99 protein-coding genes and 1 tRNA gene (1 of these 100 cut by a window edge) are annotated in these 105,833 nt (G+C 69.8%); 57 read left to right on the top strand and 43 right to left on the bottom strand.

The window, feature by feature from the left end; genetic code table 11:
• From AB0H37_RS01055 to AB0H37_RS01065, 3 genes are all read left to right on the top strand, one after another.
• Window positions 1-400: the 3' end of a MurT ligase domain-containing protein gene (locus AB0H37_RS01055; protein ID WP_329095712.1), read on the top strand. The gene continues 851 nt to the left of window position 1, outside the view; 400 of the gene's 1,251 nt are visible here — the last part of the coding sequence; the start codon falls outside the window, past its left edge; it ends in the stop codon at window positions 398-400.
• Window positions 384-1,106 carry a glutamine amidotransferase gene (locus AB0H37_RS01060; RefSeq protein WP_360610459.1) on the top strand — a complete coding sequence of 241 codons (723 nt, stop codon included), beginning with the start codon at window positions 384-386 and terminating at the stop codon, window positions 1,104-1,106. Before AB0H37_RS01055 ends, AB0H37_RS01060 begins: the two co-directional genes overlap by 17 nt.
• A 140-nt stretch (window positions 1,107-1,246) precedes the next feature.
• Entirely contained in the window at window positions 1,247-2,674 is a 1,428-nt protein-coding gene (locus tag AB0H37_RS01065) for a metallophosphoesterase family protein (RefSeq protein WP_360610461.1), read from the top strand.
• Here the strand turns inward: AB0H37_RS01065 and AB0H37_RS01070 are convergent.
• Entirely contained in the window at window positions 2,667-5,774 is a 3,108-nt protein-coding gene (locus tag AB0H37_RS01070; protein WP_360610463.1) for a BTAD domain-containing putative transcriptional regulator, read from the bottom strand. The genes AB0H37_RS01065 and AB0H37_RS01070 overlap by 8 nt on opposite strands.
• An 82-nt stretch (window positions 5,775-5,856) precedes the next feature.
• Here AB0H37_RS01070 and AB0H37_RS01075 point away from each other — a divergent pair, with 82 nt between their 5' ends.
• From AB0H37_RS01075 to AB0H37_RS01085, 3 genes are read left to right on the top strand one after another with little or no spacing between them, the layout of a single operon-like run.
• Window positions 5,857-7,053, top strand: a complete 1,197-nt coding sequence (locus AB0H37_RS01075; protein ID WP_179832307.1) for an MFS transporter — start codon at window positions 5,857-5,859, stop codon at window positions 7,051-7,053.
• A gap of 13 nt (window positions 7,054-7,066) precedes the next feature.
• Window positions 7,067-8,155 carry an alkene reductase gene (locus AB0H37_RS01080; protein WP_360610465.1) on the top strand — a complete coding sequence of 363 codons (1,089 nt, stop codon included), beginning with the start codon at window positions 7,067-7,069 and terminating at the stop codon, window positions 8,153-8,155.
• 52 nt (window positions 8,156-8,207) lie between these two features.
• Complete coding sequence (locus AB0H37_RS01085; RefSeq protein WP_360610467.1) at window positions 8,208-8,702, top strand: pyridoxamine 5'-phosphate oxidase; 495 nt, start codon at window positions 8,208-8,210, stop codon at window positions 8,700-8,702.
• Window positions 8,703-8,710: 8 nt separating this feature from the next.
• Here AB0H37_RS01085 and AB0H37_RS01090 read toward each other — a convergent pair whose 3' ends face one another.
• Window positions 8,711-9,310, bottom strand: coding sequence for a TetR/AcrR family transcriptional regulator (locus AB0H37_RS01090; protein WP_360610469.1), 600 nt, complete (start codon window positions 9,308-9,310; stop codon window positions 8,711-8,713).
• A gap of 94 nt (window positions 9,311-9,404) precedes the next feature.
• On the opposite strand from AB0H37_RS01090, the gene AB0H37_RS01095 reads away from it, so the two are divergent.
• Both AB0H37_RS01095 and AB0H37_RS01100 read left to right on the top strand, forming a co-directional pair.
• Window positions 9,405-10,301, top strand: a complete 897-nt coding sequence (locus tag AB0H37_RS01095) for an NAD(P)-dependent oxidoreductase (RefSeq protein WP_360610471.1) — start codon at window positions 9,405-9,407, stop codon at window positions 10,299-10,301.
• Window positions 10,302-10,353: 52 nt separating this feature from the next.
• Complete coding sequence (locus tag AB0H37_RS01100; protein ID WP_360610473.1) at window positions 10,354-11,007, top strand: maleylpyruvate isomerase N-terminal domain-containing protein; 654 nt, start codon at window positions 10,354-10,356, stop codon at window positions 11,005-11,007.
• A 46-nt stretch (window positions 11,008-11,053) separates the two neighbouring features.
• Here AB0H37_RS01100 and AB0H37_RS01105 read toward each other — a convergent pair whose 3' ends face one another.
• Window positions 11,054-11,341: a DUF3303 family protein gene (locus tag AB0H37_RS01105; protein ID WP_329095695.1), complete on the bottom strand. Its 288-nt coding sequence runs from the start codon at window positions 11,339-11,341 to the stop codon at window positions 11,054-11,056.
• A 333-nt stretch (window positions 11,342-11,674) separates the two neighbouring features.
• On the opposite strand from AB0H37_RS01105, the gene AB0H37_RS01110 reads away from it, so the two are divergent.
• The gene (locus AB0H37_RS01110; protein ID WP_179832312.1) at window positions 11,675-12,205 is read left to right on the top strand and encodes a DinB family protein; all 531 of its coding nucleotides are present in this window, start codon (window positions 11,675-11,677) and stop codon (window positions 12,203-12,205) included.
• Between the two features lie 7 nt (window positions 12,206-12,212).
• Here AB0H37_RS01110 and AB0H37_RS01115 read toward each other — a convergent pair whose 3' ends face one another.
• The gene (locus tag AB0H37_RS01115) at window positions 12,213-13,232 is read right to left on the bottom strand and encodes a TerC family protein (RefSeq protein WP_329095691.1); all 1,020 of its coding nucleotides are present in this window, start codon (window positions 13,230-13,232) and stop codon (window positions 12,213-12,215) included.
• A gap of 798 nt (window positions 13,233-14,030) precedes the next feature.
• Window positions 14,031-14,393, bottom strand: coding sequence for a DsrE family protein (locus tag AB0H37_RS01120; RefSeq protein ID WP_179832314.1), 363 nt, complete (start codon window positions 14,391-14,393; stop codon window positions 14,031-14,033).
• Between the two features lie 246 nt (window positions 14,394-14,639).
• Between AB0H37_RS01120 and AB0H37_RS01125 the strand changes: the two genes are divergently transcribed.
• The 4 genes from AB0H37_RS01125 (at window position 14,640) to AB0H37_RS01140 (ending at window position 17,507) form a co-directional block, all read left to right on the top strand.
• A complete protein-coding gene (locus AB0H37_RS01125) occupies window positions 14,640-15,125 on the top strand; it encodes an FABP family protein (RefSeq protein ID WP_329095688.1) in 486 nt (161 codons plus the stop codon).
• 364 nt (window positions 15,126-15,489) lie between these two features.
• Window positions 15,490-15,939, top strand: coding sequence for a transcriptional repressor (locus tag AB0H37_RS01130; protein ID WP_360610477.1), 450 nt, complete (start codon window positions 15,490-15,492; stop codon window positions 15,937-15,939).
• A 10-nt stretch (window positions 15,940-15,949) separates the two neighbouring features.
• The gene (locus AB0H37_RS01135; protein WP_360610479.1) at window positions 15,950-16,936 is read left to right on the top strand and encodes a folate-binding protein; all 987 of its coding nucleotides are present in this window, start codon (window positions 15,950-15,952) and stop codon (window positions 16,934-16,936) included.
• Between the two features lie 79 nt (window positions 16,937-17,015).
• Window positions 17,016-17,507 carry a hypothetical protein gene (locus AB0H37_RS01140; protein WP_179832318.1) on the top strand — a complete coding sequence of 164 codons (492 nt, stop codon included), beginning with the start codon at window positions 17,016-17,018 and terminating at the stop codon, window positions 17,505-17,507.
• A gap of 25 nt (window positions 17,508-17,532) precedes the next feature.
• On the opposite strand, the gene dtd is transcribed toward AB0H37_RS01140, so the two are convergent.
• Window positions 17,533-17,958, bottom strand: coding sequence for a D-aminoacyl-tRNA deacylase (gene dtd, locus AB0H37_RS01145; RefSeq protein ID WP_329095680.1), 426 nt, complete (start codon window positions 17,956-17,958; stop codon window positions 17,533-17,535).
• Between the two features lie 19 nt (window positions 17,959-17,977).
• On the opposite strand from dtd, the gene AB0H37_RS01150 reads away from it, so the two are divergent.
• Together AB0H37_RS01150 and AB0H37_RS01155 are read left to right on the top strand one after the other, a co-directional pair.
• Window positions 17,978-18,805, top strand: coding sequence for a 3-keto-5-aminohexanoate cleavage protein (locus AB0H37_RS01150; protein ID WP_360610482.1), 828 nt, complete (start codon window positions 17,978-17,980; stop codon window positions 18,803-18,805).
• Between the two features lie 186 nt (window positions 18,806-18,991).
• On the top strand, window positions 18,992-19,969 hold the full coding sequence (locus AB0H37_RS01155; protein ID WP_360610484.1) for an asparaginase: 978 nt from the start codon (window positions 18,992-18,994) through the stop codon (window positions 19,967-19,969).
• Between the two features lie 298 nt (window positions 19,970-20,267).
• On the opposite strand, the gene AB0H37_RS01160 is transcribed toward AB0H37_RS01155, so the two are convergent.
• Window positions 20,268-22,244 carry a BTAD domain-containing putative transcriptional regulator gene (locus AB0H37_RS01160; protein ID WP_360610486.1) on the bottom strand — a complete coding sequence of 659 codons (1,977 nt, stop codon included), beginning with the start codon at window positions 22,242-22,244 and terminating at the stop codon, window positions 20,268-20,270.
• Between the two features lie 33 nt (window positions 22,245-22,277).
• On the opposite strand from AB0H37_RS01160, the gene AB0H37_RS01165 reads away from it, so the two are divergent.
• Entirely contained in the window at window positions 22,278-23,141 is an 864-nt protein-coding gene (locus AB0H37_RS01165) for an alpha/beta hydrolase (protein ID WP_360610488.1), read from the top strand.
• 27 nt (window positions 23,142-23,168) lie between these two features.
• Here AB0H37_RS01165 and AB0H37_RS01170 read toward each other — a convergent pair whose 3' ends face one another.
• The 4 genes from AB0H37_RS01170 to AB0H37_RS01185 form a co-directional block, all read right to left on the bottom strand.
• Window positions 23,169-23,297, bottom strand: a complete 129-nt coding sequence (locus tag AB0H37_RS01170; RefSeq protein WP_329097531.1) for a hypothetical protein — start codon at window positions 23,295-23,297, stop codon at window positions 23,169-23,171.
• A gap of 82 nt (window positions 23,298-23,379) precedes the next feature.
• Window positions 23,380-24,165, bottom strand: coding sequence for an N-acetylmuramoyl-L-alanine amidase (locus tag AB0H37_RS01175; RefSeq protein WP_360610490.1), 786 nt, complete (start codon window positions 24,163-24,165; stop codon window positions 23,380-23,382).
• 111 nt (window positions 24,166-24,276) lie between these two features.
• Window positions 24,277-24,948: an alpha/beta fold hydrolase gene (locus tag AB0H37_RS01180; protein ID WP_360610492.1), complete on the bottom strand. Its 672-nt coding sequence runs from the start codon at window positions 24,946-24,948 to the stop codon at window positions 24,277-24,279.
• 179 nt (window positions 24,949-25,127) lie between these two features.
• Window positions 25,128-26,015 carry a LuxR C-terminal-related transcriptional regulator gene (locus AB0H37_RS01185; protein ID WP_360610494.1) on the bottom strand — a complete coding sequence of 296 codons (888 nt, stop codon included), beginning with the start codon at window positions 26,013-26,015 and terminating at the stop codon, window positions 25,128-25,130.
• A gap of 336 nt (window positions 26,016-26,351) precedes the next feature.
• Here AB0H37_RS01185 and AB0H37_RS01190 point away from each other — a divergent pair, with 336 nt between their 5' ends.
• A complete protein-coding gene (locus AB0H37_RS01190; RefSeq protein ID WP_360610496.1) occupies window positions 26,352-27,311 on the top strand; it encodes an alpha/beta hydrolase in 960 nt (319 codons plus the stop codon).
• 32 nt (window positions 27,312-27,343) lie between these two features.
• Window positions 27,344-28,099, top strand: a complete 756-nt coding sequence (locus AB0H37_RS01195) for an SDR family oxidoreductase (RefSeq protein WP_360610498.1) — start codon at window positions 27,344-27,346, stop codon at window positions 28,097-28,099.
• Window positions 28,100-28,261: 162 nt separating this feature from the next.
• On the opposite strand, the gene AB0H37_RS01200 is transcribed toward AB0H37_RS01195, so the two are convergent.
• Window positions 28,262-28,504, bottom strand: coding sequence for a DUF6411 family protein (locus AB0H37_RS01200; protein ID WP_360610500.1), 243 nt, complete (start codon window positions 28,502-28,504; stop codon window positions 28,262-28,264).
• 200 nt (window positions 28,505-28,704) lie between these two features.
• On the bottom strand, window positions 28,705-29,586 hold the full coding sequence (locus AB0H37_RS01205; protein WP_360610502.1) for a phosphorothioated DNA-binding restriction endonuclease: 882 nt from the start codon (window positions 29,584-29,586) through the stop codon (window positions 28,705-28,707).
• A 209-nt stretch (window positions 29,587-29,795) separates the two neighbouring features.
• Between AB0H37_RS01205 and AB0H37_RS01210 the strand changes: the two genes are divergently transcribed.
• The 8 genes from AB0H37_RS01210 to AB0H37_RS01245 all read left to right on the top strand — a co-directional run bounded on the left by AB0H37_RS01210 (window position 29,796) and on the right by AB0H37_RS01245 (window position 37,339).
• On the top strand, window positions 29,796-30,701 hold the full coding sequence (locus AB0H37_RS01210; protein WP_360610504.1) for a LysR family transcriptional regulator: 906 nt from the start codon (window positions 29,796-29,798) through the stop codon (window positions 30,699-30,701).
• A gap of 139 nt (window positions 30,702-30,840) precedes the next feature.
• The gene (locus tag AB0H37_RS01215; RefSeq protein ID WP_360610506.1) at window positions 30,841-32,997 is read left to right on the top strand and encodes a hypothetical protein; all 2,157 of its coding nucleotides are present in this window, start codon (window positions 30,841-30,843) and stop codon (window positions 32,995-32,997) included.
• Window positions 32,998-33,007: 10 nt separating this feature from the next.
• Window positions 33,008-33,361, top strand: coding sequence for a hypothetical protein (locus AB0H37_RS01220; RefSeq protein WP_360610508.1), 354 nt, complete (start codon window positions 33,008-33,010; stop codon window positions 33,359-33,361).
• A 529-nt stretch (window positions 33,362-33,890) separates the two neighbouring features.
• A complete protein-coding gene (locus tag AB0H37_RS01225; RefSeq protein WP_179838235.1) occupies window positions 33,891-34,247 on the top strand; it encodes a PLAT/LH2 domain-containing protein in 357 nt (118 codons plus the stop codon).
• A gap of 343 nt (window positions 34,248-34,590) precedes the next feature.
• A complete protein-coding gene (locus AB0H37_RS01230; protein WP_360610511.1) occupies window positions 34,591-35,061 on the top strand; it encodes an N-terminal phage integrase SAM-like domain-containing protein in 471 nt (156 codons plus the stop codon).
• Complete coding sequence (locus AB0H37_RS01235) at window positions 35,058-35,933, top strand: site-specific integrase (RefSeq protein WP_360610513.1); 876 nt, start codon at window positions 35,058-35,060, stop codon at window positions 35,931-35,933. The genes AB0H37_RS01230 and AB0H37_RS01235 overlap by 4 nt, the downstream gene beginning before the upstream one ends.
• A gap of 189 nt (window positions 35,934-36,122) precedes the next feature.
• On the top strand, window positions 36,123-36,584 hold the full coding sequence (locus AB0H37_RS01240; protein ID WP_360610515.1) for an NUDIX domain-containing protein: 462 nt from the start codon (window positions 36,123-36,125) through the stop codon (window positions 36,582-36,584).
• 170 nt (window positions 36,585-36,754) lie between these two features.
• Window positions 36,755-37,339 (top strand): hypothetical protein, encoded by a 585-nt coding sequence (locus AB0H37_RS01245; protein ID WP_360610517.1) that lies wholly within the window; start codon window positions 36,755-36,757, stop codon window positions 37,337-37,339.
• 134 nt (window positions 37,340-37,473) lie between these two features.
• On the opposite strand, the gene AB0H37_RS01250 is transcribed toward AB0H37_RS01245, so the two are convergent.
• The 3 genes from AB0H37_RS01250 to AB0H37_RS01260 form a co-directional block, all read right to left on the bottom strand.
• Entirely contained in the window at window positions 37,474-37,941 is a 468-nt protein-coding gene (locus AB0H37_RS01250) for an NUDIX hydrolase (protein WP_360610519.1), read from the bottom strand.
• 195 nt (window positions 37,942-38,136) lie between these two features.
• Window positions 38,137-38,343, bottom strand: a complete 207-nt coding sequence (locus AB0H37_RS01255; RefSeq protein WP_360610521.1) for a DUF397 domain-containing protein — start codon at window positions 38,341-38,343, stop codon at window positions 38,137-38,139.
• Window positions 38,340-39,149 (bottom strand): helix-turn-helix transcriptional regulator, encoded by an 810-nt coding sequence (locus AB0H37_RS01260; RefSeq protein ID WP_360610523.1) that lies wholly within the window; start codon window positions 39,147-39,149, stop codon window positions 38,340-38,342. Before AB0H37_RS01260 ends, AB0H37_RS01255 begins: the two co-directional genes overlap by 4 nt.
• Before the next feature lie 398 nt (window positions 39,150-39,547).
• Between AB0H37_RS01260 and AB0H37_RS01265 the strand changes: the two genes are divergently transcribed.
• The 5 genes from AB0H37_RS01265 to AB0H37_RS01285 all read left to right on the top strand — a co-directional run bounded on the left by AB0H37_RS01265 (window position 39,548) and on the right by AB0H37_RS01285 (window position 43,718).
• Window positions 39,548-39,934 (top strand): ATP-binding protein, encoded by a 387-nt coding sequence (locus AB0H37_RS01265; protein WP_360610525.1) that lies wholly within the window; start codon window positions 39,548-39,550, stop codon window positions 39,932-39,934.
• Between the two features lie 919 nt (window positions 39,935-40,853).
• A complete protein-coding gene (locus AB0H37_RS01270) occupies window positions 40,854-41,186 on the top strand; it encodes a MobC family plasmid mobilization relaxosome protein (RefSeq protein ID WP_360610527.1) in 333 nt (110 codons plus the stop codon).
• A complete protein-coding gene (locus tag AB0H37_RS01275) occupies window positions 41,183-42,724 on the top strand; it encodes a hypothetical protein (protein WP_360610529.1) in 1,542 nt (513 codons plus the stop codon). The genes AB0H37_RS01270 and AB0H37_RS01275 overlap by 4 nt, the downstream gene beginning before the upstream one ends.
• A 221-nt stretch (window positions 42,725-42,945) precedes the next feature.
• Complete coding sequence (locus AB0H37_RS01280) at window positions 42,946-43,512, top strand: hypothetical protein (RefSeq protein WP_360610531.1); 567 nt, start codon at window positions 42,946-42,948, stop codon at window positions 43,510-43,512.
• Between the two features lie 11 nt (window positions 43,513-43,523).
• Complete coding sequence (locus AB0H37_RS01285) at window positions 43,524-43,718, top strand: DNA-binding protein (protein WP_360610533.1); 195 nt, start codon at window positions 43,524-43,526, stop codon at window positions 43,716-43,718.
• Window positions 43,719-43,889: 171 nt separating this feature from the next.
• On the opposite strand, the gene AB0H37_RS01290 is transcribed toward AB0H37_RS01285, so the two are convergent.
• The 7 genes from AB0H37_RS01290 to AB0H37_RS01320 form a co-directional block, all read right to left on the bottom strand.
• Window positions 43,890-45,851 carry an ATP-binding protein gene (locus AB0H37_RS01290; RefSeq protein WP_360610535.1) on the bottom strand — a complete coding sequence of 654 codons (1,962 nt, stop codon included), beginning with the start codon at window positions 45,849-45,851 and terminating at the stop codon, window positions 43,890-43,892.
• The gene (locus tag AB0H37_RS01295; RefSeq protein ID WP_360610537.1) at window positions 45,848-47,983 is read right to left on the bottom strand and encodes a 3'-5' exonuclease; all 2,136 of its coding nucleotides are present in this window, start codon (window positions 47,981-47,983) and stop codon (window positions 45,848-45,850) included. The genes AB0H37_RS01290 and AB0H37_RS01295 overlap by 4 nt, the downstream gene beginning before the upstream one ends.
• Window positions 47,984-48,111: 128 nt before the next feature.
• Window positions 48,112-49,977, bottom strand: coding sequence for a DUF1998 domain-containing protein (locus AB0H37_RS01300; RefSeq protein ID WP_360610539.1), 1,866 nt, complete (start codon window positions 49,975-49,977; stop codon window positions 48,112-48,114).
• A gap of 1 nt (window position 49,978) precedes the next feature.
• Window positions 49,979-53,182, bottom strand: coding sequence for a helicase-related protein (locus AB0H37_RS01305; protein WP_360610541.1), 3,204 nt, complete (start codon window positions 53,180-53,182; stop codon window positions 49,979-49,981).
• A gap of 25 nt (window positions 53,183-53,207) precedes the next feature.
• Window positions 53,208-55,124, bottom strand: a complete 1,917-nt coding sequence (locus AB0H37_RS01310) for an ATP-dependent helicase (protein ID WP_360610543.1) — start codon at window positions 55,122-55,124, stop codon at window positions 53,208-53,210.
• Window positions 55,121-59,776: a DEAD/DEAH box helicase family protein gene (locus tag AB0H37_RS01315; RefSeq protein ID WP_360610545.1), complete on the bottom strand. Its 4,656-nt coding sequence runs from the start codon at window positions 59,774-59,776 to the stop codon at window positions 55,121-55,123. The genes AB0H37_RS01310 and AB0H37_RS01315 overlap by 4 nt, the downstream gene beginning before the upstream one ends.
• A 138-nt stretch (window positions 59,777-59,914) precedes the next feature.
• Window positions 59,915-60,232, bottom strand: coding sequence for a hypothetical protein (locus tag AB0H37_RS01320; protein WP_360610547.1), 318 nt, complete (start codon window positions 60,230-60,232; stop codon window positions 59,915-59,917).
• Between the two features lie 514 nt (window positions 60,233-60,746).
• Here AB0H37_RS01320 and AB0H37_RS01325 point away from each other — a divergent pair.
• Genes AB0H37_RS01325 through AB0H37_RS01335 form a run of 3 tightly spaced genes read left to right on the top strand, consistent with a single transcriptional unit; the run spans window position 60,747 to window position 64,644 of the window.
• The gene (locus tag AB0H37_RS01325; protein ID WP_360610549.1) at window positions 60,747-62,822 is read left to right on the top strand and encodes a helix-turn-helix transcriptional regulator; all 2,076 of its coding nucleotides are present in this window, start codon (window positions 60,747-60,749) and stop codon (window positions 62,820-62,822) included.
• Complete coding sequence (locus AB0H37_RS01330; RefSeq protein ID WP_360610551.1) at window positions 62,819-63,772, top strand: hypothetical protein; 954 nt, start codon at window positions 62,819-62,821, stop codon at window positions 63,770-63,772. Before AB0H37_RS01325 ends, AB0H37_RS01330 begins: the two co-directional genes overlap by 4 nt.
• Window positions 63,769-64,644 (top strand): DUF6339 family protein, encoded by an 876-nt coding sequence (locus tag AB0H37_RS01335; protein WP_360610553.1) that lies wholly within the window; start codon window positions 63,769-63,771, stop codon window positions 64,642-64,644. Before AB0H37_RS01330 ends, AB0H37_RS01335 begins: the two co-directional genes overlap by 4 nt.
• 13 nt (window positions 64,645-64,657) lie before the next feature.
• On the opposite strand, the gene AB0H37_RS01340 is transcribed toward AB0H37_RS01335, so the two are convergent.
• On the bottom strand, window positions 64,658-65,896 hold the full coding sequence (locus tag AB0H37_RS01340; RefSeq protein ID WP_360610555.1) for a DNA cytosine methyltransferase: 1,239 nt from the start codon (window positions 65,894-65,896) through the stop codon (window positions 64,658-64,660).
• 91 nt (window positions 65,897-65,987) lie between these two features.
• Window positions 65,988-66,980: a DNA (cytosine-5-)-methyltransferase gene (dcm, locus tag AB0H37_RS01345; protein ID WP_360610557.1), complete on the bottom strand. Its 993-nt coding sequence runs from the start codon at window positions 66,978-66,980 to the stop codon at window positions 65,988-65,990.
• 169 nt (window positions 66,981-67,149) lie between these two features.
• Between dcm and AB0H37_RS01350 the strand changes: the two genes are divergently transcribed.
• Entirely contained in the window at window positions 67,150-67,545 is a 396-nt protein-coding gene (locus AB0H37_RS01350; RefSeq protein ID WP_360610559.1) for a very short patch repair endonuclease, read from the top strand.
• Between the two features lie 330 nt (window positions 67,546-67,875).
• On the opposite strand, the gene AB0H37_RS01355 is transcribed toward AB0H37_RS01350, so the two are convergent.
• From AB0H37_RS01355 to AB0H37_RS01365, 3 genes are all read right to left on the bottom strand, one after another.
• A tRNA-Pro gene (locus tag AB0H37_RS01355) sits at window positions 67,876-67,949 on the bottom strand.
• 37 nt (window positions 67,950-67,986) lie between these two features.
• Window positions 67,987-68,613: a methyltransferase domain-containing protein gene (locus tag AB0H37_RS01360; RefSeq protein WP_360610561.1), complete on the bottom strand. Its 627-nt coding sequence runs from the start codon at window positions 68,611-68,613 to the stop codon at window positions 67,987-67,989.
• Entirely contained in the window at window positions 68,610-69,509 is a 900-nt protein-coding gene (locus AB0H37_RS01365) for a metallophosphoesterase (RefSeq protein ID WP_329097573.1), read from the bottom strand. The genes AB0H37_RS01360 and AB0H37_RS01365 overlap by 4 nt, the downstream gene beginning before the upstream one ends.
• A 94-nt stretch (window positions 69,510-69,603) precedes the next feature.
• On the opposite strand from AB0H37_RS01365, the gene AB0H37_RS01370 reads away from it, so the two are divergent.
• Window positions 69,604-70,056, top strand: a complete 453-nt coding sequence (locus AB0H37_RS01370; protein ID WP_329097575.1) for a GatB/YqeY domain-containing protein — start codon at window positions 69,604-69,606, stop codon at window positions 70,054-70,056.
• Window positions 70,057-70,090: 34 nt separating this feature from the next.
• Here AB0H37_RS01370 and AB0H37_RS01375 read toward each other — a convergent pair whose 3' ends face one another.
• Complete coding sequence (locus AB0H37_RS01375; RefSeq protein WP_329097576.1) at window positions 70,091-72,394, bottom strand: transglycosylase domain-containing protein; 2,304 nt, start codon at window positions 72,392-72,394, stop codon at window positions 70,091-70,093.
• 326 nt (window positions 72,395-72,720) lie between these two features.
• Here AB0H37_RS01375 and AB0H37_RS01380 point away from each other — a divergent pair, with 326 nt between their 5' ends.
• Window positions 72,721-73,050 (top strand): WhiB family transcriptional regulator, encoded by a 330-nt coding sequence (locus tag AB0H37_RS01380; protein WP_179838211.1) that lies wholly within the window; start codon window positions 72,721-72,723, stop codon window positions 73,048-73,050.
• Window positions 73,051-73,257: 207 nt separating this feature from the next.
• On the opposite strand, the gene AB0H37_RS01385 is transcribed toward AB0H37_RS01380, so the two are convergent.
• Both AB0H37_RS01385 and AB0H37_RS01390 read right to left on the bottom strand, forming a co-directional pair.
• On the bottom strand, window positions 73,258-74,415 hold the full coding sequence (locus tag AB0H37_RS01385; protein WP_179838210.1) for an ArsA family ATPase: 1,158 nt from the start codon (window positions 74,413-74,415) through the stop codon (window positions 73,258-73,260).
• Window positions 74,416-74,503: 88 nt separating this feature from the next.
• Entirely contained in the window at window positions 74,504-75,499 is a 996-nt protein-coding gene (locus AB0H37_RS01390; protein WP_360610564.1) for an ArsA-related P-loop ATPase, read from the bottom strand.
• A gap of 237 nt (window positions 75,500-75,736) precedes the next feature.
• On the opposite strand from AB0H37_RS01390, the gene AB0H37_RS01395 reads away from it, so the two are divergent.
• A complete protein-coding gene (locus tag AB0H37_RS01395) occupies window positions 75,737-76,774 on the top strand; it encodes an SPFH domain-containing protein (RefSeq protein ID WP_360610736.1) in 1,038 nt (345 codons plus the stop codon).
• A 10-nt stretch (window positions 76,775-76,784) separates the two neighbouring features.
• Here the strand turns inward: AB0H37_RS01395 and AB0H37_RS01400 are convergent, their stop codons facing one another.
• Window positions 76,785-78,023 carry an MFS transporter gene (locus tag AB0H37_RS01400; RefSeq protein WP_360610566.1) on the bottom strand — a complete coding sequence of 413 codons (1,239 nt, stop codon included), beginning with the start codon at window positions 78,021-78,023 and terminating at the stop codon, window positions 76,785-76,787.
• A gap of 82 nt (window positions 78,024-78,105) precedes the next feature.
• Between AB0H37_RS01400 and AB0H37_RS01405 the strand changes: the two genes are divergently transcribed.
• Complete coding sequence (locus tag AB0H37_RS01405; protein ID WP_360610568.1) at window positions 78,106-78,624, top strand: MarR family transcriptional regulator; 519 nt, start codon at window positions 78,106-78,108, stop codon at window positions 78,622-78,624.
• On the opposite strand, the gene AB0H37_RS01410 is transcribed toward AB0H37_RS01405, so the two are convergent.
• Window positions 78,614-79,561, bottom strand: coding sequence for an NADP-dependent oxidoreductase (locus AB0H37_RS01410; RefSeq protein WP_360610570.1), 948 nt, complete (start codon window positions 79,559-79,561; stop codon window positions 78,614-78,616). The genes AB0H37_RS01405 and AB0H37_RS01410 overlap by 11 nt on opposite strands.
• Window positions 79,562-79,692: 131 nt before the next feature.
• Between AB0H37_RS01410 and AB0H37_RS01415 the strand changes: the two genes are divergently transcribed.
• The 5 genes from AB0H37_RS01415 to AB0H37_RS01435 are packed head-to-tail and all read left to right on the top strand — an operon-like array spanning window position 79,693 to window position 82,632.
• Window positions 79,693-80,127: a helix-turn-helix domain-containing protein gene (locus tag AB0H37_RS01415; protein WP_179838205.1), complete on the top strand. Its 435-nt coding sequence runs from the start codon at window positions 79,693-79,695 to the stop codon at window positions 80,125-80,127.
• 5 nt (window positions 80,128-80,132) lie between these two features.
• On the top strand, window positions 80,133-80,288 hold the full coding sequence (locus AB0H37_RS01420; protein WP_149264350.1) for a DUF4177 domain-containing protein: 156 nt from the start codon (window positions 80,133-80,135) through the stop codon (window positions 80,286-80,288).
• Between the two features lie 54 nt (window positions 80,289-80,342).
• Window positions 80,343-80,804: a RidA family protein gene (locus tag AB0H37_RS01425; protein WP_179838204.1), complete on the top strand. Its 462-nt coding sequence runs from the start codon at window positions 80,343-80,345 to the stop codon at window positions 80,802-80,804.
• 48 nt (window positions 80,805-80,852) lie between these two features.
• Window positions 80,853-81,707: an NUDIX hydrolase gene (locus tag AB0H37_RS01430; protein ID WP_360610738.1), complete on the top strand. Its 855-nt coding sequence runs from the start codon at window positions 80,853-80,855 to the stop codon at window positions 81,705-81,707.
• A 4-nt stretch (window positions 81,708-81,711) separates the two neighbouring features.
• Window positions 81,712-82,632, top strand: coding sequence for an MBL fold metallo-hydrolase (locus tag AB0H37_RS01435; protein ID WP_360610573.1), 921 nt, complete (start codon window positions 81,712-81,714; stop codon window positions 82,630-82,632).
• 8 nt (window positions 82,633-82,640) lie between these two features.
• Here the strand turns inward: AB0H37_RS01435 and AB0H37_RS01440 are convergent, their stop codons facing one another.
• Window positions 82,641-83,327: a Crp/Fnr family transcriptional regulator gene (locus AB0H37_RS01440; protein ID WP_021591516.1), complete on the bottom strand. Its 687-nt coding sequence runs from the start codon at window positions 83,325-83,327 to the stop codon at window positions 82,641-82,643.
• Between the two features lie 231 nt (window positions 83,328-83,558).
• Here AB0H37_RS01440 and AB0H37_RS01445 point away from each other — a divergent pair, with 231 nt between their 5' ends.
• On the top strand, window positions 83,559-84,233 hold the full coding sequence (locus tag AB0H37_RS01445; protein ID WP_329097593.1) for a TetR/AcrR family transcriptional regulator: 675 nt from the start codon (window positions 83,559-83,561) through the stop codon (window positions 84,231-84,233).
• Here the strand turns inward: AB0H37_RS01445 and AB0H37_RS01450 are convergent.
• From AB0H37_RS01450 to AB0H37_RS01460, 3 genes are read right to left on the bottom strand one after another with little or no spacing between them, the layout of a single operon-like run.
• A complete protein-coding gene (locus AB0H37_RS01450; RefSeq protein WP_360610577.1) occupies window positions 84,184-85,572 on the bottom strand; it encodes an alpha/beta hydrolase family protein in 1,389 nt (462 codons plus the stop codon). The genes AB0H37_RS01445 and AB0H37_RS01450 overlap by 50 nt on opposite strands.
• A gap of 24 nt (window positions 85,573-85,596) precedes the next feature.
• Complete coding sequence (locus AB0H37_RS01455; RefSeq protein WP_179838201.1) at window positions 85,597-86,154, bottom strand: carboxymuconolactone decarboxylase family protein; 558 nt, start codon at window positions 86,152-86,154, stop codon at window positions 85,597-85,599.
• Window positions 86,151-87,032: an SDR family NAD(P)-dependent oxidoreductase gene (locus AB0H37_RS01460; RefSeq protein ID WP_329097598.1), complete on the bottom strand. Its 882-nt coding sequence runs from the start codon at window positions 87,030-87,032 to the stop codon at window positions 86,151-86,153. The genes AB0H37_RS01455 and AB0H37_RS01460 overlap by 4 nt, the downstream gene beginning before the upstream one ends.
• Window positions 87,033-87,195: 163 nt before the next feature.
• On the opposite strand from AB0H37_RS01460, the gene AB0H37_RS01465 reads away from it, so the two are divergent.
• Entirely contained in the window at window positions 87,196-88,632 is a 1,437-nt protein-coding gene (locus AB0H37_RS01465) for a sigma-70 family RNA polymerase sigma factor (RefSeq protein WP_360610580.1), read from the top strand.
• Between the two features lie 38 nt (window positions 88,633-88,670).
• Here the strand turns inward: AB0H37_RS01465 and AB0H37_RS01470 are convergent, their stop codons facing one another.
• Window positions 88,671-89,936: a helix-turn-helix domain-containing protein gene (locus AB0H37_RS01470; RefSeq protein ID WP_360610582.1), complete on the bottom strand. Its 1,266-nt coding sequence runs from the start codon at window positions 89,934-89,936 to the stop codon at window positions 88,671-88,673.
• A gap of 119 nt (window positions 89,937-90,055) precedes the next feature.
• Here AB0H37_RS01470 and nth point away from each other — a divergent pair, with 119 nt between their 5' ends.
• The 3 genes from nth to AB0H37_RS01485 all read left to right on the top strand — a co-directional run bounded on the left by nth (window position 90,056) and on the right by AB0H37_RS01485 (window position 92,952).
• Window positions 90,056-90,796 (top strand): endonuclease III, encoded by a 741-nt coding sequence (gene nth, locus AB0H37_RS01475; RefSeq protein WP_360610584.1) that lies wholly within the window; start codon window positions 90,056-90,058, stop codon window positions 90,794-90,796.
• 118 nt (window positions 90,797-90,914) lie between these two features.
• On the top strand, window positions 90,915-91,538 hold the full coding sequence (locus tag AB0H37_RS01480; protein ID WP_329098478.1) for a CoA pyrophosphatase: 624 nt from the start codon (window positions 90,915-90,917) through the stop codon (window positions 91,536-91,538).
• Window positions 91,539-91,755: 217 nt separating this feature from the next.
• Window positions 91,756-92,952: a MarP family serine protease gene (locus tag AB0H37_RS01485; protein ID WP_179838195.1), complete on the top strand. Its 1,197-nt coding sequence runs from the start codon at window positions 91,756-91,758 to the stop codon at window positions 92,950-92,952.
• Between the two features lie 34 nt (window positions 92,953-92,986).
• Here the strand turns inward: AB0H37_RS01485 and AB0H37_RS01490 are convergent, their stop codons facing one another.
• The 5 genes from AB0H37_RS01490 to acs all read right to left on the bottom strand — a co-directional run bounded on the left by AB0H37_RS01490 (window position 92,987) and on the right by acs (window position 98,259).
• The gene (locus AB0H37_RS01490; protein WP_179838194.1) at window positions 92,987-93,439 is read right to left on the bottom strand and encodes a DUF309 domain-containing protein; all 453 of its coding nucleotides are present in this window, start codon (window positions 93,437-93,439) and stop codon (window positions 92,987-92,989) included.
• Between the two features lie 19 nt (window positions 93,440-93,458).
• On the bottom strand, window positions 93,459-94,382 hold the full coding sequence (locus tag AB0H37_RS01495) for an alpha/beta hydrolase (protein ID WP_179838193.1): 924 nt from the start codon (window positions 94,380-94,382) through the stop codon (window positions 93,459-93,461).
• A gap of 8 nt (window positions 94,383-94,390) precedes the next feature.
• The gene (locus tag AB0H37_RS01500) at window positions 94,391-94,822 is read right to left on the bottom strand and encodes a phage holin family protein (protein ID WP_179838192.1); all 432 of its coding nucleotides are present in this window, start codon (window positions 94,820-94,822) and stop codon (window positions 94,391-94,393) included.
• A gap of 13 nt (window positions 94,823-94,835) precedes the next feature.
• A complete protein-coding gene (gene nhaA / locus AB0H37_RS01505; RefSeq protein WP_360610588.1) occupies window positions 94,836-96,059 on the bottom strand; it encodes a Na+/H+ antiporter NhaA in 1,224 nt (407 codons plus the stop codon).
• A gap of 235 nt (window positions 96,060-96,294) precedes the next feature.
• Complete coding sequence (acs, locus tag AB0H37_RS01510; RefSeq protein WP_329097611.1) at window positions 96,295-98,259, bottom strand: acetate--CoA ligase; 1,965 nt, start codon at window positions 98,257-98,259, stop codon at window positions 96,295-96,297.
• A 250-nt stretch (window positions 98,260-98,509) separates the two neighbouring features.
• On the opposite strand from acs, the gene AB0H37_RS01515 reads away from it, so the two are divergent.
• The 8 genes from AB0H37_RS01515 to AB0H37_RS01550 all read left to right on the top strand — a co-directional run bounded on the left by AB0H37_RS01515 (window position 98,510) and on the right by AB0H37_RS01550 (window position 105,802).
• Window positions 98,510-99,301 (top strand): oxidoreductase, encoded by a 792-nt coding sequence (locus tag AB0H37_RS01515; protein WP_329097613.1) that lies wholly within the window; start codon window positions 98,510-98,512, stop codon window positions 99,299-99,301.
• Between the two features lie 31 nt (window positions 99,302-99,332).
• Complete coding sequence (locus AB0H37_RS01520; RefSeq protein ID WP_360610591.1) at window positions 99,333-99,950, top strand: pentapeptide repeat-containing protein; 618 nt, start codon at window positions 99,333-99,335, stop codon at window positions 99,948-99,950.
• Between the two features lie 914 nt (window positions 99,951-100,864).
• Window positions 100,865-101,938 carry a septum site-determining protein Ssd gene (gene ssd / locus AB0H37_RS01525; protein ID WP_179838187.1) on the top strand — a complete coding sequence of 358 codons (1,074 nt, stop codon included), beginning with the start codon at window positions 100,865-100,867 and terminating at the stop codon, window positions 101,936-101,938.
• Window positions 101,935-103,089 (top strand): TadA family conjugal transfer-associated ATPase, encoded by a 1,155-nt coding sequence (locus AB0H37_RS01530; RefSeq protein ID WP_360610594.1) that lies wholly within the window; start codon window positions 101,935-101,937, stop codon window positions 103,087-103,089. The genes ssd and AB0H37_RS01530 overlap by 4 nt, the downstream gene beginning before the upstream one ends.
• Before the next feature lie 534 nt (window positions 103,090-103,623).
• The gene (locus tag AB0H37_RS01535) at window positions 103,624-104,112 is read left to right on the top strand and encodes a type II secretion system F family protein (protein WP_360610596.1); all 489 of its coding nucleotides are present in this window, start codon (window positions 103,624-103,626) and stop codon (window positions 104,110-104,112) included.
• Window positions 104,113-104,580: 468 nt separating this feature from the next.
• Window positions 104,581-105,165, top strand: coding sequence for a type II secretion system F family protein (locus AB0H37_RS01540; protein ID WP_360610598.1), 585 nt, complete (start codon window positions 104,581-104,583; stop codon window positions 105,163-105,165).
• An 86-nt stretch (window positions 105,166-105,251) separates the two neighbouring features.
• Window positions 105,252-105,446 (top strand): DUF4244 domain-containing protein, encoded by a 195-nt coding sequence (locus AB0H37_RS01545; protein WP_179838184.1) that lies wholly within the window; start codon window positions 105,252-105,254, stop codon window positions 105,444-105,446.
• Window positions 105,447-105,457: 11 nt separating this feature from the next.
• Window positions 105,458-105,802 carry a TadE family type IV pilus minor pilin gene (locus AB0H37_RS01550; protein WP_360610601.1) on the top strand — a complete coding sequence of 115 codons (345 nt, stop codon included), beginning with the start codon at window positions 105,458-105,460 and terminating at the stop codon, window positions 105,800-105,802.
• The last annotated feature ends 31 nt before the right edge of the window (window positions 105,803-105,833 follow it).

Genomic DNA, 105,833 nt, shown 5'->3' on the forward strand with positions numbered 1-105,833 from the left:
GGTCACCTCGGTCGCCGGCCGGTACACGACGGTCGAGCACCAGGGCCGCTCGATCCGGCTGCTGCTGTCGAAGAACCCCGCCGGATGGCTGGAGGCGTTCGACGTCCTGCAGCCCGCGCCCGGCCCCGTCGCCCTGTCGGTCAACGCGCAGGGCCCCGACGGCCGCGACACGTCCTGGCTGTGGGACGTCGACTACCGCATCCTGCGGGGCCGTCCCGTGTGGGTGACCGGCGAGCGGCGCATCGACCTCGCCGCCCGGCTGGAGGCCGCCGAGGTGTCCTTCACGATGGTGGACGACATCGACCAGGCGGTCATGGCCGTCCCGCCCGGCCACCTGGACGTGATCGCCAACTACACCGCCTTCCAGACCATCCGAACGAGGTATGGCCGTGTCGTCTGACCGCATCAAAATCGTCTGGATCTACCCGGACCTGCTCAGCACCTACGGCGACCAGGGCAACACGATCGTCCTGGAGCGGCGCGCGGCGCTGCGCGGCATCCCCACCGAGACCGTCAGCCTCCGGTCGGACGAGCACGTCCCCGCCGACGGCGACATCTACCTGCTCGGCGGCGGCGAGGACCGGCCGCAGATCCTCGCGGCGCAGCGGCTGCGGGGCGACGGCGGCCTCGCGCGGGCCGTCCAGTCCGGCGCGGTCGTGTTCGCGGTCTGCGCCGGCTACCAGCTGCTGGGGCACGAGTTCGGCGGCGAGGAGGGCCAGCCCGTGCCGGGCCTCGGCCTGCTCGACATCCGCTCCGGCCGTGGCGAGCAGCGCGCCGTCGGCGAGATCGTCGGGGACGTCGCGGGGGAGCTGAACGTCCCGCGCATCACCGGCTTCGAGAACCACCAGGGCGTCACGCAGATCGGCCCGAACGCGCGCCCGTTCGCGAAGGTGCTGCACGGCGTCGGCAACGGCGACGGGAACGGCTTCGAGGGCGCCTACAGCGGCCGCGTCCTCGGCACCTACATGCACGGTCCGGCGCTCGTCCGCAACCCCGGCCTGGCCGACCTGCTGCTCCGCTGGGCCGTCGGCAGGGACATCCCCCCGCTGGACGACTCCTGGGCCGGCCGCCTCCGCGAGGAGCGCCTGCAAGCCGTGATGACCTGACCTGCCCCTGATGAGCTGACTCCGTCGTGAGCTGACGGAACCCGGCCGTTTCGGATGTCTCGCCGCCCGGCGGCCGGGTTCATCGGCCGTTGCCCGTTTGGGCCTGGTGCGGTGGGCTTCCTGCTGCCACCGTAGCGATCGTGATCTGCTGCCGGCCCTCCCGCCGGGCGCTCCTGCGCTGGAGTGCCGTCGTCGCGGGCGCCTCGCTCCTGCCCGCCGTCGAGTCCTCGTCCGCGCGCGCTTCGGACGACGTCCTGCCGGTGAACCTCGAACTGGTCACCGTCACCGAGGCCACGGCCGTCCTCACCTGGTACACGGGCGTCCCCGGGACGGACGACGGCCTGGGGCGGATGCGGCCCGCGCCGTCCGACGCCGAGGTCCTCTACGGGACGCACCCGTCCCGCCTCACCAGCGTCGCCCATGGCGCGTCCGGTACCCCGTACCACTACGTGGAACTGACCGGCCTGGAGCCTGGGCGCACCTACTACTACAGGGCCCGCTCAAGAGGACGGGACGCCGCGCCCACATGGCTGGCCGCAGGCCAAGCGGCAGGCACTCCCTATGGGGACGTCTTCGCCTTCACGACCCCGCAGCCCCCTCCGGGTCGCCACCTTTTCTCCGTCGCCCTTTGCAACGACCTCCACCTGGGCGAGACCGTGGCCGGGCTGGTCGGTCAGCTTCCCTGGATCAAAGGCATCGAGCAGGCGCCCGGCCACCCGCCCTATCCCGAGGTGATGGCGAAGGCTCTGATCGCCGACGCGCGGGCCAGAGGCGCGCACCACCTCCTCGCCGCCGGAGACGTGTCGAGTGAGGCGGCCCCCGCCGATCTCGCGAGCGCCAAGAGCATCCTCGACACCTTCGGGACCCTGGGGGACGACTACCTGATAGCCCGCGGCAACCACGACCGGGCGCACTCCGGGGCGCCGTACGGCGGGTGCGGTCCGGGGGAGCACCAGGGGAACGACTGCTTCAAGGACGCCTTCTCAACGTCCGGCCAGACGTACTTCTCCCACGACCTGCGCGGCCTGCGCGTCATCGGGCTCGACACCTACGACAAGCCCGGTGACGGCGGAGACTCCGGCGGGCTCTCGGCGGAGCAGCATGCCTGGTTCGAAGCGGAGTTGAACAAGGACCCGGAGCGTCCCACCCTCGTCTTCGGCCACCACCCGCTCTTCACCGAGAACGACCCGCTCGCCATTACCGGGGCCCATTCCCTCGACGCGGGCCAGTCCCTGCGAATCCTCACGGCCTATCACCGGACGCCCGGCGTGTTCCTCCACCACGCGGGCCACACGCACCGCAACCAGCGCTCCGTTTTCCCGCTCGCGCCCCGGGTCGTCCAGCAGGAGGTCGGGGCGGTCAAGGAGTACCCGGGCGGGTTCACCCTCCTGCGCGTCCACACCGGCGGGTACGCGCTCAACTTCTACAAGACCCGAAGTGACGAAGCCCGCGCCTGGAGCGAGCGGAGCCGCCAGGAACTCTCCGGGCAGTGGCCCCAGCTCTCCCTCGGCAACCGCCCCACCGACCGCAACACGGTCGTGAGCCGCGACCTTTCGGGCCTCAGCTGACCGTTCTGGCGCCCCGGCGGAACGCTTCGGCGAAGGCCCGCCCGCCCAGGACGGCGCCGGCGGCGGACGTGACGCGGTCGACGTCGCCGCGTTCGGCGGGCGGGAGCGGGGCGTCCACGCTCCGGCGGGCCGCGTCCGCCGCGCCGAGCAGTTCGGCGGCGCGCACGGCGTCCCCGGCGAGCGCCGCCGCGCCCGCAAGCCCCTCCAGGGACAGGGCCAGCGCGCGCGGCTCGCCGATCGACCGGGCGATCTCCAGGCCGCGGGTGTGGTGCGCGAGGGACTCCGCGGCGTCCCCGCGCAGTTCGGCGGTGAAGCCGAGCTCCGCGTGCAGCAGATGCTCCCCGATCTCGGAGGAGTCGTACTCGTCCCGGATGCGGTGCAGGATCTCCCGCGCCGCGCCGAGATCGCCCGAGCGGCGCGCCCCGAGCGCGAGGCCCATCAGCGCGTGCGTCTCGCTGAACCGGTAGCCCTGCTCGACGGCCATCACCCGCGCCCGTTCGTGCAGGTCGCGGCCCCGGTCCCAGTCGCGCGCGAGCAGCGCCAGGCGGCCGAGGCCCGACAGCCGCGCGGACACCTCCGCGCGCAGATCCAGCTCCTCGGCGATCCGCAGCCCCTCGCGCTGGAGCCGCTCCGCCGCCGCGTAGTCGCCGTTGATCTCGGCGAGCATCGCGAGCGGCGACACGGTCTGCAGGCGTCCCCAGCGGTCGCCCAGCCCGGTGAACAGGGCGGCGGCGCGCTCTCCCGCGTCCGCGATCACGTCGAGGCGGCCCCGGACGAGCGCCAGCGTCGCGCGCAGGCCGAGGGCGGCGGCGGTGCCCCAGCGGTCCCCGGACTCCTGGAACAGGCGTAGCGCCTGCTCGTTGGCCCGCTCGCTCGCGTCCGGATCCCCGGCGTGGTACAGCCCGTGCGCGTAGAGCCAGCGGGCGCGGCCGCGACGCACGGGGTCCGGAATGTCGTCCTCGCCCTCGGCGCCCAGGGCCGTCCGATCCCCGGTCAGCAGCGCGAACGCGGCCCGCAACAGGCGCAACTCGGCCGCCTCCGGCGCCGAGTCCAGAACCGCCGACAGCGTGCGGTGGGCCTCGTGCAGGCGGCCCCGCAGCAGCCACCACCAGCACAGCACCGTGCCGAGACGAACCGCCTCCACCGCACCGGGACGACGCAGCGCCTCCTCCAGCGCGGCGCGCAGGTTCGCCGAGTCGGCGTCGAGGCGGTCGAGCCAGACCTGCTGCTCCGATCCGCGCAGGTGCGGTTCGGCGCGTTCGGACAGGTCGAGGTAGTGGCGCAGATGGCGGTCGCGGGCGGCGTCGAGGTCGCCCGCCTCGCGCAGGCGCTCCGTCGCGTACGCGGCCACGGACTCCAGGAGGCGGTAGCGGGGACCGCGCGGCCCGTCCACCACCACGACCAGGGACCGGTCGACCAGCCGGGTGAGCAGGTCGAGGACGTCCCCGCCGCGGACGTCGCCGCCCGCGCAGACGGCCTCCGCCGCGTCCAGGGCGCAGCCGTCCACGTGCACGGCGAGCCGGCGCAGCACGGCGCGCTCGGACGGCCCGAGCGGCTCCCAGCTCCAGTCGATCATCGCCCGCAGCGTCCGCTGCCGCGCCGGCGCGCCGCGCGGCCCGGTGGTGAGGACGCCGAACCGGTCGGTGAGGCGTTGCGCCAGTTCCCGCACGCCGAGGGCCCGGACCCGGGTCGCCGCCAGTTCCAGGGCGAGCGGGATGCCGTCGAGGCGCCGGCAGATCTCCGCGACCGCCGCCCGGTCGGCGTCCAGGGAGAAGCCGGGGGCCGACGCGGCGGCGCGGTCGGCGAACAGCCGGACGGCGTCGTCCTCCTGGAGCGGCTCGACCAGGTACACCGTCTCGCCCGTCAGCCCGAGCGGCTCGCGGCCGGTGGCGAGGATCCGCAGGCCCGCCGCGCCGCGCAGCAGCAGTTCCGCCAGTTCGGCGGCCGGGTCGACCACCTGCTCGCAGTTGTCCAGGACGAGCAGCAGCCGCCTGCCGCGCAGCGCCGCCGCCAGCCGTTCCGCGCTCCCGCCGCCGCGGCCGGACGTCCCGGCCGCGGGGACGCCGGGCGGGACGTCGTCGCGGAGCCCGAGCACGGCCGAGATCTCCTGCGCCAGTCCGGCGGCGTCCCCGCGCTGGCCCGCCAGCTCGACGAGCCAGACGCCGTCCGGGAAGGCGTCCCCGGCGAGCCGCGCGGCCGCCTCGAGCGCGAGCCGCGTCTTGCCGACGCCGCCCGGGCCGGTCAGCGTCACCAGGCGCGCCGCGCCGACGAGCCGCCCGACGTCGTCCAGGCAGCGGTCCCGGCCGATCAGTTCGGTGAGGGGGACGGGCAGGTGGGGACGCGACTCCGGTTCCGGCGGGGCGGCGAGCGACGCGTCCTGCCGCAGGATCGCCTCGTGCAGCGCGGCCAGTTCGGGGCTCGGGTCGAGGCCGAGCTCGTCCGCGAGCAACTTCCGCACCTCGGTGTAGACGGCGAGCGCCTCGCCCTGCCGCCCCGCCCGGTACAGCGCACGCATCTGCACGGCCCGCAACCGCTCCCGCAGCGGGTGGCGGGCCACCAGACCGGCGAGCTCCCCGGCGAGCAGGAGGTGCCCGCCCGCGTCGAGCCGGGCCTCGGCCTGCTCCTCCAGCACGGCCAGGCGCTCGTCGGCCAAGCGGGCCGCCGCCGCGCGCGCGAAGTCCTCGTCGGTGAAGTCGGCGAACGCCGCGCCGCGCCACAAGTCCAGCGCCTCGGTCAGCAGTTCGGCGCGCTCCTGCGGATCGTCCAGCGTGCGGGCCCGTGCCGCCAGCGTGCGGAACCGGTCGGCATCCACCTCGTCGCCGGGCCCGTCGAGGCGGAGCCGGTACCCGTTCGCCTCGCGGACCACGCGGTCGCGGCCGAGCGCGCGGCGCAGCTGGGAGACCTTGGCCTGGAGCGCGTTCGCCGGGTTGCCGGGCAGGTCGTCGCCCCACAGGTCGTGGACGAGACGGTCGGCCGAGACGGGCCGGCCCTCGTGGACCAGCAGATCGGCGAGCAGCGCCCGGACCTTCGCCTCCGGAATCCGGACGGGCGCCCCCTCGCCATCCCGCACCATGAGCGGACCGAGCACGCCAAACCGCATGCCAGCACGGTACTCGGCGGCGGCCCGCCGGCCGTCAGCGGACCATCAGCGCACCCGAAGCGCCGCCGGGCACAGTCGCAGCATGCGAACCGCCGAGAGAACGACCGCGCCGGACGAGAGGTCCGACGGGGGGCTGCCCCTGCCGGCGCTGCTGGCGCTGGCGACGGCGGTCTTCATCACGAGCCTGACCGAGACGCTGCCCGCCGGGCTGCTGCCCGCGATGAGCGCGAGCCTGCACGCGAGCGAGTCCGCGACCGGGCAGACCGTGACGATCTACGCGATCGGAACGGCGCTGACCGCCGTCCCGCTGACCGCGGCCACCGCCGCATGGCGGCGCCGCCGCCTCCTGCTGACGACCGTCGCGGGGTTCGCCGTCGCCAACACCGTCACGGCGCTGTCGACCCACTACGCGCTGACCATGGTGGCCCGGTTCGCGGCCGGGGTCGCGGCCGGCCTCGCCTGGGCGCTGCTGGCCGGATACGCCCGCCGCCTGGTGCCCGCCCACCTGGAGGGACGTGCCATCGCCGTCGCCATGGCCGGGATCCCGGTCGCGCTCTCCCTGGGCGTCCCCGCCGGGACGTTCCTCGGCGCGGCGCTGGGCTGGCAGGCGGCGTTCCTGACCATGACCGGCCTGACCGTCGTCCTGCTCGGCTGGATCACGGTGTCCGTCCCGGACTTCCCCGGCCGCCCGGCGGGGGAGCGGACGGGCGGCCAGAGCGTCCTGCGCGTCCCCGGCGTGGCGGCCGTGCTGTTCGTGACGCTCGTCTTCGTCCTCGCCCACACGATCCTCTACACCTACATCTCCGCCATCCTCGACGGGCTCGGCATGGGCTCGTCCACCGACCTCGTCCTGCTGGCCTTCGGGGCCGCGTCCCTGGCCGGCATCTGGGTGGTCGGCGCGCACATCCACCGCCGCCTGCGCGCCCTCATGATCGCCGGGACGCTGCTGGTCGCCGCCGCCGCCGCCGTCCTGGCGTTCTGGTCGGACGCCCCCGCCCTCGTCTACGCCGCCGTGGTGCTGTGGGGCCTCGGCTGGGGCGGTGCGCCCACCCTGCTCCAGACCGCCGCCGGGGACGCGGGCGGCGACGCGGCCGACGCGGCGCAGGCCATGCTCGTCACCCTCTGGAACGTCGCCATGGCCGGCGGCGGGATCGCCGGAGGCGTCCTGCTGCACCTGTCCGGCTCCGCCTCGCTCGCCTGGAGCACCCTCGCGCTCCTCGCCCCGGTCCTCGCGGTCGTCCTCGCCGCCCGGACCCACGGATTTCCCGCACACCGCTGAAAGGACGAAGACCATGGAGACCGCACTTCTCGAACCGGCCCGCCTCGGCGGAGTCGTCCTCCCGAACCGCCTGGTCATGGCACCGATGACCCGCAACCGCGCGGACGCCTCGGGCGTCGCGACCGACCTGATGGCGACCTACTACGCCCAGCGCGCCACCGCCGGTCTGATCATCGCCGAGGCCGCCACCCCCAACGCGGTCGGCCAGACGTACCCGAACATCCCCGCGATCCACGCCCCCGCCCACGTCGCCGGATGGCGGCGCGTCACCGGCGCCGTCCACGACGCGGGCGGCCGGATGTTCCTCCAGCTCCAGCACGGCGGACGGGTCGGGCACCCCGACAACAGCGGCCTGCACCCGGTGGCGCCGTCCCCGGTCCCGCTCCCGGACACGGTCCACACCCCGTCCGGAGCGCGGCCCGCCGTCGTCCCCCGGGAGATGACCGCCGACGACGTCCGCTCCACCGTCGCCGACTTCGCGGCCGCCGCCCGCAACGCCGTCGACGCGGGCTTCGCCGGGGTGGAGGTGCACTCGGCGAACGGCTACCTGCTGCACCAGTTCCTGTCCCGCGCCACCAACCGCCGCACCGACGCCTACGGCGGCCCTGCCGAGGCGCGCATCCGGTTCACGGCCGAGGTGACCCGCGCCGTCGCCGACGCCATCGGCCCGGACCGCGTCGGCGTGCGGATCTCGCCCGGAGTCACCGCCAACGCCATGCACGAGGACGACATGGACGAGGTCTACCCGGCCCTCGTCCGGGCCCTGGCGGAGATCTCCCCGGCCTACCTGCACGTGGTCTACGCCGACCCGGACAGCGCCCTCTTCCACACCGTCCGCCGCATCTGGCCCGGAACGCTGATCGCCAACCCGATGCTGCCCGACGTCACCACCGAGCACGTCACCCGGGAGTCCGGCCGCCTCGTCGCCGCGGGCGCCGACCTCATCGCCCTCGGACGCCCCTTCCTGGCGAACCCCGACCTCGTCGAACGCCTCCGTCTCGGCGCGCCCCTCAACCCCGTCCAGGACCAGCACCTCATGTACACGGGCACCGCGACGGGCTACACCGACTATCCGACGATGAATCTCGTCATGGAGCGATGAGTTCTCCGGCCGTCCCCGGTCATCCCCTCCGAACGCTATGAAGGAGATGACCATGGACCTGCCCCAGGGCGACGTGCGCCTGCTCGAAACCGACGTCGCGAAGCGCCTGCTCCACTCCACGATCCCGGCCCGCCTCGCCTACACGGCCGTCGACGGGACGCCCCGCGTCATGTCGTCCTGGTTCACCTGGACCGGCGAGGAGCTGGTGATGGCGACCTACGTCCACTGCCCGCCGATGGGCATCCTGCGCCCCGCCGCCCGCATCCGCGCTCTCCGGGAACGTCCCGACGTCGCCGTCACCATCGACACCGACGCGCAGCCCCCGGAGGTCCTGCTCCTGCGCGGCCGCGTCTCGATCACCGAGGTGGACGGCATGGTGCCCGAGCAGGCCCTGTCGGCCCGCCGCTTCCTGGGCGAGGAAGGCGGCGCGGGCTACGTCGCCGGCGCCGACCACCCCGAGACCCGCATGGCCCGCATCGCCCTGCGCCCTGCCTGGGTCGGCGTCATCGACTTCCAGACCCGCCTCCCCGGCGTCATGACGCACTGAGACCAGGGTCAGGTGGGGTTCTCGGGGGCATGAGAGTCCAGGTAGGGGGCCAGTTCCCGGGCCACGGTGCGCAGGGGGCGGACGTTCTGTTCGGCTCTGGCGAGGAGGATGGCGCCTTCCAGGGAGCTGACCATCAGGGTCGCCAGGGCGGTCGCCTTGCGGGGCGGGACGCCCATGGCGGTCAGCTCGCGGGTGATGGGCTGCCGCCAGGCGGCGAACGCGGCCGCCGCGGCGGTCCGGGTGGACGCCACGGAGTCCGCGCAGTCGACGGTGGCGGCGGCGACGGGGCAGCCGCGGTCGAACCCCGTCGCCTCGAACTCCTCGGTCCACTGGCGGACCATCGCCGCGAAGAGCCGGCCCGGCGTGGGGTGCGCCATGGCGGCCGTGAAACGGGTGATGCGGTCGCTCGCATAGCGTCCGGCCCACTCGACCGCCTCGTTGACCAACTGCTCCTTGCCGCCGGGGAAGTAGTGCTGGAGCGAGCCGCGCGGTGCCCCGGCGTGGTCGGCGACCTCGCGCAGGCCGGTCGCGGTGACGCCGTCGCGGCGGATGAGCTGCGCCGCGCTGAAGACCATCCGCTCCCGCGGGCCCCGTTCACCGGTCGCCAAGATCGCCTCCTTCGAGGAAAATTTCGCTGGCTATTGCCGTATCTAGCTGGGTCATTATCATGACCACTGTCATAACTCGCAAGGTGCGGAGGCGATGGTGGACAGCGACGTCGGTTTCCTCGGCCTCGGTGTCATGGGGCGGCCCATGGCGCTCAACCTCGTCCGGGCGGGGACCAGCCTCGTCGTCTGGAACCGGACCGCCGCCAAGGGCGAGCCGCTGCGCGCGGCGGGCGCGACGGTGGCGGCCGACCCCGCCGACGTCTTCCGCCGCACGCGCGTGGTGTTCCTCATGCTGGCCGACGGTCCCGCCATCGATTCCACCCTGGGACGCGGCACGCCCGGCTTCGCGGCGAACGTGCGAGGACGGATCGTCGTCCACATGGGGACGACGTCACCTGAGTACTCGCGCGGTCTCGAAGCCGACATCCAGGCCGCCGGCGGACGGTACGTCGAGGCGCCCGTGTCCGGTTCGCGGGGCCCGGCGGAGTCGGGTGAGCTCATAGCGATGCTGGCCGGGGAGCCCGCGGCCGTGGACGCCGTCCGCTCCCTGATCGCCCCCCTGTGCGGCGAGGTGTTCGTCTGCGGGCCGGTGCCGCAGGCCCTCCAGACGAAGCTGGCCGTCAACCTGTACCTGATCACCATGGTCACCGGGCTGGCGGAGGCGTTCCACTTCGCCGAGCGGCACGGCCTGGACGGACGGCGGTTGCTGGAGGTGCTCGACGCCGGGCCGATGGCCAGCACCGTGTCGCGCGCCAAGGCCCGCAAACTGCTCGACCGCGACTTCGCCGTGCAGGCGTCCATCGTCAACGTCCTGGACAACAACCGCCTCATCGCGGAGGCCGCCCGCGCCGCGCGGCTCGCCTCGCCCCTGCTGGACGTGTGTCACGCCCTCTACGGCGAGACCGTCGCGCTCGGGCACGGCGAGGCCGACATGGCCGCGGTCGTGCGCGCCCTGGAGGCCCGGACGGCCGCCCCGGCGACCGCCGTCTAGAGCGGCCGAATTCGCTTGTCCGCCGTTCCGGGGCGGCAGTACCGTGCCGAAAGTGGATCACTTCTCACGCTCGTGGACGGCCCTGCTCGCGGCGGTCGCCGGCCTCCCGGACGAGGACTTCGCGCGCCCGTCCGGCTGCGCCGGCTGGCTCGTGCGGGACCTGGTGTGCCACCTGGTCATCGACGCCCAGGACGTCCTGATCACCCTGGTCACCCCCGCCGACGGCGAACCGACCGTGGACGCGGCCACCTACTGGAAGCTCGTCGAGCCCCCGACCGGCGACGACCCCCTCGACGCGCTCATCCCGCGGCTGGCCGCCGCCTACGAGGAGCCGCGGCTGCTCACCTTCCACCTCGACGACGTCGGCTCGGCCGCGGGACGCGCCGCGCGGCTCGCCGACCCCGCCGCCCGCGTCGGCACCCAGGACGAGATCCTCACGGTCGGCGACTACCTGGCCGCGTACGTGATCGAGTGGACGCTGCACCACCTCGACCTGATCGCGCACCTGCCGGAGGGGCCGGAGCCGCCCGCCGAGTCCCTCGCGGCCGCCCGCGCGCTGCTGGAGAGGATCGCGGGGAGCCCCTTCCCCGCCTCGTTCTCCGACCGGGACGCGCTGCTGGTCGGCACCGGACGCCGGGCGCCGACCGGCGCGGAGCTGGCCGAACTGGGCGATCTCGCCGCGAGGGTCCCCTTCGTCCTCGGCTGAGCACGGCTCCCGGTGCGGGGAGACGCGGTGGTGTCGCTCCGCGCTACTACAACGCGGCGAGGCCCTTCTGCAGGTCCTCCCGGTTCATCACCGGGGTGATCTCGATCTTCGCGCCCAGTTCCTGGAAGAGCGGCTCGGCGATGGTGGGAATCGTCGCGGTGTCGTCCAGATCGAAGACGAGGACGCAGCAACGCTCGCCGTCGCCGGGACCGAAGTACGCCGCCTCGGGATCGAGCCGGTCCACCAGTGACTTCACGATCTCCGACAGCCTGCCGGTCTTGATCGCGCCGTTCGAGACCTGGGTGTCCATCACCGCTCTCAGCATGACTCTCATCGCGCTGCTCCCCCCTGGGCGCCCGGTCCGGCGCGAGCCCGCCCGCGCCTGCGTGAACCCGGTGCCGTCCCGCCCAATCTCCCACCGGCGTCCGGCGGAAACACCCTCGAACACGTCTCCTGCGGACATCGTTCTGGGAGATCGTCCAGACCGGTCAAGGCAGGTCAAAGTGCGTTTTCCGTGAGCCGGTCACCGCGAGAGCGGCCCAGAAGGGGCAGCCGTCGATGAGGTGGCCGGAAGAAGCTCTCCGGATCGGCCGATCGAGGCCAGGATCTGACCGCCTTGGTTCCTACTGTGGTCAGCAGGTGAACGACACGATCGAAGGCGGGAACCATGAACGTTGACACTGCGCAGAACGTCACCGGGGAGCGGGCGGATCTGCTGGCGGAGCTCGCCAAGGCGCGGCACTTCCTGCGGTTCACCACGCGGGACCTCACCGACGAGCAGGCCGGGCGGCGGACCACGGCGAGCGAGCTGTGCCTCGGGGGTCTCGTCAAGCACGTCACGTCCTGCGAGCGGGGCTGGGTGGACTTCATCCTCGAAGGCGCGGCCGCGATGGGCGACTTCTCCCAGATGACCGAGGAGGACTGGAAGCGCCGCGCGGACGAGTTCACCATGCTCCCCGGCGAGACGCTGGCCGGAGTTCTGGACGCCTACGCCGAAGTGGCCCGGCGGACCGACGAACTGGTCCCGACCCTGCCCGACCTGGACGTCCGGCACGAGCTGCCCAAAGCCCCGTGGAACACCGAGACGCACTGGTCGATCCGCCGGGTGCTCCTGCACATCACGGCCGAAACGGCCCAGCACGCGGGCCACGCCGACATCATCCGGGAGTCGCTGGACGGGGCCAAGAGCATGGGCTGAACCTCGGTCAGCGGGCGGCCGGTTCCTCCTCGCGAGGCTTCTTCTCGCGGCGCTTGCGCAGGGAACCGGGCTTGGCCTTCTCCTCCGGGTGGTGGTGGACGCGGACCAGGCTGGCGCCCGTCGTGAACAGCAGGATCACCAGGATCACGCCGAGGGAGAGGGGCGTCGGGATCTCGGGGACGGACGTGGAGACGTCCTGGTGCAGGAACTCCAGGATCAGCTTGAAGCCGATGAACGCGAGGATCACCGACAGGCCGATCGACAGGTAGACGAGGCGTTCGAGCAGGCCCTCGATCAAGAAGTAGAGGGCGCGCAGCCCCAGCAGGGCGAACGCGTTGGCGGTGAAGACGATGAACGGGTCGTCGGTCACGCCGAACACGGCCGGGATGGAGTCCAGCGCGAACAGCACGTCCGTACTGCCGATGGCGACGAAGACCAGGAGCAGCGGCGTCATCACGCGCTGGCCGTCCTCGTGGGCCAGCATCCGCCCGCCGTGGAAGTCCTGGCTCACCGGCAGGATCTTGCGGGCCCGGCGGACGAGGAACGTGTCCTCCACGTCGGGTTCCTCGTTGCGGTGCCGGATGAGCTGGACCGCCGTCCAGATCAGGATCAGCCCGAAGATCAGGAACGTGAAGGAGAACAGGTTGATCGCGGCGGCGCCGATCGCGATCAGGACGGCCCGCAGGATCAGCGCGGCGCCGATGCCGAACAGCAGCGTCTTCTGCTGGTACTCGGCGGGCACCGAGAACCTGGCCATGATGATCACGAAGACGAAGAGGTTGTCGACCGACAGGCTCTTCTCGACGATCCAGCCGGAGAAGTACTCGGTGCCCGCCGTCGACCCGGCGAGGATCCACACCGCGCCGCCGAACAGGACCGCGACGGCGATGTAGAAGACCGACCAGAACGTCGCCTCCCGGATGTGCACCGCGTGCGGCCGCCGGACAGCGACCAGCAGGTCGAACACGAAGAGCGCGATGATCAGTGCGATCGTCGCGCCCCACGCCCATGCGGGTACGGCGTCCATCCGGCGGCTCCAGTCTCGCGGGCACGTCGGCAGTCCCTATTTCCGTTCTCCGGCCGTTCTACCGCCACGGCCGCCTGCACCGCCGCGAGACCCGGCTCCCGGAGCGGGGCGAAAGCACTCAGGCGGGCCTGAGTACCCGCGCCGATGCCGCCGGATCGGGTGGGCGGCCATGCTTCGGTCATGGACACCTCCCGCTGGCGCCCGCCCGCCCTCGCGGCCAAGGCCGCCCTCGCCGCGCTGCTGGCGCTCGCCGTCGCCTTCCCCGATTGGGACCGGTTCGCGGACAAGGCGATGGGCGTGCGGGTGGCCGCCTACCCCGCCGCCATCATGATCATCACGCTCGTCTGGGCGCTGCGCGGCCGGGGACGGCCCTTCCCCTGGGACGTCGACCTCCTCGTCACCGCCCCCTTCGTGGTGGACGTCGCCGGGAACGCCGCCGACCTCTACGACACGATCGGCGGATTCGACGACGCCTGCCACTTCGGGAACTGGGCCCTGCTGAGCGCCGCCGCCGGCGTCGCCCTGCGCCGCTGGGCGGGCCTCAGGTCCTGGACGCTGGCCCTGACGTGCACCGGCCTGGGCGCCGCCGCGGCCATCCTGTGGGAGTTCTTCGAGTACGGCGTCTTCATCCTCGACACCCCCGAGACCGTCACGATCTACCGCGACACCATCGGCGACCTCATGCTCGGCCTCGCCGGCTCCGCGGTCGCGGGGTTCGCGCTGGGCGTTCGGAGCGCACGGTCGTCCCGCCCCCGGGCGGGCGGTCCGGGGCGACCGAGCCCGGACGTCCTCCTCGTGTCAGTACACGAGGGCCTGGACGTCCGGGAGGGTGATCTCTTCGACGAAGGTCGGGGCGCCGGCGATGCGGATGCCCGGCAGGACGTCGTCCGGGCCGATCCCGCGGCGGGCGGCGCACTGGGTGCAGAGCGTGACGCGGCCCGCGGCGAGGATGACGCCCAGAAGGTCGTCCAGGGAAGTGGCGTGGGGCAGTGAGAACTCGGCGGCCCGTCCCGGCAGCGCGAACCATGCGGACTCCCCGGTCAGCCACAGGGAGACCCCGACCCCGCTCGCCGCGGCGGCCGCCGCGACCGTGAACGCCTGGTTGCAGCGCTCGGGGGCGTCCGCGCCGGCCGTCACCTTGATGACCAGTGGTCTTGCCATGTAGCCACTCTAGTCCGGCGTTCCGCGTAGCATCCTGCGTTGTGGTCGGGTTGGTGAACGCGGGGATCCTTGTCGTCGTGCTGGGGCTGATGGCGGTCGCCGCCGTCCTCCTCGTGATCAAGTTGAGCCGGCTCAGGTAGGCCGGGCGCGTCAGTCGAAGTAGAAGTGGTCGACGGCGACGGCGACGATGACGACGGCGGCGCACGGGGACGCGGACGACCGCGGACGCCGCTACGCTCGGTGCCCATGGACGTTGAGCTGCACCCGGACCTTGAGCCGCTGAAGTTCCTGCTCGGCACCTGGGAAGGCGCCGGCGTGGGCGGCTATCCCACGATCGAGTCGTTCAACTTCGGCCAGGAGATCTCGTTCACGCACGTCGGGAAGCCCTTCCTGATCTACGCGAGCCGGACCTGGAAGATCGAGGAGGACGGCGCGCTCGGGCGTCCGCTGGGCATGGAGACCGGGTACTGGCGGCCGCGGCCCGACCACCAGGTGGAGGTGACGCTGGCCCACCCGACGGGGATCATCGAGATCTACGTGGGAGACGTGGCCTTCAACCGGGTGGAGCTGCACACGGACGTCGTCGCGCGGACGGAGTCGGCCAAGGAGGTCACCGGCGGCCACCGCCTCTACGGGCTGATCGGCGAGGACCTCGGCTGGGCGTACGACATGGCGGCGATGGGGCACGAGCTCCAGTCGCACCTGTCGGCCCAGCTGAAGAAGGTGTCCTGAGCGCCGGGGGCGGCGAGCCCCGGAGGTGACCGCCCCCGGACATGAACGATCCCCGGACCTTCCCGCCGGGTGGCGGGGCGACGGACAGGACGGGTCCATCGGTCCGGGGACCGGGTAACTGCCTGGTATTCGCCGGTCACCGTCGCGACCGGCTACCCCGCCCAGAGGGCGGAGGCTCCGAGGCGGTACGGCGACTAGCGGACAGTCACCTCGCGAGTCCTACAAGAAACCATTGGTTAGGACCACCTCCTTTCGCGCGTATCCAGAACGTATGCGACGCCCGCGCGGCGGGGCAAGCGAGTTTTCCGAGGGCTGAAACCGGACGCCGGGACCGGAGCCGCCGTCCGGGATCTAGACTCGGTGCATGGTCGAGTCGTGGCAGGAGGAGCTGCGGGCGAAGGGGTACCGGGTGACCCCGCAACGCCAGTTGGTGCTCGAAGCCGTCACCAACCTGGAGCACGCGACCCCCGAGGAGATCTGCACCGAGGTGCAGCGCACCGCCCGCGGCGTGAACATCTCCACCGTGTACCGGACGCTCGAACTCCTGGAGGAGCTCGGGCTCGTCAAGCACGCCCACCTCGGGCACGGCCCGCCGAACTACCACCTCGCCGCCGAGGCGGAGCACATCCACCTCGTCTGCCGGGGCTGCCACACCGTGGAGGACGTCGACCCGCGCGCGGCGGCCGGCCTCGCCGACGTCCTGGCGCGCGACTTCGGCTTCGAGACCGACGTCCACCACCTGACCGTCTACGGGCGCTGCAAGGACTGCGGCGGGGCACAGCCGGGCGGCATGGTCCGCGGGTCCGCGACATAGTCTGGACGGCATGGAGAGCCCTCTGCTGCAGTCGCCCGGAGCCGTCGCCGCCGACGCGCCCGACCAGGAGGTCGCCGCGCACTACGGGGACCCCGCACGGGAGCAACGCGCCCTGGAGGAGGGGACGGCGTTCGTCGACCGGAGTAACCGGGGCGTCGTCCGCGTCTCCGGGCCGGACCGGCTCAGCTGGCTGCACAGCCTGCTGAGCCAGCACCTGGACGGGCTGAAGCCGTCCGAGCCGACCGAGGCGCTGCTGCTCAGCCCGAACGGGCACATCGAGCACCACCTGTTCCTCGTCGACGACGGGGAGGCCGTCTGGGCCCACGTCGAGCCGGGGACGGCCCCGGCGCTGGTGGAGTTCCTCGACCGGATGCGGTTCATGCTGCGCGTCGAGGTCGCCGACGTGTCGGAGGAGTTCATGGTGGTCACGGGGCCGGGCGGTCCCGCCGACGGCCGTCCCGCCTGGCCGGACGCCGCGGGGACGACGACGCGGATCGTCCCGCGCGGCGAGTTCCCGGCCGACCTGAAGCCGGCGGGGACCTGGGCGTACGAGGCGCTGCGCATCGCCGAGCACCGCCCCCGGTTCGGCCTCGACACCGACCACCGGACGATCCCGCACGAGGCCGGGTACGTGGAGACGGCCGTCCACCTGAACAAGGGCTGCTACCGGGGGCAGGAGACCGTCGCGCGCGTCCACAACCTGGGGCGGCCTCCGCGCCGCCTGGTGTTCCTCCACCTGGACGGCAGCGTCGACCGCCTGCCCGCGCCCGGCGATCCGGTGGAGATCCCCGGGGGCCGGACGGTCGGGTTCGTCGGGTCGGCGGCCCGGCACCACGAGCTGGGGCCGATCGCGCTGGCGATGGTGAAGCGGAACGTCCCGGTGGACGCCGAGCTGCTCGCGGGCGGCGTCGCGGCGGCGCAGGAGGTCGTCGTGTCGCCGGAGACGGGCGCGAACGCGCAGATCGCTCTGCGCCGCCGGCCCGCGAAACACGGGTAGCAGCCCGCCCCCGGGACGAATATCGTCTGATAAGACGATTTCTGACCGATCGCCGCCCGGGGAAGGTGGATTCCTACCGATGGTCCCGAACCTGGGGAAAGGGGAGCCGGCCGCGGCGCGGAGGGGAGGGACCCGGCGCCGCCCGCGCCGGGAGTCCGCGCTGACGTGGTGGGCCCTGTTCGCGGCGATCGCCGGGATCGCGTGGTGGCAGCACTCGTGGCGCGTCGCGCTGCTCGGCCTGCTGGGCTGGTGCCTGTACGAGTTCGCGCTCGTCCCCACCCTGTGCCGGGTGCTGACGCCGAAGGGCGCCGCGTGCACCGAGCGCACCCGGGGGCGGCTCTTCGCCTGCGGCCCGGCCCACCAGCGGCTCCGCAACGACGCGCTGTGGCGGCTCGCCGGGCTCCGCAACCCGTTCGAGCGGGGCCCCGTCGGCGACGAGGGCGACACCGGAACGGTGGTGGTGTCCTCGGACGTGCGCGGCCGCCTCGTCCCGCAGGACCGCGCCCTCATCCTCCTCGCCGCCGCCGGGACCGTCACCGCGCTCGTCGGCATGGTCTACGGGTTCCGCTGACCCGCGCGTTCGGCCGACCAGGCGGTCAGACGTCCAGGACCAGCGTGATCGGGCCGTCGTTGACGAGCGCGACCTTCATGTCCGCCCCGAACTCTCCGGTCTCGACCTTCGCGCCCAGCTCGCGCAGCTCCCGGACCACCGCGTCCACCAGGGGCTCGGCGACGGGTCCGGGCGCGGCGGCCGTCCAGCTCGGGCGGCGGCCCTTCCGCGCGTCCCCGTAGAGAGTGAATTGGCTCACGACGAGCAGCGGCGCGTTCACGTCGGAACACGACTTCTCGCCCTCCAGGATGCGCAGCCCCCACAGCTTGGACGCCAGCCTGCGGGCCTTTTCCGCGTCGTCGTCGTGCGTCACGCCGACGAGGACCAGCAGCCCCGGCCCCCCGATCGCGCCGACGACGCGCCCGTCCACGGACACGCTGGCCTGGCTCACCCTCTGGACTACAGCACGCATGACCATGCATTCTGCCGCCATGGGAGCAACGACGCTCATCACGGTGGCGCCCACGGGTGCGGAGTCCGCCAAGGCGGACGTCCCGGCCCTGCCCGTCACCCTGGATGAACTGGTCCAGACGGCCAAGGAGTGCGAGGCGGCCGGCGCGGCCGTGATCCACGTGCACATCCGCGACGACGACGCGCGGCCCACGCTCGACCCGTCCCGGTTGCGGGACACGGTGACGGCGCTGCGGGAGAGCACGGGACTGATCGTCCAGCTGTCCACGGGCGGTGCGGTCACCGATCCGTACGAGGACCGGCTCCGCGTCCTGGACGCCGAGCCCGACATGTGCTCGCTCACCTGCGGGACGGTCAACTTCGGCGACGACGTGTTCATGAACCCGTGGTCGTTCATGGTGGACCTGTACGAGCGCACCCGGGAGCTCGGGATCGTCCCCGAGTTCGAGCTGTTCGACCTCGGCCACATCACCTCGCTGCGCCGCCTCCTGGACAAGCACGGGCTCCCCTACGGCGGCCACGTCCACTGCGACCTGGTCATGGGCGTCCCGGGCGGCATGCCGGGCGACGCCCGCACCCTGGTCGCCGCCGTCGAGGCCCTCCCGGAGGGCGCCACGTGGTCGGCCACCGGCATCGGCCGGACGTCCCTGCCCGTCCTGTTCGCCGCCCTGTCGGCGGGCGGGCACCTCCGGGTCGGCATGGAGGACACGGTCACCTTCGCCAAGGGCCGCCCGGTCACGGCGAACGTCCAGCTGGTGGAGCGCGCGGCCCAGGCGGCCCACCTGGCCCAACGCCCCCCCATGCCCCCCACCGAGGCCCGCGCCCTCCTGGCCACCAAACCTCGCTGAGCCCCGGAGGGCGGCCGCGCACCTTTGCGGGCAAGTCAAGCCGGGATGGGGCAATCTGGCCGTTTTCGTGGAGCGGGGTGCCGCTTTCCTGGGATACGCCGGGTACGTGACCTTCGGGGTCGCCGTTCGGGGCGGCGAGATCGCCGGGGGTTCCGGGCGCCGGTGTCGTGGTGATGGAGGAGTGCGGTGGACGTCAATCCTGTGCTGGTCGAGGTGGAGCGTTCCGGGTTCGTGGAGTCCCGGCATCGGGGGGCGGCGCTCGGGCTGGCCGCCGACGGGGGCGTCGCCTTCCGGGCGGGGGATACCGGTGCGCCGATCTTCCCCCGGTCGGCGAACAAGCCGATGCAGGCGGTCGCGATGCTGCGCAGCGGGCTCGAACTCGGCGGCGAGCTGCTCGCGCTCGCGGCCGGCAGCCACTCCGGTGAGGACTTCCACGTCGAGGGTGTGGAGAAGGTCCTCGCGGGGGCCGGGCTGGGGGCCGGCGACCTGCGCTGCCCCGAGAGCTGGCCGATCGACCCCGTGGCGCAGCAGGAGGTCGCCCGGACGGGCGGCGGCGTCTCCAGGCTGCGGATGAACTGCTCCGGGAAGCACGCCGCGATGCTCGCCACATGTGTCACGGCGGGATGGCCCACCGACTCCTATCTCGACCCCGGCCACCCGTTGCAACGGGCCGTCCGGGAGGTCGTCGAAGAGCTGGCCGGTGAGGACGCCACGGCGGTCGGCGTCGACGGGTGCGGGGCGCCGCTGTTCGCCGTGTCCATCGTGGGCGTCGCGCGGGCGTTCCGGGCGCTCGTCCTCGCCGAACCGGGTACGCACGGGCGGCGCGTCGCCGACGCCATGCGGACGCACCCGCAGTGGACGTCCGGGACCCGGCGCGAGGAGCGGCAGCTGATGGACGCCGTCCCCGGCCTGCTCGTCAAGTGCGGCGCCGAGGGCGTGGACGCCTTCGCGTTCGCCGACGGGCGCGCGGGGGTCGTCAAGATCGACGACGGGGCGATGCGGGCGCGGACGCCCGTGACCGTCGCGCTGCTGCGCGCCCTCGGCGTCCACGACGGCGCCGACGGGGGCGCCCTGGACGAGCTGGCGATCGTCGAGGTGCGCGGCGGGGACGGCGTCGTCGGCGCCATCCGCCCGGCACCGGGCGTCTTCGACCGGGCGGCCTAGCCTGTGTTTCAAAGTCCCGGCCCACTTCGCTCGCCTGGCGGCTCGCTACGTGACCGGACCTGGGCGAACGCGGCATCGCTTCGCGATCAGCCCGGTTTCGCTCGCCTCCGGCTTCGCTGCACCGGGCAGGTCACGCGTTCGCGCGCGTGCCCGAGGCCACTTCGAGACAGGCCCTAGCCCGGAGCCCTTCCACGCACGCCATCATCGGCGTCCGGCTCACGGCGCGGGAGACCGACAACCCCTACGCCGAGCGCTCCGTGCTCATGGGCACCGCCGTCGTCCTGGGCGGCCGAGCGGGTCATTCGCCGAGCGCGGTGGCGAGGTCGTCCAGATGGCGGGAGACCGGGCCCAGGGTGAGCAGCCCGCTCTGCGCGCCGGCCGACTCGCCCGCGGCCGGAAGGAGCTCGTCGCGCGCGCGTCGCATCGCCGTCCGGTCGCCCACGGCAACGGCAGCCTGGGCGGTGAGGCCCCACAGAGCTTCGAACAGCAGGTCGCGGGGCGGGTCGGGGACGTCCCGCAACGCTGCGGCGGCCTCGTCGGGACGCCCGCGCGCCAACAGCACCAAGGGACGGGCCCAGGGCAGGTACGGCCCCCAATCGGCGGGCTCGGTCTGTGCGGGCAGCCGGTGCAGGACGCGCAGGCAGAGGAGGGCGAGCGGCAGCAAGCCGACCTCCAAACCGGGCATACCGCACCCCTTCATGTGCGCGGCGGCGCCGCGGTAGGCCTCCTCCGCCTCCTCGAACGAGGGCTCGCCGGACGCGGCGAGCCGCAGAGCCCGGTACCAGGTCGTGAACACGCCGACCAGAGGACGCTCGTGCCGCTCGGCCAGGCGGTCGGCGGCGGCCGCGTGCCGGTCGGCCCCGCCGAAGTCGCCCAGCGCGCTGCGGGCCTGGAGCCGGATGAGGTGCCCGAGCACCTCGTAGCTCGACAGGTCGCCCCGCGCCGACAGGTCCACCAGTTCGGCGCCGATCTCGTCCCGCCGCGCCGCCAGCCCCGCCCGGTCGAACGCCTGCATGAACGCGCCGTTCAGCGCGAACGCCAGGAGCGCCGGATCGTCCAGCTCGCGGGCCGTCCGCACCGCCGCACGCGCCGCCTCACGCCCCCGGTCATCGCGGGCGCCGCGCGACTCCAGCGCGATCGTGGCCAGAAGACGGGCCCGCGCGGCCTCCTGCCCGTCCGGCGGCAGCGCGGCAAGGGCGCGCTCCGCCGCCGCCACCACTCCGGCCGCCTGGCGCGGATCGTCCGACCGGGTCCAGATCGCCGGGACGTCGAACGCGCCGATCACCCTGGCGGTCAGCTCCGCGTCGCCCAGCTCCTCGGCCGCCGTGATCGCCGCCAGGCGCTGCTCGCGGGCCGCCTCCAGGCCCTCGGCGCCGGTCACCGCGAGGCTCCGCAGGAGGCCGACCGTCGATTCCAGCCGAGCGCGCGCGCCGGACGCCACCGTTCGGTCGTACGCCTGGGCCGCCTGCGCCCACACGCGCGACGCCGCATCCCGTGAAGGTTCCAGGTGGTCGGCCTGGCGGAGGATGTCCTCCTCTAGGCGGCGCAAGGCCGGACCAGGGTCCAACCCCAGCTCCTCGACCAGAAGGCCGCGCGCCCTTTGGAGGACGGCCAGCGCGTCACCCTGGCGGCCGGTTCGGTACAGGGCGAGCGCCAGCAGACGCCAGGCGTCCTCGCGCCAGGGATGGTCGGCGACATGCGCGTCCAGGTCCGGTATCGCCTCGGCGGCTAGGCCCAGCGACAGCCGCGCCCCGGCCGTCCGTTCGACGGCGCGCAGCCGCAGTTCGGCCAGCCGGGAGTGCTCCGCCCGGGCCCACGGCTCGTCGGCGAACTCGGCGTAGGCGGGGCCGCGCCACCAGCTCAGCGCCTCGTCCAGCGCGCCGGCCAGCTCTGCGGCCGGACGCTCCGAGGCCACGACCCGCTCGAAACGCCAGGCGTCCACGGCCTCCGGCCCGGCGCGCAGCGCGTATCCCGGACCCTCGGTGACCAGCAGCCGGGGCGGCGTCCTCGGCGGACGATCCGGTTCGAGGACGCGCCGCAGGGCGGCCACGAAGGTGCGGACGGCGCCGACCGCGTCCGACGGCGGTTCGAGCCACAGATCGTCCACGATCCGGGAGACCGGCACCACGCGCCCGCGCGCGACGATCAGGCGGGCCAGGACGGCGCGGTGCCGCGGCCCCTTCAGGGCGATCGCGTTCCCGGACCCGTCCCAGGCGGTCACCGGCCCCAGCACCCCGAACAGGACCTCCACGCCACCACGGTATAGCGCGCTCATCGGATGCTCATCCGCGCCCGGCAGCCTGGACGCATGCCAACGATCAGCGATTTCGACTACCAGCGCGTCCCCGTCGCCGAGGGCGTGTCCCTCAACGCGGCGGTCGGCGGATCGGGCTCCCCGATCGTCCTGCTGCACGGCTTCCCGCAGACCCACCTGATGTGGCGGCACGTCGCCCGCGACCTCGCCGCCGACCACACGGTCCTCGTCCCCGACCTGCGCGGGTACGGCGAGAGCGACAAACCGTCCGACGGCTACTCCAAGCGGACCATGGCCGCCGACACCGTCGCCCTCGCCCGCGCCCTCGGGCACGACCGCTTCGCCCTCGCCGGCCACGACCGCGGCGCGCTCGTCGCGTTCCGCGCAGGCCTCGACCACCCCGGCACGATCACCCACCTGGCCTGCCTGGACGTCCTGCCGACCCTGGACATGTGGGACGTCCTGCACGGCGCGTCGGCCGCCGTCGGCTTCCACCTGTACCTGATGGCGCAGCCGCCCGGCCTCCCCGAGCAACTGATCGCCGGGGCCTCCGACGCCTTCTTCGGCCACTTCCTCGACGTGTGGACGAACGACCCGTCCGCGATCCCGCCCGACGTCGGCGCCGCCTACCTGGACGCCTGCCGCGCCGCCGTCCCCTCGATCGTCGCGGACTACCGCGCGTCCGCCGGCGTCGACGTCGAGCACGACAAGGCCGACCGCGACGCGGGCAACCGCCTGCGGATGCCCGTCACCGTCCTGCAGCAGGACTGGGGCGCCGCCCTGGGCTACGACGCCGTCGCGCTGTGGGACGCCTGGGCGGCCGACCTCCGGCACGAGACCGTCACGTGCGGCCACTTCATGGCCGAGGAGGCGCCTGCGGAGGTGGCGAAGTCCCTCAGGACGCTCCTGGACCGTTAGGGCGGGACGTGCGGGCGGGCCCTGCACCTACCAGAAGGGCGGGCCGCCCTGCGTCGCCGCCCACACCCACACGTAGATGAGGAAGCCGGTCGCGGCCAGTCCCACCAGGAGTTCCCAGTTGGGCGGCGACGCGCTCCGTCCGTTCCTATGGTTCATGGCGATCGTCCGTTCGTCCGGTGTGCCTCGTTGTGACTGGCCTAGCCGGAGGCGTCCCGGACAATCCCAGCGGCGGGCAAACTCAGCGGAGGTAGTCCTCGAAGCCGTTCGCCAGGGACTCGGCCATGAGCTGCCTGAACGCGGCGCTCGACATCTTGGCCGCGTCCCCCGCGTTCTTCATGTTCCCGCATTCGATGAACACGGCCGGCACGGTGGACAGGTTCAGCCCGCCGAGATCATCCCGCCGGTCGAGGCCGTCCTTCCCGAGGTAGTCGGCGTAGGGCATGTTCGTCCCCGACCGGTAGGCGTCGCGGATCGCCGTCCCCAGACGGGCGGACGGGGCGACGATCCTCGTGTTCCCGCCCACGGGCAGCGGCAGGATGACGTGGAACCCGTGCTTGGCCGCCGCCGCCCCGTCGCCGTGGATGGACAGCGTCGCGTCGGCGTGCGCCCGGTTCCCGATCGCCGCCCGCTCCGTGACGCAAGGCCCCACACCCCTGTCGCCGGCGCGCGTCAACGTCACCAAGGCGCCCCTGGCCCGCAGCGCCTTCGCCAGCCGGTTGGAGACGTCCCAGGTGAAGGCGTGCTCGGCGTAGCCGTCCGCGGTGGCGGTACCGGTCGTGTTGCAGGGCTTGTAGCCGTTCCCGACCCACACCGGCTTGCTGATCACCTCCGGATGGGCCGCGTTCCCGCCGTTGTGGCCGGGATCGATCACGATCACTTTCCCGCCGAGCCGTCCCGGCGCGGCGGACCCGCTGCCCTCCGCGGCCGGCGGCGGCTCGTTCCTCGTGGCGGGCGAACCATGACAGGCGACCATTCCCAGGCAGACCAGACCTGCCGCCACGGGCCATCCCGCACGATTTTCCATGGGCCGGCCTCCCCCTCGACTCCCTCCACCCTGATCTTGCGCCGGCCCCGGTGGCGCCAAACGGAACGGGCGGGAGGTCGTCCCTCCCGCCCGCTTCGTCCAGCGCCGGACTCAGCTCTTCGTGAACTGGGCGATCGCGCCGAGGACCACCGTGTCGGTGAGGTAGCCGATGTGGGTCTGGCAGGCCACGTAGTGGTTGTTCGCGCCGTTCAGACTGGTGCTGGTGTAGGGGATGATGATGCCGTCGCACGGCGAGTACCAGGTGGCGTACTGCGTGCTGCCGGGCGTCTCGTCCCCCGCGGTGATCTGCTGGACGAACGTCGACCCTGGGAGCATCTGCCGGCACGTCTCGTAGATCGTGCAGGCGCTGGCGTACGTCGTCCCGTGGTTGGCGCCCGCGATGGACGCCAGGTGCGCGACGTTCGGGTTGCCGTTCAGCACCTTCAGGTAGTACTGGCTGACCAGGCCGCCCATGGAGTGGTTGACGATGTCGACCTGGGAGGCGCCGGTCCGCGACTTCACCTGGTTCACGTACGAGGCGAGCCCCGCCGCGTTCTGCTTGTTGTCGCCGTAGGAGTTGTACTCGTAGGCGTACAGCTGGTCGCTGCTGTAGCCCGCGGCACGGAACACCGACATGGCGGTGACCCAGTTGGACGCGTTGCCGGTGTACCCGTGCACGAACACCACGGGCCGCGGCCCCGCAGCCTGCGCCGGCGTGAGGCCGACTCCGAAGGCCCCCAGCGCCGCGAGCAACGCGACGAGGGAACCGAGGACCTTTCTCATGGAACCTCCAGGGGTGGGACAGCCAACGCCCGGAGTCTGACCCCCGCCGTTCCGGCGGGCATCGGCGAAATCACCGGCCTTCGCCCGCGCGCCTATGGGCGGAGACCTGGAGGCCCGGTCAAGGAGCGCATCGGGCCATGGCCCAGGCGGTGCGGGAGCCCCGGTTCGCCGGGCGGCCGTCAGCGCTCGCCGGTGGCGCCGCTCCGCTGGAGCTGCTTCCGCGAGGTGATGCCGAGCTTGGCGAACGTCTTGCGCAGATGCCACTCGACGGTGCGAGGGCTGATGAACAGCCGGGCCCCGATCTCCGGATTGGTCAGGCCCTCCCGGACGAGCCGGACGATCTGCGCTTCCTGCGGCGTGAGGGCTTGCGAGCGCGCGTGGACGCCCAGCGCCCATCCCGTCCCGGCCGGGACCGTCACCTCGGTGAGCCGCCGGAGAGCCGCGGCGGCCCGTCCGGGCGCACCGCTCCGGACGGCCGCCTCGATGTACTCGACCAGCGCCCACGGCGCGGCGCCCACGTCCGCCGGACGATCCTCCCCGGCGTCGGGGACGGCGGCCAGCGCCTCTTCGTACCGGCCGAGGCTGTTGGCCAGCAGGGCCATCGCCCACGTGCCGACCGTCAGGACCTTGCCCTCACCGCGGCTCGCCGCCTCCGCGGCGACGGCCCGCCGCAGCGCCGCGCCCTCGGCCTCGCGGCCCCGCCACGCGGTGACCAGCAGTGCGCCGTAGAGCGGCGGCGGGCTCCCGATCGCCTCCGACACCGTCGTGATCTCCTCGACCAGCGCCTCGGCGTCCGCCAGTTCGCCCGCGAACACGTCCACGGCGACCCGCTGTGTCAGGGCGAGCGGCACCGCCGTGGCCTGCCCGGACTCCCGGGCGAGCCGGACATGCCGGGCGGCGAGCACGTCCCACGTCTCGTGATCCCACAGCGCGGCGGCCATCACACCGGCCGGCCAGAGCCAGCGCAGCCCGTCCTCGTCCGGCAGGTCAGGACCACGGAAGACGCGCATCGCCTCCTCCAGAGCCGGCACGCTCGCGGCGAGACCCTCGGTGATCCGCAGGGTCATGCCGTCCAGGAGGAGATCGGCCGACCGCGGCTCGCCCTCCGGCGGCGGCGCCGACCGCGCGGCCTCGGCCGCCTCGACCTCCGGTGCCCTCCGCCGGCGGCCCGGCGAACAGCGCCGCGTTGATCGCCGTAGCACCTGGTACCCATTCGATCGGTTCCGCCCCTCCCCGTCATACCTGGTCGGGCGGCGTGAGGGGAGTACGAAGATCTCCCGCTTCAAAGGGTCGTCGCTTTGCCGTCCCCGGGGAAGGCCAGGGAGAAGGCCAGGGTCACACCCTGGTCCCCCTCCAGACCTCGTCCAGTGAAATGGATGTGAAGTCGACAGGAGGAAGCGCCCATGAGCAGGCACATTCTGGAGCCGGCGGCGCAGGAGTTCGCCGATGCGGCCGCCAAGCCGCCGCCGCTGTACGAGCGGGGCGTGGAGGGCGCACGCAGGCTGCTGGACGACGTCCAGGCCGCCCCAGTGGAGATGCCCGACGTGGACGAGAAGTGGATCACCGCCCCGACCGCCGCGGGCGACGTGCGGGTCCGCCTGGTCAGACCGCCCGACACACCCGGGGCCCTGCCGGTCGTCCTCTACGTCCACGGCGGCGGATGGATTCTGGGCAATGCCGGCACCCACGACCGCCTCGTCCGCGAACTGTCGGTCGGGGCCCGCGCCGCGATCGCGTTCGTGGAGTACGACCGCTCACCCGAGGCCCGCTACCCGGTCGCGATCGAGCAGGCCTACGCCGCCGCGCAGTGGATCACCGGCAACGGCGCGGCCGAGGGGCTGGAGGCGTCCCGGATGGCGGTCGCGGGGGACTCGGTGGGCGGCAACATGGCCGCCGCCCTGGCGATCCTGGCCAAACGACGCGGCGATGTGTCCTTCGTGCACCAGTCGCTGTACTACCCGGTCACCGAGGCCGCGCAGAACACCGCCAGCTACCGCGAGTTCGCCGACGGCCCGCACCTGACCGCCAAGGCCATGGCCTGGTTCTGGGACGCCTACACCGCCGACCCGGAGGAACGCGCCGAGATCACCGCCTCACCCCTGCGCTCCACCCTGGACGACCTGGCCGGCCTGCCGCCCGCCCTGGTCATCGTGGACGAGCACGACGTCCTGCGCGACGAGGGCGAGGCCTACGCCCGCCGCCTCACCGAAGCGGGCGTCCCCACCACCAGCGTCCGCTACAACGGCACCCTCCACGACTTCATGATGCTCGACCCCGTCCGCGACACCCACGCCACCCGAGCCGCCACCGCCCAGGCCATCACAGCCCTCACCACCGCCCTGCACACCCGTCCGGCCGCCTGAACGCGCGGCCGCATTCCACGAAAGGCTGTCCCATGAAGATCGTCGTCATCGGCGGCACCGGCCTGATCGGGTCGAAAGTGATCGCGAACCTCACCGCGCAAGGCCACGAGGCCGTCCCCGCCTCCCCGAACACCGGCGTCAACACCCTCACCGGCGAGGGCCTCGCGGAGGTCCTCCCCGGCGCCTCGGTCGTGATCGACGTGTCGAACTCGCCGTCCTTCGAGGACGAGGCCGTCCTGAACTTCTTCGAGACCTCGACCGGCAACCTGCTCGCCGCCGAGGAGGAGGCGGGCGTCGGCCACCACGTCGCCCTGTCGATCGTGGGCGTCGAGCGTCCCCCGGAGCGCGGCTACTTCCGCGCGAAGGTCGCCCAGGAGAGCCTGATCGAGAAGTCGCCGATCCCCTACTCGATCGTCCACGCGACGCAGTTCTTCGAGTTCACGAAGGCCATCGCCGACGAGGCCACCACCGACGGCAAGGTCGGCATGCCCCCGGTCTTCTACCAGCCCATCGCGGCCGACGACGTCGCGGAGCAGGTCGCTCGGGTCGCGACGGCGCCCCCGCTGAACGGCCGAGTCGAGATCGCGGGCCCGGACCGCTACCGCATGGACGACTTCTTCCGCGAGGCCCTGGCCATCCGGAACGACTCGCGCGAGGTCATCACCGACCCGGACTCCCACTACTTCGGCGCTCCCGTGGAAGAGTTCAGCCTCGTCCCCCTCGGCGACGCCACCCTCGGCAAGGTGCACTACGACACCTGGCCCGGCCGCCTCCAAGCCCCGAAGTAACCACCACTCCGGCCCACGGTCGCCTCTCCTTCGTCTTCGAGCCGACCGGGGGAGCCTGACGTCAGACACGAGCCCACGACGAAGGGCGGGTGGACAGGCGCGCCGCCCGCCTCATGTCATGAGGCGGGCGGCGAAGGATGTCGCGGCTGGTGGGGGTCGGGATCAGAAGGGGGAGCGGCTGCGAGCGCGCCGTCCGGCCTCCCCGCTGCGGCCGACGGCACGCGACGAGCTGCGGAACGGCTTGCTCAGCAGCCGCCCGAGCCCGCCAGGGGCCGAAGAACCCGCACGTGAGCCCACACCCAGCACTCGCTGGGTACCTCGCTGCGGATGCCGCGAAAGCCTCGGCAGCAGGAACGCCAGAACCAACAGAACCGCACAGACGCCCACGATGGCGACAATAATCATGAAACCCGCCCTTTCTGCCGCTTACGGTCAAAGGCGCTCTACCCTCACTTGACCGAGCCATGCGGCCCATCCCCTCGGACGCCCAGCGGGCGATCACAGTCGGGGAGCCGGCCGTCCACCGTCGCCTCGGGCGGCGAGATCGAGGCCCGACGTGAATCTGACCTCGGCCATGGCGGCGGTAGACGGCCTCCTGGCGGATCTCATGCCGCCCGGGCCGGGGAGCGGAAGACCTCGCGGGCGTGCCAGGCGATGTGCTCGCCGTCCACGGCGGGGAAGGCCGTCTGGGGCGAGCAGACAGGGCGTCCGGCCAAGGCGTGGACCTGTTCGCGGGCGGCCGGACCGCGTCCGACGAAGCGCGCCGACACGGTGACCTGCCGGTCGTCGGTGATGCCGAGTGCGCCCTTGTCGAAGAGCTTGTGATGCAGCGCGCACAGGCAGATGCCGTTGGTGACGTCGTCGGGCCCGTCGAAGGCCCACCACCGGACGTGCGCGGCGTCCAACCCCACCGCGGTCCCGTTCAGCCAGCCGTCATAGCCGCAGAACGCGCACCGGTACTCGTAGGCGACCATGATCTGCTCGCGGAAGGCGCGGTCGCGCCGCCGCGGCGCCACCGCGCCCGCGGCCTCGACCGACTCCAGGTCGATCCCGGCGGCCGCGCAGATGTCGTCGTGCAGCGAAGGTTCGAAGTTGACGTCCAGAATGGCGCGGCACAGCTGCGGCAACAGACGCGGTTCGCGGCGCAACGCGGCCGTCAGCTCACCGCTCAACCGACCGCGGGCGGCCTGAGCCCGCAGGACGCCGACCTGGGGCCCGGGACTGCCCCCTCCATCGACGGTCCGCACCTCCCACAACCCATCGCTGGTCAGGTAGTGAAAGGGGTAGGCGGGACTGGTCTTCCGCGGCGGCCCGAATTCCCGCAGCAGTCCGGCGAGATGCTCCTCGACCTCGCTATAGAACATCGGAGCATCGCCGCACCGCTGGAAGTGCCCGAGGGCGTACAGCAAGAGCAGCGGCTTGTGCGGCGCCCGCTCCCCACCCCGCGACCACCGGCGGACTCCCGTAACCCGCTCGACCCAGTCCACCCCGGCACCCTACGGGACCGGCAATGGCGAGATCATGCCGGTTGATCCGGTGATTCGGCTTCGCTCCTCGAAGGCCGCTAATGATCAGAGGGCCTCCGCGGACGGGCGACGGCCGCTGCCGGACAAACTTCCCTTGTTCTCCGGGAGCGGAGGAGCCGAATCGTAGAATCGCTCTGTCGGCATCGGGCGGCCCGCCTCCTGGAGACGAGATGGAACTCCGGCATTTCCGGTACTTTCTGGAGGTTGTCGAGCAGGGCTCGTTCACCCGGGCCGCTCAGGCCCTCCACATATCGCAACCGACGCTCAGCCAGCAGATCCGCGTCCTGGAACGCGAGGTGGGCGCGACGCTCCTCGTCCGGGAGCCGGGCGGGGTCTCGCCAACGGCGGCCGGAGCGGTCTTCCACGAACACGTCGCCGCCATCCTCGCCGCCACCGCGGACGCGGTCTCGGCGGCGCGCCTTCGAGCCGGCGGCCCGCGAACCCTGCGCATCGGCATCGCCGGGCCCTTACCGGGTGACATCCAGATGCCGGTGATCAGCGCGTTCAAAGAGGCATTTCCGGATGTGCGGACCGCCTGGCGGGCCCTGGAACTCAACGAACTGGACCGACCGCTCCTCGACGGAGACGTGGACGTCGCCTTGATCCGCCTCCCCCTCGACCCCGAGCGGCTCGACTGGGAAGTCCTCGTCGACGACGAACCCCGTGCGGTCCTGGTGCCGATCGGACACCCGCTGGGGGAAGCCGAAACGATCACGCTCGACGATGTCATCGACGCGTCCTTCGTCGCGATCGCCGACAGCGTCCCCCTGGCCGCGCAGCGCTGGTGGACCTTCTACGACGAGCGCAACCGCGAGGACGCGCGGTTCGTCGGCGAGCCGGTGGACACCGTCGCCGCCGCCGCGCTCTCCATCCGACTGAACCGCGTCCCCTGCCCCGGGCCGTTCGCGCTGCGCGACACCCTGGCGCTATCAGGAATCACGACCTTGCCGATGACCGGGCTCTCCCCGACGGTCACGGTCGCAGCCCGACGACGCTCCGACGAGGGGCTCCCGGAGGTCTTCTGCGAACTCGCCGCACGAACCGTCCGGGAACTACGCGCAGCGGGCGCGGTATAGGCAAGCCCTATAGCCGCATAGAAAAAGAGTCTTGGCCCCCGAAAACCGATGCTCAGTAAATTTCGCCTGAGCACGGACGGGGGATCCTATGGGAGAAATAAGAATCTCGGAGATAGGCGGGGACCTTAGCGGGACGGTGGTGAACGGCGACCACGCCCTGGTCGTCAGCGGCCACGGCTCCACGGTCAACTACGTGGGCACACCGCCCGACCCCGCCCCGCGGAACCGGCCTCACGGACGGCCCCTGCCGCGTGGTGAACAACCACTCGGGCGCGAGCGCGAACTCCGCGTCCTGGAAGAAGGCCTTACGGACCGAGGCCGCGTTCAGGTCTACGGAGAGCGCGGAGCCGGCAAGACGACACTGCTCTGCGAACTCGCCGCCAGACAAGTCAAAGCGGGCCGGAGCGTGGTGTACCTGCCGGTCGCCGACGTTCCGGCGGAAGACGTCATCCAGGAAGTGTTCAAGGCGTGCTACGCCATTTCCGGCTACCGGCCCACCGAGGACGTCCTGGTCCGGCTGATGTCGTCGATCGAAGCGCTCCTCGTCCTGGACGACTTTGCGGGGACGAGTTCCGACCTGGCCCAACTGCTTGCCGCCGTCCCGTCCTGCGACATCGCTGTGGCAGGACCGGAACGCCTGATGTTCGGCGAGGGCGTCGCACTCGAACTGAGCGGCCTTGACGCGGACGCCGCGCGGAACCTGCTCGTCCGGAAACTCGGCCGGGACCTCCAGGACGACGAACTGGCCCCCGCCGACGACCTGTGGCGTGCCACAGGAGGCCGTCCACTCGCCCTGGTCCGCGCCGCGACGGCACTGCGGGCGGACGGCTTACCCTCCGCCCTCGACCCCGGCGCCCTGACCGAAGCTCTAGCCACAGCCCTCGACGCCCCGGCCCGAGCCGTCCTGGGCCTGCTGTGCGCTGTAGAGGGGATCCCGATTCCGGCCCCCTTGCTCACGGCCCTCCTAGGAGTCCCACCCGACGAGCACCAGGCTCGCAGTGACAGTACCGACACAGCATCCAGCTCCAGCGATCCCCAAGCTCACGCCGACACCGCCGCGAATGCGGAGCGGACAACGCGAAACGGCGAAGAGGTGGCCGAAGCGCTGACGATGCTGGAACACGCCCGATTGGTAAGCGACGGACCCATCGGCTACACCACGACCGACAAAACGGCAGCCGAAGTGGCCGCGCTGGCGGGAAGCGAATTCGACGCCGCCACATGCGCGACGCGGCTGGCCGACTGGGTCCGGCGCGCATCCGTCGCCGAAATCAGTGACGTGCCCTCCCTGATCGTCCGGGTGCTGCGGGCCGCTCTGGAAGCCGAGGCCCACGCACCTGCGCGCGACCTCGCCCGAGCCGCCGCGCCAAGGCTGGCGCTCTCCCTCCACTGGGGATCGTGGACCGAGGTGCTCTCCCTCGGCTTGCGCGCCGCACGGGCACTCGGGTCGACCGAAGACGAGTCGTACTTCAAGAACGAGCAAGCAGCGCGATTGAAGGCGGCCGGCAAAGGCGCGGCGCTCGGCCTGGCCGCCGCGGCAGGGGCACATCCTGCACTAACGGCCCACGCGGCCCGCACCATCCCGAAACAGAAGAGCCCGCTGCAGAAGTTGATCGCCAAACCCGCGGTCAGCGGCATCGCCGCCGCGACGGGGGTCGCCGCGGTGGTCGGCGGAGTCTCCTTCATGGGCACGCGAACGCCGACGTCCTTGTCCGGAAGAGAAGCGGCCCAGCCCCAGGCGGTCGAGTCCTCGCCCCCCTCACCGCGAGGCCGCCACTCGACGTTCCGACCATCAGAACAGGACGGCGGAGAAGCCCCGCCCCGTAACGAGGACGACCCGACACATAAACTCGGACCCGAGCAGGACTCCGACCCGAAGAGCCCATCCACACCGTCGTGCGATTCGATGCCGCACACCTTCTACCTCGGTGACATCTTCAGTTTCAAAGTGCCGGAAAGATCCGGGTGGAAGCACTTCGAACGGGCCATCACGTGGGAGCCCTACCAGGGTTGGGAGAGGTGCTGGGGCGACGGTGATCTGGCAAGTCACACGGTGGTCGGGCCGGGCCGGCAGTCCTTCACCGTGAAGCCGCAAGGCTGCCCGGCCCAGCTCCGGCCAGGCCAGACCTGCCGCTTCTCCATCGACATCCGCATGACCGACTACATGCCGCGCTTCGCCTACATTCGCATTCCCGTCCCGGGGCGACCGTGGGGCATGAAATGGGAGCTCGCCGCAGAGGCGATGCCGCCAGACAGCCCTACCACCCAGCCGAGCCCGGACCCGTCCACGACCTGAGGGAGACACCATGGGGGAAGGAAACAACCTCCGGATCGGCAGCATCAGCGGCGACCTCAGCGGCAACGTCCTGAACGGCCAGAACATCGAACTGCACCAAGAGACGCCGCAGCCCCTCCCAGAGGAACTCGCCGCCTTGGCAACCTACGCCCAGGCGGTCATCCAGGCACTTCCCGTCCTGGCCCTAGCAGCCGACCAGCAGCAGTCTCTCCAGAACCACGCCGTCCAAATCCTCAATGAAATCCAAGCCCCTCAACCCGAACGCGCTCGCCTGACACGCCTCCGAGCCTCCCTTCAAGCAATCCTAGAAAACGCAGCAAGCAGCGCCCTGGCAACGGTCCTACTAACCATGACCGCGCAATAGGTCGGCCACTCCAGACCGGCAGGCCCTTCAAGCCGACGAAACTGCCAGCGCGATGGTGCCATTAACCCGACCACTCCGGGCTGGCTCGCCCTGCAAGCGCAGAATGAGAACGCTCGCACACCGGGGCGATAGGCCAGCGACCACTCGACCACATGGCTGCCTGCGTAGAGATGACGTGAGGCTGGCCCGCACCCAGCCACGCCTCAGGGGGCGTCGACCCAGCCGCCAGGATGGGGATCGAGTCAGCCGGGACGGAGCGGTGGCGGAGCGATCCCCCTCGCTAGGCGCCGTGCAGGGTCCACCTGGGTGGATCCCAACGCCGAACCCGACGACCAGACCGATCATTTCGTGACTATCCCGATGCGGACATCGCACGGGAAGGACCGACGACCCAGTCGCGAGTCGTCAGTGTCCATCTGGATACAAGAAGTCGCCCTGAGCTTCGTTTGCGTTCGGTGAGCCTGAGGGCACACTCGTCACGCAAAGTACTCACGCAAACACAGCACTCCAGGATCCGAGGGAGCCCCCCATGGCCCGTTACGAGATCACGGTGGAGACCGGCAATGTCGAGAACGCCGGGACCGACGCCAACGTCCACATCACCCTCTACGGTTCGCTCGCCTCCGCGGGCCCGGTCAACCTGGACGACAGCAGGGACAACTTCGAGCAAGGCGCCATCGACCACTTCACCCTGGATCTGACCGAGGCCGGACGGCTGGAGACCATCGTCATCGGCCATGACAACTCAGGGAACAAATCCGGATGGTTCCTGAACCGGGTCACCGTCACCAAGGGCGGCGACACCGCGGAGTTCAGCGCCTACCGATGGCTCGCCACCGACGAGAACGACGGCAGAATCGAGGTGCGCTTGACGCGCCAGCAGTGACGAAAAGGAACCGTCCACGCTCCCGGTCGCCCACCGAGCGCGCCCCTCCCTCCCAGACGCCGAGAAGATGAGCTTGTCGCTCAGGTAAAACTCAGGGCCCTAACTCGAAAGGAGAGTTAGGGCCCTGAACCATTCGGGTTGGCGGTATTTGAACCCACGACCTCTTCGTCCCGAACCGATGATCGCGCACATACTTGGACGCGTGATCAAGGTCGTTTCACGGTAAAGTCTCAGGTGGAGGCCCTATTTCGTTGTCAGCGAGTGATGGCTTGAATCACGCCGTCACTCATAGTCCGGGGTCAAATGAGGGTCAGATGATCAAGCCTGGGAGGTGAGAAGCCCCATGGGGCAGACACGCAAAAGAGTGGGCAAGGACGGCAAGCCTCGCTACACGGCCTACTACGACGACATTCGGGGACAGCGGAGATCGGCTGGAACCTACGCGAGCAAGAGGGAAGCAGAAAAAGCATGGCAACGTGCTGAAGTGAAGGTATCCGAAGGTAGGACCGGAGAACCCGCACGCGGAAGGCAGCGCTTCAAGGACTACGTCGAGAACACCTGGCTACCGAATCATGAGATGGAGGCCAGCACCCGAGAGGGGTACACATACACCATCTACAAGCACATCATGCCGGAGTTCGGTCGCATGCGGATGGTCGACATCCTTCCCGAGCACGTCCGAGCCTGGATCGCCAAGCTCAAGAAGCAGGGCATGACGCCCGTGACCATCCGCTGCACCAAAATCATCCTCAGTGCCATCTTCACCACGGCACTGAGGACCAGATCACCTTCCTCCACCCTTGTCGCGGAGTGAAGGCCCCGCCCGTCGTTCGCAAGCCGCTCAAGATCGTCACGCCGGAGCAGTTCGACGACATCTACAACGCTCTCCCGGAGGGGACCTTCCGAATCCTCACCGAAACCGAGATTGAGAGCGGCCTCCGCTGGGGCGAGCTCAGCGAGCTGCGACCCAAGGACCTCAACCTCAGAACCCGCATCCTCACGGTCAGCCGGACGGTCGTGGAGCTCAACCCGAAGTTCCATCCGGACGGGGGTCACTTCCTCGTCAAGGACTACCCGAAGGACAAGGAGTACCGCCGCTTCAAGCTCAGTGCCCAGATGGCCGAGAAGCTCGAAGACCACATCACGACGGCGCGCCTCACCCGAGACGACCTCCTCTTCCACATGCCGCCCCAGGACAAGCCCCGCGCCCGCATCACCGAGATCCCCGACCCAGCCACCCTCGGCCGAACCGAACCCAACGAGAAGGGACGCACCTACAACCACGGAACCCTCAGCGCCTACACCGCCGGCAGATGCCGCTGCGACTACTGCCGAGGCGCCTTCTCCCTCTACCGAGCGGCCCGCCGCGCCAACGGCAAAGACAACCCGCGCCCCCTCCGCACGCGCATGACGGACGGCCACATCCCCAACGACTGGTTCCGCCGCAACATCTGGTACCCGGCCATCGCCGCCGCCGACCTGGACTTCAGACCGACCATGCGCGACCTACGCCACGCCCACGCCTCTTGGCTCCTCAACGGCGGCGCCGACCTCCAGATAGTCAAAGAACGCCTCGGCCATGCCTCCATCGCCACAACCGAGCGCTACCTACACACCCTCCCCGACGCCGACGAAACCGCCCTCGAAGCCCTCGCCAGGACCCGCAGCCGTTCAACGACCAGTTAGTCGAGAGCGGCCCACGAGAAGGGCCGACCAACCGGCCCTTCTCACTTATGCGCACTTTGGCTGCACGGGTCCGAGTCCGGCTGTGGCGAGCGGCGCACATGGTTGAGAACCTGCGCTTGAGCGCGGTCATGCCACCACACCGCCTTGAGATCACCCTCACTCGCTCCCCAGGAGGGCTAACCTGCCATCGTGACCACCGCATCGGGGCTCGACATCCAGCAATTGCATGCTGACGCCGACCGCGACGGCATCACCAAACTCGTAGTCGGCGCCATCGTCCATGCCGATGGCCAGGTGCTCATCCTGCGCCGCTCTGCTGAGGACAGGTTCATGGCCGGCATTCAGGAACTTCCTTCAGGCGGCGTCGAACCAGGTGAGAACCTGCTCACCGCACTGGAGCGCGAACTCGGCGAGGAAATCGGCTGGACGGGACCGCTCACGCTTGATCCCGGTTTCGCTGCTCACTTCGACTACATCTCCGGATCGGGCCGAAGAGCCCGTCAGTACACGTTCGGCGTAGCTCATCAAGGTCAGACCATCGTCCTGAGCCCCGAGCACACGGCCTATCAATGGCTCCACCTTGCCGGTCTTACCGACTCCGACGTCACTACTGAGACCGCTCGAGTAATCCGAGACTGGATCTCGTCTTGATCCGGTAGAAAGGTGCCGCAGACGCGGTCTGGACTAGGAGAGCCGTGTGATCGTTGCGGCACTCCCGCCGACAACGGTCACTGGAAACAAGCGTGTGGGCTCATCTGCGGCGTATGTCAGTGGCATCGGAGATGCTGGCGGCTCATGTCACCAAGGCAGGGAGCCTTCACTTGTCGATCCGAGTTGCCAGCCGGCGTCGCGGGACGGCGTCGCTGACCGCCGCGTTCCCCGGTGCGGAGATCATCGATGTGACCTCCAAGGCGCCGGAACCGTGGGTGCGGCTCAGTCCGTTCTACCCGCACGGTGGCATTCCGGTTCCCTACTGCGACGGCGTTACCAGCGAGTCGGTGGAAGGGATCTGGCAGGCCCTCAAGGTCTTTCAGGACTCGGATGTCGACCCTGCGAAGCTCAGAATCACCACGATGAAGGGGCTGAAGCGGACGGTGCGTCGATACGGCCCCGTCCAAGGCCACCGCACCGGCCTGCACGGCGGCCGCCTCCTGCCCTACGAGACGGCCCGGCGCCGGATCTACCTGCCGGCCTACCGATGGGTCCTCGAACACCGCGTCGCTGACCTGGTCGAGCGGCTTCGCGACAAGGAGGATGTCGTCCTACTGGACTTCACCACCAACGGAGACGTCACCGATCCCGCCAGCCCCCTCTCCCACGCCGCGCTAATCCAACTGCACATAGATGGCCACTGGCCCCAAGAAGGCGACACAGATGCTTCCAGGACGGCCAGTGATCGAATGTGAGGGTGACGCCCTGCCATGACGCCGTCGTGATCAGCAGCGCGGTAGCGGCGTGGATCGGGCCTGCCTTCGGGCTCGAACCGACCTCAACTTGGGCTCCGCCACGCTGTGGTAACTAGCGGGTCGGTCTTCCCTGCTCAGATGCGTTCGCCGTGTTCGAGATAGCGGGTGCCGCCGTCCCGGCGGGCAGCGTGCGCATGGAGAAGCCGGCGAGCGAGACGCGGGATGGTCAGGTCGTGGATCTGGGTGATGTCGTGGAAGTGCCAGCCGACCAGTTCGCTGGGTTCAAGGCGGATGGCATTGAGTTGATCGGCGGTGAGGGAGCCGCCGTCGAAGAGGAAGAGGATCTTGTCACCTTCGGTCTTGTTAGGAGCCCAGTCGGCAACCAGTAGCCGCCCGATTTTCGGGCGGATACCGAGTTCTTCGGCGATTTCACGTTCCGCGGCTTGGCGGGGAGTTTCGCCGTGCTCGACGTAGCCGCCGGGGATGTCGCGGTAGTCCTTGTAAGAGGGGTCGACCAGCATGGTGTGGTCGTGTTCGTTGAAGAACAAGGCACCTGCCGCTGCGAGAGCGTGCGTGAAGGTTGTTGACGGGTCATCGGTCACGAGTGTCGAGCGTAGGAGGTCGGGCTAGACGATGCTCACCCGGCGGGCGAGGTGGGCCAGGAGAAGGCTCTCCTGCCAGTGGTTCGGGAACTGCTCTCCTGGTACCAGGTAGAGGACACTACGTATCCTTTGGTACGCGAGAGAGCGAACATAGAAGTGCCGGACAGACCTGGCTCTTCTGGCATGCCAGTTCACTCACCGCTGAGCGGTGAAATCGAGCTCGTCCCTCTTCGCCCTGGCGACAAGGCCGGCAAAGTTGTCGATGGAAAGCGAGAGGTGCCCGCTGCTCGGGGCCTTGCTGTCTCGTAGGCCGATGGCGTCGTCGAGCTGGGCGACCTCCACGCACTGGCCGCTGGTCCCATCGCTGGATCGGCTGCTCTTGCGCCACTGGGGGGAAGTCACGTCAAGGCCTCCATCAGATGCTTGATCAGGCTCCGACTGGAGTCTACGGGGAGGGCGACCGCCCCAATGCGGTCGAACCTGTCGAGCAGTCCGTCGACCTCGGCGGCCTCTGGGACGAGCCTTCCACCGGTGGGGGCCTCGACGTAGCCGACCTGGCCCTCCCGGACCTTGATGACCTTGAACGGCCCGTCGAGCCCGGCATTCGCGCCCGCCGTGTTCGGGACGATCCGCAGCATCACGTTCGGCAGCTCAGAGACCTCAAGCAGCTTGGCGAGTTGCTCCTGCATGACCGCTCTACCGCCCACCAGGCAGGCCATGGCTGTCTCCGCCAGGAGAACCCACAGATCGGCCGGGCTTTCCTTGGTCAGGATCTGCTGTCGTGCCATCCGCGCTTCCACCATCGCGTCTATCCCTGGCTCGCGCCCCTCCACCAGCAGGGCGCGTGCGTAGGCAGGTGTCTGCAGCAGAGCAGGAATCAGCTGGCCGCTGTAGATCCGCAGCACGGCCGCGCGACCCTCAGACTCCGTGAAGGTTTTGAACCAGTTGGGGTCGTGTCCGAGCCGCGCGTACCAGAGCATGATCGCGAACGTCCCGCCGGTGTTCCACCGCTCGTCGAGGACGGTCGCCTGAGCGTCGGTCAGCTTCGCCTCGCAGTTCTCCAGTCTGGAAATCGAGGAACGCGCGCAGTTGAGGAGCTCAGCAAGGGCGTGTCCTGACATGCCGTGCTGCATGCGCTGGAAGCGCAGGTGGTGGGCCATCCACGCCCACATCGATGATCGCGGGTCGGGGGACTCGTTGATGTGCATCGTGTCTCCGTCCGTCGGACGAATTTCCAGGTGATCCTAGGAATGGCGACACGGTAACTCTCGCGGAGCAGGCTTGTCCCAGAAATTGCAGGTCAGAGCAGCACGACGGGAAATTAGATTATGTCGGACAATCTGGAACAAGAACTGCATCCAAGGCAGCGCTGCCATCTTCTGACATGGCTGGCGGGCCAGTTGCCGCATCGCCATGTATGCCCCGAGGTCCTCGGCGCCGGCGAGAGCGCCGTCCTTCGTGTCACGAGCCGTCGGACCAACAAGGTCCGCTTCATCGCTTGTGTCCCAGCCCCTCAGGCAGGGACGTGGGCCTGGGTGTGGTCTAGCGACTGGGCGCTGGTCACTGACCCTCGCGCCGTCCCCGCCATCGCGAAGGCGATGAGCTCATGACGACGCGGATCATCCTCGGTCGCGTGACCCTCCCGGCCACCCCCAAGAGCGTCGGTGAGGCCCGCCGGTTCGCCGCCGCGGTACTGAACGGCAGCGACCGCACCGCCACGGCACAACTGCTGATCTCCGAGGCCTGCACCAACAGCGTCAGGCACTCCGACTCCCGTCATGGCGGTTCGTTCACCCTCACGCTGTATGACTGCGGGAACTCCCTGCGCTGCGAGGTCATCGATGCGGGCGCCGCGACCATCCCGACCCGCCACCAGGGCTCCGAACCCCGCGACCACGGCCACGGCATCGTCCTCATCGAATCCCTTGCCGCCCGCTTCGGCTACGACACCGACACTGCCGGTCGCCTGCGCACCTGGTTCGAACTGACCTGACGGCCCGCTCGCGTCGAGGCTGCGGCCACCCTCCCCCGTTGGTTCAGAGTGGCGGGGTTGGGTTGCTGGGGACAAGCGGCGAGCCACGGCTGTGGTGCACACACCTTGACCAGCACGTTGGGAGCCTCATCGCGGAGTATCCCAGCGAGCCCGCGGCCACGATTGGCTGGCGAGACCGCGCCTCGATCCCCAGCTTCCTCCCGAGCCTCCTCCAGCGGTGAAGCGCACGCAGCGTAGGCGCGACTTGTCCCAGCCGTGCGTGCTGGCCCCGAGCGCCCTACCAACGGCCCGCCGCGTCCGTCCGCCGGTGTGGACGGCTCCGTCCGCGTGGACGGCGGCTGCGAAGCAGCGGCGGACGGCTCGTCCGTCGCGCGGCGGACGAGTGGACGAGCGCGGACGGCGTAGGGCCACATGGAGGCTTCCGGCTCGAGACTGACAGCGAAGCCGGCATCAGCGGCTGCCGGAAGTGAACAGCTGCCGTTCCGAAAGTTGCCGCGACTCTGCACTGCTTGCCGGTCGGCTATGGGTGCTTGCGCGGGGACTCCCGCGAAAAATTACGGGAGTCAAGTGTCGAGGAGCCCACTCATCCTCGAGGGCAGATAGCGTATCCCCTGTTCTCTGGAAACCAGAATTTCATGGCACTGAACGACATCCTTCGGCACGGCTTCGACTCTACCGACTGAGAATATCCTCAGTCGGTAGAGTCGAAGGGACGACCTAATAGAGGGCTGCAAGGTAGTACCGTGTCGCGACACGGTATGGACCCAGGATGATCCATACCGCGTCCCTTTGCTGAGTCGACCGGGCGCGGTCCGACGAGTACGGCAGGAGGTGGAACACGGACGAGGAGCAGGTCAGCAGGCAGAGCAAGCTGCAACGACGTTCGCAGCTCACCGGAGGGCGTCGACGAGATCGGGAGATGAGGTTCCGAGTAAGCGACGAGGAGTACAAGGAGATCCGTGAGGCAGCCCACCGAGCGGGCGCCGCCTACGGAACATTTATCGTCCACACCGTACAGGCAGCCACTCGCCAGCACAGGCTCGGACAGCAGCCGACCCTTGCGCTCTGTGAGGAACTGCGCAGCATTGCACGACAGTTGAACCGCATTGGTGTGAACATCAACCAACTGGCCCGAACGGCGAACGCAACCGGACAGGCGCCTGCAGAACTTTTCGATTCGTTGGCGTACCTGGAGAAAATTCTACGCAGAGTGGACGCCTCGTCTGTTGAGATAGGTCGGCTCCTGCGTTGATCGGGAAGGTGACACGCGGCCAAAGCCTCGCCCGACTGCTGTCGTACCTCTACGGACCAGGGAAACGTAACGAGCACGTCGACCCCCACCTTGTTGCAGGGTTCCGCCTGCCCATAGCTCTGGAGCCCAGCACGGACGCCAGAGGCGACCGCGACTACCGGCATCTAGTCGGAGTCCTGACCTCCCCGCTCGACACCCTTCGCCACACGCTGCTTGCGTTGCCGATCTGGCAATGCTCGATCCGGGCAGCGCCGGCGGACCGACGCCTGTCGGACGACGAATGGGCCGACATTGCTGAGGAGGTCATGCACCAGACCGGGTTGGCGCCGCGAGGTGATGACAGGGCATGCCGCTGGATCGCGGTCCGCCATGCCGAGGACCACATCCATCTCGTTGCCGTCCTGGCCCGCGAGGATGGACGCAACCCGAACCTACGTCGCGACTACTTCAAGGTCGCCCATGCCTGTCACATCGTCGAAGACCGCTACGGCCTAACCCCAACCGCACCCGCCGACCGCACAGCAGCGCCCCGACCAACCCGAGCCGAGACGGAATTCGCTCACCGTAAGAACTGGTCGGAACCGTCCCGCAGTACCCTCCGCCGGAACGTTGCCACCGCAGCTGCTGGAGCTGAGACCGAGGAGGATTTCTTCGTCGCTCTTGAGCAGGCCGGAGTGCTGGTCAAGGGCCGCGAGAGCGTCCGCACTCCTGGGGAGATCACGGGCTACGCGGTCGCGCTTCCCGGCCACACCAACCGAGAGGGTCAGCCGGTCTGGTTTTCCGGCGGCAAGCTTGCCGCCAACCTCACCCTTCCAAAACTCCGCTGCCGCTGGTCGGCTCCCGATGAAGGTAGGCACGTCGGCCAGCGCTCTTTCAGCCAAGCGAAGCTGACTCACCAGGAGCGAGATGCCGCCTACCAACAGGCCGCAAGAGCCGCCGCGACAGCTACTTGGCAGATGCGCCACATCCATGACCCCGCCGTTCGCGCCGACCTAGCAGCCGCGGCCTCCGACGTCTTACACGTAACCGCGGCCATCACCGGCAACCGGGAACTCGCCCGCGCGGCCGACTTCTATGACCGAGCAGCTCGCGAACCCTACGGGCGCCAGTCCCCCGCCACGCCCTATGGCACGAACCTCCGTACGGGTGCGCGGGTTCTGGCTCTGTCCCAGATCGGAGGGTCGCACAGTCATCGCCCGAGCCTCGCCGGCGTCCTCTCCCACCTGATCGTGCAGCTCGCTTCCCTTATCGAAGCGATCGCGGACCACCGGCAATCGCAGCAGCGCTTCGCCCAAGCAGCTGCAGCCCGTAAGGCTGCTGCCCAGCTCATCCGACTCCGCCAACCGACCCCACGGCCGACAAACCCGACGTTGTTCCGGGCGCCGGCCAACGACACACCCGAGCACAATGCGGCGCGGCTCGCTGCCGCCGGCTTCCCTCTGCCCTTCCCCAACCTGGAGGCAGACCGGCCCCACCGATCTACCAGGTCTGCGCCCGCACCGTCGGCGCGTACCACCCCTCGCCGCCCATGGCAGTAGCGACCAGTGAAGTTGGCGCCACACCGGTACCGGTCGTGGCGCAACGATCGAGGCCACTGCATACTAACGGAGCGTAAACAAGCGTAACGATACGCAGATGTGCGCCAGTGCGGCGTTCGAGACGACGAGCCTGCGCACTCTCATCCCACCACACAAGGAAGGCAAAGCCATGACCGATTACAGCCCCCGCACGTGCCCCAACGCCACAAGGAGTGACCCACGTGACCGACGAAACGAAGGCTCCCCCTACCGCGCGTAACGACGAAGAGACGACGCGCCTCGCGACCAACTTGTACGAACACGTCCGCCAGCTCAACTACGCCACAGCCGGCCCACCGAGCCTCACTCTCCCCGGCACTGCGTACACCATCCTCGGCAACCTCAGCGCAGCCACTTACGGCCTCGATCAGGTCCTCGACCAGATCAATCGCTTCTTCCCCCGGGAGTTGCAAGCCGCCCGTCTCGGCCACGACCAGGCCGAAGACCTCGCGGACGTCCTGAGCCGCCACGGCCAAGCTCTAGCCGAATCCAGGCAGCATGCCCGAGCTCTCTGCGCGGCTCTTAGCGAAGCCCAATCGGCCATCCACGCCGTCCACTCCCGCGTCACCCGCGGACGCGAGGCACCCCCAACCGTCGAGGGGAAAGCACACGGGGGCGATGCCGGCGTAGCGGCGGCAGCTAACGACTTCTCCAGACCGATTACCGGTCCGACGCTACTCGCGCCGCCTCCTGCCAGCGAACAAAACCGCGTCGTTCGCATTCGTCGCCCGAACACCCCGGAGGCCTGAGCATGGAGCCCATGACCCACGAGGAGCTCGCCGCCCTCCCGACCACAATCACTATCGGGACGGCCGCCCGAGCCCTCGGCCTCGGCCGAACCCGCGCCTACCAACTCGCCCGAGAGAACCGCTTCCCCTGCAAGGTCATCCGCATAGGCACCACCTACCGAGTAGTCACCGCCGACCTCCAACGTCACCTGAGCGTCAGCGAGTAGAAGAAATGATCGCGACTCGCTGATCCACGAGCCTTTCAATAATGACGGTTCCGTTGCGGCGGTATGCGGAGTATTGGGAGTTCCGGCCCAGCCGCGCCGACTGGGCCGGAAAGCCTTCATCCTTGATCATCTAGAAGTGACTCATCACCACACGCACTTCTCAACACGGACTTAAGTGTCGCTGGCGAGGGCGTGCATGCGGTCGTCCTCGGGCGCGCGTGCGTAGAGAATCTCGAAGTACTCCTGCCATTGCTTCTTAGCCCCGGCGAGCAGCCCCGGCCAGTCGACTGCTCTCATGTTCTGCTGAGTCAGAGATTCGAGCTTCGCAAGCATTCCGCTCGCGCGCTCCAGCCTGTCAGCGACTAGGAGACCTGTTACCGTCTTGAAACCCAGCTCCGTCCTCGCGGAGATGGCGTCTCTGAGGGTGAGGACGTAGCGTTCGAACCTGTTGATGTGGTCCCAATCCGCAGTCACCCCGGGACGCATGAACTCAATGACGAGGAGTTCGGCCCCCGCCGAAAGAACCAGGTCGACGCGGGCGTCCCAAGCCTCGTCGTCGAGGGTTCTGTTGCCAACCTCGGCAACGAGGTTGGTCACGCTCCTTTCGATGCGGAAGGTGTCCCACCTGGGGGCGATTAGCCACGGGTTCCCTGCGATGTAGTCACGAACGGCGTTCTCCAACTCTCGACCCGTGATCCGCTTCTCAAGACCGTCGATCACGTTGAGCTTGGTCTTCACCTGCTCGGCGGTGTGTAGGGCGAGCATGACGCGTGACTCCACCAGGATTCGGACCAGTTCGTCCGCGTCCATATCGGAGGAGTTCGCGAGCTTATTGATCAGCCCGCGAAGTCGGCCGCCCTCCCACGCATGCAGAACGGAGTTTGCAAGGTCGGCGAACTCGTCGTCGGAGATAACGGGGATCTTGGCGATGGACTCCAGGGCTCGGCGCACGATCCGACGCTCGTGCTCCTCCAATTTGCTGAGCCGAGCGCCCAGCGGCGACATGCGCTCGTTCAGCTTGTCGACCTTGGCGCTCGCGCGGTGCTCCTGCCAAATTCTCGCCAGTGATTTGACGCGGCTCTGTCCCCATTCCAACAGGGGCACCGCATCGTCGGACTCCCAGTTGATCCGCTGCCGCTCCGTGGAGATCAGGTCCCGCTTCTGGTCGTCGATGTAATCGGCGCGCACTCGGCCGGAGAGGTAATGAAGCGCCTGCTGGGCACCGATGCCGCCGCTGAGGTTGAAGGTGAACGGTCGCTGGGCGAGCTTGTGGTGACTGAAGATCGAGACGCCAGCGAGGTCCTCGTCCTTGATGGGGCTCTTGTAGAAGACGAAACGCCACCGGATACGGTGTCCGTTCGGTAGATGCTCGACACCCCAGCCGTCCTCGACCGTGACCCCGTTAGGTAGCTCGCCGGTGCGGTAGTCGCTGGGGAAATCGAACTCAATCTTTTCTACGCCCGTCTCCTCAGCGATGGGTACGTCGTCTACCAGGACCTGGAACTCCTCGGCCCGTTCCAGGAGCAGGAAGCGGCGGGCCATGCTGTTCCGGAATCGGTCGGTGTTAGGCCGTTGCTTCATCGTCAAGTTGCGGAGGGTGATCTGGGTACCGTGCTGTTCTTTGCGCTTTTCGTCCGGCGGCAGGTACTTGATGACCTCCACATCCATGGGCTCGGTGTCGGCGTAGCCGGCGCCCTCGTCACCGCCGGTCAATCGCTCCACGTCCAGCCGGAAGACGGTGAGCTCGCCGGTCTCCGCGCTCACGGTCCGGAGGTCGAGCAAATCGGCGATACCGAATCCGGCGAATTTGCCGATGCCCTTGCGGCCCATCACCGGTCGGCCGCCGTTGGTCGTCTCCGAGGCTCGGTCTGTCCGGCGGTTGTAGCCAACCTTCAGGTAGCGGTCCTGGCATTGCTGAAACGTCATGCCTTCGCCGTTGTCAGTGATGACGAGCTGCGCCCCCGACTCAAGGGAGTCGGGCAGTAGGATCTCCACCCGCGTTGCGTCGGCGTCCCAGGCATTGGAGACGAGCTCCGCGATCGCAGCGACGGGGGACTGGTACATGTCGATGCCGAGATGCTCGATGACCCGGCCGTGGAACCGGATCTGCAGTCTCGCCTCGGGGGTGCTCATCGTTGACTCCGAAGCTTCAAGGAGGACCGCATGCCGTGCTGCGGTCGCTCGTTGGCGGGCAGGAAGGCACTGGGCATCCCGTGCCAGGACACGTGGAGGTCCTCGCGGGCACGGGTGCAGGCCACGAAAAGAAGGCAGCGCTCCCGCTGTAGATCCCGGTGATGGGTTAGCTCGTCGTCGGCCACCGGTGTCACCGCGTGCGCAGAGGGCAACTGAGCTGCGGCAACGCTCGCAACCGCCAGGCAGCGAAATTCCAGACCCTTCATCCGATGCATCGTCGCGACCTGGATGTGGCTGTCGGGAGCCGGCCCGCGCCCTAACGCTGTGGCCTTAATGCCCTCCTTCGTCAGGGCCCCCACGATCTCAGACACCGCGGAATGGGATCGGGTGGCAACACCAATTGCGCTCGGCTCCACTCCAACCTCAAGCCAGGCACGGATCTTGGCCGCGATAAGTTTCAGTTCCTCCTGGCGAGTGGCGGCGTCGGCCAGGATCGGTGGGCGACCGTGGACCTCCGAGCGGCAGCCAGACAGGGAGGAAAGCTGGCCGTCCATGTCCTTGACGACCTCGCCGGTCAACAGACCGAGACTCCAGGCAAGAATCTCGGCGGTGGTGCGGTAATTCACCGACAACCGGGAGGAGCGGCCCGTCACGTCGATGCCGACCGAGCGCAGCGAGACGTGGTTGTCATAGATCCGCTGGTGGGGGTCGGCGGCAAGGAAGACGTCATCCTCACCGACTGTCACCGCAGCCCGTAGCAGGCGCCAGCGAACTGGGTGCAGGTCCTGCGCCTCGTCCACCAGAACGTGCTCGTAGGGCTTGCTCGGTTGGTCAGATAGTAGACGGGTCGCTTCGACGCAGATCGTTTCATGCGTCCAGACCCTGCGGGTCGCGAGTTCTTCGGCGAACGCGGACAGGGCCTTCCAGATCTCTGCCCGTTGGGGCTGTTGCAGTCTCTTGCCGCGTCCGGCGCGATCGGCGTTGAGGTAGCCATCGAGGTCGGTGATGTTCTGGGCGAGGACGACCTGGCGCCACTCCTCGGACAGGAACGCTTCGGTTCGGGGCACCGAGGCACGGCGTGCGACCTGCCGCCAAAGCTGGCGTTCCTCGTCGCGGGACAGGACGTTCGGCCGACCGTGTGCGTTGATGACGACCCGATGGGCCACCTGGTCGACATGTCGTACCTCGATGCGGCCGAGGACGACATCGTCGGTGACGAGCAGGCGAAGCTGGTCGTACAGGGCGTTGGCCAGCGTGGTGGTGAAGGTAGTCAAGAGCACGCGCCCGCCGCGTTCGGCGAGGTCCCTGGCGCGGTGCAGCACGACGACGGTCTTGCCCGTGCCGGGACCGCCGGTGACCTGGGCGGCGCCCGCGAAGCGCGTGTGGGCGACGCGGTACTGCGCGGGATGTAGGTAGACCCTCCACAACGAAAACGGGTCCTCGAACATTCTCATGAGCTCCTGCGGGCCGTCTACGAGCTGGATGCGGACCCCGGGGCGCTCGACAGCGGCATCGATGTCAGACTCGTCAAAGGTGCGCTTGGGGGTGGGGGAGCCCAGCTCGATCCACACCTCCTCGGGTGTCATCCCGGCGGCCAGACCGCACAGGACGTCGTACTGGGACGGTGGCAGGTAGGAGCGATTATCCTCCAACTGCTCCTCGACACTGACGACCCTGGCGAACGCGATGATCTGATCGTCCAGGCCAAGCTTGCGTAGTTCACCGTCCGAGACGTGGGCGAACAATAGGGCGCCCGTCTTCTCGACTTTGCGGCGCAGCACAGGCACGGTCGCGTCAATCGCGACGACGTCTCTTAGCTCGATCTGGCCATCGGTGATGTTGACCGATGCCCGCCGTCGTTGAATCCAGGCGTAGGCGTCGTCGTGAGGGAGCACCTTGAGCAGCGTGTAGACGTCGCCCTTGTCCGGCGCGAGGACGACGCCGCGCCAGAACTTGTCAATCCGAATCGTCCGCATCCGCGGGTCCTGTGCGTTGTTCACCTTCTCCAAGTGGAGACCGGTGTGCGTGGCCTCGAAGAACTTGTCGAAGACTGCCTCCACCTTCGCCTGGACAGGGCGGGGCAGCCGGATGAGGTCGTGCACGAACGTGCTGTAGATCGAAAGCCTGGCCACACAACTACCCTTTCAAACCGCGTCGCTGCGGTGTCGTCGGATCGGGAAGAACGATTGTCGGACGCGCGGCGGGGTGGCCAGGTTCACCGCGCGGCCGCAGCCCGCGTCGCACGCTGCTCGGCCGACGCTTATGAGGTGCGCAGCCCGGTGAAGTACCCGGTCTCCGGTGACTCAAGGGTGCCGATCAGCATTGCACGGTCGAGAAAGGCATTGTTCGTTTCGCAACTGGTCTCTGGCAGCAACACGCAGGCGTAGCAGGCCGCCAGGTTCAGGCTGTCGGTGCCGCTGGCCTCTGACTCCATGCACGGCGGGTCCTGGGAACACCAGGAGACGCGGTCCATCGCCGATGTCAAGGACGCCTGCAGGCGCTTCGTGTCCCCCTGCGCGACAAGCCCGCCGAGGCTGCCGGCGGAGTCGCTAGCAGCCGTATAGATGAGGACACCCTTCATCGTGTCGGAGCTGTAGATCCGCTCCCTGAGGGAGGCGGCGGGGTAACCGCTGTCCAGGCTCCACTCATTGATCAATGCGTGGGCCAGCGTGTGTAGGAGAATGAAGCGGGCGTCGACCTCGGATGCCAGGTCCGCCTTCGTCGCCTTCACACCGGCCCTTGCCGCGCGCTCGCGTAGGAGCCCTTCGTGGTGGCCACGGATGCGATCCGCCCGATGGAGGGGGCCGGGTGACTGCTCCCATGTACGCACCAATGTGTTGTCCAGGCTGAGGAACACTCCCTCGCCGCTCACCTCGATTGCGGGCAACCAATCAAGCTTCTCCAGGGAGAGCTTGGCTGCGCGCTCGCGCAGGGTCAGCCGGTCAGGTGCCTCGACGCGGGTGAACGCCTTAAGGGCGCGGACCTCCCGCAGCCGCTTGACGAGCATGACTTTGTCCAGACCAGGAGGACGCGACGCCGACGCGTCCAGGGGCGCCGGTTCGCACTCGAACTCGTCCTCGAGGTGCTCCGCGGATACCCCGGACTCCAGCTCCTTGTACTCCTTCGTGCGAAGTCGGCTGGAGGCGTCGAGTTTGGCGTCGTCGTCCAGAGGTTCCTCGGCGAGCCTGTCCCTGTCCTCCAACGCGGACAGCACCTGCTCCACGGTGAAGTCGGTTCCGTCGATGAACGTCTCGATCACGATCCGCAGAGACGTGTCATCGTCCCGGTGCTTGTGGATCTGGTTCATGTGCTTGTTAAGGAGCTGCTGAAGGCGCTGGGACCACGGTGGTATGGACAGCGATGAGCGGTGGACCGGGAACCATGCCGCGGATGAACCTCGCTGCATCGTACGCGGTGCTTCATCGCAGCCTGTCTCGTCCGATCCGCGACCGAGCCACGGTCGCTGGCAACGGCATGTCACACCGATGCTGCGCAAGGCCTCTTTGCCGAATGATCCCGCCATGGAGGACTGCTCGCCGCAGGAGCACTTAATGACCACGGAGGCAAGGGAGGCGCTGGTTCCCGTGGTGTGGAGGCTTAGCCTGCAGGAGGACGTGCGCTTGGTGCCGGAAGAATCCTTCTTCCGGTGTACCCATTCCCAGTAAGGGAAATCGTCGAGATGGCCGTTCACGCAGGCGACAATGAAGCGGGAAGGGGTCAATGTGGTGCCGCAAGACGGGCAAATGTTCTTCTCATTTACTCCGAAATCCTTGAACGGTTTCAGATCCTTGCATTCGGAGCAGGAGTACCACCGGGGAAAACGACGAATTTTGACACCATCCCCGCTTGGGGGATTGTCGGCGGGGGGTAGCCGGAAGTGTGTGACCCCCAGCCAACGCTGGAGGTTGGGCTCGTAGATCACGGGCGCCCAGTTGACCCGCCAGGTGTCCAGCCCGCTTACCAGGAAAGATTGGTCGCCGAGTGCGACCAGCGACCCCACACCGTACGTGGTGATCATCTGAGTCCGTCGAACAGCACCCTTGGACTGGCGGGAAGGCTTTGTGGCCTTGGGATCCTTGCCCGGGATGCCGAAGGACCGTCTCTTGGAGTCGGAACGCAGGGCCATGTCAGTGCTCCAGGTAGAGGTCGGATTCGACGTCGACGTCGCGCATACTTTGTAGCGCCATGAACGCCAGCTCCAGGTCTTCGTCGGAGTAGCGCCGGATCAACGCTGCGTCCTCAGCGCGCTTCTCGCTCCGTTTGAACGAGCGCTGGGCGGAGTACAGCAGTGGTTCGTCTCCATCCTCAAGGTGATGACGGTCGGCGAGGTACCGCCAGTGCTCGATAGTGGCGGCTAGGTGCTCGGCTACATCCTTCGCCTCGTCCGGGGCTACGCTCGCCGCCCGAGTGACGATCCTCTCCGTCACCTCCTCGATCCGGTCCACGAAGTCCTCGACGTCTTGCGCCGCCCTGTTGGGGCGGGCCTCATCGACCATCAGCCGGGTGAGGCCGATCAGGACCGAGTGCAAAGCCCGGTCCCGGGCACGAGCGGAGAACGGGGTAACGCTCGTTGACTCGACCTGCCGATAGAGAGCTGAATGGTAGGAGGTGAAGGTCTCGTAGTGTGAGCGGTCGCGCGACCGCGCGGCATTGTAGAGAGTCACGACCAGGCCGGGGTGCTGTCGTCCGACGCGGCTAGTGGCCTGAATGTACTCGGCGGTGGTCTGCGGCTGGCCCATGACAGCCATGAGCCCGAGGCGGTCGACGTCGACGCCGACGGAGATCATGCTGGTGGCCAGGACGGTGTCGAAGGCCCCTGCCGGCAGCGCGATCTCTAGCTCCTTCAGGCGCGTGGGGATCTCGCTGGACTTCACCCGGCTCGTCAGCTCGGTGGGGCGCTCGACCTGACGCTCGACACCATCCCGCTTGGTCAACAGTGCAAGCCGGTCCTGGACGTCGTCATGGACCTGAAGCTCCGCTGCAGCTAGCAGCCGGAGGCTGTTGAAGTAGCCGACCAGCGTCCAGTAGGCGTCCCGGATGGCGTTGGGGCCCTCCCCCGCCGCCGCGCCATGCAGGAGCGCAGCGTAGGCGCGTACCAGCAGTGTGGCCTGGCTTGTGCTCGGCGTCATCAGGCCGACGTATAGGCGTGATGCCTTGTAAGCAGGGGGCGTCTCCACAGCGAACCACGAGTCGCGCGAGTCGAGCCCCGCTGGCGGGAACTGGCTCACGGTACGGTCGAACAGCGCCCGCCCCTGCTCGGTCGCGCGCCGGATCGTCGCGGTGGATGCGACGACCTTGGGCTGGCCAGCGGCGACATCCACAGCGACCTCGTAGAGACCTGCGAGTGTGCCGAGCGGCCCAGAAATTAGGTGCAGCTCATCCTGCACGATCAGCTCCGGGGGAGGGGTGCCCGGCCGATCGCGGTTGAACAGCGCGGCGACGTCATCCCGCCAGGTGAGCATGGCGAACTTGTCTACGGTGGCGATCACTAGGGTGGGGCGCACCCGGTAGATCTCCTCGTCGACGAGATGGATCGGCAGACCGTCGCGGAACTCGCAATCGGCGTCTGGGCAGGAGACGGTCATCGTCTCCCGGTCCAGGTCCACGTCGTAGTGTGCGGGGCCGAGAACGGCGCCTGACCATGGGCAGACACGGAGTTGAACGGGGTTGTTCTCGGTAAGATCTTTGTCCTTGCGCAGTGTCCGCAGGCTTTTGGCCGCCGTCTTCAGGTCGTTGGGGGTGGCTGCGCTGCCGACCCACATGCCAATGGAGATGCCCTCGTCGCCGAGGCGGGCAGGGTCGCGTCGACGGATCGACTCCATGGCGCAGATGAGCGCCGTCGCACGCTCGAACTGCTGGAGGGTGAGCAGCCGCAGCGTGTAGCGCATAAGCGCCGTGACCCCGCCGCTGGCGGCAGCACCATTGCGCAACCGCCGCAGAAAGACCGTGAAGGCGATCAGGCCGAGGTATGCCTCTGTCTTGCCACCGCCGGTCGGAAACCACAGAACGTCGGCAATGGCGCGTTCGGGGTGGTCGTGATCAACGATCCCCTGAAGGCAGAGGAGTATGAAAGCGATCTGAAACGGACGCCATTCCCCGTCCAGACTCAGGTCACGGGACCGGCCGTCCCTGATCCATGATGTGCGTCCCCGCTGCTCTGCCATGGCACGGTTGGCGAGCCGGAAGGCGGTCATCGCGTTCCTGTCGCTCTCAAGTACCTCGATTCCACGCTCAATGCGGCTGGCAACTTCGCCGCATTCCTTGATGCGCGTCCGTGCCGTCTTGGCGTATTCGGTGTCTGCAAGCTGCTCGGCTTCGGTGCCGCGCTCGGCTATCCAGGTGCGGTAGCCGGTAGCCAAGGCGGTCAACGAACCGATGATCTCCGCGTCCGACGCCTCGGAGAGCCGCAACATGCCCAGGGCTTTGGCGTCGATGTCCCGATTGGAGTCTGTCAGCAACAGCTCGTAGGAGGGAACAAAAGCCGACCAAACGGCGGGTACCGATGCCTTTCGCGCCTTCTGGAGAACGGCGCCGCGCATGGGCGGCGCTGTCCAGTTCCAGTCGGCCGCACAGCCGTGGCCGACTGCGAAGGTTGGGGCGTGCCGGTGCAGGAGCTTGTTGAGCTTGACCTCTTCCTCGTCCACACCCACCGGTACTGGGCGCTCAACCAGCGCGGCGGTTCCATCCGGGCCGGCAATGTGAAGGGTTGGCTGGAAGAAGCAGTGAGGGTCCTGCAGCTCGGACCGGCTGACTTTGCGGGCGTTGACGAGCGTGACGGTGACCGCAACGGCACCGTCCGAGGGCTTGCGGACGTTGTAGCGAAGCTCCAGGTCACGCGTGCCCAGGTCTTCCTTTTTCAAGGCGGGCTTCGTGATGTCGATGTCGATCGGGGGTGGCGACAAGGGGCGCCGACGCCAATGCTGGTCGTGCTGCTCGGTCGAGCGGGCTTCGGCCCGCCGCGCCGTGACGACGTCGCCCTCGGCGTTGATGGGCTCGTAAACCGCGGCCGAGACGGTGACGGTGACGCTTCGGGCCACCGTGGGGTCCACGGCGAAGGTGAGTCCCATGGAGGACGGCCTCTGCAAGTTGGCCAGGGAGACGCCGGTGTCCGGGACCGCATCCTCGTCGAGGACGTCGGAGACGGCCCTGCCGTCGGTTTCGTCGGCGAAATCCTTTGGCACGTCCCCATTGTCTTCCAGGGTGTCGTCCCGTCGGCCGCCCTCCTCGCCGGGGAAGAGGATGCCTGCGGCATAAGTGGTGATCGGTGCATCGGTGATGATTTCGTCATCGGCGCCGATCGGCCCTAGCAGATCCCGCTGTAGCCGTTCCACCAGCTCCGACCGGAACCGGTAGTGGTCACTGTGTCGAGACAAGGTCTCCCCCTGCGCTAGCGGTCTGGTCGTAGTCGAACCGGCTCAGCCCAACGAGCCGCGGTACCACCCACACACCGCGTTCACCTAGCCCCGCCTCGGCCGAGGCGGCTTGGCTACCCGTCGTCGTCTCTATCGCGTCCACATGGACGTTGACGATACGTCGGGCCCACCTTTCGGGTGAGTGTTTTCGCGACCGCTGCTGGTAAGCGTAAAGGTCTCGCGCGAACTGTTCCGAGGTGATCCCGACGGCGACCTGACCGTTGTGCATCACCAGGTAGCGCGGGGCCTGGTTCAGGTGAACCGACTGCTCTTCCGCCTGCACCAAGACGACCTCGTCGCCAGGCCGGACGACATCGAGGAGATAACGCTGGATCTCCGCCGCTGACCAGCCGAATGAGAGATTGGGGAGGATCAGGTGGTTGCCAGCAGGCTGTTCCCGGTTCACATCGCCAGCCAGGAGCTCCAGGCCGAGCCGCATGCCTCGGCTCTTGACGTGATAGCGCCCCCACCGCAGATTGTCATGCGTCCTCCGGAGAACCATCGGCATAGTCTCGGGGTTAGCGAGATACATGAGCTCGTGGCGTGGCCGAGTCAGTGCGACGTAAAGCATTCGCGACTCCTCGCCCGGGTCGTCCGAGTCCGGCCGCAACGGGCCGGGGTCGACGATCAGGACGCGGTCGAATTCCAGCCCCTTGGCCCGGTGAACCGACGACACGATCAGCTCCGACGCTGGCGGCGCGGTCAGCTCGTCAGGCACTCGATGTTCCGCCAGTGCCGTCCGCAGCCGACCGAGGTCGAGGCTGCCGGTCCGGCTGGGGACAGCGCGAAGCAGAACCCGCCACAGTTCCTCGGGAGCCCAGTCCGCCGAAAGGGGAAGCTCCTTCGCGATCTCGACGAACTCGCTTCGAGGCATGATCGACGAGGTTGCCGCGCTGAAGAGCCCGACCAGCCACGCCGGGACGACCCGATCGGTGGCCGAACGCTGTACCCGGTGCGGTACGCCGCCGGTGTGTAGTGCTTCCGACACTAGAAGTGCCTGGCCGTTAGTACGGCACAGGACAGCCGTTGTCCCCTTGTGGTCCCGCAAGCCTTGGAGAACGAACCGGTCGGACAGGTCTCCGATCGGGAGGGTGTTGAGTAGGGCGGTCCGCAGCTCCTCGTAGGGGACGCCGCCATCTTCGGCATGCTCCTTAACGCCTGCCTGAAGTCGCGGGCCGAAGGGCAGCCCGATCCTCGCCTTGTTAGTGGTTGCGCGAAAGTTCCGGGTGAGGTGCAGCTCGGTCAGATCCTCGCCGAACCGACTGCAGAGCCAGTCGAAGAAGCGACCGACCTCGCCCGCCCGCTCCGCGGAGTTCACCTGAAAGCCGTAGATGCCCTGTGCGGGGTCGCCTACGACGGTGAATCCGCAGTTGTAGGTGTCCAGCAGTGCCTCGACCAGTTCTCGCCGGTCGCCAACGAGATCCTGCACCTCGTCGATAATGACGTGACGTAGGTCCTCGTACAGGTCGTTCACCGCCGACGTCCCGATCAGCTCGGCGGCGGCCTTGATCCGCTCGTCGAAGCCGCGCCCCTCCCACTCCCCGCTGGCATCTACCTGAGTGAGCAACTCCAACGCCCAGGAGTCGAAGGTCTGCACCCGCACATGGCGGCCAGCGTCAGCATGTTGGTCGAGCCGGCGCCTAAGCTCACGGACTGCTGCCCGGGAGAAACTCAGCACCAGTGTCTCGCCAGCACTAAGCCCTTCGTGCTTGAGGAGTGCGTCGAGCCTGCGGACCAGGGTGTGGGTCTTGCCGGCCCCCGCTCCCGCGACCACCAGCGTCATCGCGTCGGCGGGCAGGTCCACCACTTTCTGCTGTTCGAGGGTGAGCGGAGGCGCTCCCTTGGATGGCGCGTCGCTCATCGAGCCCTCCACAGGTCCTCGAATTCGGTGAAGGCCAGCTGGCGGTCGTAGTTGACGATGTTGTCATGCACGTCGAGGATCGTGCAGACCTCCTTGCCGCCGTTCAGCGGGCCGCGCAGGCCACGGCCGATCATCTGGGTGTACATGTTCGGGCTGTAAGTGGGGCGGGCGACGACGACCGCGCGAGTGGCGGGGGCGTCGAAGCCCTGAGCAAGGACGTTGTAGTTCGTCAGCACCCTGATTCGCTTGGTGCGGAAGGCGTCGATGCCGGCGCGACGCTCGGGGGTCGGTGTGCCTGAGTCGATCGCAACAGAGGGGATGCCTTCCCTGGAGAGGATGGCGGACATCAGTCTCGCGTGGTTGACGGAGGTGGCGAAGAACAGCACCGGCCAGTCGTCGGGCATGGCCTTGATCTCAGCCAGGAGCATTTCGTTGCGTTCATCGTCCTGTTCTAGACGCCATTCCGCGCTGGCCGGAAGTCCACGGAAGTCGGCGTCCTTGAGTTCCTTCTCGGACAGCTCGAGCGTCGCACCCCTCAACTCCCGGTGCTCGACCCGAGCCAGTACGCCCAGCTCCTGCAACGGGGTGAAGGGGTCGCCCGGTGGGAAGACGCCGTCGTCCAGCCGGCGATGACCGAACCGCCGGGTGAGCCGCAGGGTCTCCTCCTCGTTGAATCCCCGGTAAGGGGTGGCGGACAGGCCGATGAGCGGACGCGCTGCGCGCGAGTGGGTGATTCCCAAGGACTTCAGGATTGGTGTCATGCGGGAGTAGGCGCTGTGTGCCTCATCGACAATGACGAGTGAGGCCTCTCGTAGCCAGGAATACTCCTCCTTGTCCAGCACACTCTCCAGCTTGGCGTCCGTGGCCACTACAAGCTGCGGACCGGAACCGACGGCCGCGGCCTCGTAGTTGTTCCACAGCCTGTTGATCGTCAAGGGTTCCTCAGGGCCGACCTTCTGCCATACGAACTTCCAGCTCTGAACAGCCTGCTCGCACAACTCCCAGGTCTGCGCGATCCACAGAACCGGGCCGTTGAGGCCGTGATCCTTAAACCGACGGATGACCGACTCGGCGGCGATGCGGGTCTTGCCAGCTCCGGTGGGCAGGCTAAGCATCGCCCGACCTGGGAGCCGTTCAGCAAGTAGGTCATACATGTTCGCCGCCAACCGCTCCTGGTAGTCGTGGAGTCGGGGGAAGGATGTCGGGCCATCCACCTTCTCCGAGGAAGGGGGCGTCTCGATTCTGGTTCCGGCGTAGAAATCGGGCAGTCCGAGTTCGTTGACGAACTGCAGGGCGGTGTTGCTGCCGTTGAACTGCGAAGGTGCGCCGTCGACGTTTACGGAGATGTCCTTGGCGTAGGCGCGGAGGAGACCAGGGCCGAAGGCGTCGATGGCGAGCTCGGCAAGACGCACGCCCTCGATGGTCTTGCTGGTGCGGGCCTCCTCATTCTCGATCAGACCTTGAGGCAGACGGCTCCTGAGCATCTCCGGACCGATCAAAATATGAATCTTTTCGGCCACGGTCTTCGCCTGGCGGACCTCCTGCTTGAGCTTGGAGCGGCGGGCGTTCTCGCGCCGGTTCAAGATTGACTGACAACCTTGTCGGCCCAATCCCAACTTGAGGACGCGGTCTACGGCCAGCAGCGCGTCCAGGTCATCGTTTGGATCTTTAACCAGCACCGACTGGTCCTGTGCCGCTTCCCGTATCGGCGTGGACCGCTCCCCGTTCGGGGAAGTGATGATCTCCTCCAACTCGCGGCAACGCGTCAGCGTCCAGCCAGTGACCTTGGCCCGGTACGAGACCACCAGATGGGGGAACTCATCGGTAAGCGGCGTCGGCTCCGAGGTGGGAACAAACCGGAGCTCCTTCTGGATGAGGCCGACCGGTGACGCCATGCCGTACGTTTCGATCATGAGTTCGGCGCTTTCCGCCGTGGGCATCAGCAGTGCTGCGATGTTCTCCCGCACCAACGACTCGTACTCAGCGCGATCCGCGGTCACCGCGATGTCTTCGTCGGGGACGTCGCTGGCCCATTTCGTGCCGACCCGGCAGCGGGTGCCGATGTCCTCAGTCCACTTGGCTCCGGCCTCTAGAACCAGGGCGTACACCTGTCCCGGGAACGCTTCGTTCTCACTGACGGAGGCATCCTTCAGGAGTGCTGTCCAAGTCGAGGCCGGAATCCGGTCTAGGGTCTCGGGCAACTTGAGCGCCTCTGCCACACCGATCGGGACGTCCGCGACGGCGAACAGTCGCCGGTGCTCCCCAAGGGCCGGGCTGACGCTCCCGTGCACGGCGCGCAACCCAAGGCTCGTCTGGAGGAAACCGTGTCGGCGTGCCATCCAGACCAGCGGCGACAAGATGTGTTGACGTGTTCCCAGCTGGGCGCCGACCCGCACGGTCCAGTGCGTCACCAGCCCGCCGGAGGGCAGATGCTTCAGGAAGGCGGCGCGGCCCTCCTCGGACAGTTTGGTGAGGAAGTGCAGGGGGCCCGCGGGCAGGGCACCCTCGGTTTGCATGGACTTCAGCTGGGGACGTCGAGAGTTCGCGGAAAGCGTCTTGCAGTAGATGTTCCATGCTGTCTCGACGTAGTCGTCGAACCAGGGCTCGGCTGAGGGATCTACGTGGGCGGCGGGGACGTCGGTCAGGCCCAGACTGCGCAGGACAGCCCGGTCACCGTCGTGGAACCGCACGTCGACGGCGTAAGCGGCGTCCCGGGAGCCGTCGGCGGGGACCACTCGGCCCGGCATGAGACAGTCGGCCATCCGGCGGAATGACCCGGCGAGTGTCCGCACCTTGAGCGCATGGCGCCAATCCGGCACCTGGTCCCGCAAGATCGCGGTGGCGCCGTCCGGGCCCACCTGACGGGACAGCTCCCAAAACGCCACCCACTGATCCTCGGTGTAGCCCTGCACACCCTGCTCGACCACCGCGGAGAACCGGCCGACGGCGTGCGCCTCGTGAATGCCGAGCGTCTCCAGCGCTGGAACGGCGTTGAAGTCCTCGGAGACCGCGGTGTGGACGTACAAGAGGCTGTCGCTCAGATTGTCATCCGAGCTGCGGCGAAAAATCTTGCCCACCACGGGGGCGACGAGGCCGTCCGTGTCTGTGAGCAGGATCCGGGACTTACGCGCCTCCTCGGCCGCAGGGTGATTGGTGCGGACAATGTCTGCCAGGATGCGGACAGCAGCGATGGATGCCTCCGGAGACCTGTCCTCGACCAGGGCCTCCAACCACTGCCGGACGGACGCGTCCGGTACCTCGGCCCGCCGCATAATGCGCTCGGCGCGGGCGCGGCGTTCGCGCGACTCGACGGAGTGATGGCACCAGGCCACCGGCCTGCCCGAGTGCCCGGCCCACAACTTGAGCCAGGTGTCCTTCAGACCCTCGGGGTGCAGCATCAGCTCCGCTGGTCGACAGAGAACGCCCTGCTGGTCGGGTAGAGACGGCTCGTCGGCGGCGATCGCCCAGATGGCCAAGGTGAGCTGTCTGTCAGCCCACTGCGGGGCCTCCTTGCCGCGGCCGGGAAGCAGGTCGATATAGGCGGCGGGGTCATCCGCCGGCGACAGTTCGGGGAGCGCGCCTACCACGAGCCTGGCCGCCTCGTTAATCAGTTCATCGTTGAAGGCGCTGCCCTTGTATAGGTTCTGCCTGTCTTCGCTGGTTTTCCAGGGAGCGTTAAGGATGCCACGCAACAGCGTGGCGTAGTTGGTAGGGAAGTACGCCCAAAACGTGCCTAGTGGCCGAATGCGGCCGGATCGGTCGGGCACCGCCCACGACAGATCGATCTCGGGACGGTCATGGAGCTCGCCGGCCGATTCCAGTGCCGACTTGCTCGGCTTGACCGTCCGCGTGAACACCCGCCATTGGAACATGACATCCGAACCATCGGACTTCTCCTCCTGGAGGGTGTGCCGATCGCCCTCCACCATCTGGGAGATGGTCCGTCGGACGGGCGGTACGACGCGCCGGTCCTCCAACGTGACCGTACCGACGTGTGGCGAAAAGAGCGGGAACTCGACGGGAAAGTTGCGCAGGTCGACACCGAGACGCTGCACGCTCTCCGGTTTGAGTGGGAGCCGCACCACCGTGGTCGCCCACTTCATCAGCTCCGCCAAGACCGGGTCGGCGGCGATCGACCTTTGAAGGTCGAGAGGCCGGCCCATGCGCAAGACTGGCGTCTCCTCCGCCTGGGGGTGGACGCTCCGAATCTCCTCGGCGGACCACTCACGATCGAAGCCGAAGCAACCGCTCCGACTGAAGAACTGGGGGGCATCCGAGACCGACAGCACCGACTTGATACCCACTCCAAAACGGCCGATTTGGCCACCGCGCTTGCGGGAGACTCCCATGCGGAGGATGGTGTCGACGCCCTGTGGAGTAACAGGGGAACCCTCGTTTGCGCAGTACAGGTGCGTGGACGTGAGGACCACGCCGATCTCGCCACCGGCGTCCGCTCGCAACTCGTCGGCGGCGTTCTGAACAAGCTCATACACCTGGCGGTCGCCGTAGCCGCCCTGGGTGATGCGGCGCTCGCCGTTCGCGTGCTCCTCGATCAGGCGGGGGTCGACGCGGTAGGTGGCCAGCACGCGCAGCGACTGCTCAACGACGAGGTCCACTACGGACTGAGGGAAAGGGGAGGAAGCCTCGGACACGGCTCGGTCAACTCCTCGCGACAAGGGTGCGTCGCTGCATGATGCTGATGTGGCTTATTCGTTGTGGCGGTGAACTTGGCGCCGGACAGAGCGGGGATCAAAGGCCCGCTACCTCTTACCTCCTTGCGAATGCAGACGTCAGGAGGACCGTTTTCGCAGGTGCTTGATGGTCAGAAGGTCCAGTTCGAACCGGTCGTCGTCCGACAGGAGGGACGACCGATCCCTGCGGCGCTTCTCGTGATGCGATGCCCGCGGGAAGCGCACGGAGCCGTTGTGGTCACGCAGTGAGGCGTAGTAATCGTGGCGCCAGCGCTCAGCGCGCTCCGGCAAGACATCGCAGTACCCGCAGAGGACGTCGCCAGCCCCTGGAAAGGACGCTTCGAGGGTCTCGTGCACGCGGACGAAGGCATTCCTGAACTCGTGTGGGTAGGGGTCGCCGAACGTGGGGGGCTCCATTCCTGTCGTGTCCTCCTGGCATCACGCAGATGGAATCGCTCTGGGGCATGAGCGACAGCCTGCCGTCGATTTTGATCTCCGGTGCAGAGGGCCGTTTCACAACACCCCTTTTCTCTTGTTCGGAGAGATTGGAGGTGATGGGTCGATGAGTCTCCAGGTCGTGGGTGAGGTCGTGCTGTCGAAGATTGCCTACCGGGCTTCTGGTTACTAGATCAACTTCTCGTCAATAAGTCCGTCAAACGGACTGCGTGACCTCGGGTTCGAAACCTTACAACGCTCTAAGAATTCGACGCAAGTGAGATGTCGAGGGAACTTGAACTTGTAGACCGCCGAGCCCGGGCTGCGCGACGTAAAGTCACTTTTGCCCCATTTTGCATAGCGAATCGATTTCACTGAGTGACGACGTCGTCACTTTGCGTATGTTGATTGAATTGGGCGTCCTCCAAGGCGGGTGAAGAACAGTTCTTTTGACGTACGATGTGCTGTCAAATGATCGAGGTGAGGAGGGCTCGCGGTGGAGGCAGAGAGGTTCGGGGATTGGCTTGCTCGCCAGCTTCGGCGGCAGGACATGAGCCAGGCCGAGCTCGCGGTCGAAATCGGCGTGACCCGGGCCGCCGTGTCCGCCTGGATAACGAACCGGGCCGAGCCTCAAATGAACAAGATCCAGGCGATCGAGGATGTTTTGGGCTTGTCGTCCGGATCCCTGGTCAGCCGACAGGATCCGGGAACCTCAGTGGAGGCACTGACCTGGTATCACCGTCCCGCCCACGACGACGGCGGCCGGGAGTTCGGCAACGCGGCCGCGTTCGCCTTCGACCCCAATCTTGGCGTCCTGGCTCGTGAGGCCACACAGAACAGCCTGGACGAGCGGCTCAACAAAGACGAGCCGGTTCGCGTGCGCCACATCCTGGACGAAATCGAGGGCGAGCGGCTGTACGACTTCCTTGAGGCGCTCCGCTGGAACGAGCTTGAACCGCACCTCGATGCGGCCGCTGGCGCAGACAACAAGGTCGGTCGGATTCTGGCAGAGGGGATAAGGGATCTTCGCCAGACGGGCCGCCTGCTTCTCCTAAGGATCGACGACTACAACGCCGCAGGCCTCACAGGCTCCGACTATGACAACGGGCGCTTTGCGGCAGTAACCCGGCGCCAGCTGGAAAGTCGAAAGCAGGGAGAAGCGGCCGGCGGTTCCTACGGGCTCGGCAAGGCCACCTTCTGGGCAACCAGCCGCCTGGGCCTCGTCCTCATCAACAGCACACTGTCGGAGCCGTACCAGGGGCGGACGGCTAACCGCATGTTCGGGCGCCTGGAGCTGCCTTGGCGCCGTGCCGTCGGTAACGAGTGGGCGGGGCCTGCCTGGTTTGGTGAACCGGACCCGGAGCGGCGCGGGGCGACGAGGTCGTGGTGGGGCGACGACGAAACCGCCGAACGGCTTTTCCTCAAACGTGACAGCGGCGCCCCCGGCACCTCGTTCCTCATCATTGGAGCGCACGACCCGAGCGGCGAGGCGGACAATCTGGAGAGCATGCATGCGGCCCTCGTCGACGGGCTCGCGTCCAGCTTCTGGGCGTCGATGGTCGCCACACCGCAACGGCGTCCGATGTTGGAGGCGTCTGTGGTCGCAAGGCGCAACGGGGTTGTCGTAGTGCCGGAGGAACGCATCGACCCCGATGTTTACGAGCCGACACGAAGCAGGGCTCTGCGTGCGTTCCTGCAAGGTCGGACCGTCACCAAGTCGACTGCCGGAGACGACGTCGTCCAAAGAAGCGTGCGCCTCCAAATCCCGCCGCTGAAGAGTACCGGGAAGGCCACGTCCATGACGCACGACGCCGTGCTTCTGCTCGCGAGGGAGGACACACCTACCAACCGCTCGAATCGCCTGGTTTGTATGCGCAGTAGCCGGATGGTCGTCATGAACCGAGGCGTCACGGATCTGCCGATGGGTGTGGAGCCCTTCCAGGCGGTATTGCTGGCCGGTGAAGCGGCTGGTGCTGACGCGCCGGGAGCGAAGGAGGCCGAACAGTTCCTCCGAGCGGCGGAGCCGCCAGAACACAACGACTGGAAGCGTACCGACGACCTCACCACCACGTACGCCCGCGGTGCCGTGACCGGCATTCGCAACTTCCGCTCAGCCATGCTGGAAGAGGTCCGCCGCGCCTTGCGTCCGAGCGAGGACCGGGGCGGCGCCGGCCCGACGTCGTTGAAGGGGCTGCTCGACCTGGGTGTGCCAAGGGCTCAGAGCAGCGGGGGTGCGCGGGTCCCGACCATTGACGCTGTCGAAGGCACGATTGATGTCGACGGGGCCTGGCACGTTCGCGTGGAGATCAGACTTCCCGTTAAGGATGACGCCTGGATGCTCACTCCCATACTGCGGTTTGCCTCCCGCTCCGGCCCGAAGCCCGAGGCCCGTTGGGCAAAGATTGAGCCAGAGTCCCACTGCGAACTCACCGAGGAGGGGGCGTTGTTGTTCACCGCCGGTTGCCGAACGGCCTCGTTTAACGGGGTCAGTGACATCAGCAGCCACCCCGTCGCAGCCCGGATGGCGTTTGCCGAGATCGACCTCCGCCACGCCAAGGAGCCCGCCGAATGAACACAAATAGGTTGTTCCCCTATCCCGTGCTGGGAGACGTGTGCGCCATGCGCATTGAAAAGGTGGCACTGGACGGCGTTCCCCTGGCCGGTGAGATGGTTTCCGACGAAAACAAGGTGGTGGCCCTCCACAACATCGAGCGCGAAGAATGGACGCAGGCCAGGCTAACCGTCCGCGTGAACGCCCCCGACCTAGGAACAGGACCGTGGCAGGGCGTCACCTGCGTCGCGGTCCTGTCTGAACGGCGCACTAACGCCAGGACGGTGACGCCGCTGAGGCGGGACGCGGATGGCTCGTGGACCGGGACGGTCCTGCTGGAGCGTGCCCGTCACCTGAGCCAGGCTTGTTTGTCGGCTCAGCTTGTCGCCACCGTGGACGGGGTGCAAGGACGCATGATCGGAGGTGTTCGGGTGGGGTGGACCGTCGATCTCCAGGCTCGGAGCGCCGACCGATCCGACGGCGTCGCCTTTTCCTTCGTCGACTTCGCGGACCCGGCGCACCCTCACTTGAACGCGTATAGAACCGATCCGTGGACGGTGGATGCGACGGGGGACAAGCCGAACGTCTATCTCAACAGGAGGTTCGACGGTTTGGAGCGCATTCTGGGCGGTGATGACCGCTCGGTCCGCGAGATCCTTTCAGCGCAAATCGCCGCTGATGCGTGGACTGCGCTGTTTAACGCGGCCATGTACGAGGCGGATGTGGATGAGGAGGGTGCGCCTGAGTGGCCGGAGGGATGGCGCGGAACTGTTCTACGGAGGTTGCTTCCCGACGTCTTCCCAGAACTGTCCCTCGACGATGGGCTTATCGAGCTCGTCTCACGGCGGGTGAGCGGCGACGGTGGGGGCGAGTTGCAGTCCAGACTCATGCACGCCGTCACCCGCCAGGCCGCCCTCCCAAGACAGCTCGGGGGATTCATCAGGGCGATCCACCGCAGGAAGGAATCATGACTGCCGCGCCCCAGACCCCATACCTTCTCGGGCTGCTGCCGGAGCGGGACGCTACAAGGTATCTGACCACGTCCGTTCTGCAGGGTGTTGAACGGTTGCCCCGGCTCGCCATCGACAAGGCGTGCACGCCACTTGAGAACGAGCCGCGTTGGGAGGCCGGCCCTGTCCGCGAGTTGATCGACGAGGCCATGGATCGGTTTGACGACAGAGCCACTCAGGCGGACGCATGGCTCGCACCCCGCCTACACGCCATGCTGCGCATGAACCGCCAGGAGGCGGCGGACAGCCGCAGGTGGAACTTTCTCGCGCTGCGACTCGCACCTGACTACGTCTTTTGGCGCAACCCGCCGAAGGTGTCGAAGAGCAGCCTCGTGCCTCAGGCCCACCGGGCCCACTTCGTAGGTTCCTTTCATAAGCAGACGTTCTCGCGGCTGTGGTGGGCCGCCGAGTTGTTTCGTAACGGCTCTGACTACGGTCCGGTGGAGGTGGCATGTGGAAACCAGGAGTCCTTCAACACCGTGCTGCGACTGGAGATCGTCTGTCACCAGGTCACCGCGCAGGCGCTGATCAGACTCATGCAGGAGGGGGCGGTGCGGAAAGGTCGGTCGTTGAACGGCCTGGCCAAGGCGATCAACAGCGCTGGCAGCACGCTCCTGTTCGACGTGCTCGCTCCGGACCCGCCCTGGGACGGCCGAGCTAACGACCAATGGGTGAAGGACGCTGCCTCGGCCTTTGTACAGTACGACGCATTGCCCGAAGGTCCCGACGATGGATCGGTGACGTCCCAGGACGTGGACGCGCTGCTTCCGCTCTTCCGAGAGTTGTTCGCTACCGCCGATATTCGAGGCGGAAAGCCGTCCGAGGGCGAGTGACCGGACGAGCTCGTCAGGCCGACCTGCCGAGGTCGGCCTGACGAACCTGCCCCGTGGCGTTCAGGTAGGTGTACACCTGACATGCGATCGCGCGAGCCAAGCCCACCGGGACGGCGTTACCGATTTGGCGTGCGATCTGCACCTTCGTCCCACACCATTTGAAGTCCGGCGGGAATCCCTGAATGAGGGCGGCCTCGTAGTGGGTGATCGGCCGGTTGGCGTAGGGGTGAAGGTAGCGGCCTTTCTCCGGCTTGAAGAACTCGGTACGGATGGTCACGGACGGTTCACTCCACCGGAGACGCCCCATCACATCTGCGGAACCGGTTCGGTGCCTGATCCAGCTCGGCGTCGAGAGATGTGGTGGTAGATCATGGCGGTTGCCGCCGGGGGGGATCGCCTCATAGCGATCCAACGAATGAGCGGTGGGATTGCGGCCGATGTGTAGCTCAGTGGTGCTGAACGTGCCGGGCAGCGTTTCCTGAAGCGGCCGACACGTCCGTTCCGGGAGCTCGGTGTTTGGCGCGCGATAATCGGTGTGCTCAAAGACTGTGCTGACCGGCACCCACAGATCTACAAGGGCGTCGGCCTTGACCAGAACGGGTGACTCGTTCTTTATTGGCTTGCGGTGGCTCGCGACAGGATGCATCAGGGGGATTCGTTGCGGGTGCAGCCCGATCAGATCGCGGCGGGTGGCCATCACGATGGTGCGCTTGCGGGCCTGGGGGACGCCGTAGTCCGCAGCGTTGAGAACCAGAACCTCCAGGTGGTAATCCTCCAGTTCACCTCCCGGGTAGGTGGCCTCCCGGAGCTGTTCGAACTCCGGCTTCCTCCGGAAAGGTTCGACGTTTTCCATCACGAAGACCATCGGGCTGAGCTGACGCACCACCCGCATGTAGTGGCGCCACAACTGGTTGCGGGGGTCGTCCTCCTTCTGCCTGTTGAGGCCGGAGAACCCCTGACAAGGTGGCCCACCGAGGATCACGTCCACCTGAACGCCTTCGAGCATGGAAGGCTCCCAGTGCTCGATGTTCCCTTCCTCGCCGGTGAAGATATGGTCGACGCCGCCCGCCTCGTCAGCGAAGTTCGCTGCGTAGGTCGACGCCGCCGCAACGTCCCATTCGACTGCGCCGACCGTCCGAAAACGCGGCTGTTCAACACCGCCGATACGCACTTCGTGGAATCCCTGGGTGAGCCCGCCACACCCTGCGAAGAGATCGATGACGCTGATGGGCCTGGTGGGACTCGTGGTCATGGCGGTCACCCTACCGACCTAGGCGCCGTGACATGGTAGATAGGGCACTGTGCCGCATGTGACGTGCGGATCATGCCAGGACGCGTTCCGGTCACCCCTCCAACCGCAAGGCCCGAGCGATCCGCTCACCGACGGCACGCGCCACAGGTGGCGGAAAGGCGTTACCGACCTGCTGATATCTCGCGGTCTTGTTCCCGGCGAAGATCCAGTCCTCTGGAAACCCCTGAAGCAGGGCAACCTGGGAGATGGTCAACCGCCGCAATCCCTCTCGTCCCTTGCGCCCCACCCCCAGCTCGAAGCCGTCCGTCGGTCCGGGGAGCTCATTGGCCAGGGAGTTGCCGTTCACGCCCAGCAGCGACCAGGCCGTCTTGGCCCGGTCGGGACCAAGGTCAGGGCCACCGTGCTTCTTTGACCCGCCAACGACCGTTGGACCAATCTTGCTGGCCATGGCAGCCCATTCGGCGGCGTGCGGCCAGCCCCGGCTGGCCATGGAGGGTAGTAGGACGTCGGCCACGGTGGGCGGTGGGCCCGCAGGGGCCGGCCAGGCGAACCGCGAGAATGCGTCAGGGTCACGCATCGCGATCAGGACGCTGCGCCGCCGACGCTGGGGAAGCCCGAAGGCCTGAGCGTCCAGGATCTTCCAGGTGTGCTGGTAGTTGAGGTGGGCGAGGTGCTTCCGGACGACGTCCCTGCTGGGAGCGAATTTTTGATGGGTAAGCAGTTCGGCCGCGTTCTCGATCATGATGGCCCGAGGCTGAACCTCGTAGGCGAGGTAGAGCGCTACCTCCAGCAGGTCCCGCTCGTCCAAGTCACCCTTCTGCTGCCCGGCCACAGAGTAGGGGGTGCATGGGACGCCACCGGCCAACAGGTCAACGTCCAGGGCCTCAGAGTGATCCGCCGCCACGAAGTCGCGGAGGTCCATCTGCCGCACGTCCCAGGAGGGCCGGTTGAGTCGCAAGGTCTTACAGCAGTGCTCGTCGTTCTCGACGAGCATCACCGGCTCAAAGCCAGCTTGCTCCAGGCCGAGCGCCTGGCCACCCGCTCCCGCACAGATCTCCAGGACCTTGAGTCCGTCCCCACCCATGGCTGCGCCTCCTTAACGTGCCATAGATTTTAGGGACAACCACTGACATTTCTAGATCGGTGCATTGAGCGGTCTTGGTTCCCTGGTTGAGGCCGTGCGGGGCCCGAGGTTCTCGTACCGTTGTCCTGTGGGAACAGAGAGGACGCCAAGTTGGGCGTCGAGCGACGGCGTGCGCAAGAGCATGGAGAGCAACAAGGGGCGTGACACCAAACCGGAACTGGCCCTGCGCCGCGCCCTCCATGCCCGAGGGCTCCGCTACCGGGTCTCGGTGCGTCCGCTTCCTGAGGTCCGCCGTACTGCCGACCTGGTATTCCCCAAGGCGAAGGTCGCCGTCTTCGTTGATGGTTGCTTCTGGCACAGCTGTCCTCAGCACCGGACTCGACCGGCGATCAACGCCGAGTTCTGGGCCAAGAAGCTAGAGGGAACCCAGAGACGTGACGCCGAAACCGATCAACTGCTTGCCGAGGCTGGCTGGTCGGTCATCAGGGTTTGGGAACATGAGGACCTCGTCGACGCGGTCACCCGTGTCACAGCGGAGGTCCAGGCCCGCCGCGCCGACACGTAGGCGCATGAAACTGGTCACTCAGGCAGAACCTCGATCACTATGAAGCTGCTGGCCACTCACAACGCTCATGCCGTCGCACACCGTCGTGAAGGCGTTACTGCCGTCGTTGAGCCGCGATGCTGCCGTCCAGCAGGCGCGATCGCGCGCTGCGAGAGTGCCGGGCCGCGGTTCAGATGGGGATGCCAGAGGGGCTGAGTTCTAACCACCGGGTAGTGGTGCGTGACCCTGGGGATCGTGAGGTCGTGTTCGGGGGCGGGGTCAGATAAGGGTCGAAAGATCTTGAGGCCGGTCTCCGTGGTGGAGAACCGGCCTCTGATCTGCACCTTTGTGTCGGGGTGGCGGGATTTGAACCCACGACCTCTTCGTCCCGAACGAAGCGCGCTGCCAAGCTGCGCTACACCCCGGTGGTGGCTGCCCGGGAGTTGTACGTCCTCCCGGCGCCTAGTCCACCTTAGCGGATGCCGGGGAGTGCTGCGTCCCTGTTTTCCGGGCGGTGAAGGCGGTCACGGCGCCGGAGGTGGTGAGGGTGATGTCGGTCAGGAGGGCGGTCTCCAGCCAGGTTTGGAGGTCGGCCGCTGTTCCCGGGTTGCCGAAGGCGCCTTGGTGCTGGAGGAGCTTGATCAAGGGGTCTCGGCCGGCGCCCCTGACGAGGGTTGTGCCTTGGAGGGTGCCGCCTGGGCGTAGGACTCGGGTCAGTTCCTTGAGGGCGGCTTGGGGGTCCTCTAGACAGTGGAGGCCGTTGTAGGTGAGGCACCGGTCGAAGGTGGAGGTGGGGAAGGGGAGGTTATAAATGTCTGCCTGGACGAGGGTCGTTGTCTTGCGGCGGGCCCTCTTGAGCATCGTGTGGGAGAGGTCGGCGGCTACGTGGCGGGGGTTGTCGCGCACGGCCAGGCCGCCGCCGCAGGGGATGTCCAGGGTTAGGGCGGATGGGTCCTGGGCGGCTATGGCCTTGTGCAGGTGGGTGATGTCGTAGTTCCAGAGGGCGCGGGCTCCCAGGCGGGAGAGGGGGCGGTTCTGGACGGCTACGTCGTACAGGGTGGCTAGGAGCGGGGCGGTCTTCCAGTTCACCGACGGGGGACGAGGGTGAGGAGGGAGGCCTCCGGGGGGCAGCAGAAGCGCATGGGGGCCTTCGGGGACGTGCCCAGGCCCGCGGAGACGTGGAGCCAGGAGCCGCGGTGCCTGTGGAGGCCCTTCACGCGGGGGCGGTCGATGCCGCAGTTGGTGGCCAGGGCGCCGTAGAAGGGGACGCAGACCTGGCCGCCGTGGGTGTGGCCGGCCAGGAGGAGGTCGTAGCCGTCGGCGGTGAAGCGGTCGAGGTTGCGGGGTTCCGGGGAGTGCATGATGCCGAGGTGGACGTCGGCCTGGGGGTCGACCGGGCCGGCGATCTTGTCGTAGCGGTCCCGGTTGATGTGGGAGTCGTCGATGCCGCCGAACTCGATGTCCAGTTCGCCGACCTTGAGGCGGCCGATGCGGTTGTTGAGGTCGAGCCAGCCGGCGGCCTGGAGGGAGGAGCCGAGCTCGCGGTAGGGGAGGTCGGGCTCGCGGCGGCGGCGGCCGTAGTCGGACTTGCTCGTGCGCCAGATGTAGCGGAGCGGGTTCTTCAGGACCGGGGAGTACAGGTCGTTGGAGCCGTAGACGAAGACGCCGGGGCGGTCGAGGAGGGGGCCGAGGGCGTCCAGGAAGGGGCCGATGGCGTCGCGGTGGGAGAGCGTGTCGCCGGTGTTGACGACGAGGTCGGGCTCCAGGGCGTCCAGCGAGCGGACCCAGTGGATCAGGCGGGACCGGCCGGGCGTGAGGTGCGCGTCGGAGATGTGCAGGATCTTCACCGAGGGCCGGCCCGGCGGCAGCACCGGCACGTCGAAGCGGCGGAGGCGGAACCAGTTCCGCTCGATCAGCGAGGCGTACCCGAAGGTCGCGGCGCCCGCGCCCAGCACTCCCAGCGGCACGGCGTGGATCTTTCGCACGGCTCTCCCTTCTCAGGGGTCCATGCTTTCAGACATGGGCACCGGTCGGTAATCCTGATGAGGCGGAAGGTCGTGGACGGGCATGATGTTGTGCATGACCCTGAAGGAGAAGCTGGAGACCGATCTGTCGTCCGCGATGAAGGCGCGCGACGAGCTGCGGACGCGCACGCTGCGCATGGTGCTCACGGCGGTGAAGAACGAGGAGGTCGCCGGCAAGCAGTCGCGCACGCTTTCCGACGACGACGTCGTGAAGGTGCTCACGCGGGAGGCGAAGAAGCGGCGGGAGGCCGCGACGGCGTTCGGTGACGCGGGGCGCGAGGCGCAGGCGCAGGCGGAGCGGGACGAGGGCGTGGTGCTGGAGGGTTACCTGCCCGCGCAGCTGTCCGACGAGGAGCTGACGGCGCTGGTGGCGGACGCGATCGCCGAGACGGGCGCGTCGGGGCCCCGCGCGATGGGGCAGGTCATGAAGTCGGTGAATCCGAAGGTGGCCGGGCGCGCTGAGGGCGGGCGCGTCGCGGCGGAGGTGAAGCGGCAGCTCGCCGAATGAGAAAGGGCCCGGCTCGGCGCCGGGCCCTTTCGCGTCAGTCGCCGTCGGGCGGGGCGCCTCCGCCGCGCTTCTTGCCGGCGCTCACGTAGAGGATGACGGTGGTGCCGGGCGGGACGGAGGTGCCCGCGTCGGGCGAGGTGGACACGACCGTGCCCCTCGGCTGGTCGGAGTCGACGGAGCCGGACGCGACCTGGACGTTCAGGTCGGCGCCCTTGAGCTTGGCGGTCGCGGCGGCGACCGTGAGGCCCTTCACCTGCGGGACGTCCGTGGTGTCGCCGAAGTCGCGGGTCGGGGTCTGGAAACCGGGCGCCGGCTTGCCCGAGAGAGCGTTGCGCATGGACTGCTGCCACATGCCGCCGGGGATGTCCGCGCCGTAGACGCCGTAGACCTTGTACTGCCAGGGGCCGCGGAAGTCCCAGTAGGCGGTGGCGGCGGCGAGGTTCGGGGTGAACCCGGCGAAGACGGCGCAAGTGAACTCTTCACAGGTTCCGGTCTTGCCGGCGGCGGGACGTCCGATGCTGCGTCCGGCCGCGGTGCCCTTGGTGAGGACGCCCTGCAGGATCGAGTTCACCTTGTCGGCGACGTCCTGGTCGAGGGCCTGGTGGCAGTCCGGCTTGGGCAGCTTGAGCTTCTTGCCCTCGGGGTCGACGACCTCGGTCACCGAGACGGGGGCGCAGTACTTGCCGCGCGCGGCGAAGCCCGCGTAGGCGGCGGCGAGGTGCACCATGTCGATGTCGTTGACACCGAGGACCTGCGACGCGATCGGCATCAGGGGGTCGCCGGTGGCCTGCTTCATCCCGAACTTCTCGGCCATCTTGACGGCGTTGCAGACGCCGACGCGCTTCTCCAGGACGGCGTAGAAGGTGTTGACCGAGTGCCAGGTGCCGGTCTTCAGGTTGAAGTTGCCCTTCTCGCTGTCGCCGGCGTTCGACAGCGTCCAGGGACCGCCGCCGACCATGGCGTTCTTCACCTTCTTGCCGTCGAACATCCCGGTGTAGCGGCAGGGCTGGAACCCGCTGACCGTGGTGGTCTGCGGCGAGTTGATGGTCGTGCTGACCGGGATGCCCTGGTCGATGGCGGCGGCGAGGGTGAAGACCTTGAACGTCGAGCCCGCCGAGACGCCGCTTCCGCCGCCGTGCGCGGAGTCGGCGGGGAGGTTGATGGTCGTCCGGCCCTTGCCGGGGCCGTACCGCTTGCTCAGCCCGATGGCCCGGACCTTGCCGGTGCCGGGCTCGACCATCGCCTCGGCGCCGACGCGGTTGCCGCCGGGGGCGACGGTCCCGCGCAGGGCCCTGTCGACGGCGTGCTGGTCGTCCATGTCGAGCGTGGTGCGGATGGTGTAGCCGCCGCGGTTCAGCTTGTTGACGACGTTCTGCTGCTGCTTCGGCTTGAGCTGCCAGTACTTGCCGTCCGACAGGATGTTGAGCATGTCGTACTTCACGTACTCGCAGAAGTACGGCGCCTTGCTGGTCTCGCAGCCGCCGACCGGGTCGGTGCGGTTCAGCTGGATCGGCTTGGCGGCCTCCGAGTCGGCCTGCGCCTTGGTGATGTGACCGAGCTGCGCCATCCGGTAGAGGACGACGTCGCGCCGCTTGCGGGCGTCCTTGGGGTTGCGGATGGGGTCGAAGGCCGTGGGGTTCTGGGTGATCCCTGCGAGCAGGGCGGCCTGGCCGAGCCCCAGCTTGGACGCGGGGATGCTGAAGTACCGCTTGGACGCGGCCTGGACGCCGTATGCGCCGGCGCTGAAGTAGGCGACGTTCATGTAGCCCTCAAGGATCTGGTCCTTGGTGAGGCGCTGCTCGACGTCCAGCGCGTACCGGAGCTCGCGCAGCTTGCGTCCGACCGTGGGCGCCGTGACCTCGCGGTACTCCTCCTCGGTCTTGGCGCTGTCGACCAGGAGGTTCTTGACGTACTGCTGGGTGAGGGTGGAGCCGCCCTGCGTCTGCTCGGACTCGACGTTGGACGCCATCGCGCGGATGGTGCCCTTGAGGTCGAGCGCGCCGTGCTCGTAGAAGCGCGAGTCCTCGATGTCGACCATCGCCTGCCGCATGATGGGGGCGACCTGGTCGAGCCGGACGGACTCGCGGTACTTGTCGAAGAACGTGGCGACCTGCTTGCCGTTGCCGTCGTACATCACCGTCTTCTCGGACGGCGGTGTCGTCTTGAGCCGGCTGTCCATGTCCTCGAAGTTGTTGGCGGCGTCGCGGGCGGTCAGCCCCGCGCTGCCCACGGCGGGCAGCGCGATGAGCGCGACGATGAGGCCTGCCACCACCCCGGCACCTAGCAGCCTGAACAGCGTGGACGCGGCCTGGGCCCGATCGTTCTTCGCAACGCGCACGGGGTCTAGGGTACGCGGGACGAGCAGTGCATTAGGGACAGGTCCCCCGGGGTTCGTGCTTTCCGGACCGGCTGATCAGGATCTTCGTCCGTTATGCCCCCATCGTGACAACCTGCGCGGTGTCTGGCGCGTCAACTACAGGTAACTAGTCCGTTCCGGCGGTATGGCCCCGGTGGGCTATATCGAGAATGGGCCCAACGGGGGCTGTTGAAACGTCCCTCGCTTCCGTAAGTTCTTCCCCACGGCTTTCGTTTGGCGGCCTGACGTCCGCGCCCGTCCGGCCAAGGAGCGCAAATCGACACAGACCCTAGGGGAGTGGGGCCAAGATGTGGATCACGGATTGGACCGCCCGCGCCGCCTGCCGTAACGCGGATCCGGACGCTCTGTTCGTGCAGGGTGCGGCGCAGAACCGAGCCAAGCTCATCTGCCGCGGCTGCCCGGTGCGCACGGAGTGTCTCGCCGACGCTCTCGACAACCGGATCGAGTTCGGCGTGTGGGGCGGGATGACCGAGCGGGAGCGCCGAGCCCTGCTGCGGCGGCGACCGGATGTGCGCTCGTGGCGCGACCTGCTGGAGACCGCGAAGGAAGAGTACGAGCGGTCGGCGGAGATCGACGAGGAAGAACTCGTCGCCAGCGAAGAGCTCGTCGCAAGCTGAGTTCGACGGGTCCCCGGGGCCCGTCCGGCGGCGTCCGAGGATCGGCACGGTCCAAATAAAGCGTGGCCGGTAGGCCCGTACCACCCATTGGGTACGGGCCTATCGCCATGCCCGCACATACGCGTTTTCGCTGATCAGAGTGCGCGATGGCGGAACGTCCGGGTAACGGCGCCGGAGTCCGGCCCGCGTGCAGTTTCCGGCTGGACGTCAGGCGGCGGTGGGAGACGCGGTGGGAGCGGCCAGGTCCTCGCCCACCTGGCGCAGGCCGTCGAGGTCGTGGACGTCCTCCGCCTGCGCCGGGACGGCCGTGACCGGCACGGTCGGGTGCGTCGACGCGAAGTGGTCGCGAAGGCGGTCCTCGCGGGCGGCCAGTTGCATGCGGTCGGTGTGCAGGCGCAGCAGGGCCGCGGTCAGCGTGTGCTCGCCGCGCTCCTCCAGCGTCTCGGCGGCGGCCTGGCTGCGGGCCGCCGACAGGACGTCGTCGGCGGTCTCGTGGACGCGGTTGACCACGAGTCCGGCGAGCGGCATCCGCTCCTCGTCGAGGCGCTCGACGAAGTAGGACGCCTCGCGCAGGGCGTCGGGCTCGGGCGCGGCGACGACGAGGAACGCGGTGCCCGGGGTCTGCAGGAGCTTGAACGTCTTCTCGGCGCGCTCCCGGAACCCGCCGAACATGGTGTCGAAGGCGGCGACGAACGTCTGCACGTCGCGCAGCAGCTGGACGCCGAGGACCTTGTTGATGACGCCGGTGAACACGCCGAACCCGGCACTGATCACCTTGACGCCGAGGCGGCCGCCGGACTTGGCCGGGGCGGCGAGGATCTTCATGAAGCGGCCGTCGAGGAAGCGGCCCATCCGCTCGGGGGCGTCCAGGAAGTCCAGCGCGTTCCGGGACGGCGGGGTGTCGACGATGATCAGGTCCCAGGCGCCGGAGCGGTGCAGCTGCCCGAGCTTCTCCATCGCCATGTACTCCTGCGTGCCCGAGAGGCTCGACGACAGCGACTGGTAGAAGGGGTTGGCGAGGATCTGCTTGGCCCGGTCCGGGTCGGCGTGCGCCTCGACGATCTCGTCGAAGGTCCGCTTCATGTCGAGCATCATGGCGTGCAGCTCGCCGTCGCCGTCGATCTCGATCCGGCGCGGGTTGTTGTCGAGCTCCGACAGGCCCATCGACTGCGCGAGGCGGCGCGCCGGGTCGACGGTGAGGACGACGACGTCCCGTCCCCGTTCGGCGGCGCGCACTCCGAGGGCGGCGGCCGTGGTGGTCTTGCCGACCCCGCCCGACCCGCAGCACACGATGATCTTCGTGCGCGGGTCGTCGAGCAGCCCGTCGACGTCGAGCACCGGTGGGGTCTTGCCGGACTGGCTCATCGGTTCACCTCTGCCGGTCGGTCCCCGCCCGAACGGGGGGTCAGCCTCACCCAGGAGACGCCGCGGCGGGCGGCGGGGGCGGGCGCGGTCATGCGGCGCCCTGGTCGCGGAGGGCGGCGGCCAGGTCGTAGAGGCCCGCCAGGTCCATGCCGTCGGAGAGCTGGGGGAGGGTGTAGCGAGGCCGGTCGACGGAGTCCAGGCGCTCCTTCTCGCGGCGCTGGAGGGCGGTGCGGCGGGCGTGGTCGACGGCCTCCCCGGCGAGGACGGCGGCGATCGCCTCGGCGTCGTGCTCCAGGCCGGCGGCCTTCACGCCGCGGACGATCTCGTCGGTGTCCAGGGCCCCGGCGGCGGCCACGGCGAGGTCGTCCTCGGTGAGGACGGGCTGGTGCTCCATGTTGACGATCACGCCGCCGACCGGGAGCCCGACCGCGGTGAGGTCGCGGATGCCGTCCAACGTCTCCTGGACGGGCATCTCCTCCAGGAGCGTGACGAAGTGCACCGCGGTCCCGGGGCTGCGGACGACCTTCATCACGGTGTCGGCGTGGTTGCGGACGGGGCCGACCTTGGCGAGGCCGGAGACCTCGTCGTTGACGTTCAGGAACTTCGTGATGCGGCCGGTGGGCGGGGCGTCCATCACGACGGCGTCGTAGACGAACGAGCCGTCCTTCTTCTTGCGGCGCACCGACTCGGACGTCTTGCCGGTGAGGATGACGTCGCGCAGGCCGGGGGCGATGGTGGTGACGAAGTCGACGATGCCGAGCTTGGTCATCGCCTTCCCGGCGCGCTTGAGGTTGTAGAACATCTCGAGGTACTCGATGAGCGCCTCTTCGGTGTCGACGGCGAGCGCGTGGACGTCCCCGCCGTCCGGGGCGACGGCGACGCGGCGCTCCTCGTAGGGCAGGGGCGGGCAGTCGAAGAGCTGGGCGATGCCCTGGCGTCCCTCGACCTCGACGAGCAGCACCTTGCGGCCGCCGGCGGCGAGGGCCAGGGCGAGGGCGGCGGCGACGGTCGTCTTGCCCGTGCCGCCCTTGCCGGTGACCACATGGAGGCGTACGCCGTCCCAGTCGGTGTCTCTCGCGCTCACCCGATCGACCATATCGTTCACTCGTCAAACACTTGAGAGGGCGGTCGTCCTCATGCAAGTGATCCCTGACACGGTTCCCCCGCCCGGACGCTGTCATTCGGCCTGCCCGCGCGGTTAGCTTGAAAACGTGAACCGTGCTATGGACGGTTCCGTCCGGACCCTGACCGGTCCGGACGCCCGCCGGAGCTCCGGGGGCGCCTCCCGGGGCCCGGGCCCTCACGCGAAAGAGGTGCCGTGATGATAGCGGTAGCCCTGGTCATCCTGCTGATCGTCGTCGTCGGCGGCCTGATCGTCCTGGCGTCGTCCGTCCGCGTCGTGCAGCAGTTCGAGCACGGGATCGTGTTCCGGTTCGGGCAGGTCCAACGGGACGGGCAGATGCGGCCCGGCGCGGTGCGCACCCCGGGCCTGACGGCGATCGTGCCGATCGCCGAGCGCATGCAGAAGGTCAGCCGGCAGACGATCACGATGGGGGTGCCCGGCCAGGACGGGATCACCCAGGACAACGTGAGCGTCCGCGTCGACGCGGTCGTGTACTTCCGGGTGATCGACCCGGTGAAGGCGATCGTGAACGTGCACAACTACCAGTACGCGGTGTCGCAGGTGGCGCAGACGTCGCTGCGGTCGGTGATCGGGCAGGCCGACATGCAGGAGCTGCTCGGCGAGCGCGAGAAGATCAACATGCGGCTGCGGGCGATCATCGACGAGATCACCGAGGGGCCGTGGGGCATCCTGATCGAGCGGGTCGAGATCAAGGACGTGTCGCTGCCGGAGGGCATGAAGCGGTCGATGGCCCGGCAGGCGGAGGCGGAGCGGGAGCGCCGTGCCCGCATCATCACCGCGGACGGCGAGTTCCAGGCGTCCAAGCGCCTCGCCGCCGCCGCGGAGATCATGTCGCAGGACCCGGCGGCCCTCCAGCTGCGCCTGCTGCAGACGGTCGTGGAGGTCTCCGCCGAGAAGAACAGCACGCTGGTCATGCCGCTGCCGGTGGAGATCCTGCGGTTCTTCGAGCGTGCCGCGGGCGGCCCGGGACGCTCCGAGGACGGCGGCGAGGGCAAGCCCGACCTCGGTGAGCGGCTCGCGAAGGCCGAGGAGGAGCTGGCCAGGGCCACGGAGCGGTCGTCGGCGCTGGAGTCGACCGAGGACGTCCCACCCGTCATCGGGCTGGACGAGCCCAAGCGCCGGGCGTCCGAGGTGGCCGCGCCGCAGGACGAGCAGCGGCGCGGCATCGGCGGCGGCGCGCCGGGGGCCGTGGAGGAGGAGCAGCCGCCCCGCTGACCGGCGGGCCTCACCGAGCCTGCGGCTGAGGTGAGGCGAGCGCGGCGTCCGGCGCGGCCTCGGGCATGGTCAGGCGCCGGACGCCCGGTACCGCCGCCGTGCCCAGGCAGGCCGTGCCGACCAGGACGGCCGCCGTCCACAGCGGGACGGAGGGGCCCCAGACGGAGGCGGCCCACGGTGCGAGCGCGTAGCCGAGGGGCGCCGCGGCCAGCGACAGCAGCCAGTCGTAGGACGTCACCCGGGCCAGCGCCTGCGGCGGGATGGTCATCTGCACGACGGTCTCCCAGGTCGGGTTGAGGACGCCGAGGCCGGTGAGCGCCAGCCCGTAGGCCGCGACGAGCAGGGGCGCGGGCGCGGCGACGGCGAACAGGGCGAGGGGCAGCGCCAGCGAGGCCAGGCCCACGTTGGCGACGAGGACGGGACGGCGCGGGCGGACGCGGGCGGCCAGCAGCGCTCCGGCGACGAGCCCGGCGGCGCCCACCTGGACGGTCGCGATCCAGACCCCCTCGCCGCCGAGCCGATCGACGGCGAGGGCGGGGCCGAGGGTGAGCAGGACGGCGGACGTGCCGTTCCAGACGCCGTGCGCGATCAGGCTCGTCCAGTACCAGTCGCGCGAGCGGACCTCCGACCAGCCCTCCGCCAGGTCGGCCCGCAGTGAGCGCCGCGGGATCGGGACGTGCCGGACGCGCGCCAGGGCGAGGATCGCCGCGCTTGCGGCGAACGACGCCGAGTCCAGCAGGAACGTCCAGCCGGGGCCGATGGTCAGCACGAAGGTGCCGGCGAGGGCGGGGCCGGCCAGGCGGGTGGCGCCGTTGGCGACGCCCATCAGGGAGTTGGCCTTCTGCAGCCCGGACGGCTCGACGGTGCCGGCGATCAGGGGTGAGACCGTCGGCGTCTGGAAGGCCGAGGCCGCGCCGCCGATCACCTGGGCGGCGGCGAGGTGCCACAGCCGAGGCTCGCCGCTCAGGAGTTCCAGCGCCGCGAACAGTTGCGCCGCGGCACCGGCGAGGTCGGTCGTGAGGGCGACGCCGCGTGCGTTCAGGCGGTCGGCGAGGACGCCTCCGAGGGGCAGCAGGAGCAGGCGCGGCACCATCGCGCAGCCGAGCACGAGGGCGAGCGCCGACGTGGAGCCCGTCGCCCGCAGGACGGCGAGCGCGAGCGCGGCGGGGACGGCGGCGTCCCCGGTCAGGGACAGGACGCGGGCGGCGAACAGCAGCCGGAAGTCCCGGCCGCGCAGGGGGTGGGTCATGGTCGGACAATATAGTTCGTTGCCGAACTAATCGCCAGGGAATTATTCTCCACCGAACGATGAAGGCGACTACGATCCCCGCATGGGCGACAGGGACCGGACCGACGACCACGTGGAGCGGTGGGCGCCGATCGTGCCCGACCTCGATCCCGACATCGAGGGCGCCGTGACCCGGATGGTCTTCTTCGTCAAGCACATCCGGCAGATGCGCGAGGAACTCCTCGCCGCCTCCGGCCTGCAGCGGCACGAGTTCGACACGCTGCACGCGCTCGCCGGGCGGCACGGCACCGCCGCGCCCTCCCGGCTCGCCGCCGACCTCGCCATGCCCCCGAACTCGATCACCGGGCGGCTGGACGCGCTGGAGCGCCGCGGCTTCGTCCGCCGGTCCCCGTCCGCCACCGACCGCCGCCGGGTCGTCGTCGAGTTGACCCCCGCCGGACGCTCCGCCTGGCGCGAGGCGATGGACGGCCTGGGCGTCGAGGAGACCCGCCTGCTCGGCGCCCTCGACCCCGCCGAGCGCCGCACCCTCGCCGACCTCCTCCGCCGCGTCATGCTCCGCGCCGAGCGGCCCGCCGGTCCGCCGCAGAGCCCTACGGGGTGAGGACCAGCCGTCCGCGCAGGCCGCCTGCTTCCAGCCGCGCGTGGGCCTTGGACGCCTCGGCGAGCGGGAGCGTGCCGGCGACGCGGGGCGTGAGGCGGCCCTCCTCCGCGAGCGCGGCGAGCCCGGCCATCGCCGCGGCGTCCGCGCGTATCCACACGTTGTGGACGGTGATTCCGCGCAGCGGGAGCGGGGTGGCCGGACCGCCGTTCACCGCCGCGAACCTCCCGCCGTTCCGGACGGCGTCGAGGGCCGCGACCGACAGGAGGGCGGCGTCGACGGCGCCGTCCACACCGCCCGGGACGAGCGCGCGGACGGCGTCCCCCAGGTGCGCCCCGCGCGGAACGAACATCTCCGCGCCGAGACCGCGCACCAGTGCCTCGTCGGAGGCGGAGGCCGTGGCGGCGACGCGCAGACCGCGGTGGGCGGCCAGTTCCACCGCGTAGCCGCCGACGGCGCCCGCGGCTCCCGTGACGAGCAGCGTGGCTCCCGAGGGCAGGCCGAGGAGGTCGAGCGCCTGGAGGGCGGTCAGCCCGTTCAGCGGGATGGTCGCCGCCTCGACCGCCGGGACCGACCGCGGCGCGGGCGCGACGGCGTCCGCGTCCAGGACGATCGCGTCCGCGTAGGCGCCCAGCGGCACGTCGAGCCGGTCCTTGAGGCCGATGACCTCGTCGCCCACGGCGATCCGCGTCACACGCCCCCCGACCGCGTCGACGGTCCCGGCGACGTCCCAGCCGATGCCGACCGCGGGCCGCGAGCCGAACGGCGGCATCAGCCCCGCGCCGGCCAGCGCCCCCGAGCGGGTCGCGGCGTCGACCGGGTTGACCGCCGCGGCCGCCACCCGGATCCGCACCTGGCCGGGCCCCGGGACGGGCACCGGAGCGTCGGAGAGCTCCAACGCGCCGGGCCCGCCGGGTGTCCTCACGATGATCGCGCGCATGGCGGTGACTCCTCGGACGAAGTGGGTTCATCTGCGGGAGAGGCCCCGCACCGGCCACTGTCGCCGGAACAGCCGCGGGCCGGAAGAAGTTACTTCGGAGTGCGTTCGGCACCCGGAGGTGAACCCGCGGCATGGCCACGATGACGGCGGCGGAGCGTCGCGAGCAGGAGAAGGCGGCGTTCGACGTCTACATGGACGGATGCCCCACCCACCAGCTGATGGGGATCATCGGCAACAAGTGGAGCATGCTGGTCCTCGCGGACCTGGCGCACGGCGCACGCAGGTACGCCGAGGTCGGCAGGGCGCTCCCGGGGGTCAGCGCGAAGATGCTCACGCAGACGCTCCGCTCCCTGGAGCGGGACGGCTTCGTGGCGCGCAGCGTGACTCCGTCCGTGCCCGTCCAGGTCGAGTACACCCTGACGCGGCTGGGCGAACGGATCGTGCCTCTGCTGACGTCCATCCGGGAGTGGGCCGACCGGCACATCGACGAGATCCACGCGGCGCGCGAGCGGTACGGCGAGGGGGCCGGTCAGGCCGTCGGGGCGGACGGCCGATCGCTAGGGTGAGGGCCATGAAGAAGTGGGAGTACGCGACCGTTCCGCTGCTGGTGCACGCGACCAAGCAGATCCTCGACAACTGGGGCCAGGACGGGTGGGAGCTCGTCACCGTCCTGCCGGGGCCGAACCCCGAGAACCTCGTGGCCTACTTCAAGCGCGAAGTCCAGTAGCGGCCCGTCGGAACAGCCCCCGTCGTAACGGACCTCAACGAGGAGGAATGCGCGATGAGCACGCCTGAAGAGCGGATCCGCGAGCTCGGCATCGAACTGCCGGAGGTCGTCCCGCCGGTCGCGTCCTACGTGCCGACGGCGCGGACGGGGTCGCTCGTCTACACCGCCGGCCAGATCCCGCTGGTCAAGGGCGAGCTGGGCGCCACCGGGAAGGTGGGCGCCGAGGTCAGCGCCGAGGAGGCGGCGCGCCAGGCGCGTATCTGCGCGCTGAACGCGATCGCGGCGCTGAAGGCGGAGGTCGGCGAGCTGTCGCGGATCGTGCGGATCGTGAAGGTCGTCGGGTTCGTCGCCAGCGCGCCGGACTTCCACGGCCAGCCGCAGGTGATCAACGGGGCGAGCGATCTGCTGGCCGAGGTGTTCGGGGACGCGGGCAGGCACGCGCGCAGCGCCGTCGGCGTCGCCGTCCTGCCACGGGACGTGCCGGTCGAGGTGGAGCTGATCGCCGAGGTGGCGTGAGGCGCCGGGCTTGACGGAACGCCATTCGGTATGTCCGAATGGCTCGCCATGGGGATCACCAACGGACTCAAGCTGCCCGAGTCGTTCCGGGGGCAGGTCGAGGACATCCTGGAAGGCCGGACCGACCCGGTGGCCGCCAAGGACGCGGCGACCGTGGTCGTGCTGCGCGACCACGACGAGCACGGGCTCCAGGCGTTCATGCTGCGCCGCGTCCGGTCGATGGCGTTCGCGCCCGGCGCCTACGTGTTCCCCGGCGGCTCGGTCGACCCGCGCGACGGGGAGGCGGCGCTGGCGTGGTCCGGGCCGTCCCCCGCCGAGTGGGGCAAGGCGTTCGACGCGGACGAGACGCTGGCCCGCGAGCTGGTGTGCGCGGCGGTCCGGGAGACGTTCGAGGAGACGCTCGTGCTGCTCGCCGGCCCGACCGGGGAGACGGTCGTGGACGACACGCGCGGCGACGACTGGGAGGCCGACCGGCAGGCGCTGCTGGACCGCTCACAGTCGTTCGGGGGGTTCCTCGACCGGCGCGGCCTCGTGCTGCGCTCGGACCTGCTGCGCCCGTGGGCGCACTGGATCACCCCGAAGATCGAGCGCAAGCGCTACGACACCCGCTTCTTCGTCGCCGCGATGCCGGCGGGTCAGCGGGCGAGGGACGTCAGCACCGAGGCCGACCAGGTCGCCTGGGTGAGCCCGGCGGAGGCCGCCGAGCGGGCGGCGCGCGGCGAGTGGATGATGCTGCCGCCGACGATCGCGACGCTGGCGGAACTCGCCGAGTTCGCGACCGTGGCCGACGTGCTGGCCGCGCAGCGCGAGATCGTCGTGCAGGAGCCGGTCGCCGAGATCATCGACGGCGACGCCTACCTCGTGCTGCCCGAGGGCGTCGCGCGGCACTACCCGCAGGGCTGAGAACGTGTCCCGCCGGGTGCCCCTGAGCCAGGCCCTCCTGTGGCGGCTGGCGGGCACCTCCGCGCTCCGGCGGCTGGAGCGTCTCGGCTGGAACCCGGCCCGTCACCCCGATCGCGCCTCGGGCAGGATGGGGGACATGACGGAGATCGACGGGATGGGTACCGACCGGGCGACCTGCGTGCTCGCCCCGAACCCGTCCGCCATGACCCTGGACGGCACCAACACCTGGATCATCGCCGAGCCCGGTGCCGCCGAGGCCGTCGTCGTCGACCCCGGGCCGAAGGACGGCGAGCACCTGCGGCGCGTCCTTCAGACGGTGGAGGCGCAGGGGCGGCGGGTCGGCCTGGTCCTGCTCACCCACGGGCACCCCGACCACTCCGCGGGGGCCGGGAAGTTCGCGAAGCTGGCGGGCGGGGTCGGGGTGCGGGCGCTGGACCCCCGGCACCGGCTCGGCGACGAGGGCCTCGCGGAGGGCGACGTCGTCACCACGGGCGGCCTGGAGCTGCGGATCATGGAGACGCCGGGCCACAGCGACGACTCGCTGACGTTCTGGCTTCCGGCCGACGGCGCCGTCCTCACCGGCGACACCGTCCTCGGGTACGGGACGACCGTGCTGGAGGGGAGGCTCGGCGACTACCTCGGCTCGCTCGACCGGCTCCGCAGGTTCTCCGCCGACCGGGGGGCCGCGACCATCCTCCCCGGTCACGGGCCCAAGCTGGACGACCCCGTCGCCGTCCTCGACCACTACATCGACCACCGCCGCGAGCGCCTCGCCCAGGTCGAGGCCGCCGTCGCCGCGGGCGCCCGCACGGCGCGGGAGGTCGTCGAGCGCGTCTACGCCGACGTGGACAGGTCCCTGTGGCCCGCGGCCGAGTGGTCGGTCCAGTCCCAGCTCGACTACCTCGCCGAGCGCGGGGCCGTCTGACCCCTCGGCTACTTCGAGCGCTTGCGGAGGCGCTCGATGTCGAGGATCACGACGGCGCGGGCCTCGATGCGCAGCCAGTTGCGCTGCGCGAAGTCGGCGAGGGCCTTGTTGACCGTCTCGCGGGACGCGCCGACGAGCTGGGCCAGTTCCTCCTGGGTGAGGTCGTGGTGGACGTGCAGGCCCGACTCCGACGGCTGGCCGAAGCGCTCCGCGAGGTCGAGCAGCGCCTTGGCGACGCGTCCGGGCACGTCGGTGAAGACCAGGTCGGCCATCACGTCGTTGGTCTTGCGGAGCCGCTGGGCGAGCGCGCGGAGCAGCTGCACGGCGACCTCGGGGTGGCCGGTGAGCCAGGGCCGCAGGTCGTCGTGGCCGAGCCCGGCGAGGCGGCACTCGGTGACCGCGATGGCGCTCGCGGTGCGGGGGCGCGGGTCGAACAGCGACAGCTCCCCGAACATCTCGCTCGGGCCGAGCACGCTCAGCAGGTTCTCGCGCCCGTCCGGCGCCGTCCGGGTCAGCTTGATCTTTCCTTCGAGGACGACGTAGAGCCGGTCCCCGGTCTCGCCCTCGTTGAACAGCGTCTGTCCGCGGGCGAGACGCACCTCGGTCACGTTGGCGCGCAGCGCCTTGGCACCCTGCTCGTCGAGAGCCTCGAAGAGCGGAGCTCTGCTCAGAACGTCCACGTCGCGATCGGTCACGCTATTCCTCCTCGAACACCTACTTGCCTAGTGTGACGTACGTCCCACCGCGTACGTGAAGGCAGGGTCACGGCGCGCCGAAACGCGGGACCAGGGGTGATCCGTCCCGGGGGGCGCCCCCGATCCCGTTCGCCCAGTGTACGGACCACCGGGTGAATGCCGTCACACCGGTCTCATCGCCCGTTACGGGATGGCCCGGGCAGGGTAGCGGCCGTGCTTTAACCTGAGCGGATGCAGACGTCCGAGCCCGGGCCCCCACCGCGCCGCCTGCCGAGGGGGCGCCACGCGCTTTCGCGCTCGGAGGTCGAGCGGGTGCACCGCGACCGGCTGTGCGGGGCCATGGCGGCGGCGATGGCGGAGAAGGGGTACGTCGGGACGTCGGTGGAGGACGTCCTGAAGCGGGCCAGGGTGTCCCGGCAGAGCTTCTACGCGCTGTACTCGTCCAAGTTCGACTGCTTCATGGCCGCCTTCGACCAGGCGGGCCTGCTGCTGTACCTCCAGCTGGAGGCGGCGATGCAGGGCGAGGGCGACGGGCCCGGACAGGGGCCGGCGCAGGGCGAGGGCGACGCGGCCGAACGGTTCGAGCGCGTCATGACCGCCTATCTGGAGGCGCTGGCGGCAGAACCCGCGTACGCGCGGCTGTTCCTGGTGGAGGTGTACGCGGCGGGCCCGGAGGCCGTCCGGCGGCGTACGCGCATCCAGCGCGACCTGGCGGCGAGCCTCGCCGACCTCATGGGCGTGACGGGCGACGCCGGCCGGTTCGCGTGCGAGGTCATCGTGTCGGCGGTGAGCTCGATGGTGACGCCGGCCGTCGCGGCGGGCGACATGGCGGCGCTGCGCGCGGTCGGGCCCCCGGTCATCGAGCACGTGCGCCTGCTGCTGCGCTCGGGCGTCCTGGACGGCTGATGCTCACCAGCGTGGTCGCGGCGCCGCGCGCGGGCGGGAGCGTGACGGTAAGCCGCCCGGACGGCCCGGCGGCGGTCCTGATGACCTTGTGCGTCCTCCCGCGTGTCACGCCGATGACGACGCGGGCGCCGGGGCGGTAGGACGCGGGGGTCGTGACGGTGGCGGTCCCGGCGGCGCGCAGGGCGAACCCCGTCGCGGAGGCGTTCGTCAGCGCGCTGAACTCCTGGGCCTTCGGCCGCTTGAGCGAGACCGTCCAGCCCCACTGCGTCCAGGTCGGGTCGACCGAGCGGTAGGAGGTCTTCGCGGGCGGGCGCGGCGGGGCGGCGAACGTCCGCATCAGCGGGCCCATGTGCTGCCGCAGGTCGCGGGCCCAGTACGGGAAGGTGTGGGTACCGAGCACGTAGTCGTCGTAGTGGCTGGGGATCTCCAGCGCTTCCAGCCGCCGGTGGAAGCTGGCGGTCGAGGCGTGCGCGAGGGCCTCGATGCCGATCGCGGCCGGGTCGGGGGCGGGCGGGTCGAGCGGCCCCGGGAGACCGGTGGCGGTGTGGAGCGCGAGCCGCATCCCGCGCAGGTTGGGCGCGAGGGTCGCCGGGTCGTGGCCGCGCCAGCCGGCCGCGTTCGCGAGCCGGGAGCCGAAGATCGCGTCGGGGTTCACGCCGTTGTCGAAGGCCGCGACGTAGGACACGATCCCGGTCGCGCCGACGGCGACGACCGGGTCGTAGGCGATGTCGGGCGCCCCCGAGAACGACGCGGCGGACACGAACAGCGCGGGGTGGCGGGCGGCGTAGCTCATCGCCCCGAAGCCGCCCTGCGACAGGCCCGCGACGGCCCGGCCCTCCCGCCGGGACACGGTGCGCAGGTTCCGGTCGATCCAGGGGATGAGCTGGGTGACGTGGAAGGTCTCCCACCTGGACGGCCCGAGCCTGGTGCGCGGGTCGGCCCAGTCGGTGTACCAGCCGCCGCCGTTGCCGTCGAAGCCCCCGTCCGGCATGACGGTGATCAGCGGCCTGCCGGCGGTGGTCCGCTCGGCGTCGCCGCGGTCGACCCAGTCGGAGGCGCGTCCGGACGTTCCGTGGAGCAGGTACAGGACGGGGAAGCGGGCGCCCGGACGGCGGTCGTAGCCGGTCGGCAGCAGGACGCGCACGTCCACGGCCCGCCCCAGTGCGGCCGTGCTGACGCGGAGCGCGTACTGGCGGTCGTCGATGCGCCGCACGTTCACGACGTGGACGCCGCCGGAGTCGGTGAAGCGGACCGCCCGTCCCGCCGCGTGGGCGGGCATGGCGAGTCCCGTGGAGGTCGCGGTGAGGGTCAAGGTGAGCGCGAGGACTCGGGTGCGCATGGGGGGCCTCCTCGGACGTGCCGGTCAGCGGCCTCCGGCGGGGCGGCGGGGCCGGTCGGGCTGGACGCGCAGCGTCGTGATCACGGTCGCGAGCATCTCGTAGTGGGCGGCGAGCATGGTCAGCTCGACGCACTCGCCCTCGGTGAGGTGGGTGCGCAGCCGCGTCCAGGTCTCGTCGTCCAGGTCCTGCTCGGCGTGGAGTCGGTCGGCGGCGGTGAGGATCGCGCGCTCGCGCGGCGTCCACCCGCCGGCGTCCGGGCCGGCCTTGAGGCGTTCCACGTCCGGCTCGCGCACGCCCGCGCGGCGCGCGAGCCGGACGTGGTGGCCGAACTCGTAGTGGCAGTCGCGCAGGTGCGCGACGCGAAGGATCACCAGTTCGGTGTCCCGGCGCGGCAGGGTGCCGCCGGGCATGAGCCGCCCGGCGAACCACAGCCAGCCGCGGAACAGCCCGCGGCGGCGCGCCAGGGTCAGGAACAGGTTCGGCGGCCCGGTTCCGGCGGCCCGGCCCGCGGCGCGGCAGGCGAGCCAGTTGACCACTCCCACCTCGCGGATGCCGCCGGGAGTGGCACGGGGCGCCGTCACCGCTCGGGATCCGGCTGCGGCGTGGTCAGCTCGACCTGCTCGTTCCTGGCGATCTCCAGGATGTCGCGCAGGCCGCGCTGGACGAGGTGGTCGGCGACCGGCTGCACGGCCATCCGGACCGGCAGGACGCCGCCCACCCACCAGGGGGCGACGATCCGCCTGGACCGGCGGGCGATCCCGCGCTCCAGCGCGTCGATCCCCAGCTTCAGCGGCGCGACGCCGAAGGCCAGCCCGCTCCGGGGCGACGCGTCCATCAGGGCGGACGCGGCCTCGGTGCCGAACCCGCGGCGCGTCATGTCGGTGTCGAGCTCGGCGAAGTACGCGACACCGGCCTTCGCGCCCCACGGGCGCAGTTCGGCCCGCAGCGTGTTGCCCAGCGCCTCCACCGCGGCCTTGGACGCGCTGTAGGCGCCCAGCAGGGGCGCGTTGACGGCCGCGGCCAGGGACGACACGGCCAGCGCGTAGCCGCGTTCATGGCTGAGGTGGGGCCCGGCCGCGCGCAGCGTGTTGTAGACGCCCAGCACGTTGACCCGCAGGCTCTGCTCCATGACGGACGGGTCGCCGCCGATGACCGGCATCTGCGCGGCCACGCCCGCGTTGGCGACGACCACGTCCAGGCCGCCCAGTTCCCGGACGGCGCCGTCGACGACGTCCTCGACCGTGCCGCGGTCGGTCACGTCGCACGTCCACCAGGGCGCCGTCCCGCACCCGGCGGCGACGTCCGAGAGGAGGTCGGGCTCCAGCCCGGCGAGCGCCACGCGCGCGCCGCGTTCGTGCAGCCGGGCGGCGAGCGCCGCGCCGATCCCCCGCGCGGCGCCGGTGATCAGCACGCGCCGTCCGGCGAGGGTCGCCGTCCAGCGGGACGAGTCCAGGATCATGCGGTGACCCTAACACTGGGGAACAGGGTTGTCTTTTTAAGATTGTTCACAAATCCACGTAATACGGGCGCGAGTCGGGTGTCTACTCCTGCGGTGAGCAAGCGACCCCCGAAGGTTGTGGTGAGATGCGTGCCTTGGGTTGGATGGCGTGGTGGTAGCGGGCGTGGGAACGCGGCCGGACGCCGACCTTCTGGCGGCCGCCGGGGAGGGCGACGAGGAGGCCTCGGACGAGCTGTTCCGGCGGCACCACACGGCGGTCCTGCGGTACGCGCGCGGACTGGTCCGCGACCAGCACCTCGCCGAGGACCTGACGAGCGAGGCGTTCACCCGCACGTTCGCGGCGATGCGCCAGGGCGGCGGGCCCCGGGACGCCTGCAGGCCCTACCTCTACACCGTCGTGCGGAACACGGCCACCGACTGGGCGCGCGGCGCCCGTCGCACCGTCGTGACCGACGAGGTCGCCGAGTGGGCCTCGGACTCCGAGGAGGAGCCACCGGACGTCGACGAACTGGACGCGCTCGTCCGCGCCTTCCGGTCGCTGCCCGAACGGTGGCAGACCGTCCTCTGGTACACGGTCATCGAGGACGAGCCCGTCGGGCAGGTCGCGGAGCTGCTCGGCATGGAGAAGGGCGCCGTCTCCCAGCTCGCGTTCCGGGCGCGCGAAGGGCTCCGGCAGGCGTTCCTCGTCGCCGGCTCCGGGGGACGTCCCGAATGCGCGGAGTTCACCGCCCAGCTCGCCGCGAGCGTCCGCCGTCCCGGACGCCGGCGCAGCCGCGCCCTGCGCCGGCACCTGGAGTCCTGCGAGGAGTGCCGGCGGGCCTCCAAGGAGATGGCCGACATCAACGGGCGGCTGCGGCGGGCCCTGCCCGTCGGCGCCGTCCTGCTGGGGGCGCCGTCGGCGTCGCTCGGCTCGCTCGGGCCCCTCGCCCCCGCGGCGTCCCTGCCCGGCTGGACCCTTCCGGCCGCGGTGGCCGGCGGCGTCGCCACCGGCCTCGCGATCATCCTGTTCACCACGGTCGGCGGCGGTCCGGGGGAGGACCCGCGCGCCGCACCGCCGCCCACGACGCCCACTCCGGCCGGGTCGGCACCGGAGGACGTCGCCCGGCCCGACTACACCGTCGGCACCCGGTCACCCGGTAGCGGCGCCCGGGTCCCCGGAGGTGGCGGCGACGGCGCGGCGTCGTCCGGTGCGGGCCCCTTCCGCGTGCGGAACACGACGCTGCAATCGTGCCTGGCGCCGAGTGGGACGTCCGTCGTGCAGCGCTCCTGCACCGACCCGGCGACCGGGTGGAAGCGCAGGAATACCGCCGGCGGCTTCACGCTGACGAGCAGTTCCACCGCCCGGTGCCTCAGCCGCGGGACGCCCGCCGCGGGCGTCCCGTGGGAGGGCGGAAGCGAGTACTCGGTGGTCATGGCCGCCTGCGGCGGCTCGAACCAGGTCTGGAGGCTGGTGCGGGTAGCGCCGTCGGTCTACCGGCTCGCCAACGGCGACGGCTACTACCTCCAGGCGAGCTGGTCGGGTCTGAAGCCGGTGACGCTGAAACCGTCCTCCTACGCGGGCATGGCCGCCCAGGGCTGGGCCGTCGAGGCCACCGGCTGACCCCCCGGGCTGACCGCACAGGCTGACCCCGTCGGCGGTCAGCCGTAGCTCAGGCGGTCGCGCGTACCGGCGGATTCGGCGGCGGGCTCGGCGTTGAGGGCGAGCCACGCGCGCAGGGCCATGTGCAGCTCCAGCCGGTCCGACGTCGCGTGCACGGCGTCCCCGAACAGATCGTCGAGCTGCCGCAGCCGGTACCGGACGGTCTGCGGGTGCAGGTGCAGGTGACCGGACACCTCCGTGGCGTTGAACCCGTGCTCCAGGCAGGCCAGCAGCGTCTCGGCGAGCCGGTAGCGCTGCGCCGGACGCGCGCCGAGCAGCGGCGCGAGCCTGCGGGCGATCACCTTCTCCACCAGCGCCCGCTCCCGCATCATCACCAGGATCGGCATGTGCCGCTCGGCCGGGATGGGCGTCGCGCCGCCGATCAGGCCCTGGCAGGCCAGGGCCAGGGTCTCGCGCGCCAGCCGCAGGGACGCCCCGACCTCGCCGATCCCGCCCGCCGGGCCGATCGCGGCCGTCCAGCCGTGCAGCTGCCGCTCCAGCATCCGGGCGCGGCCGGGGCCCTCCGGATCCGGGACGATCAGGCAGGGCTCCCCCAGGTGCAGGCCCATCAGGACGTCCGGCGGCAGCGCCGGGTGCCGCGCGTCGGAGCCGTGCTCGCGGAGGGCGACGGCCGCTAACGCGCGGGGCAGCGGCCAGTCCGCCTCGCGGGCGGCCCCCTTCAGGTCCGCCGGGGAAGCGCCGTTCAGCAGCAGGTCGAGCAGGTGCCGCCGGTGGTCCTGGAGGGCGCCCGCGGCCCGCGCGGCGGCGTCCGCGTGACCCTCGGCGACGATCGCCGCCAGCTGGTTCAGGTAGTCGAGCGCGGCGTTGGCGATGGCCGCGATGATCGCCGGGCTCGTCCGGCAGCCCATCCGCTCGGCGCGGTCGGTGAGCCGCTCGACGGCCAGGCCCGTCCCGATCCGCGTCGCCGCCTGCCAGGAGTCCAGCGTCCGCCCCTCGCTGGCCTCGCCGACCCCGATCTGCCGCCAGAACTCCACGACGTCCGCCGACGGGGCGGCTGGGTCGGCCATCAGCTTCAGGAAGTGCCCGATGGCGCACTCCACCCCCAGCTGCATCGCCTTGGCGTAGCGGGGATCGTGCGGCCGGACGAACTCCGGCAGCCGCCTCTCGATCAGGCGCACCGCCTCCGCGGCGATGCCGGGAACGTGCTCGCGAAGATCACCCGCGATCCGGGCGGCGCCCTCGAACGACAGGTCGAGCTCGATCCGCCGCACCGGAAGGCGGACCACCTGGCTGAGGTCGGACATGAGATCTCCTTCGGGGACGTCGTGCCCGGAGAGACGGCCCGCCCCCGCACCGATTACGCGGGTCGGCGCGACTTTCTCGTTCGGCCGGAACGGGGCCGCGAGGCTCTAGGCTGGCCGGTATGGCGACGGAGTCGACCCCGAAGGTGCGGGCTCGCAAGTGGAAGGACGAGACGCGGCTGGGGCTGGTGCGGCGGGCGCGCCGGATCAACCGGATCCTGGCCGAGACCTACCCCGACGCGCACTGCGAGCTGAACTTCGGCACCCCGTTCCAGCTCCTGGTCGCGACCGTGCTGTCGGCGCAGACCACCGACATGCGGGTCAACCTGACCACGCCCGCGCTGTTCGCCAAGTACCCCACCCCTGAGGACCTGGCCGCCGCCGACCCCGAGGACGTCGAGGCGATCCTGAAGCCCACCGGGTTCTTCCGCGCCAAGACCAAGTCGGTCATGGGCCTGTCGGCCGCGCTGCGCGACCAGTTCGACGGCGAGGTCCCCGGCCGCCTCGAAGACCTCGTCAAGCTGCCCGGCGTCGGGCGCAAGACGGCCAACGTCGTCCTGGGCAACGCGTTCGACGTCCCCGGCATCACCGTCGACACCCACTTCGGCCGCCTGGCCCGGCGCTTCGGCTGGACGGCCGAAGACGACCCCGTGAAGGTGGAAGAGGAGATCGGCGCCCTCATCCCGCGCAAGGACTGGACGATGCTGTCCCACAGGCTGATCTGGCACGGCCGCCGGATCTGCCACGCGCGCCGTCCCGCCTGCGGGGCGTGCCCGCTGGCGCGGCTGTGCCCGTCCTTCGGCGAGGGGCCGGTCGACGAGGAGACGGCGCGCAAGCTCGTCAAGCCCGGACCGTTCTCGTGAGCGGTGCCCCCGGCCGCCCGGGAAGGAACGGGGCCGTTCCGGAGTTGGGACCGACGTGACCGACGCCGCCCCCGACTGCCCCGCCTGGCTCGACCGCTTCCGCTCCGAGGCGCCGAGGCTGCCCGTGCCGCCCGTGTTCCGGCCCGCTCCCGCCGCCCGCGCCGCCGCCGTCCTGATCCTGTTCGGCGAGGGGCCGGTCGGCCCGGACGTCCTGCTCACCGAGCGCGCCGCCACCCTCAACAAGCACGCCGGGCAGCCCGCCTTCCCCGGCGGCCGCATCGACCCGGGCGACGACGGCCCGGTCGCGGCGGCGCTGCGCGAGGCGTGGGAGGAGACCGGCGTCGAGCCCTCCGGCGTGGACGTGCTGTGCACGCTGCCGGAGCTGTACCTGTCGCACAGCGAGCACCGGGTCACGCCCGTCGCCGGCTGGTGGCGCGAGCCGTCGGAGGTCGCGCCCGGCCATCCCGGGGAGGTCGCGACGGTCGCGCGGGTCCCGATCAGCGAGCTGGTCGACCCGGCGAACCGGATGATGGTGAGGCACCCGTCCGGGATCAGGGTCGGCCCCGCGTTCCACGTCCGGGACATGCTCGTGTGGGGGTTCACGGCGGCGCTGCTGACCCAGGTGCTGGGCGCGGGCGGCTGGGACCGGCCGTGGGACACCTCCCGCGTCGAGGACCTGCCCGAGGACGTCGTGAGCCTCGCCGCGCGCGACCGAGGGGTGAACGTCGCCGCACGCGACTGATCGGATGAACCTCGCCGCACGCGGCTGAGGCGTCTCGTCGTTTCCCACGAAATCGCCCCGCAGACTCGGCGGCCGTTCGTGCGCAGGTCAGGCGGGAGTTCGCGGTGGGTACGGCCGTCGTCACGGTCACGAGTCACCCCCGGCGGCTATCCGGCGCGCCTCAAACTGGTCCATCGAGGGGACGTGAAGCGGCGGCGCGGACCTATACGGTGAAGCGGTGCTGCACGACCACATTCTCGACCTGATCCTGCTCGTGCTCGTCGTGCTGTTCGGAGTCTCGGGCTACCGGCAGGGCTTCATCGTGAGCCTGCTGAGCTTCGTCGGCTTCGTCGGCGGCGGCGTCATCGGGGTCCTGATCGCGCCGCCGATCGCCGAGGCCGCGGTGGACGGCGCCGCGCAGCAGGCGCTGCTCGCCATCGTGGTCGCGTTCCTGTCCGCCACCCTCGGGCAGCTCGTCGCCTCGTCCGTCGGCGCCGTCCTGCGCAACCGGGTGACCGGGATGAACGCCCGCACCGCCGACGCGGTCGGCGGCACGTTCGTCAGCGCGCTGTCGCTGCTGGTCGTCGCCTGGTTCTTCGGCAGCCTGGTCGCCAACTCCGAGTTCAAGCCCGTCCGTACGCAGGTCAAGGGCTCCTCGATCATCAACGGCATCAACGACGTGATGCCGCCGCAGGCGCAGACGTGGTTCGCCTCGTTCCAGGGGTTCGTCAAGAGCAGCGAGTTCCCGCAGGTCTTCAACGGCCTCGGCGGCGAGTCGGTGGTGCAGGTGCCGCCGCCCGACGAGTCCGTCCTGAACACCAGGGGCCTGAAGGCGGCCAAGAACAGCATCGTGAAGGTGGTCAGCACGGCGCCGCAGTGCCAGCGCCGCATCGAGGGCACCGGGTTCGTGTTCGCGCCGCAGCACATCATGACCAACGCGCACGTCGTCGCGGGCGCGCGCGGCTCCTCGGTGGTGGCGACGATCAACGGCGACACCAACCGCGGGCGGGTCGTGCTGTACGACCCGAAGCGCGACATCGCCGTCCTGTACGTGCCGGGGCTGAAGGCGCCGGCGCTGGAGTTCGCCAAGGAGGCCCGCGTCCGCGACAACGCGATCATCGCCGGGTTCCCGAAGAACCAGCCGTTCACGCCCGGGGCGGCCCGGATCCGCGCCCGGCAGACGGCGCGCGGGCCCGACATCTACCACTCCGGCCAGGTCAGCCGCGAGATCTACGCCATCCGCGGCAAGGTCGAGCCCGGCAACTCCGGCGGGCCGCTGCTGTCCACCGACGGCCGCGTCTACGGCGTCATCTTCGCCGCCGCCCTGGACACGCCCTCCACCGGCTACGCGCTCACCGCCGAAGAGGTCACGCCCGACGCGCGCGCGGGCGCCAACGCCACGAAGCCGGTCTCGACACAGAGCTGCTCGGACTAGCGAGGGCTGCTCGGACTAGCGAGGGCTGCTCCGGCTAATCCGTGCTGAGGCGGAGTGTGATGGGGCCGTCATGAGGCTCTCGGGTCAGATCCCGTGCCTGCCGCACGATCCCTCGGACGTCGATGCCGTACGGAGGAGCCTCCTGGTACGGGACGATCCGGTCGGCGGCGCGGCTGAGGAGGGACTCGGCGCCGCGTGCGTTTCCACGGCGGAGATGGGTTATCCCTACGGCGACCTGAGCGAGGCCCCGCCAGAGCTCCCGTTCGGACTCGGGGGCAGCCTTCCAGACCGCCTCCAGCACCTCATGAGCGTGAAACGGGCGGTCGGCGTCGAGAAGGCGCTGCGCCTCGACCAGGGCTTCGGCCGGTGGCATGTCGAGGTCGTCCGGCATCGTGGGTATGCCGGTCGCGCCGTGCGGCAGTGGACGTCCGTAAGCGTCCCGTGGGCGTGCGTTGCGTGGGCGTCCCGACTCGTCCCGATCCCGCATGCCTCCACGGTACGCGGGTTCAGCGTTCCGGCCCCGGGTCGGTCAGCCAGTCGAGGAGTTGGGCGTCGAACTCCTGCGGACGCTCCTGGTGGGGGAAATGCCCTGCGCCCTCTATGAGCGTCCAACGGTACGGGGCCTTCACGTAGCGTCCGGAGCCCTGCGCGCTGGCCGGGAGGGTGCACGTGTCGAGCGCGCCGTGCACTTGGAGCGTCGCGGCGTGGATGGGCGTGCGCATGCGGTGCGCGTAGCGGATGCCGTCCGGGCGGGCCTGGGAGCGGATGAGCCAGCGGTGGTACTCCAGCGCGCTGTGGGCGACCCCAGGGATCTGCACGGCTTTCCGTACGAGCCGCTCGGTGCGCTCGTCCGGCCAGTCCGGTCCCGACCAGTCGTGCAGGAGCTTCCCGACCAGGGCCGCGTCGTCGCGGACCAGGCGCTTTTCGGGCCACAGCGGCACCTGGAAGCCGAACGTGTGGCGCGCCGCCCAGCCCTGCCCGCGCGGGTCGCCGGCGACGGCCTGCCGCAGCCGCAGCGGATGCGGGGCGCCCACCACCGCCAGCCGCTGGACGATCTTCGGGTGGTAGACGGCCATCGTCCAGGCGAGCAGTCCGCCCCAGTCGTGCCCGACGACGGTCGCGTTCGCCTCGCCCAGCGCGCGGACGAGCCCGGCGGCGTCACCGGCCAGCGTGACCAGGTCGTATCCGCGCGGCGGCTTGTCACTGCCGCCGTAGCCGCGCAGGTCGACGGCCGCCGCCCGGTAGCCCGCGGCGGGCAGCGAGACGAGCTGGTGGTGCCACGACCACCAGAACTCGGGGAAACCGTGCAACAGCAGGACGAGCGGCCCCTGGCCGGCCTCGGCGACGTGGAAGCGCGTCCCGCCGGCGCTGATCTGCCGGTGCGTCCACGGCCCGTCGACCTCGATCAGCGACGCCTCGTGCCCGGGCACGGCGCCGGTCAGCCCGTCAGCTCGGGATTGCCGGAGTCGCCGCGGTGGCGCAGGGCGGCGAGGTCGTCCTTGAGCGTCTTGCGGGTCCGCTTGGCCCCTTCGATCTTGCGGATGCGGAAGTACCCGATGGCGAGCAGGACCAGGGCGAGGAGCAGGTACACCCCGGCCACGATGAGGAACGCCGCCCAGTGCCAGATGCCCGCGGCCACGAGCCCGTAGGCGAACGCGATCGACAGCAGGATGACGATCAGTCCGCCGATCAGCGCGGCGATCGTGAACATCACGCTGCCCAGCGCGGCCTTCTTGGCGTCGGCCTTCAGTTCCAGCTTGGCCAGGTCCATCTCGGCCCTGATCAGGTCGGAGACGCTGCTCGACGCCAGGGCGACCAGCTCGCCGAGGGACTTGTCCTCGACGCGCTCGCCCGGTAGTGCCTCGGACATATGGCTTTTCTCCTTAGTCCGGGCGCGCGCGCAGACGCACCCTTCTCCGGAAGACGACGGCCGCGGCCGCCGAGGCGAGAATGCTCGCGATCAGGACCGCAGTCGTCACTCTCTCGAATTGTGACGGGTCGGTATAGGCCAAACCGCCGATCAGCAGCGAAACGGTGAAACCCACCCCGGCCAGAAGCGCGACTCCCGCGATCTCGTGCCAGTGCAGGTCCTCCCCGAGGGTCGCAAGGCCGAGCCGCACGGCCGTCCACGCCCCGCCGAGGACCCCCACGAACTTACCGACCAGGAGTCCGGCGATCACCCCGAGGGCCACCCGGTCGGTGAACACCGCGCCCAGCTGCGCCGCGCCGAGGCCCACGCCGGCCGACACGAAGGCGAACACCGGCACGGCCACGCCCGCCGAGAACGGCCGCAGCGCGTGGTCGGCGCGCTCGGCGTTCGTCGGCCGCCCGTCCGGTGTCTCCTTCGGGCTGGTGAGCATCCCCAGCGCGACGCCCGCGACGGTCGCGTGGATCCCGCTCCGCTGGAGGAAGTACCAGGCGAGGACGGCGACAGGCACGTACACCCACGGCGATCGGACGTCCCGGTGCTGAAGCCAGCCGTACACCCCGATCAGCGCCGCGCTGAGGAACAGCGGCGTCCAGTGCAGGGTGTCGGTGTAGAAGAGCGCGATGATGGTGATGGCTATCAGGTCGTCCACCACTGCCAGCGTCAGCAGGAACGCCCGCAGGGACGCCGGGCATGAGGTGAACGTCACGGCGAGCACCGCCAGTGCGAACGCGATGTCCGTCGCCGTCGGCACCGCCCACCCGCTGGACGCGCCCGGCGCGCCCGCGCTCACCGCCAGGAAGATCAGCGCCGGTACCGCCACCCCGGCCGCCGCCGCGATGACCGGCAGCGCCGCGTCCCGCGGGTTTCGCAGCTCGCCGTGCGTCAGTTCCTCGCGCAGCTCCAGCCCGGCGATGAAGAAGAAGACCGCCAGCAGCCCGCTGGACGCCCAGTGCTGCACGTCCATATGACCCAGATGCAGCCAGTGCGGACCGATCTCGAACGTCTGAAGGCTCTTGTAGGCGCCGTCCCACGGCGTGTTGGCCCACACCAGCGCCGCGACCGCCGCGAGCAGCATCACCACGCCGCCGATCGTCTCGGTGCGGAGCGCGCTCGCGACCTGGATGCTGTAGCGGACGGTCGGACGGAACGGCCACGTTGCTGCAACGCGGCGTTTCACGGGCGGGCGCGCCATAGAGAGAACCCCTGGGAAAGCGGCGGACGGCTGGACAAGGCCACGGCCCGCACGATCACTACGGGACGTGCCTGCCGACCAGACTTCCCGGCGCACCTGGGGACATTTTACCTGGCCCGCTCATAGGAGAGCCCAATGCCCCCGGCTCGGACGCCGAAACGGCCCGCGCCCCGGTGTGCCGGGCGAGGGCCGTTTGCGGAGCCGGCGTGTGCCGCGAGGGTCAGTCGTCCGACTTGGCGCTGGGCAGCTTCTCGGAGATGAGGTCCATCACCGTGCTGTCCGCGAGCGTCGTGACGTCGCCGATGCTGCGGTTCTCCGCGACGTCCCGCAGCAGCCGCCGCATGATCTTGCCGGAGCGGGTCTTCGGCAGCTCCGGAACGATCATGATCTGGCGGGGCTTGGCGATCGGGCCGAGGGTCTTGGCGACGTGCTCGCGCAGCTCCCGCAGGAAGTCCTCGCCCTCGACGTCGCCGGCGTCGCCGCGCGGGATCACGAACGCGACGATGGCCTGCCCGGTGACCGGGTCCGTCGCGCCCACCACCGCCGACTCGGCGACCTTCGGGTGCGACACCAGCGCAGACTCCACCTCCGTCGTGGAGATGTTGTGCCCGGACACGAGCATGACGTCGTCCACGCGGCCGAGCAGCCACATGTCGCCGTCCGCGTCCTTCTTGGCGCCGTCACCGGCGAAGTACAGGCCCTCGAAACGCGACCAGTACGTCTTGACGTACCGCTCGTCGTCGCCCCAGATCGTGCGGAGCATGCTCGGCCACGGCTCCCGGATCACCATGAACCCGCCGCCGCCGTCCGGCACCGAGCGGCCCTGGTCGTCCACGACGTCCGCGGCGATGCCGGGGAGCGGGCGCATCGCCGCGCCCGGCTTGCCCTCGGTGATCCCCGGCAGCGGGCTGATCATGATGGCGCCGGTCTCGGTCTGCCACCACGTGTCGACCACTGGGGTCCGGTCGGCGCCGATGTTCCTGCGGTACCAGACGTAGGCCTCGGGGTTGATCGGCTCGCCGACCGACCCCAGCACGCGCAGGGACGACAGGTCGTACCGGGCCGGGATGTCGTCGCCCCACTTCATGAACGTGCGGATCGCCGTGGGCGCGGTGTAGAAGATGGACACCTTGTACTTCTGGATGACGTCCCACCAGCGGCCCTTGTCGGGGGTGTCGGGCGTTCCCTCGTAGATGACGCTGGTCGAACCGTTGGCGAGCGGCCCGTACACGATGTAGGAGTGGCCCGTCACCCACCCGATGTCGGCCGAGCACCAGTAGACGTCCGTCTCCGGCTTCAGGTCGAACACCGCCCAGTGCGTGTAGGCGCACTGGGTCAGGTAGCCGCCGCTGGTGTGCAGGATGCCCTTCGGCTTGCCCGTCGTCCCCGACGTGTACAGGATGTACAGCGGGTGCTCGGAGTCCATGGGCTCGGCGGTGTGCTCGTCGCTCTGCCGCTCGACGACGTCGTGCCACCACAGGTCGCGCTCGTTCTCGGCCACCTGCTCGCCGGTGCGGCGCACGACGAGCACGTGCTCGATCGTCGGCGCCTGCGCGACGGCCTCGTCCACGATGCCCTTGAGGTCGGACGGCTTGCCGCGGCGGAAGCCGCCGTCCGCGGTGATGACCAGCTTGGCCTGCGCGTCGTCGATGCGCGTCCGGAGGGCCTCCGCGGAGAAGCCGCCGAAAACCACCGAGTGGGTCGCGCCGATGCGGGCGCACGCCAGCATCGAGATCGGCAGCTCCGGGATCATCGGCAGGTAGATCGCGACCCGGTCGCCCTTGCGGACGCCCAGTTCGAGCAGGGCGTTGGCGGCCCTGTTCACCTCGCCCTGGAGGTCGGCATAGGTGAGGGTGCGGGAGTCACCAGGTTCCCCCTCCCAGTGGAACGCCACCTTCTCGCCGCGTCCGGCCTCCACATGCCGGTCGACGCAGTTGTAGGCGACGTTCAGCTCGCCGCCCACGAACCACTTCGCGAACGGCGGGTTGCTCCAGTCCAGGACGTCGTCCCAGCGCTTCGTCCAGGCGAGCCGGTCCGCCTGCTCCGCCCAGAAGCCCAAGCGGTCCTCGGCGGCGCGCTCGTAGGCGTCGGCCTTGACGTTCGCCGAGGCGGCGAGGTCCGCGGGCGGGGGGAAACGGCGCGTCTCCTTCAGAAGGTTCGACAGTGTTTCTTGGCTCTGGCTCAACGCGAACTCCTTGCTAGCTCAAGCGGGGGTCGCCCGGTATCCCCACTTCACCAGGTAGGTCCCGGTCCCCACAAGGCCGCGATCCCGGGTGTCGGGGGGACGGGCGCGATCGGCGCTCTCGGCTCCCGATCCTGCTTTGCGATGCCCGACACAGCGGGCCTTCCCACCTCCGGCGCCGGGGAACCGTTTCCGTTCCCCGCCCCGGTGGGCCGCTGCGTGAGTGCTCTGGACGACGGCATAAAGTCAGGCCGTGACCGATGCTCTAGCTGATGTTGCGAACCTTCCCGGCGTCGTCGACGCCGTCGACGAGGCGCGCAGGGCCGTGGACCGGTTGCTGGGCCACCGCGTCCTGCGGCGGCGCAGCGCCGAGGTGTCCACGGAGTCGGCGCTGCGCGGCGCCCGGGCCTCCGCCGTCCTCGACGGCGCCTCGGTCACGCTGGACGAGCTGCGGACCACCGACCACCCGTCCGACCCTGTCGTGCAGGGGGCGCTGCGCGTGTCGGCCGAGCTCGGGACGCTGACCGAGGTATGGCGCAAGGCGCCGCGGCAGGCACTGGCGCGCCTGCACGTCCTCGCTGCGGCGGACGCGGTCGACAGCGCCGATCTGGGACGTCCCCGCTCCGGCGATGGCGTCGTGAAAGACGTTCTCGGACTGGGGGAGCCGCCTTCGCCGTCCGAGGTGGCGGCCCGCCTGGACGCGCTGAGCGGGCTGCTGACCGAACCCACCAGAGCACCGGCTCTCGTGGTCTCGTCGATCGTGCACGGCGAACTCCTGACTCTGCGTCCGTTCGGCTGGGGAGACGGCATCGTCGCCCGTGCCGCCCAGCGGCTCACCCTTGTCGCACGCGGGCTCGACCCCAAATCCCTGGTCGCGCCTGAGGTCGGGCACCTCGAACTCTCCGACGAGTACGCCGAGGCCCTTCGCGCCTACACGTCCGGTACGTCGGAGGGCGTCGCGCGATGGATCGTCCACTGCTCCTCGGCCATCGCGGCCGCCGCGCGGGACTCGCAGGCCATCTGCGAAGCGTTCATGCGCGGCTGAGACCGTCACCTGGTGGGACCATGCTGGTCCTATGGCCGATCGCATGCACGGGCGCCCCGCGGCGCCGACGGAGACCACGATCTCGTCGGCGGACTGGGATTCGCGTGACCTGACGGGTGAGCGGCACGAAGGCGTCCTGTTCGTGGACGTGGACATGACCGAGGCCGGCGGCACCGGTGCCGCCTTCACCGACTGCACGTTCCGGGGTGTGCGGTTCAACGCGTCCAGCCACACCGACGGGGCGTTCCTGAACTGCACGTTCGTCCGGTGCGGCTTCTTCGACGCCGCCTTCACGGGCTGCAAGTTCGTGGGCAGCATGTTCGACGGCTGCACCTACGACCTGATGAAGGTCAAGGGCGGCGACTGGTCGTTCGCCGGCCTGCCCGGCGCGGATCTCCAACGGGCCGCGTTCACGGACGTGCGCATGCGCGAAGCGGACCTCACCGGCGCCCGGTGCGCCGGGGCGGAGCTGCGCGGGGTCGACCTTTCGGGGGCGTCCCTGCACAAGGCCGACTTCTCCGGCTGCGACCTGCGCGGCAGCGACCTGTCGTCGCTGGACCCGTTCACCGTCGAGCTGAGGCGCGCGGTGATCGACCCTTACCAGGCGGTGGTCCTCGCAACGGCGCTGGGCTTGGACGTCCGCGAGTAGGGCGGCTCGGCGGGGGTTCGGCGCAAGCGAAACGGCGTCCCTGCCGGGACGCCGCCGCTGGACACGTCACACCGGGTTACCAAGCGTGCACCTCATATCCGTCGGATCGGGTCAAGCCCGTCTCGACGCGCCTCCCGCGGCTGGTCGCGCGTGGGTACCCGGCTGCCGTGCCCGGACACTCGGTCCGTATGACCTGTGTACGCCTTATTTGCCCAGATGACAAGCCCCATTCCGAAAACGGCGCCTGGCCGGCGGGGGCGGTGCCGGAGGGGGCCTCGGGGACCCCTGAGACCAAGGAGGCATATTCCGGGCTTCCGTAAACGCCGTTCGGATCCCGAAATTGATCACTCAGGGTAACCATTTCCCTTTGCCGTCGATCGCGCGAAGGCGCAGGAAAGATCTTTAGTTCTCCTGTACGCTCCCACTCCCGTCCCGTTGCACTTCGTGTGTGCGCCGGAACGGGGCCCAGCCGAGGCCGGGCGGTGCCCTGCGCCGGCCGTTCCGGCGGATCGTCGCCGTCAGGTGCGAAAAATCGCCACGTGCCGGGCGAGTTTGCCGCTCGACGGAACTCTCGACGATCGGGCAGCATATGTTGTATCCGCCTAGACTTGAGTCGGTGAGTTTGCTTCTTCCATAGAGCGGACTTACACAAGGCTTAGCCCGAACTCCCCGAACCTTTCTGGGAAAGCGGGCCGGCTCTACCCCCCCGGAGCCGGACCGCCGGCGACCCCCGCTCTCCCCCCCGGCGGGGGTCGCCCTGTCGTGAGGCGGCCGGGCGGTGGCCCCCGGGTAACGATCCCGCGCCACCGCCCGCCCGCCGCCTCGGGCGAAGTTATCCACAGTCGGCGGAACCTTCTCGCCGGCCTCCCCGCGCGCCGCAGGGTGGATGTCTCCGAACGTCGAAGGAGCATCCGATGAATCTCGCGGCACTGATCGTCACCGGCGACCCCGCGCTCGCCGACGGCCTCCTCCGCCTCGCCGCCGCCGCGGACGCCCACGCCGAGGTCGCCTACGGCGCCGATGAGGCGAGACCCGCCTGGACCTGGCCCTCCCTCATCCTCGTGGGCGCCGACATCGCCGAGGACGTCGCGGCCGCCGGCCTCCAGCGCCGTCCGGGCGTCGTCCTCGTCACGGGCGGCGCCACCCCCGACGCCTACCGCCTGGCCGTGGAGGCCGGCGCCCAGGACGTCGTCGCCCTCCCCGACCACGAGGACTGGCTGATCGACGCCTTCGCCGCCGCCTGCGAACCCGAGGGCGGCTGGGCCACCGCCGTCTGCGTCGTCGGCGCCCGCGGCGGTGCCGGCGCCAGCGTCCTCGCGACCGCGCTCGGCCTCAGCGCGGCGGGCCAGGGCCTGCGCACCCTCCTCGTCGACGCCGACCCGTTCGGCGGCGGCGTCGACCTCCTCCTCGGGCTGGAGTCGCACGAGGGCGTCCGCTGGCACGACCTCGCCGAACGCCGCGGCCGCCTCAGCACCGCGACCCTCCGCGAGACCCTGCCGGGCTCGGGCGACCTGTCCGTCCTGTCGTGGCGGCGCGGCGAGCCCGTCCCGGTCGCCGAGGAGGCCGTCGGTTCCCTGTTCGACGCCGCCGCCCGCGGGTTCGACCTGGTCGTCGCGGACGTCCCCCGCCACCCCGGCGACATCGGCCGCGCGGCCCTGCGCGCCGCCGCCGTCACGTTCCTGCTCGTCCCGGCCGAGGTCCGCGCCACCGTGGCGGCCGACGGCCTCGCCACCGCCCTCCGCCGCGACACCGCCGACCTGCGCCTCGTCGTCCAAGGCCCCGCTCCGGGCGGCATCACCCCCGACGCGGTCGCGGGCGTCCTCGGCCTTCCGTTCGCCGGCTCCTTCGACCGCGACCGCCGGCTCCCCGCCGCCATCGACTCCGGCGACCTCGAACGCGCCTGCCGCCGCGGCCCCCTCGCCGACTTCTGCGCCACCGTCCTGGCCGACCTCGCCCTCCAGCCCGACGCGTACCGGGAGGCGGCATGACCGGCCTCTCCAGCGCCGTCCGCGACCGGCTCGCCAACACGGGCGGCGAAGCCACCACCGGCCGCGTCGCCGCCGCGCTCCGCGCCGAGGAACGCCTGCTGGGCGACCGCGAAGTACTGGCCCTGGCCGACGAGTTACGCGCCGAGTTCGTCGGCGCCGGCCCCCTGGAACCTCTCCTGCGCTCGCCGGACGTCACCGACGTCCTGGTGAACGGCCCCGACGAGGTCTGGATCGACACCGGCTCCGGCCTGGTCCGCACCGCGGTCCGCTTCCCGGACGAGGCGACCCTCCGCCGCCTGGCCCAGCGCCTCACCGCCGCCGCCGGCCGCCGCCTCGACGACGCCTCCCCCTGTGCCGACGCCCGGCTCCCCGGCGGCGTCCGCCTGCACGCCGTCCTCCCCCCGGTGGCCGCGACCGGCACCTGCCTGTCCCTGCGCCTCCCCCGCCGCCGCGCCTTCACGCTGGACGAACTGGTCACGGCCCGCACCGTCCCACCCGAGGGCGCCGACCTGCTGGCCGCTTTGATCGAGTCCCGAGCGGCCTTCCTGATCACCGGCGGAACCGGGACCGGTAAGACGACGCTTCTGAGCGGCCTGCTGTCCCTGGCGAACCCGTCCGAGCGACTCCTCCTTGTGGAGGACTCGGCCGAACTGAAGCCCACCCACCCCCACGTCGTCAGGCTGGAGGCCCGTCCGCCCAATACCGAGGGCGCTGGAGGCGTGACCCTGAACGACCTGGTCCGCCAAGCCCTCCGCATGCGCCCTGACCGCCTGGTGGTGGGCGAGGTGAGAGGCCCCGAGGTAGTGGTTCTCCTGCAAGCTCTGAATACGGGCCACGAGGGGGGCTGCGGCACCCTCCACGCGAACACGGCCGCCGACGTCCCCGCCCGCCTCGAAGCCCTGGCCTGCGCGGCGGGCCTCACCCGAGAGGCGGTCCACAGCCAGCTGGCCGCCGCCCTGGACATCATCGTCCACCTGGTCCGAGACCCAGGCGGAGGCCGCCGGCGAGTGGCCGAGATCTGCCTCCTCCAGCGAGACCCGACCGGCCTGGTCGGCGTCGTCCCCGCGGTCTCCTTCACCGCCTCCGGCGAGACCATCCCCGCCGCAGGCTCAAACGCACTCACCAGCCGCCTAAGAGCGACCTGGCGATGACCACGACCACCCCCTGCGCAGCCGCCGCCGTGCGGCCCTACCTGACGCCCGCCCCAGCACCCCACCGCCCCGACCGTCGGCGGGGTGCCCGGTGTTGATCGTCCTGGCCATCCTCCGCGCGGCCGCCTCTGTCTGGGCCTGCCTAGCGCCCAGCCTGCGCCCTACCGCCTGCCCTTCTGTGAGGAGCCTGGTGTCGATCGCCCTGGCCGTGCTCTGCGCAGCGGTGGCCGTGCGGCCCTGCCTGACGCCCGCCCCAGCGCACCATCGCCTTGATCGCTTGCGAGGTGCCCGGTGTTGATCGTCCTAGCCGTGCTCTGCGCGGCCGCCGCTGTGTGGACCTCCATGGCGCCCACTCCGGCGACCCATCGCCTGGATCGCCTGGATCGCCTGGACCGCCTGGACCGCCTGGACCGCCTGGGCGCGCCTCCACCAGGCGACCCGATGCGTCCGCTACGCACCAGACTGGCGGCCTTCAGGGAGCGCCGGACGCGGCCGCAACGTCGCCGAAGCTCGATCATCGAACTCTGCGACGCCATGGCCGCCGAACTGTCCGCCGGCCGGACCCCCGACGAAGCCTTCACCGCGGCCGCCGTCGTCCTCGACCCGCACATCTCCGAAGAACTGCTCAGCCTGCCCCGCCCGCCCCCCGATCACCTGCACGAACTGGCCGCGCAGCCGGGCGCGGAGGGCCTCCGCCTCCTGGCAGCCTGCTGGCGCGTCGGCTCCGAGCGCGGCGGCACCTTGGCCACCGTCCTGGACGGCTTGGCAAGCGCCCTCCGCGACGAGGAGGCCCAACGCCAGGACGTGTCCGTCCAACTGGCCGGCCCTCGCGCCACGGCCCGCCTCCTGGCAGCCCTCCCCCTTCTGGGCCTGGCCATGGCCGCCGCCCTGGGCGCCCACCCCGTCCCGTTCCTCTGCACCACCCTCCCTGGCCTCAGCTGCCTGATCACAGGCACAGGCCTCAACATCACCGGTCTCTACTGGACCCGCCACCTGGCCAAATCCGCTGAATCCCCCCGCTGACCGACGCCCCACCCACCCTGGAGAGCAGCCATGCACGCCCCAGGACTTCGGCTCCGCAACCCCCAGTCGCCCCACATGGAAGCCCCCTTCAATCGGCGCAGGACGTCGCCGGAGATCAGGTTGAGCAGAGGGCTCAATTCGGCGGTGGCGACGGCGCGATTACAGGGGCGTGCGCGGAGCGTGGTCAGTCGAACCGAGTAGAGAGCAGGTGAAGTGTTGACGACGCTCATGGTCATGCTCTGCGCGGCGGCATCGGGGTTTCTCCTTCCCAGGGGGATCGACACCTCCACGCGGAGGCTGATCGGTCGGTTCGGAGGGCCTCCGCCGAGGCACGCGGCGGCCCGACGGCGACCCCCGTGGGCGAGAGACCGCGCTCGCCTACGGGGGCCGTCCGTCCCAGCCTCGGAGGTGAAGGAGCGGGACGGGCCTTCGGAGGCGTCCGGGCGGCGCGACATCATCCTCCGGCGGGTGGCTGCGGGAGTGGCGGGAGCGCTGTGCGCGGTGACGCTGGGCGGCCTGGCCGGTGGAGTGATCGGCGTGCTGGTCGCCGCGGCCGTCTGGTTGTCCTTCAGCCGCCTCGGCAACGGGGAACGCCGCCGCAGGCGGGCGCGACTCATCGCCGATCTTCCCGTGGCGGTCGATCTCCTCGCCGCCTGCCTGCGCGGCGGCGCGCCCTGGCACGAGGCGGTCGACGCGGTCGCGGACGCGGTGGGAGGCCCGCTCGGCGAGGAACTGCGGGGCGTTTCCGTCCAGATTCGGCTGGGGGCCGACCCGGCGGAGGCCTGGCCGGTCTTGGCGGAGGAGCCGATGCTCGCCCCCTTGGCGCGGGCGGCCGTTCGGGCGGCGTCGACGGGCGCGGCGCTGGCCCCGTCCCTCAGCCGCCTCGCCCGGGACCAGCGCCGCGTGGCCCGTTCGGCCGCCGCTGCCAGGGCGCGAGCGGCGGGCATCCGGGCGCTCGCGCCGCTCGGCCTGTGCTTCCTTCCCGCCTTCGTGCTCCTTGGCGTCGTCCCGGCCATCGCCGGGATCGCCTCGACGATCCTCCTGCCCTGGTGAGCGGGTTATCCACAGAACGCGGTTCGCCCGTCGCCCGGCTTCCCGGCACAGCAGCCTGGAACCGACCACGAGCGAAAGGAGCCCCGATGAGGGCATGGAAGACGGTGGTGCGGCGATGGTCCGGAACCTGCAAGGACCGCGGGATGTCCACAGCCGAGTACGCGGTCGGCACCATCGCCGCGGCGGCCTTCGCCGGCCTGCTGTTCAAGATCGTGACCAGCCCGCAGGTGAAGACGATGCTTTTACAGATCATCGAGAAGGCCCTCAATCTGGCCGGTTGAGGGACGGCGGGATGGCCACGGCGGAGATCGCCGTGGCCCTCCCCTCCCTGGTGCTGATCACCGCGATGGCCCTGTGGGGGGTGAGGGCGGCGTCGATACAGCTCGCCTGTACGGACGCGGCCCGGACCGGCGCACGGGCGGCGGCGAGAGGCGAGTCGCTCACCGCCGTTCGCGAGCTGGTGGAGAGGGCCGTCCCGAAGGAGGCGACCATCCAGCTCCATCGCGACGAGGCCACCGTCAGCGTCGACATCTCGGCCCCCGTGGCCCCCGCCGCCGCGATCGGTCTACCGGCCGTCATCGTCCACGCCCACGCGGCCGCCGAAACAGAACCCGGCCTCCCACCCACCACCCCGTGACCCACCCCCTGTGATGCACCAACCCAGTGAC

It is taken from the genome of Actinomadura sp. NPDC023710, from assembly GCF_040639875.1.
GTDB lineage: Bacteria > Actinomycetota > Actinomycetes > Streptosporangiales > Streptosporangiaceae > Spirillospora > Spirillospora citrea.

Excerpts from the sequence above, each read along its gene's own strand:
- AB0H37_RS01170 (WP_329097531.1), bottom strand. The coding sequence starts at position 23,297 with ATGAACCATAGGAACGGACGGAGCGCGTCGCCGCCCAACTGGGAACTC.
- AB0H37_RS01165 (WP_360610488.1), top strand. The coding sequence starts at position 22,278 with ATGCCAACGATCAGCGATTTCGACTACCAGCGCGTCCCCGTCGCCGAG.
- AB0H37_RS01330 (WP_360610551.1), top strand. The coding sequence starts at position 62,819 with ATGAACACAAATAGGTTGTTCCCCTATCCCGTGCTGGGAGACGTGTGC.
- AB0H37_RS01490 (WP_179838194.1), bottom strand. The coding sequence starts at position 93,439 with ATGCGGGATCGGGACGAGTCGGGACGCCCACGCAACGCACGCCCACGG.
- AB0H37_RS01285 (WP_360610533.1), top strand. The coding sequence starts at position 43,524 with ATGACCCACGAGGAGCTCGCCGCCCTCCCGACCACAATCACTATCGGG.
- AB0H37_RS01520 (WP_360610591.1), top strand. The coding sequence starts at position 99,333 with ATGGCCGATCGCATGCACGGGCGCCCCGCGGCGCCGACGGAGACCACG.
- AB0H37_RS01425 (WP_179838204.1), top strand. The coding sequence starts at position 80,343 with ATGAGCACGCCTGAAGAGCGGATCCGCGAGCTCGGCATCGAACTGCCG.
- AB0H37_RS01470 (WP_360610582.1), bottom strand. The coding sequence starts at position 89,936 with ATGTCCGACCTCAGCCAGGTGGTCCGCCTTCCGGTGCGGCGGATCGAG.
- AB0H37_RS01370 (WP_329097575.1), top strand. The coding sequence starts at position 69,604 with ATGACCCTGAAGGAGAAGCTGGAGACCGATCTGTCGTCCGCGATGAAG.
- AB0H37_RS01380 (WP_179838211.1), top strand. The coding sequence starts at position 72,721 with ATGTGGATCACGGATTGGACCGCCCGCGCCGCCTGCCGTAACGCGGAT.
- AB0H37_RS01095 (WP_360610471.1), top strand. The coding sequence starts at position 9,405 with ATGGTGGACAGCGACGTCGGTTTCCTCGGCCTCGGTGTCATGGGGCGG.
- AB0H37_RS01335 (WP_360610553.1), top strand. The coding sequence starts at position 63,769 with ATGACTGCCGCGCCCCAGACCCCATACCTTCTCGGGCTGCTGCCGGAG.
- AB0H37_RS01185 (WP_360610494.1), bottom strand. The coding sequence starts at position 26,015 with ATGACCCTGCGGATCACCGAGGGTCTCGCCGCGAGCGTGCCGGCTCTG.
- AB0H37_RS01450 (WP_360610577.1), bottom strand. The coding sequence starts at position 85,572 with ATGCGCACCCGAGTCCTCGCGCTCACCTTGACCCTCACCGCGACCTCC.
- AB0H37_RS01220 (WP_360610508.1), top strand. The coding sequence starts at position 33,008 with ATGGGGGAAGGAAACAACCTCCGGATCGGCAGCATCAGCGGCGACCTC.
- dcm (WP_360610557.1), bottom strand. The coding sequence starts at position 66,980 with ATGGGTGGGGACGGACTCAAGGTCCTGGAGATCTGTGCGGGAGCGGGT.
- AB0H37_RS01420 (WP_149264350.1), top strand. The coding sequence starts at position 80,133 with ATGAAGAAGTGGGAGTACGCGACCGTTCCGCTGCTGGTGCACGCGACC.
- AB0H37_RS01110 (WP_179832312.1), top strand. The coding sequence starts at position 11,675 with ATGAACGTTGACACTGCGCAGAACGTCACCGGGGAGCGGGCGGATCTG.
- AB0H37_RS01340 (WP_360610555.1), bottom strand. The coding sequence starts at position 65,896 with ATGACCACGAGTCCCACCAGGCCCATCAGCGTCATCGATCTCTTCGCA.
- AB0H37_RS01130 (WP_360610477.1), top strand. The coding sequence starts at position 15,490 with ATGGTCGAGTCGTGGCAGGAGGAGCTGCGGGCGAAGGGGTACCGGGTG.
- AB0H37_RS01175 (WP_360610490.1), bottom strand. The coding sequence starts at position 24,165 with ATGGAAAATCGTGCGGGATGGCCCGTGGCGGCAGGTCTGGTCTGCCTG.
- AB0H37_RS01190 (WP_360610496.1), top strand. The coding sequence starts at position 26,352 with ATGAGCAGGCACATTCTGGAGCCGGCGGCGCAGGAGTTCGCCGATGCG.
- AB0H37_RS01405 (WP_360610568.1), top strand. The coding sequence starts at position 78,106 with ATGGGCGACAGGGACCGGACCGACGACCACGTGGAGCGGTGGGCGCCG.
- AB0H37_RS01415 (WP_179838205.1), top strand. The coding sequence starts at position 79,693 with ATGGCCACGATGACGGCGGCGGAGCGTCGCGAGCAGGAGAAGGCGGCG.
- AB0H37_RS01310 (WP_360610543.1), bottom strand. The coding sequence starts at position 55,124 with ATGAGCGACGCGCCATCCAAGGGAGCGCCTCCGCTCACCCTCGAACAG.
- AB0H37_RS01290 (WP_360610535.1), bottom strand. The coding sequence starts at position 45,851 with ATGAGCACCCCCGAGGCGAGACTGCAGATCCGGTTCCACGGCCGGGTC.
- AB0H37_RS01535 (WP_360610596.1), top strand. The coding sequence starts at position 103,624 with ATGGCCGCCGAACTGTCCGCCGGCCGGACCCCCGACGAAGCCTTCACC.
- AB0H37_RS01180 (WP_360610492.1), bottom strand. The coding sequence starts at position 24,948 with ATGAGAAAGGTCCTCGGTTCCCTCGTCGCGTTGCTCGCGGCGCTGGGG.
- AB0H37_RS01105 (WP_329095695.1), bottom strand. The coding sequence starts at position 11,341 with ATGAGAGTCATGCTGAGAGCGGTGATGGACACCCAGGTCTCGAACGGC.
- AB0H37_RS01410 (WP_360610570.1), bottom strand. The coding sequence starts at position 79,561 with ATGCGCGCGATCATCGTGAGGACACCCGGCGGGCCCGGCGCGTTGGAG.
- AB0H37_RS01080 (WP_360610465.1), top strand. The coding sequence starts at position 7,067 with ATGGAGACCGCACTTCTCGAACCGGCCCGCCTCGGCGGAGTCGTCCTC.
- AB0H37_RS01430 (WP_360610738.1), top strand. The coding sequence starts at position 80,853 with ATGGGGATCACCAACGGACTCAAGCTGCCCGAGTCGTTCCGGGGGCAG.
- ssd (WP_179838187.1), top strand. The coding sequence starts at position 100,865 with ATGAATCTCGCGGCACTGATCGTCACCGGCGACCCCGCGCTCGCCGAC.
- AB0H37_RS01210 (WP_360610504.1), top strand. The coding sequence starts at position 29,796 with ATGGAACTCCGGCATTTCCGGTACTTTCTGGAGGTTGTCGAGCAGGGC.
- AB0H37_RS01270 (WP_360610527.1), top strand. The coding sequence starts at position 40,854 with ATGAGGTTCCGAGTAAGCGACGAGGAGTACAAGGAGATCCGTGAGGCA.
- AB0H37_RS01225 (WP_179838235.1), top strand. The coding sequence starts at position 33,891 with ATGGCCCGTTACGAGATCACGGTGGAGACCGGCAATGTCGAGAACGCC.
- AB0H37_RS01085 (WP_360610467.1), top strand. The coding sequence starts at position 8,208 with ATGGACCTGCCCCAGGGCGACGTGCGCCTGCTCGAAACCGACGTCGCG.
- AB0H37_RS01230 (WP_360610511.1), top strand. The coding sequence starts at position 34,591 with ATGGGGCAGACACGCAAAAGAGTGGGCAAGGACGGCAAGCCTCGCTAC.
- AB0H37_RS01320 (WP_360610547.1), bottom strand. The coding sequence starts at position 60,232 with ATGGAGCCCCCCACGTTCGGCGACCCCTACCCACACGAGTTCAGGAAT.
- AB0H37_RS01195 (WP_360610498.1), top strand. The coding sequence starts at position 27,344 with ATGAAGATCGTCGTCATCGGCGGCACCGGCCTGATCGGGTCGAAAGTG.
- AB0H37_RS01445 (WP_329097593.1), top strand. The coding sequence starts at position 83,559 with ATGCAGACGTCCGAGCCCGGGCCCCCACCGCGCCGCCTGCCGAGGGGG.
- AB0H37_RS01385 (WP_179838210.1), bottom strand. The coding sequence starts at position 74,415 with ATGAGCCAGTCCGGCAAGACCCCACCGGTGCTCGACGTCGACGGGCTG.
- nth (WP_360610584.1), top strand. The coding sequence starts at position 90,056 with ATGGCGACGGAGTCGACCCCGAAGGTGCGGGCTCGCAAGTGGAAGGAC.
- AB0H37_RS01200 (WP_360610500.1), bottom strand. The coding sequence starts at position 28,504 with ATGATTATTGTCGCCATCGTGGGCGTCTGTGCGGTTCTGTTGGTTCTG.
- AB0H37_RS01160 (WP_360610486.1), bottom strand. The coding sequence starts at position 22,244 with ATGAGCGCGCTATACCGTGGTGGCGTGGAGGTCCTGTTCGGGGTGCTG.
- AB0H37_RS01260 (WP_360610523.1), bottom strand. The coding sequence starts at position 39,149 with ATGCACATCAACGAGTCCCCCGACCCGCGATCATCGATGTGGGCGTGG.
- AB0H37_RS01125 (WP_329095688.1), top strand. The coding sequence starts at position 14,640 with ATGGACGTTGAGCTGCACCCGGACCTTGAGCCGCTGAAGTTCCTGCTC.
- AB0H37_RS01120 (WP_179832314.1), bottom strand. The coding sequence starts at position 14,393 with ATGGCAAGACCACTGGTCATCAAGGTGACGGCCGGCGCGGACGCCCCC.
- AB0H37_RS01400 (WP_360610566.1), bottom strand. The coding sequence starts at position 78,023 with ATGACCCACCCCCTGCGCGGCCGGGACTTCCGGCTGCTGTTCGCCGCC.
- AB0H37_RS01115 (WP_329095691.1), bottom strand. The coding sequence starts at position 13,232 with ATGGACGCCGTACCCGCATGGGCGTGGGGCGCGACGATCGCACTGATC.
- AB0H37_RS01150 (WP_360610482.1), top strand. The coding sequence starts at position 17,978 with ATGGGAGCAACGACGCTCATCACGGTGGCGCCCACGGGTGCGGAGTCC.
- AB0H37_RS01060 (WP_360610459.1), top strand. The coding sequence starts at position 384 with ATGGCCGTGTCGTCTGACCGCATCAAAATCGTCTGGATCTACCCGGAC.
- AB0H37_RS01300 (WP_360610539.1), bottom strand. The coding sequence starts at position 49,977 with ATGGCCCTGCGTTCCGACTCCAAGAGACGGTCCTTCGGCATCCCGGGC.
- AB0H37_RS01135 (WP_360610479.1), top strand. The coding sequence starts at position 15,950 with ATGGAGAGCCCTCTGCTGCAGTCGCCCGGAGCCGTCGCCGCCGACGCG.
- dtd (WP_329095680.1), bottom strand. The coding sequence starts at position 17,958 with ATGCGTGCTGTAGTCCAGAGGGTGAGCCAGGCCAGCGTGTCCGTGGAC.
- AB0H37_RS01460 (WP_329097598.1), bottom strand. The coding sequence starts at position 87,032 with ATGATCCTGGACTCGTCCCGCTGGACGGCGACCCTCGCCGGACGGCGC.
- AB0H37_RS01500 (WP_179838192.1), bottom strand. The coding sequence starts at position 94,822 with ATGTCCGAGGCACTACCGGGCGAGCGCGTCGAGGACAAGTCCCTCGGC.
- AB0H37_RS01265 (WP_360610525.1), top strand. The coding sequence starts at position 39,548 with ATGACGACGCGGATCATCCTCGGTCGCGTGACCCTCCCGGCCACCCCC.
- AB0H37_RS01395 (WP_360610736.1), top strand. The coding sequence starts at position 75,737 with ATGATAGCGGTAGCCCTGGTCATCCTGCTGATCGTCGTCGTCGGCGGC.
- AB0H37_RS01070 (WP_360610463.1), bottom strand. The coding sequence starts at position 5,774 with ATGCGGTTTGGCGTGCTCGGTCCGCTCATGGTGCGGGATGGCGAGGGG.
- AB0H37_RS01550 (WP_360610601.1), top strand. The coding sequence starts at position 105,458 with ATGGCCACGGCGGAGATCGCCGTGGCCCTCCCCTCCCTGGTGCTGATC.
- AB0H37_RS01140 (WP_179832318.1), top strand. The coding sequence starts at position 17,016 with ATGGTCCCGAACCTGGGGAAAGGGGAGCCGGCCGCGGCGCGGAGGGGA.
- AB0H37_RS01545 (WP_179838184.1), top strand. The coding sequence starts at position 105,252 with ATGAGGGCATGGAAGACGGTGGTGCGGCGATGGTCCGGAACCTGCAAG.
- AB0H37_RS01530 (WP_360610594.1), top strand. The coding sequence starts at position 101,935 with ATGACCGGCCTCTCCAGCGCCGTCCGCGACCGGCTCGCCAACACGGGC.
- AB0H37_RS01075 (WP_179832307.1), top strand. The coding sequence starts at position 5,857 with ATGCGAACCGCCGAGAGAACGACCGCGCCGGACGAGAGGTCCGACGGG.